Genomic DNA, 81,145 nt, shown 5'->3' with positions numbered 1-81,145 from the left:
ACGAAGTAATTATTGCTTATTTACTTCAATAAAAACAAAATTATGAAAGATAAAATTATCCTTTATATCTTAATAGTTTCAACTTCATTATTTTTGCATATGAAGAGTATGAAAAAAAACATTTTTTTATTGTAGATTCATTTTAGAAATAACTTCAAAATACTTTGTAAAAAAAGTTCAGAGCATCTTGTTCTCTTGTGTTTTGCAGAACTATCTACCTTAAAGGTGGAAAAAATTGATAAGTCTTACGTGATGAAATAAATGGTGGGCGATGAGAGACTCGAACTCCCGACATCCTCGGTGTAAACGAGGCGCTCTACCAGCTGAGCTAATCGCCCGATGCAATAAGATGCAGTTAAGTAGGCACTATTTAGGAAATTTTTTTTAAAAACGCAAGGATAAAGACATCCTTTATCGATCTTTTTAAAAGAAAAAATGTTTTTTTCTTGTTTATTTGATTTTTTTTAAAAAAATGCGTAATCTAACTTGACAGAAATGAATGAACCCCTTACACGATCGATTACACCAATTAATCAATTGGTTTAAATAGAGTGCGCGGGTGTAGCTCAGTTGGTTAGAGTGCTGGCCTGTCACGCCGGAGGTCGCGGGTTCGAGTCCCGTCACTCGCGCCATTCATTTTAAAATTTTCTGTGTCATTTACATTGTATTTGTAAAATTGCTAGTGGCTGGTAGTGTTGATTTTTTATAAAACTCTATCTCAGATTTAGATTCTCCTTCTTTTTTCATATGGTTTATATTAATAGGGGCTTGCGTCTTTTCTTGCTCTGCGGTACCTATGCTGATAGAAAATATCGCGCGGCATGCCCTTGAAGCTGTACGAGCGGAATTAACAAAACAATTACTCTAATTCGTTTATTAAGTCTAAAAAATTATTGGGTGATTATGTTGATTCGAGCATCTTATTAAAGCGGAAGAGGATTATGACACATTTATTAAGCTCCTATTTACCGGTATTAATCTTTATTATTGTTTCGGCGGTTATTGCTGGAGCTCTATTAATTATGCCTTATATTGTGGCTTATCGTTCCCCTGACTCTGAAAAATTATCCGCTTATGAATGTGGATTTAATTCGTTTGATGATGCTCGCATGAAGTTTGATATTCGGTTTTATTTAGTTTCGATTTTGTTTATTATTTTTGATCTTGAAGTTGCTTTTCTTTTTCCTTGGGCAGTTTCGTTTAGTTCGATAGGTATGTTCGGTTTTTGGTCAATGATTATATTCTTAGCGCTTTTGACTATCGGGTTTATATATGAATGGAAAAAAGGAGCTCTTGAATGGGATTGATATCTAGAAATTCAACGGTTGCTGCCCCAAAACCAAAAGGGATTATTGATCCAAATACGGGTGATTTGATAGGTTCTAACGATAAATTTTTCCGTGATATTAATGCTGAATTATCGGACAAAGGTTTCTTAATTACTTCGGCGGATGCTTTGATCACTTGGGCGCGGACAGGCTCATTGATGTGGATGAGTTTTGGTTTGGCCTGTTGTGCGGTCGAAATGATGCAGTGTTCAATGCCGCACTATGATAATGAACGTTTTGGATATGCGCCGCGTGCTTCACCACGTCAATCAGATGTTATGGTGGTAGCTGGTACTTTAACAAATAAAATGGCACCTGCTTTAAGAAAAGTTTATGATCAGATGCCTGAGCCGCGTTATGTGATTTCTATGGGGTCATGTGCAAACGGTGGTGGATATTATCATTATTCTTATTCTGTTGTACGTGGGTGTGATCGTATTGTCCCTGTGGATATTTACGTTCCAGGATGTCCGCCTACCGCGGAAGCATTGCTGTATGGTATATTGTTGTTACAGAAAAAGATTCGTCGTACTGGCTCCATAGAACGGTAACAGTAAGGAACTTTATTATGATGAGTGAATCATTGGTCGAACTTGCTACTTATTTGAAAGACCGGTTAGGGGATAAGCTTGAAAAAACTATTTTGGCGTTTGGTGAGTTAACTGTTGTATCGCGCCTTGATGCAATTACGGATGTCTTAATGTTCGTTCGTGACGATGCGTGCTGTCAATTTATTAATATTACAGACATTAGTGGTGTTGATTATCCTTCTCGTGATAAACGTTTTGATGTTTCTTATCAGCTATTATCTCCTCGCCATAATTTACGGTTGCGTGTTAAGGTGTGTACTGATGAAAAGACTCCTGTTGCTTCTGCTTGCTCGATTTACCCTGGAGCAGAATGGTATGAGCGTGAGGCATATGATATGTATGGAATTTTATTCTCAGGTCATCCTGATTTAAGGCGGATACTAACCGATTATGGGTTTGAAGGGTACCCTCTACGTAAAGATTTTCCTGTGACGGGGTTTGTTGAGTGTCGTTATGATAACGAAGTAAAAAGGGTAATTTATGAACCTGTTGTTTTACGACAAGAAATGCGCAACTTCGATTTTCTTTCTCCTTGGGAAGGTACTCAAGATATTTTATCATGTGATGAAAAAAAGTGATGTTGGAGCTAATAATACACGGAATTAAAGTAATAAGATTCTTAATAATTTAGTATTTTCAGTATGGTAAAGTTTTATTAGAGCTTGATATAAGGTCTGTTAAAAAAGCAAGAGGTTAATTGTGGCAGAGGTCAATGTCCGAAACTTTAATATCAATTTTGGTCCGCAGCATCCTGCAGCCCACGGGGTTTTGCGCATGGTTCTAGAATTAGATGGTGAAGTTGTTGAGCGTGTAGATCCACATATTGGGTTGTTGCATCGTGGTACAGAAAAATTAATGGAAACAAAAACTTATCTTCAGGCAGGTCCTTATTTAGATCGTTTGGATTATGTTGCTCCTATGAATCAGGAGCATGCTTTTGTGCTTGCTATTGAAAAATTATTGGGTATTGAGGTCCCCAAACGAGGTCAGTTAATACGTGTTTTATTTTCTGAAATTGGACGTATTCTTAATCATTTGCTTAATGTAACAACGCAGGCGATGGATGTTGGTGCTTTGACGCCTCCGCTTTGGGGATTTGAGCAACGTGAAAAATTGATGATTTTTTATGAGCGTGCATGCGGTGCGCGTCTTCATGCAAATTATTTTCGTCCTGGTGGGGTACATCAAGATTTACCTGAATCTTTAATTGAGGATATCGGTAATTTTATTGATCCATTTCTCGATGCGCTTGGCAAGCTTGATGCACTTGTGACGCCAAATCGAATTTTTAAGCAGCGTAATGTAGATATTGGTGTGGTGAGTATTGATGAAGCTTGGGCGCGTGGTTTCTCAGGAGTAATGATTCGCGGAGCTGGCGTAGCGTGGGATTTGCGTAAAAGTCAGCCCTATGAATGTTATGATGAAATAGAGTTTGATATTCCTGTCGGTAAGAATAGTGATTGTTATGATCGTTATCTTATTCGTATGGAGGAAATGCGTCAGTCAGCAAAAATTATGCGCCAATGCGTAGATCGCTTGCTTAGTACTGAAAAAGATGGGGTGGTTTCGAGTTTAGATCGCAAAGTTGTTCCACCAAAGCGTAGCGAAATGAAAAGTTCGATGGAGGCGCTTATTCATCATTTTAAACTTTATACGGAGGGTTTTCATACGCCTCCTGGTGAGGTATATGTTGCTGTAGAGGCTCCGAAGGGTGAATTTGGTGTTTATCTTATTTCTGATGGAACCAATAAGCCTTATCGTGTTAAGTTACGTGCTCCTGGCTTTGCTCATCTTCAAGCCATGGATTTTTTAACCCGAGGCCATATGTTGGCAGACGCTACAGCTATTTTGGGCTCGATTGATATTGTTTTTGGGGAGGTTGATCGCTAATGTCTGTGCGCCGTCTAGCAGATGATGTTTACCAGCCTAGAGAGTTTTTTTTTACAAAAGAAAATCAGGTATGGGTGCAAAATACCATAAAAAAATATCCTGTAGGACGTGAGCAATCTGCTGTAATTCCGTTATTAATGCGTGCTCAAGAGCAAGATGGTTGGGTAACGCGTGCTGCAATTGAGCATATTGCCCAGCTTCTTTCTATGGCTTGCATTCGTGTTTTGGAAATCGCAACTTTTTATACTCAGTTTCAGCTTCAGCCAGTTGGAACAAAGGCGCATATTCAAGTTTGTGGTACAACTCCTTGTATGTTGCGTGGCTCTGGTGAATTGATTAAAGTTTGTCAGAAAAAAATTCATCATGAGCCTTTTGTTACTAATAAGGATGGGACGTTATCATGGGAAGAGGTAGAGTGTCTCGGTGCTTGTGTGAATGCTCCAATGGTCATGATTTTTAAAGACACTTATGAAGATCTTACAGCTGAACGCCTTGAAGAAATTATTGATGCATTTGAGGCGGGGAAGGGTTCTAAGGTAGCAGTTGGTCCGCAAAATGGTCGTCGATCATCAGAACCGATTAGCGGTTTAACTTCTCTCATTGATGATGAGGAAAAAAAAGAAGTTACTTAAGGCTTTAAAGAAAAGGAATGAAGCAAGAGCAAAATGAATATTTTTCTTAAGAAGGGATTTATTATTTTATCTATTTTATTAGGGAATCTTTAATTAAGAGTAAAAAGTCTAGAAAAAATGTTTAAAAGTTGCTTTTGAGGAAATGCTAAAAATGTTACGGGCAAGAGAAAAAAGAGGGGGCATGCTGGCTGATAAGGATCGCATTTTCACCAATATTTATGGTTTAAAGGATAAATCATTAAAAGCTGCAATGTTGCGTGGGCATTGGAGTGATACGAAAGCAATTATCGAAAAAGGTCGTGATTGGATTATTGATGAGGTAAAAGCATCAGGTTTGCGCGGTCGTGGTGGCGCTGGTTTTCCTACTGGAATGAAGTGGTCTTTTATGCCAAAACAAAGTGATGGTCGACCACATTACTTAGTTGTGAATGCAGATGAATCGGAGCCAGGAACATGTAAAGATCGCGATATTTTGCGGCATGATCCCCATACTTTAATTGAAGGGTGTGTGATTGCTACTTTTGCTATGGGAGCTCATGTTGCTTTTATTTATATTCGTGGTGAGTATATTCGTGAACGTGAGGCACTTCAAGCTGCGGTTGATGAGTGTTATGATGCGGGTTTACTTGGCAAAAAAACAAAATATGGACATGCTTGTGATATTATTATTCACCATGGTGCTGGTGCTTATATCTGTGGTGAAGAAACGGCTCTTCTTGAAAGTCTTGAAGGAAAAAAAGGACAGCCTCGACTTAAGCCGCCATTTCCTGCAAATATGGGAGTGTATGGCTGTCCGACAACAGTAAATAATGTAGAATCCATTGCAGTTGTTCCAACGATTTTACGTCGGGGTGCTTCGTGGTTTTCATCGATTGGACGTGCAAATAATGTTGGAACAAAGCTATTTATGGTTTCTGGGCATGTAAATGCGCCTTGTACGTTTGAAGAAGCTCTTGGTGTATCTTTTCGTGAATTAATTGAAAAACATACAGGGGGAATTCGTGGTGGATGGGATAATCTTTTAGCGGTTATTCCAGGGGGAGCCTCTTGCCCAGTTGTTCGTGGTGAAGATATGGTTGATGCAATTATGGATTTTGATGGGATGCGAGATGTTGGATCTTCTTTTGGTACGGGGGGTATGATTGTTATGGACAAATCGACCGATATCATTAAGGCAATTTGGCGTATAGCAGCTTTTTTTAAGCATGAAAGCTGTGGTCAGTGTACGCCGTGTCGTGAAGGTACTGGTTGGATGATGCGTCTTTTAGGACGTATGGTTGAGGGAAAAGCGCAAAAACGTGAAATCGATCTTTTGTTTGAAGTTTCTAAGCAGGTTGAAGGGCATACTATTTGTGCACTTGGTGATGCTGCAGCATGGCCTATACAAGGGTTGATACGTAATTTTCGTCCAGAAATTGAGCGCAGAATTGATGATTATACGCGCAATATAGTTCAAAGTAAAAATATTGCTTTGGAGGCGGTAGGATAGAGTATTTGTTTTAAGAGCAATGAAATATAAGTTGAAATGGGTTATCCGCAGGCTGGATGAGTAATGATAAATATCAAAGTTGATGGTAAAGAGATTGAAGTTCCTGATTATTATACGTTGCTTCAGGCTGCTGAAGCTGCGGGGGCTGAAGTGCCGCGTTTTTGTTTTCATGAATCTTTATCAATTGCTGGAAATTGCCGTATGTGTTTGGTTGAGGTTAAGGGAGGTCCTCCAAAACCTCAAGCTTCTTGTGCTATGGGAGTTCGCGATTTACGATCAGGACCTAATGGTGAAGTCCCTGAAATTTTCACTAACACAGCGATGGTTAAAAAAGCCCGTGAAGGTGTTATGGAGTTTCTTCTCATCAATCATCCCTTAGATTGTCCTGTGTGTGATCAAGGAGGAGAGTGTGATCTTCAAGATCAAGCAATGCTTTACGGACGTGATTGTTCGCGTTATACAGAAAATAAGCGTGCTGTAGAAGATAAATATATTGGACCACTTGTGAAAACTGTTATGACACGGTGTATTCATTGTACACGCTGTGTTCGTTTTACAACAGAAGTTGCAGGTATTTCTGAACTTGGTTTGATAGGTCGCGGTGAAGACGCTGAAATTACGACGTATCTTGAAAAAGCAATAACATCTGAGTTGCAAGGAAATGTTATTGATCTTTGTCCAGTAGGAGCTTTAACTTCGAAACCTTATGCATTTCATGCGCGTCCATGGGAATTAGTTAAAACAGAATCGATTGATGTGATGGATGCCGTGGGCAGTGCTATTCGTATTGATAGTCGTGGTCGTGAAGTTATGCGAATTATGCCGCGTACGAATGAAGAGGTAAATGAAGAGTGGATTTCTGATAAAACGCGTTTTATTTGGGATGGATTACGCACTCAGCGACTTGATAAGCCGTATGTACGTAAAGATGGAAAGCTTCAACCTGTCAGTTGGACAGAAGCTTTTGCAAAAATAAAAATGGTAATTTCTAAAGCTTTACCAGAAAAAATTGGAGCGATTGCGGGGGATCTTGCGTCTGTTGAGGAGATGTATGCACTTAAAGCATTACTGATTTCATTGGGTTCAAAAGCATTTGACTGTCGTCAAAAAGGAGTAGCTTTATCTCCTGAGTTTGGGCGTTCAAGTTATATTTTTAATCCAACGATTGCAGGTATTGAAAAAGCTGATGCGTTACTTATCGTGGGATCTAATCCACGTTATGAAGCTGCTGTTTTAAATGCACGTATTTTAAAGCGCCAGCGGAGAGGGCGATTTCCTATTGCATTAATTGGAGAACAAGTTGATTTATGTTACCCATATTCTCATCTTGGAATAGGTAGCGATGCATTAAATGCTCTCATTTGTAAAGAGGATGCATTTTTTAATGTGTTAAAAGAATCTGAGAGACCACTTATTCTTATCGGAGAGGGGGCTATTTCAGGTGAAAAAGGTTTATCTGTTTTAAAAAATCTTGCAAAATTAGCTGACAGTGTTGGATCTCTTAGTGAGGAGTGGAATGGGTTTGGCGTTCTTCACAATGCTGCATCAACTGTCGGAGGATTGGATATTGGTTTTACTTCCAAGCTTGGGATAAAAAATATCATTAAAACTTGTGAAGTTTTATTCTTACTTGGTGCCGATGAAGTAGAATTAGCCAATAAACAAGCTTTTACAATTTATATTGGTAGTCATGGTGATAATGGTGCACATGCTGCTGATGTTATTTTACCAGCATCAGCTTATACTGAAAAATCAGGGCTTTATGTGAATACTGAAGGGCGTGTTCAAATGACAAACCGAGCTGGTTTTGCTCCAGGTGAAGCAAAGGAAGATTGGGCAATTTTACGTGCTTTATCTGATGTTTTGGAACGAAAACTTCCGTTTGATTCGCTTGCTCAGTTAAGGCAGAGTTTATTTAATGATTACCCACATCTTTGTGCTATTGATGATATAATGCCTTCCAGTATAGACGATCTTAAAGCACTTGGTTCTCAAACAGTTGTTCTGGAAACGCAAAAATTTACTTCTATAATTAAAGACTTTTATTTGACAAATCCGATAGCACGTGCTTCTGCAGTTATGGCTGAATGTTCATCTCTCGCAAAGAGTCGCGCTACGCAAACCATGTAAAGTAAAGGCGTAAAGGAAAAAGGAATAGTTATGTATGATTTCTTTATGACTTGGTTATTGCCATTACTCATTATAGTTGGAAAAACACTTCTCCTTTTAGTTGTTCTTCTGATCTTAGTTGCTTACCTTCTTTATGCAGATAGAAAAATTTGGGCTGCTGTACAATTGCGACGTGGTCCAAATGTTGTTGGTCCATGGGGATTGTTGCAATCCTTTGCAGATTTAATTAAATTTGTTGTGAAAGAGCCTATTATTCCAGCTGGAGCTAATAAGGGTGTTTTTCTTTTAGCGCCTTTTGTTTCTGCTACACTTGCGTTGTCAACTTGGGCTGTTATCCCAGTTAATGATGGTTGGGCAGTTGCACATATTAATGTTGGTTTGCTTTATATTTTAGCTATTTCATCTCTTGAAGTTTATGGTGTCATTATGGGGGGGTGGGCATCAAATTCAAAATATCCTTTTTTAGGCGCTCTTCGTTCAGCTGCGCAGATGGTTTCTTATGAGGTTTCAATTGGGTTTGTGCTTGTAACTGTTATTTTGATAAGTGGTTCATTGGATCTCACAGCAATTGTTCATAAACAAAATAATGGTCTTGGTACAGCTCTTGGTCTTCCTTTTAGTAGTTTTCTTGATTGGAATTGGCTAGTCCTTTTTCCAATGTTTATTATATTTTTTATTTCTGCACTTGCGGAGACAAATCGTCCGCCCTTTGATTTAGTGGAAGCAGAATCTGAACTCGTTGCTGGTCATATGGTTGAGTATTCTTCAACTCCGTACATGCTTTTTTTTCTCGGTGAATATGTTGCTATTGTTTTAATGTGTGCATTAACAACCATTTTATTTTTAGGTGGTTGGTTGCCTCCATTGGATGTTTGGTGGCTTAATTGGATTCCTAGTATTGTTTGGTTCATTTTAAAAGTTTGTTTTGTATTTTTTTGGTTTGCTATGGTTAAAGCGTTTGTCCCACGTTATCGCTATGATCAGTTAATGCGACTTGGTTGGAAGGTATTTCTTCCTCTTTCATTGGCAATGGTTGTAATAACTGCTGCTTTTTTAAAATATACTGGTTTTGCTTAAGAGGAGATTTTACTGTGTCAGGTCTTATTCAGGCGGCAAAGTCACTCCTTCTATTAGAGTTTGTGAGTGCTTTTTTCTTAGCAATGCGTCAATTTTTTTCACCAAAACCTACGATTAATTATCCTTATGAGAAGGGTTTTGTTTCTCAGCGGTTTCGTGGTGAACATGCTCTACGTCGTTATCCAAATGGTGAAGAACGGTGTATTGCTTGTAAATTGTGTGAAGCAATTTGTCCTGCTCAAGCGATAACAATTGAAGCGGGACCGCGGCGCAATGACGGTACACGTAGAACTGTTCGTTATGATATAGATATGGTTAAGTGTATTTATTGCGGTTTTTGTCAAGAAGCTTGTCCAGTTGAAGCTATTGTTGAAGGTCCTAATTTTGAGTTTGCAACAGAGACGCGTGAAGAACTTTATTACGATAAGGAAAAGCTTTTAATGAATGGAGATCGTTGGGAGCGAGAAATTGCTCGAAATATATTGATGGATGCACCTTATCGTTGAGTGTATCATGAAATGAGTAGTCGGATAATTCTTCCGATAAATTTTCATCTGGTATGAATTATCATACCAATTGTTTGGTTAGGTAAGGAGAAGCCTATGCTAACAGGTCTAGCGGCGGCATTTTTCTATTTGTTTGCTTTTATTATGCTCGTGAGTGCAGTTATTGTTATTACTGCACGAAATCCAGTGCATTCAGTTTTATTTTTGATATTATCATTTTTTAATGCTGCAGCTTTGTTTTTGCTTGCGGGAGCAGAATTTTTAGGGCTCCTTCTGCTTGTTGTTTATGTTGGTGCTGTAGCAGTTTTATTTTTATTTGTGGTTATGATGCTTGATGTTGATTTTGCTGAGTTTAAAAGTGGTGCACTTCGGTATGCTCCTATTGGAGTTTTCGTTGGAGTTATTGTTGCGGTAGAACTTATTGTTGTTTTTTTGAGTAGTCGTTTTCCTCCAATGCTTGAAACACATATTACGCAACCAATGCCAAATTTAGAGCAACGGACAAATACACAGGCATTAGGCGATATTCTTTATACGGATTATGTTTTTTACTTTCAAATTGCTGGGATAATTTTGTTGATTGCGATGATTGGTGCTATCGTTTTAACACTTCGTCATAAATCAGGTGTAAAGCGGCAGTCTATTGCAGTACAAGTTTCTAGGACAGTGGAAAATGCAATTGAAATTAAACAGGTTGAATCAGGAAAAGGCATTTAAGGGGGGGCTATGTATATTGATATTACTCATTATCTCACTGTTTCTGCTCTGATGTTTACAATCGGTATTGCTGGAATTTTTTTAAATAGAAAGAATGTAATTATTATTCTTATGTCAATTGAGCTTATATTGCTTTCAGTTAATCTCAATTTTATTGCATTTTCAGCATTTCTTCATGATCTTGTTGGTCAGGTATTTGCTTTATTTATCTTAACAGTCGCAGCTGCTGAAGCCGCAATTGGTTTAGCAATTCTTGTGGTTTTTTTCCGTAATCGTGGTTCTATTGCGGTTGAAGATGTTAATGTAATGAAAGGCTGATTATTAATGTATTATGCGATCGTCTTTCTTCCGCTTTTGGGCTTTTTAATTGCTGCTATAGGTGGAAAAACTATAGGAGCTCGCGCGAGTGAATTAGTAACATGTGGCTTTATGGTGATTGTTGCGGCGTTATCATGGGTGGCTTTTTTAAATATTGCTGTTGGTCATGCTTCAGCTGTTGATATATCTGTATTGCGTTGGGTTAGTGTTGGCGTTTTAAATTTTAATTGGGCATTACATATTGATACATTGACGGCTGTTATGCTTGTTGTTGTAAATAGTGTTTCAGCATTAGTTCATATTTATTCAATTGGTTATATGAATCATGATCCTTCAAGGTCTCGTTTTTTTGCTTATCTTTCTTTATTTACATTTATGATGCTTATGCTGGTGACAGCTAATAATTTGATCCAAATGTTTTTTGGATGGGAAGGTGTTGGTCTAGCTTCTTATTTATTGATTGGTTTTTGGTTTCAAAGAGCTTCTGCAAACAAAGCTGCAATGAAGGCTTTTGTGGTTAATCGTGTTGGAGATTTTGGTTTTCTTTTGGGGATTTTCAGCATTTTTGTTTTATTCCAATCTATTAATTTTTCTTCTATTTTTGAAAAAGCTGCAGACAATAGTTTCGTACAAAACATGACATTTTTAGGTTGGCAACTTGATGGGCAGGCAGCAATTACTGTTACGTGCCTATTATTGTTCATTGGTGCTATGGGAAAATCAGCACAGTTTTTTTTGCATACATGGCTTCCTGATGCAATGGAGGGGCCAACGCCTGTATCAGCACTCATTCATGCCGCAACAATGGTAACAGCAGGTGTCTTTATGGTTGCACGTATGTCTCCAATTTTTGAACTTTCTTCAATTGCTTTGACAGTGATTGTTATTATTGGAGCAACAACTGCATTTTTTGCAGCTACTGTGGGATTGGTACAAAATGATATTAAGCGTGTTATTGCTTATTCTACGTGTTCGCAACTTGGTTATATGTTTGTTGCATTAGGTGTTGGAGCTTATGGAGCAGCTGTTTTTCATCTCTTTACCCATGCTTTTTTTAAAGCTTTATTGTTTCTTGGTGCAGGATCTGTAATTCATGCAGTATCTGATGAGCAGGATATGCGGAAAATGGGGGGATTGCGTAAGCATATCAAAGTAACTTATTGGATGATGGTAATAGGAACCATCGCATTGACAGGTGTTGGAGTTCCAGGAACATTTTTTGGCACAGCTGGATTTTTTTCTAAGGATGCGATTATAGAGTCTGCTTTTGTATCACATAATATTGCTTCAGGGTATGCTTTTGGGCTTCTTGTTTTTGCTGCTTTGTTAACAAGTTTTTATTCATGGCGACTTGTGTTTATGACATTTTATGGTAAGCCGCGTGCAACTGTTGACGTTATGCATCATGTGCATGAATCTGCTCCAATTATGTTGATTCCGCTGTTTGTTTTGTCTGTTGGAGCATTGTTCGCTGGTGCGGTTTTTCAGCCTTACTTTTTCGGCAGTTGCTATGATTTGTTTTGGAAGGGGGCGTTATTTACAGGAGTTCATAATCATATTCTTCACGAAGCGCATAATGTTCCAAATTGGGTTAAGTGGTCACCATTCACAGCAATGATTTTAGGATTTGTATTGGCTTATGTATTTTATGTTTCTGTTCCTTCCATTCCGAAAAAAATTGCTAAATTAATGCCTGCAACATATCGTTTTTTTTACCATAAATGGTATTTTGATGAACTATACAACGCTATATTTGTGCGTCCTGCTCTCAAAATAGGTTACTTTTTTTGGAAGATAGGTGACGTTAAGCTTATTGACGGTTTGGGGCCAAATGGTATTGCCGCGCGTGTTGTTGACATTACAAATAAAGTTGTTCGAATGCAGACGGGCTATCTTTATCACTATGCATTTGCAATGCTTATCGGCGTTGCGGCGCTGATCACATGGATGATGGTCGGGAGCTTAAACTGATGACAGATTGGCCTATTCTTTCTACGGTTACATTTTTACCGCTTGTTGGCGTAATTTTGATTTTGTTAATCAAAGATGACAGTGAAGCAGCGAAACGTAATATACGCAACGTAGCATTTTTTACGAGTGTATTTGTTTTCGTTATTTCTTTAGTGATTTGGGCAGGTTTTGATAATACAGATCCTAGTTTCCAAATGGTTGAGAAAATTAACTGGTTAGGCAGTGGTATTTGCTATCATATGGGCGTTGATGGCATTTCTATTCTTTTTGTAGTTCTCTCAGCTTTTCTTTTGCCTTTTTGTATTTTAGCGAGTTGGGAAACTATTCAAGAGAGATTAAAATTTTATATGATTGCTTTTCTTCTTCTTGAAGTTGCGATTATTGGAGTTTTTTGCGCTCTTGATGCAATACTGTTTTATGTCTTTTTTGAAGGCAGCCTTATTCCGATGTTTATTATTATCGGTGTTTGGGGTGGAGCACGCCGTGTTTATGCAAGTATGAAATTTTTTCTATATACTTTGCTTGGTTCAGTGCTTATGTTGGTTGCCATTATGGCTATGTATTGGGAATCTGGAACGCTTGATATTCCAACTTTGCTGACTTACCAGTTTCCTATACATATGCAATTATGGTTGTGGCTTGCGTTTTTTGCTTCTTTTGCAGTTAAAATGCCAATGTGGCCAGTCCATACATGGTTGCCTGATGCTCACGTAGAAGCACCAACAGCAGGCTCTGTTATTTTAGCTGGTGTATTACTTAAATTAGGTGGTTATGGTTTTCTTCGTTTTTCTTTACCAATGTTTCCTATTGCCTCAGCTAATTTTGCTTCTTTAGTTTTCACATTGTCACTTATCGCTATTATTTATACATCGTTGGTTGCACTTGTTCAAAATGATATAAAAAAACTTATCGCTTATTCATCAATCGCTCATATGGGATACGTGACGATGGGGATTTTTGCTGCCAATGAACAAGGAATCCAAGGCGCCATTTATCAAATGTTGTCGCATGGAATTGTGTCAGCTGCGTTGTTTCTTTGTGTGGGTGTTATTTATGATCGTTTGCATACACGTGAAATTTCAGCTTTTGGCGGTTTAGTAAACAATATGCCTAAATATGCTGTTGTTTTCTTAATTTTCACTATGGCAAATATCGGTTTACCAGGAAGTTCAGGCTTTTTGGGTGAATTTTTAACTTTAATAGGTGTTTTTCAAGTTAATACATTTGTTGCAGTTTTTGCTACAACTGGCGTTATTTTATCAGCGGCTTATGCACTCTATCTTTATCGGCGTATGATTTTTGGTTCTTTGGATAAAGAGAGTTTAAAAGTACTCACCGATCTTTCTTCAAGAGAAAAAATTATCCTTTATCCGATGGTTGTTCTTACAATATTTTTTGGTGTTTACCCAACGCCTATTCTCAAAACGATGGCGTTTTCTGTACAAACTCTTATCAATAAACTGCACTAGAAAAAAGAAGAATGCTCATGCAAACTGAAATGATAGCTCAATTAGTGTTAATTTTTCCAGAAATTTTAATAGCATTGGGGGGAGTCGCATTACTTTTGATTGGTGTTTATTCCAGTGCACGTTCATATTTAACCGTGACTGGTTTAGCAATTGCTCTTCTTGTTGCGACTATTGTTATTATTATTGTTTTTCCCAAAAGTGGTTTATTTCAAACTAATGCACTTATTATAGATGCTTTTAGTCGCTATATGAAAATTTTAACGCTTATTGGTGCGCTCTTTGCTCTTATTATGTCAGTTGGTTTTACCTGTGCTCAAAAATTTGATATATTTGAATTTCCAGTGTTAGTTCTTTTAGCAACTCTTGGCATGATGCTCATGATTTCAGCGGGCAATATGCTGTCGCTTTACATGGGATTAGAACTGCAGTCCTTAGCTTTATATGTTTTAGCAGCGATTAATCGTGATAATGTTAAGTCTTCTGAAGCGGGTATTAAGTACTTTGTTTTAGGAGCTTTATCTTCAGGATTACTACTTTATGGTATTTCTTTGCTTTATGGTTTTACTGGTCAAATTGGTTTTCGCGAAATTGCTGCTGCTTTAAAAGGTGATAGTTTAAATTTGGGCGTTATTTTTGGGATTGTCTTTATTTTAGCTGGTTTAGCTTTCAAAATTTCTGCAGTTCCGTTTCATATGTGGACACCTGATGTTTACGAAGGAGCGCCGACACCTATTACAGCATTTTTTGCTGGTGCTCCTAAAATTGCGGCAATGGCCTTGATGATTCGTATTGTTGTTATGACTTTTATTCCATTGGGGAGTTCTGATGGTTCTATGCCTGCATGGCAGCAAATTTTGGTATTTATGGCAATTGCATCAATGATTCTTGGTGCGTTTGCGGCAATTGGTCAGAATAATATTAAGCGTCTCATGGCTTATTCATCAATCAGTCATATGGGCTATGCGCTTGTTGGTTTAGCTGCTGGAGATATAATCGGGGTAAAAAGCGTTATTCTTTACATGACTATTTATCTTAGCATGACACTTGGTTCATTTGCTTTTATTCTCGGGATGCGGTCTAATGATGAAAATGTTGAAAATATTTATGATCTTTCAGGGTTAGTGAAAACGAATCCATTTATGGCTGTTGTGATGACTATACAACTTTTTTCTTTAGCAAGCATACCACCTATGGCTGGTTTTTTTGGGAAGTGGTATACATTTTCTGCCGCTGTTCATGCTGGTCTTGTTCCATTTGCTGTCGTTGGTATGGTAGCGTCTGTTATTGGAGCTTTTTACTATTTACGCATTATAAAAATTATGTGGTTCGATAATGCAAAAGCGCATTTCGCTATTTTATCGAGCGAGCTTCAATTTTGCCTTAGTCTGTCTGCGTTATTTATTTTATTTTACACATTTTTTGGAATTTGGTTTGCTGAGTTGGCAGAAAAAGCAGCAGCTGCATTGTTTTAAGGAATGTAATTTACATTTTGTGGGGTTTAATGAATATGGTTTATACCTTATCAGATTTTGCACAAAAACAAGGATACACTGTTGAGTCATATGAAAATGTTGATTCAACAAATCTTATTGCACAGCGTAAGGCACATGCGGGTCATCGTGGTTATCTTTGGATTGTTGCACGGGAGCAATTACAAGGAAGAGCGAGAAGAGGTAGATCGTGGCATAGTCCAAAAGGGAACCTTTATTCTAGTCTTTTGTTAATTGATGATATCCTTCATCAAACTGCTGCTCAGCTTGGTTTTGTGGCAGGATTAAGTATGGTAGAAGCCGTAAAACAATTTATAAAAGATGAAGAACAAGCAAATAACATTATTAGCTTAAAATGGCCAAATGATATTTTACTAAGAGGAGCTAAAAGCTCTGGCGTTTTACTTGAGATTTCTCAATTGACATCACAACAATATGCATTGGTTGTTGGTATTGGAATGAATATAAAATGTAATTATGAAGACGCACCTTATCCCACTTCAAGTTTACACAATATTGGTTTAGATATTGATGCAGAACAGTTATTTACGGCTTTGACAGAGTGTTTTTCTAAAAATTACCTTCTTTGGAAAGAGTCAAGAGGATGTGATATAATCCGCGAAAAATGGCTTTCATACTGTGCTCACCTCGGGCAGCATATCAAAATAGTTAACGATAAAAAAATCATTGAAGGTATTTTTGATGGTCTTGATGGTGATTTCAATTGCATCATAAAACAAAAAAATGGTGAAAAAGCAATTATAACAGCTGGAGATGTTCATTTTGGTTTGGTTGCCTCTGCTAATGCAGGTCGTTATTAATTTATGGAACTTTATTTCATCACAAGATTATCTTAGTGATTGAGGAGATGTTGATGGTTGCAGCCAACGAGAATGAGTTTGTTTTTTTACCTTTAGGAGGAGTAGGTGAAATAGGGATGAACCTGGCTGCTTATGGATTTGGTTCTCAAAATTTTCGTGAATGGCTGCTTGTTGATATGGGTGTTAATTTTGCTGGTCCTGAATTACTAGGAGCAGATCTTATTTTACCAGATATTCGCTTTTTGGAAAGTGAGAAGCACAATGTACGCGGTCTTATTTTAACACATGCTCACGAAGATCATTATGGTGCTGTCCTTGATTTATTGCCAAAACTAAAAGTTCCACTTTACTGTACCCCTTTTACAGCAGGACTATTGGAGAGTAAAAAGCAATCAGATTTTAGAGATTGCAAAATTTCATTAAATATTTTTCAAGCTGGTGATTGCTTTCAGGTTGGTTCTTTTACCGTCGAAGCTATTGCTGTCAATCATTCGATTCCTGAATCTGTATCTTTGGCACTTACAACATCTTTAGGCACTGTGATTCATACTGGCGATTGGAAAATTGACCATACGCCTTCACTTGGAGTAGTAACGGATGAAAAACGATTTCGTGCCTTAGGTAACAAAGGTATTTTAGCATTGCTATGTGATTCCACAAATGCATGTCGAGATAGTATACCATCATCTGAACAGCAAGTTGAAGAAACTCTCTCTAAAATTATTTCGCAAGCTGAAGGACGTGTTGCTATTGCAACTTTTGCATCTAATGTTGGTCGGATACGTTCTATTGCTCTTGCAGCGGAATCTGCTGGACGTCAAGTTCTTATTGTTGGGCGTTCTCTTAAGCGGAGTATTATGGTTGCACAAGAGCTTGGTTATATGGATGGTTTAGCACCGTTCGTTACGGAAGATGATTATGGTTATATTCCACGAAAAAATATTGTTTTAGTCGTGACGGGGAGTCAAGGGGAGCCACGTGCTGCTTTAGCTAAACTTTCGCGAAATGAAATGAGAAATATTGCGCTTTCTGCTGGTGATACCGTTATTTATTCGTCACGAAGTATTCCAGGAAATGAAAAATCTATTATTGAGATACAAAATCGCTTTATAGATTTGGGAGTTAAAATTATTACAAATGAAGATGCTCTTGTTCATGTTTCAGGTCATCCTTATCCTTCAGAGCTTTTACAGATGTATAATTGGACAAAGCCAAAGATACTGGTTCCTGTACATGGTGAGGCAATGCACCTTACCGCTCAAGCGACTTTAGCACGTCAAGTAGGTATTAAAGTTGTTGCTGATATTAGAAATGGAAGTGTGCTGCGCCTTGCGCCAGAGCCAGTAGAAGTTATTGATCAAGTTCCTGTTGGTCGTATCTATAAAGATGGTTGCCTTATTGGTGATGAAGATGAGTTAGGAATTCGTGAACGTCGCAAATTAAGTTATGCTGGTCATGTTGTTGTGTCACTTCAAATGAATAGTAAACATGATCTTTTTGATGATATCGGTCTTATTACATCTGGTTTGCCTGAAAGCAATGAAAAAAGAGAAATTTTGAAAGATATTCTTTTAGATGTTGTAGAAAACACTATTCATAATATTCCACGCGTTAAGCGAAAAAATAATGAACTTATTCGAGAAGCAATACGCCGCGCTGTGAGAGCAGCTGTTAATGAAATTTGGCGAAAAAAGCCCATTTGTACAGTTTTTTTACACCGATCAAAATAAAAATCTTTATTTTTTATTAATTTAAAGAAAAAGGAAAATATCAGACCATTTTATGACTAAAAAGTAAAAAATTTAGAAAATATAATACATAAATTCTTTAATAACATGATCATTATATTTGCAAAAATTCAAAATGAAATTATAGTTTAGCTTGTGATATATTTAAACTATTCCGATATGATGTGCTTGATTAGGAGTGAATTAATTTAATGCGTCTTTCTCAATATTTTCTTCCTATTTTAAAAGAAAATCCTAAGGAAGCAGAAATTGTTTCCCATCGACTCATGTTGCGTGCAAGCATGATTCGTCAACAAACATCAGGGATCTATTCTTGGCTTCCGTTAGGAAAAAAAGTACTTGATAAAGTTTGTAAAATTATTCGTGAAGAGCAAGAACGAGCTGGTGCAATAGAAATATTAATGCCAACGATTCAACCTGCTGATCTTTGGCGTGAAAGTGGTCGTTATGATGATTATGGTTTGGAAATGTTACGCATTAAAGATCGTCAAGAGCGTGACTTACTTTATGGTCCAACCAATGAAGAGATGATAACAGATATTTTTCGCTCATATGTGCGTTCTTATAAAGACTTGCCCCTCAATCTATATCATATTCAATGGAAATTTCGTGATGAAATCCGTCCACGTTTTGGTGTGATGCGTTCGAGAGAATTTTTAATGAAAGATGCTTATTCTTTCGATTTTGATCATGAGAGTGCTAAAACATCTTATAATCGTATGTTTGTTGCTTATTTACGCACTTTTTCTCGTATTGGCTTAAAAGCAATTCCTATGCGTGCTGATACAGGTCCTATAGGTGGCGAACTCAGTCATGAATTTATTATTTTGGCTGAAACGGGTGAAAGCGCTATATTTTGCGATAAGCAGTTCCTTGAACTCACAGTTCCACATGTTTCAGTTGATTTTACTAACAAGGATATTTTAGCTGATATTGTAAAACAGTGGACATCTTTTTACGCTGCAACAGAGGAAATGCATAACAAAGAAGAATGGGATAAAGTTTCCGTTCATCATCGCTTGTCGGCACGTGGAATTGAAGTAGGGCATATTTTCCATTTTGGAACTAAATATTCTGCTCCAATGAAAGCAAAAGTTATGGGGCAAGATGGAAAAGAACATTTAGTCTCTATGGGATCTTATGGCATTGGACCTTCACGTCTTGTTGCTGCAGTTATTGAAGCATCTCATGATGAAAATGGTATTATTTGGCCAAAGTCAATTGCACCATTCGATTGTAGTATTATCAATATGAAGCCTGATGATGAAAAATGTACTCACATGTGTGAAACTCTTTATCAGGGATTAATACATGCTGGTTTTGACCCATTATTAGATGACAGAAATGAACGTCCTGGATCGAAGTTTGCAACGATGGACTTGATTGGCTTGCCAACACAAATCATTGTTGGACCTAAGAGTGTTGCACAAAATGAAGTTGAAATTAAAGATCGAAAAACAGGTATTAAAAAATCTCTAACGGTTCAAGATACACTCAACCAGCTTTCTGTAATTTTATAGGCAATGTTATGTATATGCTGAGGAGCAAATGGTTTTTATCTTATGAATGGATGATAGCTTTTCGTTATATGATTCCCAATAAAAAGCATATAGTTGCATCTGTTATTTCAATTATTTCTTTAATTGGAATTATGTTAGGGGTGTTTGCTTTAGTTGTTGTGATGGCGGTGATGAATGGTTTTCGTATAGAGCTTCTCAATCGTATTCTTGGCATGAATGGCCATCTTGTTGTTCAAACAATTAATTCTGGTTTTCCCGATTATAATACTCTTATTTCTTCTTTAGAATCTGTCAATGGTATAAAGTTTGTTTTGCCTGTTGTTGAAGGTCAAGCGCTTGTACAGGGTGAACTTGAAGGAGGATCTGGTGTTTTAGTTCGTAGTATGCGAAAACAAGATTTAGAAAAGCTTAAAACAGTATCTGAAAATATTAAATCAGGTACGCTTGCTCAGTTTGATGAAGAGGATGGTGTCGCAATTGGCAGTAATTTAGCAGCAAAATTGGGACTTACCGTTGGAAGTAATCTTCGTATCATTACACCAGATGGTGATGAGACGCCTTTTGGAGTTATGCCACGTGTTAAAGCTTACAAAGTGACAGCTATTTTTGAAGTTGGTATGTCTGAATATGATTCAATATTTGTTTTTATGCCTCTTCATGAAGCACAGGTATTTTTTAATTTAGGAGATCAGGTGCAGTTTTTAGAGTTATTTCTAAATGATCCTGATGCTATTGATCAAATAAAACCACAAGCAGAGAAAGTTATTAATCAACAAGTCTATTTAATTGATTGGCGTACACGCAATCAGGCTTTTTTTTCAGCCTTACAGATTGAACGAAATGTTATGTTTTTTATTCTTTCTCTTATTATTCTCGTTGCTGCCCTGAATATCATTTCAGGACTTGTTATGCTTGTCAAAGATAAAAGCCATGATATTGCAATTTTACGCACAATGGGTGCACGTCAAAGTGCTATTATGCGTATATTTATTGCGACTGGTATGATGATTGGATTTATTGGAACAATATTGGGCTTGATTTTAGGTATTATCACTATTGCTAATATTAATCATATTCAAAATTTTGTATCTTGGCTGTTTAATGTCGATGTATTTAATCCTCAGCTTTATTTTTTAGCAAAATTGCCTGCACAAATTGAGTGGGGACAGACAGTTATGGTTGCTGTAATGGCGTTATTTTTATCATTTCTCGCAGCACTCATTCCAGCATGGCAAGCTGCTAGGTTGGATCCTGTACAAGCTTTGAGGTATGAATAATGACGGCTGTTTTAGAGCTTGTTGAGATCGAGCAACATTTTTTTGAAAATGATAAACCTTTAATTATTTTAGACAAAGCTAATCTTACCCTTAATCGCGGAGAGCTTGTTGCTCTTATTGCACCTTCTGGTGCTGGAAAATCAACACTTCTTCATATTGCTGGATTATTAGAAAAACCAAAAGCTGGTGATGTGATATTACGAGGTATTTCTTGTACAAAACGCTCTGACAGTGAGCGAACATCTCTCAGGCGAAATGATATTGGTTTTGTTTATCAATTTCATCATTTGCTTCCAGAGTTTACAGCTTTAGAAAATGTTATGATACCACAAATGATAGCAGGATTAAAAAAAACTGTAGCAGAAGATCGTGCACTAAAATTGTTAACATATCTGCGTGTTTCTCATCGCGCGAAACATCGTCCATCAGAATTATCGGGGGGAGAACAACAGCGTGTTGCTATTGCGCGTGCAGTAGCAAATGGTCCTTCGGTTCTTTTAGCCGATGAACCTACAGGAAATCTTGATCCTGTAACTTCAGCTTATGTATTTCAAGCTTTATCTGTTCTTGTTCGTCAATCTGGTCTTTCTGCTCTTATTGCAACGCATAATTACGGTTTGGCTAAGCAAATGCATCGCCGAATTACGCTTAAAGAAAAAAAGATTATTGAACTTCCTTAAAAATAAGGTACACAATCCATTTTATAAATTAAATTTATTATATTGATATCATTTTTCATCTATTAAGGAGACTTTTATGACAGTTTTTGTCGTTGACGAAAACCAATTGGACGCACGCCGTCGTCGATTGGTTTTTCGTGCATGGCATAGAGGTATTCGTGAAATGGATCTTATTTTAGGGCAGTATGTGGATGCTCATATCGCTGGTATGAATGATGAAACTGTTTCTGAACTTGAGTATATCATGTCCTTTAATGATCGCGATTTGCTAACATGGATTATTGGAGAAACTTCACCACCATCTGAAATTGATGGTTCACTTTTTCATGATATCGTAAATTACTATATTTGCATAAATTAAAATTGATCTCAATGTCCATATTCAAAAAAATTACTATTCCTAAAATTTCTGATCATATGCAATTTGATGGGGTTACTGATGGGTTTGAAGCCTTTGTACTTGCTAAATTAAGTTCAGAAATTGTACAAGGAAAACCACTTATTTATGTGATTCGCGATGGAACAAAAATTGCTCATTTACAGCAAGTTTTAAATTTTATTGAGCCAAATTTTCCTATTATTCAATTTCCTGCGTGGGATTGTTTGCCTTATGATCGTGTGTCGCCTGGGGGTGCTGTTATGGCACATCGGCTATCTGCTTTGACGCATATATCAAATTTGCGTAAAAACCCACGCACTGCGATTATATTAACGACTGCAAATGCAATTATGCAAAAATTGCTTCCTCGGGAAATGATTGAATCTCAGATTATTTCCGCACATATTGGTCAGAGTACTAATATGGAGCGTTTAATTCATTCTTTAAAATCCAATGGTTTTGAGCGCGTTGCTACTGTTCGTGATGTTGGTGAATTTGCTGTGAGAGGAGGAATTATTGATATTTTTTCTCCTATGGATATCGCCCCTTTGCGTCTTGATTTTTTTGGAGATACCCTAGAAAGCATCCGCGTATTTGATCCAGAAACACAAAGAACAACAGGCACGAAAACTGAATTTTTGTTACAATCAATGAGTGAGGTTGTTCTTACGCCTGAGTGTATTCAGCGATTTAAAAGTAATTATACCCATACATTTGGTGTATCACAAAAAAATAACATGTTGTATGAGGCAATTTCTCAAGGGCGACGTTTTGCTGGTATGGAGCACTGGCTCCCGTTTTTTTATGAAAATCTTGATACTTTTTTTGATCATTGTGGTAATTGGCCTATAGTTTTTGAGCATCTCATAGAAGAAGTGCTTATAGAGCGCTATCGTCTTATTCAAGATTATTATAATGCTCGCAAAGAGCGTGAAAATGATAAAGAAAGTCCTACTTCTTATCATCCAATACAAGCTGATCTTCTTTATTTAACACCAGAGCATATTTTAGAGCATGTACAAAAATCTGGGCAGCGTATTGATTTCACACCTTTTCATATCCCACAAACTTTTGAAAAAACTGTTGTTCACACGAATGTTAAACAGGGATATGATTTTGCGAAAGAACGTAATGCGCAAGAAAAAAATGTTTTTTCGAGCGTTGTTGACCATATTGCTGCATTGCGTGCTGCTGGTAAAAAAGTGCTTTTAGCGGGTTGGAGTGAAGGATCCCTTAATCGTTTGATACAGGTTCTTGATGAGCATGGGTTAAAAAAAATAAACGTTGCAAAATCATTGCAAACTGTCAAAGCAACACCACGTGATCGTATCTGTGCAGCTGTCTTGATGATTGAGCACGGTTTTGAGGCTGAGGATTTTGTTATTATAGCAGAACAAGATATCCTCGGTGATCGATTAATAAGATCACCAAAACGACGTAAACACAATACAAATTTTATTTCTGAAATTGCCGCTTTAAATGCTGGCGATATTGTTGTGCATATCGATCATGGTATTGGACGATTTGTTGGTCTTAAAACCATTATGACAACTGGAATTTTACGAGATTGTCTTGAAATTAAGTATGCTGGAGGCGATTTACTCTTTTTACCTATCGAAAATATCGAGCTTCTCTCACGTTATGGGTCAGAGGGAACAGATGTAGTGTTAGACAAGTTAGGTGGTGTCGCTTGGCAAGCACGTAAAACACGACTTAAAAAACATTTATTGGAAATAGCCGGACAGTTAATTCATGTAGCTGCAGAGCGTGCTACACGTTCTGCACCTTCTTTGGTTCCGCCAATTGGACCATTTGATGAATTTGTTGCGTGCTTTCCCTACGAAGAGACAGAAGACCAAATGGATGCAATTGATGCCGTTTTAGACGATTTGGCATCAGGAAAACCGATGGATCGCTTAATATGCGGCGATGTTGGTTTTGGAAAAACAGAAGTTGCCATTCGAAGTGCTTTTGTTGCAGCATTAAATGGATATCAGGTTGCTGTTGTTGTTCCAACAACGTTGCTTTCACGACAACATTATAAAACTTTTATTTCGCGTTTTCAGGGACTCCCTGTGAAAATTGGTCATGCTTCGAGGCTTGTGAAAGCTAAAGAACTTGCACAAATTAAAAAGGGTATTTCAGATGGTACGATTGATATTGTCATTGGAACGCATGCATTATTAAGCGATGCAATCAATTTTTCACGGTTAGGGCTTCTTATCATTGATGAAGAGCAGCATTTTGGAGTAAAACACAAAGAGCGTTTGAAAAAACTTAAAAGTGATATTCATGTTCTTACACTTTCAGCAACACCTATACCACGAACTTTAGGGTTAGCATTATCAGGGGTACGTGAACTTTCATTGATAACAACGCCACCTATTGATAGAATAGCGGTACGTACTTTTATTTCACCTTTTGACGCGCTTGTTATACGAGAGACTCTGCTTCGAGAATATTATCGCGGTGGACAAAGTTTTTATGTTTGCCCTCGTATTTCTGATCTTGCTTTTGTGGAAGAATATCTCAAAACACATGTTCCGGAACTTAAATTTATCGTAGCTCATGGGCAAATGCCCGCTGGACAACTTGATGATATTATGAATGCGTTTTATGATGGGCAATATGATGTATTATTATCGACCACCATTATTGAATCAGGCCTTGATATCCCAACTGCTAATACATTAATTGTACATCGTGCTGAGATGTTTGGTCTTTCTGCCCTCTATCAGTTACGTGGGAGAGTAGGGCGTTCAAAGCAACGTGCTTATGCATTTTTTACGTTTCCTTCTGGTAAAATTTTAACTCCTGCTGCGGATCGTCGTCTTAAAGTGTTACAATCTCTTGATACACTAGGAGCTGGTTTTCAATTGGCAAGCCATGACATGGATATTCGCGGTTCAGGAAATTTTTTAGGTGAAGAACAATCAGGACATATTAAAGAAGTTGGATTTGAACTCTATCAAAAAATGCTTGAAGAAGCTGTTGCTGAATTAAAAGATGGCGAGCAAAATGAGGATCAACAATGGTCACCTCAAATTTCACTTGGTACAACGGCAATGGTACCAGAAAGCTTTGTGCCTGACTTATCTTTACGTATGGGGCTTTATCGTCGTTTGACAGAACTGAATGATTTAGAGCAAATAGATGAATTTGGAGCTGAATTAATCGATCGTTTTGGTCCTTTGCCGCTTGAAGTTCAATACCTTCTTAAAGTTTTTTATATCAAAACATTGTGTCGAAAAGCGCATGTGGAAAAGTTGGATGCTGGACCAAAAGGTGTCGTTATACAGTTTCGTAATAATTATTTTGAAAATAGCATTGCTCTTATTCAGTGGGTTGGGAAACAAGGTTCGATGGCAAAAATTCGACCAGACCAGAGTATTGTCTTTATCCGTGATTGGGTAACAGTGGATAAAAGACTGAGCGGAGTAGCAACTATTATGAAACAGCTTGCAGAAATGGCAGGACACTGTACCACTTAGCGGTATTTTTACTTATTCAAAATTATCACGCGTTTTTAAAAATTATTCTATAAAGTATCCATCCTTGTTAGTCACTTTAAAAGTGTTAACGTCAAAAATATTTATGATGAATATTTAAAGTAGAATTAGTTTTTGATTAAAATATTAGCATATTAAATGGTTTAAGATTTATTTTTAAGAATAAAATTAAAGAAAATTTTGATAAATTAAGCTTTTTGGAAAAGCACAATTTAGATACAGGATAACATAATCCTATAGGTAAATTTAATTCAAAATTTTGGTGATTTCATTAACAGAGAAATAAGAAGTTATATACAGCGTGTATAGATAAAGGGGGCAGGGGAAGAGAAATTGTGATTAAAGTGAGAATATTTAAAAATTTTAGTAGTTTTATGAATTTCTGTCTTTGAGAGTAGATAGAAATTTTGATGTTAAAATTGACTATCAGTTTTCAAGCATAAAATTAATAAGAATATGTTTTATAAGGATATAGGAGTTTTTTTTATGCAAAGACTTCATTGAAAAAAGAAAATTTTAGCTCAGCAAAAGATGCAATTCATTTGATTAATTCTAAGATAACAAAGTTTTGAAAACAACAATGAACTTTTAAATTTTAAAAATACTGGTATTTCTGCAGCCTTAAAAAATTATTATAAAAATAGTTTATATTAGTAATATTTTTCTCTCAAGTAATTACAGTGTAAATCTTGCTTCGTATAAAGCTGTTTTACTATATATAATTACTTACGTGAACTTTAATAGAGTGTCTGGCTAATGAAACTAATGCAACTAAAATATTACTAAAGTAATTAGTTTGATGGTTTAAATTATTTTTATAAATATCTGTTATTTAAAGTAATTTTTTTATAAATAAATAAAGTTTAAAACAGTTTTTATTCACGCCACCAAGCTGGAAGGCGATACCCATAGAGTGGTGTATAAGTGGGATGTTTAATATATGACCAACGAGCTATCCATTGTTCAGGCAAATGATAAAGCGGTATATAATAGCTTCCAGAAATAAGAACTCTATCTAATGCACGAACTGCTGCAATGAAGTCAACATCTGTGCGTGCGTCAAGTATCGCTGTTATCATTGCATCTATGGCAGGATTAGCTGCCCCAGAAAAATTAAAACTTCCTTTTAAATTTCGAGAAGCTGAACTCCAGCGATTTATTTGTTCATTTCCTGGTGATAGAGAATTTCTTAATTTCCCTACGATCATATCATAATCAAACATTCCTAAACGATTTTGATATTGGCTATCATCAACTGTTCTTATCTGAGCATGAATGCCAAGACGTGACAAAGTACTTTGAAACGCAAGCGCAACTTTTTCTTCTTCAAGTGATTGAGTCATAATTTCAAATTGAAAAGGTAAACCATTTGGGAAAATAGCTTTATTGTTTTTTTTAATAATGCCTGCTTCTTGTAACAATTTCCAAGCTTTTTGGGCAGTTGACCGATCCATACCTGATCCATCTGTTTTAGAAATACGCCAACTGCCATCCATAACTTCAGGAAGAACTGCCTCAGGATAAGGTGCTAAAAGTATTTTTTCTTCTTCACTTGCTGGTCTTCCAACAGATGAAAGGATAGATCCATCCCAATAACCTTCTGTTCTAGTGTAGACATTATTGAAAAGATAATGATTGACCCATTCAAAATCGAAAAGTATTGATAATGCTTGTCTTACTCTTTTGTCTTTGAAAATAGCACGACGTGTATTAAAAACAAATCCCATAAGATCAGCAGGAGTCCCCTTTGAAAAATTTTCTTTGATGATCCGTCCTTCACGAACAGCTGGAAAATTATAGGAATGTTGCCAACGACTTGGGTTTGTTTCAATAAAGATATCAATTATACCTTTTTTAAATGCTTCAAAGCGCGCTGTATCATTACGAAAATATTCAATTTGGATGGTGTCAAAATTATTTAATCCTTTATTGACAGGAAGGTTTTGACCCCAGTAATTTGGATTGCGCTTATAAATAATCCGTTCACCTAGATCAACACGCTCAATAATGTAAGGACCGCTTCCTAAGATTTTATTTAGATTATTTTTTTCAAAATCATCAACATTAATAGCGTGTTTGGGCAATATTGGCATTACACTTGCTAAGAGAAGGGGAAATTCACGATCTTTTGAGTTTGGGAAACACATTTTAATACCATAATCCCCAATCTTTTCGATAGATTCTATGCGTTTCATGTAACGACTAAATGGAACTCTTCCTTTATCTTTAAGGAGTTTTATTGTGAACAAAACATCTTCAACTGTAATGGGCTTTCCATCTGAAAAACGCGCTTTGGGGTTAATAAAAAAGGTAATTTCAGTGCGTTCATCGTTTAATTCAACTTTCTCTGCCAGAAGGTTATAAAGTGTAAAAGCTTCATCACGAGAGCGTACCATCATTGTTTCATAAACAAGTCCAGAAAATTGTTCATCAGCAAAAAGTCCCCTTGCAGTTGTTCGAAAGCTGCGGATTACAAATGGGTTTAATCCATCAAATGTTCCAACAACGCCATAAGTCACTTTACCTGTTCGATTTGCATCAGGAAACGCATAAGGAAAGTAATCAAAATTATTCGATAATTTTGGAGAGCCGTGCATTGCAAGACCCGTTGCTAGAGCTCCATGGCTTAAAAGAAGATTTACAACTATAAAGAAAAGTCTAAAATAATGAGCGCTGTAGAATAACATAGACATTTACTTTAATTATATTGCAATATTGCTTTGTTTATGCAATCTTAATTTACTTCATTGTACTTAGATAATTTATGAATGAATTTCATAAAAGGCCAATGCAATAAAGAGGGGAATTCTACACATGAATGTATAAGAGTTCAATTGGCTATTTGTAATTTTTTTCTAAAATTTAATTTTTCTCTTTGTATTGAAATAAATGGTGTCATTTCATGGGTTTCATTTAGTACGATTGGTTGAAATTATGTTTAATACTCCTAATGTTGGAGTTATTATAAAAGCACGTTGAAAGGATTAATTTAATTATGTCGCATAAAAGTGTCTATTCTGCCGTTTCAGTATTAGTTGGAGCCGTCGCTCTTTTTTTTATAGTACATATTTCTGCAAATGCGCAGACTTTGTCTCAAGGTTGGTACAAGGTTTGCAGTAAACAGCATGATGTTGATATTTGTAATACAATGAATACTATTGTATCAAGTACTGGACAACCTTTGACGGCTTTTAATTTAGTTGAAATAAAAGGAAAACAAAATGAAAAGCGCGTAGGTATTCAAGTGCCTACAGGTCGTTTTTTACCAGAAGGTGTTCACATTCAAATTGGGAATGACTTTTCTAAAAAAATTCCTTATATTATCTGTAATGGACCAAGTTGTATTGCCAATGATATTTTAGATGATAAACTTATTGCTGCTATGAAAAGTGGGACAAAAATGGTTGTCACTACAATGAATGCTCGAGGTTCAGCAAATCCTATTGAATTTTCTCTTGATGGCTTCACAACTGCATACACTGGTCCTGGTATGGAGGAAAAAGATTTTCAACAAGAACAAATAAAACTACAACAAGCTATTCAATCAAAACAAAAAGAGATTGAAGATCGTATGCAGGCTGAACAAGAAAAAGCTAAACAAAATTAATCAGAAAGCTTTTTTAAATCTTTTCTATGTTCGTTTATTTAAATTGCCACAAAATGTTTTGTGGCAATTTTTTTAGCAATTAATTTTTAGAAAAAGTTCTGCGTCTCCACCAACCAACACGCTCAGTCTTTGGAGCATCATCTGGTGTTGATGATATAATAATAGGTTGACTGATTGTTTCTTCAATTTTGCTAGGAATGTTTTTGTCAACTTGCTCCATTTCAAGCTTTTTCTCTGATATTTCTGTTATTTGCGTCAGCTCCTCTTTAGGAAGAGTTTTTTTACGTGTTTTGCGTGTTGATTTTTTTGTATTTGCAGGAGCTTTGTCTCCCGCATTATGAGCGAACTCATCCACTTTTTTTGTTTTAGTTTTGTGTGTTGAGCTCTCTGTAGATTTTTCTTCAAGAAGTGCTGATGTTGTTTCACTCTGATTGTTTTCAAGATTCTTTTTATTTTGCACTATTTTTGAAGATCGCGTTTTACGTTTTTTAAGCTTAGTAACTGCATCAGCTTTTGCAGTTTCATCCTGTTGTACATTTGAAGATTGGATATCACTCTTTTCTTCTTTAAATTCAACAGACTTAGCGGTTGAAATATGATGCTGGCTGTTTTCCGCTTTTATTTCTTCTACAGCCTGCTTGGAAAAATCCCCTACTGGTTCTGAATAGGGAATACGAGGTTGATAAGAATTATTATCTTGATTACGACGGCTACCAGAACGTCCCCGACGACGTCCTCGACGATAAGAGTCTTCATCATTTGGAACATTGTCTTTATCTTTTTTATGAGTAGTGGAGGGAGAACTTTCATTAATCTCATCTTGACGTTTTTTATGCCAACGTCGTTGGTTTGTATCAACGGATGTTTGACCTTCAATAGATTCATTTTCTACTAAAATTACGTCTTCAGTTTCTTCTTGAGTATCATTCTCAAAAAAAGATGGAGACTGGGCAACGACCTCTGCTATTGTGCCCTTAGAAATAATAAGATGTTGCGTTCCAATACTATCGTCTGCTTCAATACTAATATTAAGCTTAAAGCGTGCTTCTAAATTAACAAGAATATTGCGCTTGTGGTTTAAAACATAAAGTGCTGTTGCTACAGGCGTACGCACAATAATATTATGTTGAGGATTATGAAGAAGATACTCTTCAATTGAGCGCATAACGTGCAAAGCAATTGATGATTCGGAGCGTACATGCCCTGTTCCAGCACAATGTAGGCAAGGCTGCATCGTACTTTCTAAAACTGACACGCGAATACGCTGACGACTCATTTCTAAAAGACCAAAGTGTGAAATATGACCAACTTGAATACGAGCGCGATCGCTTTTAAGGCAATCTTTCAATTTTTTTTCGACCATCCTAACATTGCGATCTTCAAGCATATCAATGAAATCAATCACTATCAAACCAGCTAAATCGCGTAGACGTAATTGACGAGCTACCTCTTCTGCAGCTTCAAGGTTGGTTTGTAATGCTGTTTTTTCAACAGAATGCTCTTTGGTAGAGCGGCCTGAATTTACATCAATAGCAACAAGCGCTTCCGTTTGGTTAATAACAAGATATCCTCCAGATTTTAAAGAAACTTGCGGAGATAACATTTTATCAAGCTGAGTTTCAATATTGTTACGCGTGAAAATAGGAATGGGATCACGATACGGTTGAACAACTTTTGCATGACTTGGCATAAGCATGCGCATAAAGTCTTTTGCCTCACGATATCCTTGATCGCCAGAAACGAGAATCTCATTAATATTTTTATTGTAGAGATCACGTATAGAGCGCTTTATGAGATTACTTTCTTCATGGACAAGACATGGTGCAGTTGATTTAAGTGTCAAAGCGCGGATATTGTCCCATAATCGCGTAAGATACTCATAATCGCGTTTAATCTCAGCTTTTGTTCTATTTGCTCCAGCAGTTCGCAATATAACACCCATGCCCTTTGGAACTGCTAATTTTTTTACAATTTCTTTAAGACGTTTGCGATCTTGTATGTTAGTGATTTTTCGTGAAATACCACCACCCCGAGCTGTATTGGGCATTAAAACAGAGTAACGACCTGCTAAAGATAGATAAGTTGTGAGCGCTGCCCCCTTATTGCCACGCTCTTCTTTGATGACTTGCACTAATAAAATTTGACGCCGTTTAATGACTTCTTGAATTTTATACTGACGTTCTTGCTTACGCTGATAAGTAGGAAGCTCTTCACGTGCATCTTCCGCGCCAACCATTTCTATATCATCATTAGAAGCATCTGTATCAAATGTTTCTTCTGTATCATCGTTTATAACTGCTTCAGATATAATATCATCTTCAGCATTCACTGCCACGATTTTGTCATTTTTATCTTTTTTTGTTTTTCTCGAGCGTTTTTTATTTGTGTTTATTTCTTCAGTAAAGCTATCTACATGATTTTCTCCAATAGCTTCCTCTTCTTCTTCAAGAAGAGCGAGGCGATCGGCAATAGGAATTTGATAATAATCGGGATGAATTTCCGAAAATGTCAAAAAACCATGACGGTTTCCACCATATTCCACAAAAGCTGCTTGAAGTGATGGTTCTACACGTGTAACACGCGCTAAATAAATATTTCCCTTGAGCTGCTTTTTATGTTCTGATTCAAAATCAAGTTCTTCAATTTTGTTGCCGTGAACAACAACAACACGTGTTTCCTCTGGGTGAGAGGCGTCGATAAGCATTTTGTTTGACATAAGTTAAAATCCTGAAGGCGGCATGCGCAACTTCGTTCAAACGAACAGTATAATTGTTTAAAAACGTAAAGGGCTGTCTACCATAAAAGGGAGGCGCTGGCATAACAGTATGAGTTACTACACGCAAACGCATTTCTGCATTTATAGCATCTATAATCATTACCCCTACCTGTTTTGTATGACTCATACTTTATAAGTCTCCAGCAAAAAAATCTTGATAATAGTTCGAATATCCGAATCAGTGAATCTTCAATAACGTAATCCTAATTTTGGGACATGAAGACTTTTCATCCACAAAAGCCTTAATGTATAATGTGTGACAAACCTTCTAAAGACAACTTAATATGAGCTATAGATAATTTAAGTCAAGACTAGATGGTTGTTATCAACTAGGAAGCGTAAATGCTCTTTTATGTTGATATCATGGTTTTGGCAAGTAACAATATAAAAGCATGCCATTATAATCTCTGTATTATCTCAATTTAGTTTTTACTATTTATGATTAAAAAATTCAGTATATATTGAAAAATATAATGCAGATGCGATGTATCGCTTATATATGATGAAACTAATTTTTCTGCAAAATGCTTTAGAATAAAGAGTATTTCATTTATGTTTTTTTCCCAAAAGCCAAAAGTAGCCTATTGGAATATTATTGCACGCTTCACTTACTGTTTATTGTTTTTTTTGATATCGCAAACATATACTCAAGCAGAAGCTCTTAAACTTATCAGTTTGCGCACCATTGGTGATAGTACATATACACGTATTATTGCGGTTTTTAATGCTAAACCAAATACTCGGTTACAAATTTTGGACAGACCAGCACGTTTGGTTATTAACTTACCTACAGTTGATTTTCCAAAGCAAAACACACCTTTAAATGAAAAAAATATATTATCAGCTATGTTGTCAGGTGTGCGTTATACCTTTTTTGATGCACAAACTTCACGCATTATTTTAACAAGCAAAATTGCTTTTTCTGTTGAAAAAAGTACAATACAAAAGCTAGATAATGGCTTATGGCAGCTACTGATTGATATTACTAAAAGCACACAAGAAAAGTTTAATATAGTATTAAAAAATCAACAAAAAGCTAATCCTTATACAAAAATACAATTAGGTTCAATACGAAATTTTCGTGTTGTACTTGATCCTGGTCATGGCGGAATTGACGGTGGTGCGCAAGGTGTTACTGGCATTTTAGAAAAAAACGTAACTCTCGCTTTTGCACGTGCATTGCGAGATGAATTAAAGAAAGATTCCCATATCACTGTTAACTTAACACGCGATTCTGATATTTTCCTAAGGTTAAGTGAAAGAGTTAAAAAAGCACAAGAATTTAACGCTGATCTTTTTATATCTATTCATGCAGACACGATTGATATACATTCTCTTCGCGGAGCTACTGTGTATACCATATCGGATAAAGCTTCTGATGTAATTGCAAAATCTTTGGCTGAACGTGAAAATAAAGTTGACCTCCTTGATGGATTACCTGCAGAAGAATCTCTCGAAGTTACAGATATTTTGATTGATCTTACTCAACGTGAAACACATACATTTTCGATTAACTTTGCTCATCATGTGGTTTCAAATTTATCAAAGAGTAACATTAATCTCATAAATAACCCTCATCGATATGCTAATTTTCAAGTTTTGAAAGCTCCAGATATACCTTCTGTCTTGATAGAGATAGGCTATTTATCTAATAAACAAGATGAAAAATTATTAAACAATTCTCAATGGAGAAAAAAAATGGCTGCTTCTATTGCGCACTCCATTCGCCAATTTGCCGAGCTTAAACAGAAAATTATGCAGCCTTTTTAAATCTGCAAAAAAATAGAGTACTCATGCTCATTTTTAGTATAAAATAGAGTAAAAGATGAAAAACAGTCTTAATCTTTTATCTCGATTTAATGATAACGATACCTTATTTTGATGAAGTAACATACTTTTTTGTCAATTTTGAAGAAAGCGATAGCCGTTTCTATGATAATTTTTTTTAGATATCTTCTTAAGTTTGTTGTTGCGATTGGATTTTTAGGAGCAACGATATTACTAATAATAACAAGGAGTCAGGCAAGTAAACTTCCTGATTATGAAGTTCTTTCCTTATATGAGCCCTCTGTTATGACGCGTGTTCATGCTTCTGATGGAAGCTTGATGGCAGAATTTGCAACAAAATATCGCCTCTATTTACCAATCCAATCAATACCAAAGCTTCTTAAAGATGCTTTTATTTCTGCCGAAGATAAAAACTTTTATCATCATTTTGGTTTAGATCCTGAAGGGCTTTTAAGAGCTTTGGTCAATAATATCCGGAATATCGGCTCTGGTAAACGTCCAGAGGGGGCGTCAACCATTACACAGCAGGTCGCTAAAAATTTTCTTTTAAGTTCAGATGCAACGTTGGAGCGCAAATTAAAAGAAGCTATCTTAGCGATGCGCATTGAGAAAACTTATTCAAAAGATCATATTCTTGAACTTTATCTGAATGAAATTTATCTTGGTCGTGGCACATATGGTATTGCAGCTGCTTCTTTGATTTATTTCCATAAATCCGTCAATGAACTTACTTTAGAGCAATGTGCCTATTTAGCTGCTCTCCCAAAAGGACCAGCAAATTATGATCCATTTAAAAATACAAAACGTGCAATTGATCGGCGCAATTGGGTTATAGATCGAATGGTTGCAAATGGGTATGTAACATTTAAACAAGGTGAAGAAGCTAAAGCAAAACCTTTGGGTGTTGCCATACACAATAATGATAGTGATATTTTTACTGCTGACTACTTTATTGAAGAAGTGCGTCGCCATTTAATACATCGCTATGGAGCTAAAACACTTTATGAGGGGGGGCTGTCAGTTCGTACAACACTTGATCCACATTTACAGCTCATTGCTCGACGTGCTTTGCAAAATGGTTTAATTAGATTTGATCATTCACAAGGATGGCGTGGACCTTATGAGCATATCGATAAGAATAATGATTGGGGCGTAAAACTTGCAAGTATTGCTAAGTTAAATGATGTGCCTGAATGGCATTTAGCAGTTGTCCTTTCTGCTAACGCTAATAAAATAAAGATCGGTTTGCAGCCACAGCGCGAAGCTTCAGGTTTAATATCAACAAAACGGGATACTGCTATTTTGTCTGAAGCTGATTCAAAATGGGCATTACGTACTATCAATAAAAATGGCTATCGAAAAACTGTTCAAGACTTATCTCATGTCTTGCAAGTCGGAGATGTTATTTTTGTCGAAAAAATATCAAACGCAGATAATCTTTATCGTTTACAGCAGATTCCAAAAGTTGAAGGGGCGATTGTTGCTATGGAACCCCATACAGGGCGTGTTCTTGCGATGGTGGGAGGATTTTCTTTCGCTGCTTCTGAATTTAATCGTGCGACACAAGCTTACCGTCAACCTGGCTCTGCTTTCAAACCCTTTGTATATGCAGCAGCGCTTGATAATGGATATACACCAGCATCTGTCATTTTAGATGGTCCTATTGAAGTTCGTCAAACAAATGGTGAAATTTGGCAACCTAAAAATTATGGCGGTACATTTGCAGGGCCTTCAACACTACGTTATGGCATTGAATATTCTCGTAATCTCATGACTGTACGACTTGCTTACGATATGGGCATGCCTCTTGTTGCTGAATATGCAGAACGTTTTGGTGTTGTAGATAAATTGCTGCCCTATCTCCCTATGGCTTTAGGGGCGAGTGAAACGACAGTTTTACGAATGGTTACAGCTTACTCAGTTATTGCCAATGGAGGACGTTCTATAAAACCTTCACTCATCGATCGAATTCAGGATCGCTACGGAAGGACTATTTATCGTCATGATGACCGTTTATGTGAAAATTGCAATGCTCAGTCATGGGATAATCAACATGAGCCTACATTGATTGATGAGCGAGATCAAGTTCTTGATCCTATGACAGCCTATCAGATTACATCAATGATGGAAGGAGTCGTTCAACGTGGTACAGCTGCACGTTTACACTATTTGAATCGACATATTGCTGCAAAAACAGGAACAACCAATAATTCTAAAGATGTATGGTTTATGGGATTTACCCCTGATATTGTCGTCGGTATTTTTATTGGTTATGATCAACCAGCGCCATTAGGGTATAATGGAACAGGAAGTTCATTGGCAGCTCCTATTTTTGGTGAGTTTATGCAAGCTGCCCTAAAAGGGAAGCCAGATGTTCCATTTAAAATGCCAAAAGGCATGATTTTAATGCCTATTAATCGTAAAACAGGCATGCGCGCTGAAGCAGGAGATCGTGATGTCATTATAGAAGCATTTAAACCAGGAACTGGACCTGCTGATATATATCAGGTGATTGATGGCATTACTTCTTTTCAAGAAGGTGTCCCTTCAATAACCATTTCTCCACAAGTCAACAAAGCTCTTGAAAGTGGAACTGGTGGATTATACTAATAAACAAGCAGTTCTCTTTGACATCATAGGTCGATATAAATATATCTATCTATCTTCGTGACATAGTTGAAGAAATAAATTTTATGCAGCTATAACTCTTGATGCGATATCACCATGTTGGTATCGAATTAAGACTGTTGGTAAAAACAATGTAATATTAAAGATTAAGGTATCAGATTATGCGTGCAGAGATAGAAACTTTGGTTGATGAAATCCAGCAAGCAATCAAATTGCTAAGGGGGCATCTTTGACTGGGATCAATCACTGAAGCGTCTTGAATATCTTAATCAAAAAGTAGAAGATCCAACACTTTGGGATAATGCACAACAAGCACAAGATATGATGCGTGAGCGTCAGCGTCTCGAAGATTCAATGAATGGTATTCGATTATTTACCAACACACTTGAAGAGTGTATTGAGTTAATAGCTATGGGGGAAGAAGAAAGTGATGCAGAAATCATCACTGATGCAGAAAACGCAATACGCGACTTGAAGAGTGAGATAGATAAAAGGCAAATTGATGTTCTTTTATCAGGAGAAGCGGATTCAAATGATACTTATTTAGAAGTTCATGCTGGTGCAGGTGGTACAGAAAGCCAAGATTGGGCTGCTATGCTTTTACGTATGTACACGCGCTGGGCTGAACAACATAAAATGAAAGTTGAAATATTAGAAATTCATGATGGAGAAGAAGCGGGAATAAAGTCAGCAACTATTCTTGTAAAAGGGCATAACGCTTATGGTATGCTAAAGACAGAATCAGGAGTTCATCGTTTGGTACGTATTTCGCCATATGATTCAAATGCGAAACGCCATACCTCTTTTGCAAGTATTTGGGTTTATCCAGTTATTGATGATAATATTGAAGTTGATGTTTCAGAGTCAGATGTTCGTATTGATACATATCGTGCATCAGGAGCTGGAGGACAACATGTTAATACGACAGATTCTGCAGTGCGTATCACGCATATAAAAACAGGGATTGTTGTTCAATGTCAAACAGAGCGTTCTCAACATAAAAACCGAGCAACAGCATGGTCTATGTTGCGTGCTCGACTTTATGAAGAAGAGCTTAAAAAAAGAGAAGAAGAAACAAATGCTATTGAATCTTCTAAAACAGAAATCGGATGGGGACACCAAATTAGATCTTATGTTCTTCAACCTTATCAGCTTGTCAAAGATTTGCGCACAGGCGTTGAAAACACTGATCCACAATCCGTACTTAATGGAAATTTAGATGCTTTCATAGAGGCAGCACTTGCTCGACGTATTCACGGAAAAGATCAAAAAATTGAAGATAGCGATTGACAATAACAATACTGCTCAGATTTTGCAGATTTATTTTTTAAATTTTTCAAGTTTTTGATTAATTGTATCTTGTTATCTGAAATTTACCAGTTGGCAAAACAAAATCAACTGGGGAAAGCTTGCATTATTTAGCATGGAAATTTGCAATAAATGAATTTATGAGCCATTACGTAAAAGCACAGCAGCAGCTAGAACATTTTCAGCGTGTCCAGATACACTAACTTTGCGCCATTCTTCTGCTATTTTTCCAGTTGTATCAATCAAAAAAGTGCTTCGTTCAACCCCCATATATTTACGTCCATACATACTTTTTTCGACCCAAACACCATATTCTTCAAGCGTAGTTTTTTCTTCATCTGAAACAAGGATAACATCAAGCTCGTGTTTTGTTTTAAATTTGTCATGTTTGTTAACATTATCTGGAGATATTCCAATAATAACAGCTCCAATGTCATCAAATTTTGTCTTTAATCGTGTAAAATCAATTGCTTCACTTGTGCATCCACTGGTATCATCTTTCGGATAAAAATATAAGACAACCAGCTTTCCTTTAAGGTCAGAAAGACACAATTTTCCTCCACCATCACGTGGCAAATTAAAATCGGGGGCAGGAGTACCCTTCATAAATTTTGTCATTGTTTTTTCTTTCTTTTTTAAAAAATTAGTATGTGTCAGGATAGCTAAAAAAAATAACTATTTAACTATCTACAATATAATTATTTTGGAAATTTTCTTCTATTGTGTAGAGTTTATTATATTTGACAATAATATAAAATATAATCAAGTTATTGCACATGTAGTAAGCATAAAAGATTCTAAAGTAAGATCAAGAAATCATAAAGAGGTTTATAGTGGCTTAATCAAAACATGCTTTTTTTTACCAAAAGACAACTTAATCGTTCCTGCTGCATTGATGTCTTCTTCAATAATAAGGCGCGTTTCATCTTCAACAATTTTGTCATTGACACGTACACCTCCACCTTGAACATGTCGGCGTGCTTCACTGTTTGATTTAGCTAACCCTGCTTGCACTAAAAGAGCTAGTAGTCCAGCCCCTGTTTTTAATTCTACAGTATTAATTTCAAGAGTTGGAAGATTTTCTCCGAGTGTTTTTTCTTCAAAAGTTTTACGTGCAGTTTCTGCTGCTGCCTCCGCAAGGCTTCGTCCATGCAACATCGCTGTAATTTCTGTTGCAAGAATTTTCTTTGCTTCGTTAATTTCAGTACCTTGCAATGTGGACAGCTTGAAAATTTCATCCATTGGCAATGTGGTATAAAGCTTTAAAAATCGTGTAACATCAGCATCTTCTGTATTTCGCCAGTATTGCCAAAATTGGTAAGGTGAGAGCATATCTGCGTTAAGCCATACAGCACCACTTAGTGATTTACCCATTTTTGCACCAGAAGAAGTTGTAAGCAATGGTGATGTCAATGTGTATAATTGTGGTGTCCCTAAGCGGTGTCCTAATTCAATCCCATTGATAATATTTCCCCATTGATCAGAGCCACCCATTTGCATGCGTAAGCCATAACGCTTATAAAGCTCAACAAAATCATAAGCTTGTAGAATCATATAATTAAATTCAAGGAATGATAAAGAATATTCGCGTTCAAGTCTGAGTTTGACAGAATCAAAAGACAACATACGGTTGACGGAAAAATGTTTTCCTATATCACGCAAGAACTCTAAATAGTTCAAATGACACAACCACTCAGCATTATTAACGATGCATGCATCAGTTTCTTTATCACCAAACGTCAAATAGTTAGCAAACACCTTTTTAATACCAACAATATTTTCAGTAATATCATCTTGTGTCAAAAGACGCCGAGCTTCATCTTTAAAAGAAGGGTCACCTATCATACCTGTTCCTCCACCCATTAAAGCAATGGGGCGATGACCAGTTTTTTGCAACCAATAAAGCATCATAATTTGAAGAAGGCTTCCAGCATGAAGACTTGATGCCGTAGGATCAAATCCAATATAGGCTGTTACAACTTCTTTTGAAAAAAGAGCGTCTAAGCCTTTTTCATCTGAAATTTGGTGGATAAAACCACGTTCACTCATAATATGTAAAAAGTCAGATTTAAAGGTAAACACGGATTTTACTTCCTAACCAATATTGTAATTATTTTATATAGTGGATTGTTAACACGCTGTCTCTATCATAGATATTGTAGGGCTCACAAGAGAATGAAAAATATTAGCAATAAAAAGTGACACGGATTAAATTCTATTTTGTTCATATATTTTAAAAAAATAGTAACCACTGAATATAAAATGGCATCTTTCTACTCTTACAAGCGAGAAAATTAAAAAAGCTGAAAAAATAGTGTTGAAAAAGAACAAACATCCTTCTTATCATAAGGAATAGTCTTGATTCATCTTTTATAGATTTCCAGTACTTTTAAGTAAGTAGAGCTAATTCATGCGGAGGAGCTGAAAGTTCATCTGCAATATGATTATCTAAATATTGTGCACATCGTTCAATAAGTTCTTCATTACGTTCGCTAAAAAAGTGATTCGCACCCTCCAGTATTTCTTGTGTAATGGTAATACCTTTTTGTGTTTTCAACTTATCTACAAGAACTTGAACATCTTTGGGAGGAGCAACCTTATCAATATCTCCGTGAATTATAAGCCCAGAAGAGGGACAGGGAGCAAGAAAGGAAAAGTCGTAAATATTAGGTTGAGGAGCAACGGATATAAAGCTTTCAATTTCTGGCCGGCGCATTAAAAGCTGCATACCAATCCAAGCACCAAATGAATATCCTGCTACCCAGCAATTTTTAGAATCAGGGTGCTGTGTTTGTACCCAATCGAGTGCTGCAGCGGCATCTGAGAGTTCTCCTGTTCCATGATCAAATTCGCCTTGACTGCGACCGATACCGCGAAAATTAAAACGCAATGTAGTAAAACCGCGCTGTTGGAACATGTAGAAGAGATCATAGACAATTTTATTATTCATTGTGCCGCCAAATCGGGGATGAGGATGCAAAATAATCGCAATTGGTGCATTTTTTTGTTGTGATGGCTGATAACGTCCTTCAAGTCGACCCGCAGGACCGTTAAAAATAATTTCTGGCATTAAATGCTCCTTAAATGCTATCATTAACTTGGTACATTTTTACTATAGTAATCTACTTTACACGATCATTTTGTTTTAATGAACCGTTAGATATTCTGTTTTTAGTGCATTTTTCAAGAAAATTGCGCTATTTTTTTAAATCAACTTATAAGATGAATGACTGAGATGTAAAATGGTTATAAAACGTCGATATTTTGACCATAATGCAACGACTCCGCTTACGAAAATAGCACGAACGGCGTTACTGGAATCTCTAGAAATATTTGGGAATCCATCATCTGTTCATGCAGAAGGACGTGCTGCTAAAGCTTTATTGCAAAACGCTCGTCGAAAAATTGCTGATAAACTCAACACAAATCCAGATCATATTGTGTTCACATCTGGAGCAAGTGAAGCAGCAATGACCTTGTTAACACCTTTTTATAATATGGGAAGCTCTAAAGTGCGATTTTCTCACCTTTACGTTGGAGCTACTGAACATCCATCTATTGCAGAAGGGGGGCGTTTTTCTAAAGAATTAATCCGCATAGTTGCTGTTGATGAGCATGGTTTAATTCAACAAGATAACTTAACATCTCTTTTAACTGCTCACGATAACAGCAAAGGCTTCCCCCTCGTTGCTATTCAAGCTGCAAATGGTGAAACTGGTGTTATTCAAAAAATAAAAGAAATAGCTGCCATTGTTCAGAATGTTGGAGGTGTTCTTATCGTTGACTTAACACAATATGTAGATAAAAATTTTATTGACATCACTCAAATGGGTGGAGATTTTTTTATACTATCTGCCCATAAAATTGGTGGACCAAAAGGAATTGGTGCTTTTGTTTCATGTGGCAACCTTTTAATGCCTTGTCCTCTTATTGTTGGGGGAGGGCAAGAAAAAGGGTTGCGCGCAGGGACAGAAGCTTTACCACTTATTGCTGCTTTTGGAGCCGCAATAACTGACTGCCTTACCCCAGAAGAGATAAAACAGTTAATTTATTTACGCAATAAGTTAGAAAATGGATTACAAAAAATTAGTAACGATGTTGAAATTTTTGGCAAAAAAGTGCAACGTTTGCCAAATACAACTTATTTTTCTGTACAAAATATGAAAGCTGAAACCATGCAAATTGGATTTGATTTGGCAGGATTTTCTGTATCAGCAGGTTCTGCTTGCTCTTCTGGAAAAGTAAAACAAAGTAGAGTCTTAGAAGCAATGGGGTACCATATTCCAAATGGCGCGATCCGCGTTTCAATAGGACGTGACACAACTCCCGAAGATATCGATGACTTTTTATTAGCTTTTTCTCAAATTATAAATAAGAGCAAAAAATAAAGTTTATGGAGTTTATCGTTTAAAAATTTAAGGCTGTTTTAAAAATAAAATAAGCTTGATTGAAATCTTCCTACTTTACATATAGTTTAAAGAGTGGACTTCTTACTCTAAGTTTATATAAAACAAGACTGTAAATTACCGGTTCTTGATGCCGAGAAAAATGGAGAAAATTGATGCCGGCAGTACAGGAAACAATACGCCAAGTACGTGAGATAGACGTTGATCAATATAAATATGGCTTTGAAACCAATATTGAAACTGATAAAGCTCCCAAAGGATTAAGTGAAGATATTATTCGCTTCATTTCTGCGAAAAAACATGAACCTGAGTGGATGTTGACGTGGCGTTTGCAAGCTTTTCGCCGTTGGCTTACAATGGAGGAGCCCCATTGGGCACGTATTAAATATCCTAAAATTAACTTTCAGGAGCTTTATTATTATGCTGCTCCTAAAAACCATACGGGTCCAAAATCTCTGAGTGAAGTCGATCCTGAATTGTTAGCGACTTATGAAAAGCTTGGTATCCCCCTCAAAGAGCAGGAAATTTTAGCAGGGGTAAGAAAACAAACGGATCCTTCTAGTTTTGATGATGACATACATGCTTCAGGAAAAGTAGCTGTTGACGCAGTTTTTGATTCTGTTTCTGTCGTTACAACATTTAAAGAAGAATTAGCGCGTGCTGGTGTCATTTTTTGTTCTATTTCAGAAGCAATTATTCAACATCCAACTCTTATTAAGGAATATTTAGGGGCAGTTGTCCCAGTTGGTGATAATTATTATGCTGCTCTCAATGCAGCTGTTTTTACAGATGGTTCATTTGTTTATATTCCTAAAGGGGTTCGTTGCCCCATGGAACTTTCGACTTATTTTAGGATTAATGAACGTAATACAGGTCAATTTGAACGAACACTCATTATTGCAGATGAAGACTCTTATGTTTCTTACCTTGAAGGCTGTACTGCACCTCAACGCGATGAAAATCAGCTTCATGCTGCTGTTGTTGAACTTGTTGCACTGAAAAATGCGGAAATTAAATATTCCACAGTACAAAATTGGTACCCTGGTGACAAAGAAGGGAAGGGTGGTATTTATAATTTTGTGACTAAACGAGGAGATTGTCGAGGCGATAATTCTAAAATTTCATGGACACAGGTTGAAACAGGTTCTGCCATCACTTGGAAATATCCATCTTGCTTACTACGTGGTGATAATTCACGGGGAGAGTTTTACTCTATTGCCGTTGCAAATGGTCATCAGCAGATTGATTCTGGTACAAAAATGATCCACTTAGGAAAAAATACGTCAAGCCGCATTATTTCCAAAGGTATTTCTGCAGGTTTTTCAAATAATACTTATCGTGGACAAGTTGCAGCACATCGAAAAGCGCAGAATGCACGAAATTTCACACAATGCGACAGTTTGTTAATTGGCAATGATTGTGGCGCTCATACAGTTCCTTATATCGAGGCAAAAAATGCAACAGTTCAGTTTGAACATGAAGCAACAACATCAAAAATATCTGATGATCAGCTTTTTTATGTTATGCAGCGAGGAATTCCTGAGGAAGAAGCTATTGCATTAATAGTAAATGGTTTTGTAAAAGAGGTCATTCAAAAACTTCCCATGGAATTTGCTATTGAAGCGCAAAAGCTCATCGGTATAAGTCTAGAAGGTAGCGTAGGCTAATTTTATTTCCCTTAGGTAAATAATACGCTAAGTATAAGCCGCAAAAACAGGACGTAAATTATGTTAGAGATTAAAAATTTGCATGCCCGTATTACTGATACTGATACAGAGATCATTCGTGGCTTAAACTTAACCGTTCAAGATGGTGAAGTGGCTGCTATTATGGGGCAAAATGGAGCAGGAAAATCGACTTTGTCTTATTTGCTCGCCGGTCGTGATGATTATGAAGTAACAAAAGGCGATATCGTTTATAATGAGCAATCTCTTTTAGAAATGGATCCAGCAGAGCGTGCTGCATTTGGTATTTTTCTTGCTTTTCAATATCCAATGGAAATACCTGGTGTTGCAACAATGGAGTTTTTAAAAACTGCAATAAATTCTCAGCGTAAAGCTCATGGTGATGAGGAGCTTAAAACTCCTGAATTTATTAAGCGTGTTAAGGAAATTTCCTCTAAACTTGATATAGATATGTCTATGCTCAAACGTCCCTTGAATGTTGGTTTTTCTGGTGGAGAAAAAAAGCGTGCTGAAATTCTTCAAATGGCTCTCCTAGAACCAAAGCTTTGTGTTTTAGATGAAACAGATTCTGGCTTAGATATTGATGCATTAAAGATCGTTGCAGACGGAGTTAACAAGCTTCGTGATTTAAAACGTTCATTTTTGCTTATTACGCACTATCAGCGCTTACTTGATTATATTATACCTGATACAGTGCATGTTCTTCATAAAGGTCGTATTATTAAAAGCGGAGATAAATCATTGGCACTTTATTTGGAACAAAATGGATATGCTGATATTATCGGTGAAGCAGCTTGAGGCCATTGAATATGCGCATGAACTCACAACAAGAACTGATAGCAGTTGAAGCAGATATTATAAATCATTTTAATCAGCATATTAATGATTTTCCTGGAAATGGGACAGTGCGTGCAGTTCGTAAGGAAGCTATTGAGTTATTTCAAAAAGCACATCTTCCTTCACGTAAAATCGAAAATTGGCACTATACCAATCTGCGCGTTCTCTTGAAATCTGTTAGTGATTTTTCAAAAGTAGACAATATCCAATCGATTGATGCACTGCTTTCAGAAAATGCTGTATTTTCTATTGAAAATGGTAAAACACTTGCACAATCCGAAATATCAGATATCAAAGCAGAACGTCTTATAGATGCGTTGGAAAAAAATTATGTAAAGATAGATAAAATCACGGCTGATGAAGATTTTATTGGACAATTGAATACAGCTTTCTTTACAGATGGATGGTTCTTGCAAATCCCTGAAAATACAATATTAAATGCCCCTATAGAGTTGCAAAATATTCAAAGAGGTGGGCAGTCGCATATTTTATCAGAGGTTACAGTTGAAGAAAATAGCCAAGCTGTTATTATTGAACGCCAAATCGGTGACGATAAAGATACTTTTATCAGTTCAATATTTTCGTTACATGTTGCAGCTCATAGTGATGTAACATGGATTCTTATCCGAGATCGGGGAATAAATTCTACACAATTTGGTCGATTGCGTGCTGTACTTGGCGAAAATGCTCAGTTATCACTTTATGTGGTTAATATAGGCAGCCAACTTAATCGACAAGAAATCGATGTTGAATTACAAGAAGAGAAAGCTAATTTTCAACTACGCGTAATAAATTTATTATCTAAAAAAACACATAGTGATCTTACAATGACAGTTCGGCATATTGCAGAAAATTCAACATCGACAGAAGTTATTCGTAATGTTGTCACAGATCAAGCGCATGGTGTTTTTCAAGGAATGATACGTGTAGCACAAAAAGCTCAAAAAACGGATGCACGTATGGCTTGTAATAGCCTCATCCTTTCAAATGACGCAGAATTTTATGCAAAGCCTGAATTGGAAATTTTTGCTGATGATGTTGCATGTGGTCATGGTGCAACGGTTGCCAAAATTAATCGTGATCAACTTTTTTATCTGATGGCACGTGGTATTCCTTTTAAAACTGCTCGAGAGCTTTTAATTAAAGGTTTTGTTACAGAATTAATTGAAGATATCAAGCATGATAAAATTCGAGCAGTTCTCGATAATATTATTGTCCAATGGTTAAAGAAGAATATCTAAGGCAAAAAAATGGAAAATGATGCATCAACGTTAAGTTATAATGTAGAAGAAATTCGTCGTGATTTTCCTATTTTACAACATAATGTTTACGGCAAGCGACTGGCTTATTTGGATAGTGGTGCATCTGCTCAAAAGCCGCAAATAGTACTTGATGCGATGAATGATTTTTATCGATGTCGTTATGCAAATGTGCATCGAGGAATACATTTTTTATCGAATGCAGTTACACAATCTTATGAAGATGCCCGCGAAACAGTTCGTACTTTTTTAAATGCACAAACAGTAAAGGAAATTGTCTTTACAAAAAGTGCAACCGAAGCCATTAACACTGTTGCTTACGGTTGGGGTATGTTTAAATTGAATGAAGGTGATGAAATTATTCTCACCATTATGGAGCATCATTCAAATATTATTCCTTGGCATTTTATTCGTGAAAGGAAAGGTGTTAAGCTTATTTTTGTGCCAGTTGATGAGAATGGTGTTTTACATGTTGAAGATTTTCAAAAAGCTTTAAGTGATAAAACAAAGCTTGTTGCTATTACTCATATGTCCAATATATTGGGAACTGTACCTGCTGTTAAGGAGATTATTAAGTTAGCGCATCAAAATACTATTCCTGTTCTTGTTGATGGCTCTCAGGGAGCTGTACATTTAACAGTTGATGTACAAGATCTTGATTGTGATTGGTATGTTTTTACGGGGCATAAGCTTTATGGTCCCACAGGGATCGGTGTCCTCTATGGTAAAGAACATCAGCTAGAGGAAATGAATCCTTTTCAAGGGGGAGGGGAAATGATCGAGGATGTAACGATTGATAAGGTCTCTTATAATGCTCCTCCTTACCGTTTTGAAGCAGGGACTCCTCCTATAGCTGAAGCTATTGGATTGGCTGCTGCCATTGATTATATGCAAAAAAAAGATAGAAATGCTATTCATGCTCATGAAACAGCACTTTTAGCTTATGCGCATGAACAGCTTGAAACGGTTAAATCATTGCGAATTTACGGACGTTCTCCTCATAAAGGCGCTATTATATCTTTCGAAATGGAGGGCATTCACGCACATGATATAGCTATGTTTATTGACAGACAAGGTGTTGCTATCCGTGCAGGAACGCATTGTGCACAACCTTTATTACAACATTTTGGTTTAACATCTACTTGTCGCGCATCACTAGCCATGTACAGTAATCATGAAGATATAGATCAGTTAGTAGAAGCATTAGAAAAAGCAAGGACATTTTTTAATGGCTAAGTCAATTGAAGCATGTAACGCTACCGGTTTTGGTAATACAGGAAGCGAAAAAGGAAAGTCTTATGTATCAGCAATTCCAGAAGCTGAAATTGAACGTATGACAAATGATATTATTGCCGCTCTTAAAACAGTTTACGATCCAGAAATTCCTGCTGATATTTATGAGCTAGGATTGATCTACCGTATTGATATTGAGGATGATCGCTCAGTAAAGATTGAAATGACGCTCACAGCACCAGGATGTCCTGTTGCAGGTGAAATGCCAGGTTGGGTAGAAAATGCTGTAAGTGCAGTTGAAGGTATTTTGCAGGTTGAAGTAATCATGACATTTGATCCACCATGGACACCTGATTGTATGTCAGAAGAAGCACAAGTTGCTGTCGGATGGTATTAAAAAATTAGCTCTTCATATGCAATAAGCTCTTTACTATTTTCAAGCGTTTAGACTTAAGGGGCAACTCCATGAATTTTCATAAAAAAAATGAAAATTCATCTGAATTAAAAAAGCAACTAATACTTGGGATTTATGGTGGGTGCCATTCTGTTAAAAAATTTCTAAGGAAGACTTCTAAACAAAAATCCCATGTTTTATTGAAATATCTTTAAATATTTTATTCTCTACATCAAATATTAGCATAAATTTGTGCAAAAATTTATTGATGAGAGCTATTTTGGTTATCTTATAAGTCTTCCTTCGTTAATGGATAAAAAAACACTCCTACTGTTTATTGTTCTTCAATAATTCCACAAGCTAAACGCGCACCACCTCCGCCAAGCGGCAATGGCTTATCTGATTGATTATCCCCTCCTAAGTGAATTATTAATGTGCGATTTTTAATGTCAGAAATTTTTCTCATTCGTGGTGCGAGAACGCTCATTGTTGCTCGACCTTGCTCATCAACATAAAGTGCAGGTAAATCACCAAAATGACCATGAATATTGTAAGGTCCAAGATGTTTTTTAGTATTTTGCGGATCATAGTGTCCTCCTGCCGCACCACCAATTACGCCATCTTTTGTGTCACACGAAGGATTCATATGTACATGAAAACCATGCAAACCTTCTGGAAGTGAAAATAAATTTGGTGTAAAAATTAAACCATGTGCATTTTCTTCAATTGTTATTACACCTATGGGTTTTTTTACGTTGTTCTCTTCCAATTCATAAATTTTTACTTGAATTGAAGCTGCAAATGTAGTAATATTATGGATAAGAAATATGAATGAAGTTAATAAAATAAAGAAAATTTTTTTCATAAGACACCTTTTTGTATTTGTTTGTACTTAGTTTAGTAAAAAAATATATTAATATTTTGAAATTAATATAAATTTTGAAGCTTTATCGTGAAATGTTTTTTGTTTTTGTAACTTTGTTTTCAACTTAATTTGATTGAGTAAATAGCGTTTTTCTCCTTATAATGGGGTATTATTTTTTAAAAAATACGATTAAAATAAGTTCTTAAAACTTTTATAAGTGTAGATTATCATTTACATTGCTCTAAAAACCACGCTCACAAACGAAGTAGATTTTTTCAAAGTGTGGGAAAAAACTGAATGAAAGATTTATAATTAAATCAGCATTTTGTTTATAATATGATGCAAAAATAAAATTACAATATCTAACATATTGATTACAAATGTTTTTATTTATAAGTAAATAAAAAAATCATACTCATCACAAAAAAAATGATTTCATGATGTATATAAATTATTCACAACAATGCAAAATGTACCAATAAAAATACCTATGATTGATCCTATCGCTGCGCCAATTATTGTACCAGTAGGGAGTGCTATGTTTATCCCCATTGCAATAATTGGACCAAACCCTGGAAGAGCAATATAACCATAAGCTGCAAGAATTGCTGCAATTGCTCCTGATACACTCCCATTTAAACCTCCAATAAATGCAGACTCTTTAAGAGAATAACACATTTTTTTAAAAAATTTTTTCTCACAGTTCTTTGAATTAATGTTACTATAAATTTTAAAATCAATCATATTTCTTTCTTTCACTTTGAATACTAACTGCTCCAGAATAATCGACTGATATGAGAAAATAGCATTTTTTGAATTCCACTAAAGCGCGCCAAATACCTTTATCATCTAGACGCAATCGTTTAATATTTCTAAAACCATTTTGTATGAGATAATTTTTAATTTGCGAAGCAGTAAATGAATTTTGTCCTGCTTTAGTAATGTTCTGTGGAAAGGAATAAGCAGAGATTTGACAATAAGGATCATAAAAAACCTTACTTATCGAATCTGTAACTATAGATGAGATAGATACGACCATTATAAAAAACATACTTGATTTTAATTTTGTACTTAATCTCATCTTATTACAATCTATTTAAACGATGCTTTTATATATTAACCTCATACGCTAAATTAACTTTTGTATTGCTCGCAAGTTCCCTAAACTATTTCATTTTTGATATTATACTTAACAGCGCAAATTTTTTAAAATGTAAGTTTATGAATTAAAAGTATTTTTTCTGTATCAGTTTATCAGAAAAAATATTATGAATATCAATCTTTAACAAAATTGTATCTTTAAAATACGTAATTTTACAATATTCATATTATTCAAGGGAGCTCATATAAAGAAAAGATATATGATGATAAACTTTACGCGTATGAATTTTTGTGAAGAGGTTTATAATGCAAAAAAATTTTTTTGAGTTGTGGTTCACGAACACGTTTTACAGCTTCTGATACTGTAACCCATTCATACATACGTTGATTTTTTTCTGGCCACTTTTCTTCTTGATACAAATAGAGTACAGCAAAAACATAAACACAGAGCTTGCGATTTTTTCCTTCAGGTAAATCCGATTTTTCATACTCATACATACCTATAGGAGATGTTTCGCTAACACCTCGTACTCCAGCTTCTTCAAAAGCTTCTTGCAATACAGCTTGTGAAAAAGATTTTTTGGGCATTGGCCATCCCTTTGGTATGATCCATCGACCAGATCCTCTACTCGTAATAAGAAGAAATTCAAGATTTTTATTTTTCATGCGATAAATTAACGCACCAATTTGCAAAAAACATCCATTATTTAGCAAAATATACTTATTATAAGCTATATCAGTACCATTCATTTTTTTATCATATCAATGTAGTTTTTTAGGAAATTTAATTGGGAATTTTGGCATAATTTCTTTTAATCCATAACCAAAAGATATGCCTTCTCGCATAAAAAAATTACGCAACGGAGAACAATGCTGTAATAACCCAAATCCAATACCCCGCATAATGTGAACAGGTAACAAATGAGAAAGTAAAGCATAATTAAGCATATGAATAGAGCTGCTTCGAATAAATATATCAGGTCTGCGATTTTGATTATAATGTGTAACAATCGCTTTAGAATTAAAATCGAATACTTGTTTGGGTAAAACATCAATTAAAGTTTGCACATCACGAAACCCTAAATTTAGTCCCTGTGCTCCAATAGGAGGAAGAACATGGGCTGCTTCCCCCACTAAAATTGTCTGATTAACAGCAAAACGATGAGCGATCAGTCCTGAAAGGGGCCATGCTTGAATTGGTGTTTCTACTATCAGTTTTCCAAGCATTGATTGCATTTGGTCTTCGATCACTTTTGCAATCGCTTTTGAATCTGTATTCAATAATTCTTTAGCGCGAGAAGGATTGACAACCCATACAAGACTGGATTTATGCCCTAACAGTGGAACTTGCGTAAATGGACCATCTTCTGTATGAAACTCCGTTGATGTATTTTGATGAGAAAATTCATGCGAAAAATTTAAAACAAGTGCCGTTTGTGAGTAGTTCCACTTTTTTATGCCTATGCCAGCTGCTGCTCGGGTTGGAGAATGTCGTCCATCAGCAGCAACAACAAGCGATGTTTGAATGACTTCACCACTCGAAAGAGTAATGCGTACATGATCTTGCTGATGATGAAAAAATTTTGCCAAAGAAAAAAATCTTATAATATTTGGCATCTGTGTAACTGCATCAGCTAAAGCATTATTTAATTCTATATTAGGAACATTATAACCAAAAGCCTTTTCACCAATTTCAGTAGAACAAAAATTTAGGGTGGGAGCGCGCACAATTCTAGTTGTTATATCAACGATTCTGATAGAAGATAAAGCTGCAGCGTAACGTTGAAGAGTATTCCAAACATTAATTTTTTGAAGCATCTGAACAGCTGGAATCATAAGAGCTGTTGTTCGTAATTCATCTGCATGGGTAAGCGGACCAATAAGAAAAACAGAATACCCTTTATGTGCAAGACTAAGCGCTGCTAACATACCAACTGGGCCTGCACCAATAACAGCAATATTTTTATGCTTACTTTTTTTAAATGTCACAATTATCTCTTTTCATTGCGTAAAATTTCTCTATTATATTCCATAATAAATAATGCGATATAAAAAAGTAACTTTTTTATGCTTTCTTACATATGAATAATATCATAAAGAAAAAATAATGTATTAAAGAATGAAGACTTTTAAAATGAGGATAATAAAACTCTGAAACGTAAATTAACAAAAAAGATTAAAACTAAAGCTGATCTTTTGCGTCATAAAACAGTAACGATGCCGCAAGCGAGGGCTTTTTCTGTTCATTTATTAACAGCTTCTGGTTCATTCTTAGCATTTTTATCTCTTATATCTGCATCTGAAAAAGAATGGAGTGCCATGTTTTTTTGGCTCGGTCTTGCATTGTTCGTTGATGGTATCGATGGGCCGATTGCACGTAAGCTTGATGTTAAATATGTACTCCCAACATGGTCTGGAGAACTACTAGATAACATTATTGATTATGTGACTTATGTTTTAATTCCAGCTTTTGCGCTTTACCAAAGTGGTTTTATGGGATCAAGTTTATCATTTTTATTAAGCGCGATCATCGTTATTTCGTCAGCTATTTATTATGCAGATACTGGCATGAAAACTAAAGAAAATTTTTTTAAAGGATTTCCTGTAGTCTGGAACATGGTGATTTTCATGCTTTTTGTGGTAAGACCAGGGGAGTGGATTGCCTTTACTATTATTATTCTATCCGCAATTATATCCTTTTTGCCAATTTATTTTATTCATCCAGTAAGAGTTATTCGTTTACGTAGGCTGAATTTTTCAATTTTTTTCTTGTGGTGTTCTTTTGGTGTTGCTGCATTTTTTTACCAATTAAATGCTCCATATTGGGTTAAGATAGGAATTTCCATAACAGGTATTTATATATATTGTATTGGCGCTATTATGCAACTTTTTCCTCAATTGGGTGCGCAAAAAAATATTGCAAACAATAATAAGTACTTTTAGAAGAATTAAAGATGCAAATTGATTTTGGGGCAGGTAATGATATTTCTTTTATAAAAGAGGGACGTGCTGGTATTATAAAGCTTACACGTCCTTCTGCATTAAATGCTCTTAATCATCGAATGATTTCTGCTTTTAAAAAAGCTCTTAGCGCATGGGAAAAAGATGATGATGTTTCTTGTGTCTTAATTGAAGGGGAAGGACGAGCTTTTTGTGTTGGTGGGGATGTTGTAGAAATTTACCATATGGGGAAAGCGGACTCTTCTTATCAGTATTTTAGTGATAAATATCGCTTAGATGCTTATATTAAGCGTTTTCCAAAACCTTATATTTCTCTTTTAAATGGTATTTGTATGGGAGGAGGGGTAGGCATTTCTATATATGGTTCATACAGGATTGTGACAGAAAACACACTGTTTGCTATGCCAGAATGTGCTATTGGATTTTTTCCAGATGTTGGTGCAAGCTTTTTTTTGCCACTTCTTCCTGACTATTTTGGTGTTTATCTTGCATTAACAGGTGCGCGTATAAAATGGGGAGATTGTTTAAATTTAGGATTAGCAACTCATGCAGTTCCTGAAGTTGAACTAGATATCGTTAAAAAATCTATCATTGAGCAGGGCAATCCTATTTTAGCTTTAAAAGAACGAACAATCACAAAAGATTATGAAACAAGCCATGAAATCCGTCATGTTATTCGTGTTTGTTTTGGTACAAATACGTTGGAAGAATGTATGACATTGCTTTATAAAAAAAGCAAAGAAGGACTATCATTTGCCAAAGAATGTTATGATATTTTACAATCACGTTCTCCTACAAGTTTAAAAATTATTTGGAGACAAATGAAACAAAAATCATTTCAAACTTTGGAAAATTGTATGAAAATTGAAAACCGCATTGCACATCATATGATCAATTCACATGATTTTCGTGAAGGTGTACGTGCAATGTTAATTGATAAGGATCAAACACCTAAATGGCATCCAGATAAACTCTCAAACGTAACAAGTAAAACAATAGATGCTTATTTCCAACCCGTTAAACGAGAATTATTACTTTGATAAATATCTCTCAAAAACAGATTGCAAAAATTAATTTAATTTACAGCTTTTATTTGCGATTATTAGCTTTAATTTGCTTAGGACTGGGTGTCTTTTATTGGTTACGCCTTGTTGGCGTATTTTCAGGAATTTTATGGCGCTTTGATCTTATGCCATGGCAGTGGCAATTTTTATCAGGAACATTAGCTATTATTTATCCTATCGCGTTAATCGGACTCTGGATGTACTCACCATGGGGAATCGTCTTATGGTGTATTGCAGCTTTTACAGAAACATTTGTGATGACAATTTTGTGTTCTGACACTACTTCTATTTACCCGCTGCTTATGTCATTATTTCATGGAATATTATTTTTAGTTCTTATAATATTACAAATTATAATGATCTTTTTTAAAAGGAATCATACCATTGATTCTATTGATAATATTTAAGAACTAATAGACACAAAAACAAAATCGAGCCTTAAATTATTGACTCAATTTTGTTTTTTGCGTAGAGCAGCTTTTCATTAGAAATTTTTTAACAGAATGGCACCCACCATAAATCCCAAGTACTAGTTGCTTTTGCTGAAAAAATCCATATTAACGATCCTAATGCTCCAAAAAATGACGCTATCAACATATAATTATATCCTTTCTATTCTATTTTACATGACCCAAAATATCTTTAATATAGACATTACAGCTTCTATTATTCCCCAAATTATTTTCATAATCATATATCCTTTTTATTTATTATTTAAAAGTTCCATAATATATATTATGCGATAATGCGATGTAAAATAGAGAGATATTATCTAGACAAAATAAGACTTATTCTACACACATTAATCACACTTATGTCACACTGGTCACTATAAAAACAAAATTGTGTCAAAATTTTGTTTTTATAGTGAGATACATTTTGGTTGCTGGATACTTACATTCATTTATTCATTTCAAAAATTAAGCTTTAAGCAATATTGCTTAAAGCTTAAAAAACAACTGTGATACTGTACAATGAACGCGTAAATAAAAAAATAAATCACTGCAATAATTTAAACGCTTTCTTCAGTAAATTAATTTACGTTCTCCAAAAATATCTATAAACATTTAAATTACATCATGTTTTCCTGAAATAACTAAAGTGGCACTTCTTATCTTTATTTTGACATAATTATGTATAAAAAAACAAAATAATGCCTTAAAATCGTCTTTAATATCTAATATTGATGAGGGATTTCTGTTTCAAAGACAAGTCCTTGATATGCAGGCTTAATATGTGAGGGGATATAATTTGTGAGCTCATTGTAATCAAGCGATCTATCCATATGTGTTAATATAGCTTGTTTTGGTTTTAAATATTGTATCCATTGTAACGCTTGCTCAACAGAAAGATGACTTGAATGAGATTCAAATTGAAAAGCCTCAATAATTAAGATATCCAAATTCATTAATTTTGGTAACGTTTTTTCAGGAAATGTACTCACATCTGTACAGTAAGCAACATTACCAATACGAAATCCTAAAGAATGAGTAGCACCGTGAAATTGTAAATGCGTATTAACGGTTATTGCACCACCCTGCCCTTGAATTGTAAATTGGCTATCTTCATTTATAAGATGCGCTTCTAAAATAGGCGAATACAATGAATCTTTTGGTGTTTGAAAACAATACCCAAAAGAATTTTTCAGATGTTCTAATGTAAACGCATCTGCATAAATATTTATTAAACATTGTTGTGCAAGTGCATAACTGCGTAAATCATCAATTCCATGAATATGATCTGCATGAAAATGTGTATAAAGAGCAGCATCAAGATGATTCACACGTGCATCGATCATTTGTGACCGAAAATCTGGACCAGTATCAATAACAATTGTTGTTGTTTTTTCTGATTGGTGAATACGCTCTACCAATAAAGAGCTTCTATAACGTTTATTTTTAGAATTATTTGGGTCACAAGCTCCCCAATCACCATTAGGACGCGGAACTCCTGAAGAAGGACCACAGCCTAATATTGTAAATCGATACCGATCAAACATACCTTTTACCTTATTTCATTTTGCTAAATAAACGAAAAGCATTTTGTGTCGTTATCTGAGCTATTTCTTCAATAGTTGAGCCAATAGTTTCAGCCAAAATATCTGCTGTATAACGCACAAAAGATGGCTCATTTGTTTTACCACGATGAGGAACTGGTGCTAAAAATGGCGCATCTGTTTCAATCAATAAACGCTCATGCGGAACAATTTTTGCTATTTCACGGATTTCAAGCGCATTTTTAAAAGTAAGAATACCTGAAAAAGATATATAACCACCAAGCTCAGTACCAGCACGAGCAAGTTGCATTCCAGATGAATAACAATGAAAAACGAAAGGAAAAACTCCTTCTTTTACCTGCTCACGCAATATTTTTTCCATATCTGTATCAGAATTGCGTGAATGAATAACAAGAGGAATCTGCGTTTCTCGAGCAGCGATAATATGTTCATAAAAAATCTTCTGTTGCTCTTCTGGTGAAGAATAATCATAATGATAATCAAGACCAGCTTCTCCAAATGCAACAACTTTAGGATGATTCGATAGACGAATAAGATCTTGGGCTGTGATATTTTGTTCTTCGTGAGCATAATTAGGATGTGTTCCAACAGAACAAAATACTTGATCATATGCCTGCGTAATCTCTAAAAGCCTATCCAATTTATGAACGTGTGTTGAAATCGTAATCATACGTTGAACATCAGCATCTAAAGCTCGTTGTATAACATCATCCAAATTTTGCGTAAAATTCTCAAAATCAAGATGACAATGTGTATCAATCAGCATAATGAATATCGTCTTTCTTAAGCATATAACGAGGAAAGATTGGTTCTGGTGAAGGAAGGTCTTGACCTTCCTGAATTTTTGAGTGACTTATGTGATGCAATAATCGATCTTCTTCAGCAATTGCAAGACTATCAAGAATTTTAGCTGCTGATTGTGGTATGAAAGGTAATAACATAATTCCTATCCGCCGCAAAACCTCTATAGTTACGTAAAGAACTGTACAGAATCTTTCTTGATTATTTTTCCGTAAACTCCAAGGCTGCTCATTAGCAAAATAGCGATTGGCATCTGCCACGACTGAAAAAATAGCTGAAAGCGCTAAGTGTATTTTCTGAGAGGACATAGCTTGACGTGCAGTTTCAAGCGCTTGAAGAGATTGTTCCAAAAGTTGTTCATCTTGAACTAAAAATGCAGCTGGTGTAGGAACTTTTGCATCACAATTTTTGACAATCATAGACAAAGATCGTTGCGCTAAATTACCAAGATCATTAGCAAGATCTGCATTAATGCGATTCACAAAATTATCATGACTATAACTACCATCTTGTCCAAATGGTATTTCACGAAGAAGGAAATAGCGTACTTGATCAAGACCGTAATGGTCAACCATTGCAAAAGGATCAACTACATTGCCAATGGACTTTGACATTTTTGCACCGCTATTGAGTAAAAAACCATGAGCGAAAATGCGCTTAGGTAATTCAATTCCAGCAGACATTAAAAAAGCTGGCCAATAAACTGCATGAAAACGGATAATATCTTTACCAATGATATGTGCATTCGCAGGCCAAAAATCACGCCTTTTTGAATTATCATCAAAAAAATTAATTGCTGAAAGATAATTTGTGAGTGCATCAACCCAAACGTACATCACGTGCTTTGGATTATTAGGAACACAAATTCCCCAATTAAAACTTGTCCGTGAAATAGAAATATCTTTTAAGCCTGATTTGATAAAACTTATAATTTCGTTGCGTCGTTCAGTAGGAGCAATAAAATCAGGGTATTTTTCATAGTGCTCAAGAAGAGCTTTTTCAAAACGAGAAAGTCTAAAAAAATAACTCTCTTCTTCGTTCCATTCAACTGGAGAACCTAACTCCTTTTCACGGCGAATTTTATCTTCTCCAATTTCAGTATCTTTTTCTTCATAATAAGCTTCTTGGCGAACTGAATACCAACCACTATAACAGCCAAGATAAATATCGCCATTAGCTTCCATTTTTTTCCAAATTTCTTGACAAGCTTGATAATGCCGCTTTTCTGTTGTACGGATAAAATCATCATTAGAGCAATTTAATGCTGCAAGCATTTTTTGAAACACAGCACTGTTGCGATCTGCAAGTTGCTTGGGCGTTATACCTAACATCTCTGCTGTCTGTTGCATCTTTAAACCGTGCTCATCTGTACCAGATAGAAAAAATACATTTTTGCCATCTAAGCGTTGAAAACGAGCCAAAGCATCACTTGCAATTGCACTATAGGCATGTCCAATGTGTGGAGTACCATTAGGATAAAAAATTGGAGTTGTTATATAATATGTATCACGCATGCCATACTCATTGTAAAACGTAATAAAGATATAAATGACATAACGTTTATTAGTTACATTGTCACGGAAAAAGCTCTTTTTCTCGAATGATCTTATGAGCTTTAAAAAACAGATTGATAATGAATTGCTTTTTATCAAGATTAAATGATTGCATTTCCAATACTTCTTGATGAACTTCTTGCCACATTTGTGCGCATTTTTTTGAGAGAACAAAATCTCCTTTTTCAGCTAAAATGATAGCTCTTTTTTGAACTTTATCAAGAATTTCATCACAAAATTGTTGAAATTGGATACCTGAAGAAGGAGACGAAAGTGTTTGAGCAAAAGTATGTACGATAGCTGGATTATATATAGGCTGTTTCAAGATAGTATCAATGGTTTTAATAATTTCAAATCCCCCGTGGCAAATAAGTAAAGCTGCTTTTCTAGGATTTCCTTTGGATTTTTGAATAATCGTCTCAATAGCCTCTTCATCAGCTATAACCTGATGAGAAAAAATATGTGCAATGACTTGTTTCATCTCATCATCATGCAATGGACGCAAAGAAATTTGTTGGCAGCGTGAACGAATTGTTGAAAGTAATTTTCCTGAAGAGTGCGTAACAATAATAAATAAAGTCTTTGCAGGAGGTTCTTCAAGCATTTTAAGAATTGCGTTAGCCGCGCTTTTATTCATATCATCAGCGGGATCGATAATAACAATGCGCCATCCCCTATCTTGCGATGTTTGATGTAAAAAATACATAATATCGCGGATATCATCAATGAGTATACCTGTTTTAAATTTTTGTGTTTTTAAATCAAAGCGACGTGAAATATACAAAAGATTAGGATGACTGCCATGCATAATTTGACGCCATGTGATTGAATTACACTCTGGTTGTAAGAATTGACCTTTTTGAGAGCTTAAAATATTCCAAGCAAGATGAAATGCTAATATGGCTTTTCCAATCCCTTGCTCTCCTTCAAATAATAATGCATGAGGTAAACATTCTTCTTTACACATTTGAGCCAAAAAATGACGAACAGCTTCATGACCAAAGATAACACTATTTTGTGAAGGTGATAAAACTGTATCGATATCGTCATATTGACGTAAAAAATTTACATCACTCATAGAAAATGACCCAATATTACCTGATGACAAATATCTCTTATTTGTTGTGCAATAACTTCTACTGCGCCTGTTGCATCAATTACACGAAATCGATCAGGCTCCTGTTTTGCTAATCGAAGAAAAGCTTGACGTCTTTGTTCTTGAGTTTTTAATTCATCTTTTTCAAAACAATCAATTGTTTCTGTTTTTTTTCTTCGCAAATTTGCACGTTCCATACCACATGTTGCTGGCATATCTAACAAAAACGTTAAATCAGGAATTATTCCATTTACAGCAACACCTTCTAAAACAGAAAGAATACGAGAACTTACCGCGTTATTGAGTCCTTGATAAACACGTGTAGAATCAATAAAGCGATCACATAAAACGATTTTACCTTCTTGCAAAGAAGGAGCAATTACTTCGCTAACATGATCAGCACGCGCAGCTGTAAACAAAACTGCTTCAATTAAAGATCCATAGTGTTGAGCCTGACCAGATAATAAAACATGGCGTATTGCTTCTGCACCTGCTGTTCCTCCTGGTTCTCGTGTTATAACAACATCATAACCTTTGCTACAAAGATACTGAGCAAGCAAAGAAATTTGCGTTGTTTTTCCTACTCCCTCTCCTCCTTCAAATGTAATAAAATAACCTGACACGTATAAACCTTAATTTTTATTTAATCACGTACTATAAAATATTTCCGTAACCATCCAATTGTTATTTCATAGAATGCATCTTTTATTTTTGTAAAAAAGTCTCCTTCTTGAACATGAGCTCCAGCCCAAACTGGTTTTTCAAAAAGAATTTTTTTATCTTCTGAAATTTGAATAACACCAACCTGTTGCCCTAAAACAATAGGAGCTTTCAATGGGCCACGGTACTTAATTTTTGCTTTAACGTTAATTTCTTTTTCATTCGAAAGCATAAAACTTATCGGCTCTTTAACAACAAGTGGAACAAAGCTTTGTGCCCCACCATAGACATAAGCATGACCAACCATCTCTCCCTTTGTAAAAATTGTTTTAAGATCGAAAGCTACCATTCCCCATTGAAAAATGCGTTCTATTTCTTTTGTACGCCCTTTACCATCCTGCAAACCATTTATTGCTAAAAAAAGACGTCGATGATTCTGATAAACAACAGCAACCATTGAAAAACCTTCTTTTTCGCTATAACCAAAGCCAAATCCTTCTGCACCAATTTTTTTAGAAATAAGAGGATTTTTATTACGTTGAAAAATATTATTCCAAGTAAAATGAGGTTCACGATATAGCGTATAATAATCGGAATATTCGTGAGCAATGTGACGCGCTAATACAATCATATCACGCAATGTTACAAACTGTCCTTCTTCAGGAAGCCCCGTTGCATTAACAAAATGACTATGTGATAATCCAAGTGTCTTAGCTCGCTGATTCATTAATTTTACAAAATCAGCTTCACTTCCTGATATCCCTTCAGCAAGAATAATAGCTGCGTCATTTCCATTGACAACAATTAAGCCCCGCAAAAGATCAGAAACACTAATTTCTGTCTTCACTTTTGCAAACATAGTGGTTGTACCAGATGGTGCTCCACCTTTACGCCAAGCATTTTCGCTCACTTTAAATGTCTGTGCACTGCTTAATAACCCTTCTTTTAATTGATGAAATACCACTTCAGCCGTCATAAGTTTTGTTAATGAAGCAGGAAAAAAAGCAATATCACTTTTTTTTTCAAAGAGTATTGTGCCTGTATCACCATCTAATAATAGCAATTGTGATGCAGAAGTTTGAAAATTTTTTGCCCTCCCGCATTCAGTCAATGTCAACGCAAAAAATAAGGCAAACAAAATCCTTAATACAATATACATAACCGACTCTCTCCTCCCATATTTCAAGAATCAGCATAAAGAATCCTTTTGTACAAGAAAAATTTTGTTTAATTTCTGCAGAAAAAAATCACCTGCAAACTTAGAATCAATCACTCTTTTTTTTCAGTACCATAAAAATAAACCAGTATATCATACTGTTTCTTTCTCTTGAAAAAAGTCTATTTTTAATATTCTGAATACACTTAGAGTATAATAAGTTTTTTTAATAGCCATTTTTTTATAATAACACTCAACTTAAATTTTCTTTAAAATGAGCGAATTACTATAATCATTCACTTTTGATTACTTATAATTTAAAAATTGTACGTATCTGAAAATTAAAATATTTTTTTAAATAACTGTAATCAATTTATCTTCATCTTTTTGTTTAGCTTATTCATAAAAGCCACCTGATCAAACGGCATCGGCTTATCAACTAAAACGGGACCAACTTCTGGTAATTTTATTAAAATAGTTTTCCCTAACTGCTTTCGTTCAGCAATAACTTCAGCTGACCGCTTTTGACCGTCTGCGTCGAATCCCTTTAACATGATATCTTCTTTTTCTTTTGGTAAAGCTGTCAATACTAATGAAGATGAAATATTATCTTTAAGCGTATAAGAAGCCATTAAATAAGCGCTATCATAATAATCAACGGGCGCTTTAGCGATATATTCCACTTTAACATTTGTCACCCCCGCATTTGCATAACCAAGTATTGTTGCAGCGCGTTTTGATAAATCAATAATTCGATCTTTCATAAAAGGACCGCGATCATTCACTCTAACAATGAGTGAAGAGCCATTTTCTAAATTAGTAACACGAGCATAACTAGGCAAAGGCATTGTGGGATGAGCAGCAGTCAAGAGATTCATGTCGTAGATCTCGCCATTCGCAGTCAAACGCCCATGAAAATCTGAACCATACCACGATGCTTGCCCAATACGTTTATAGGTTGGATCATCTTGAGGATAATACCATTTTCCTTTTATTTTGTAAGGTTTACCTACAACAGCTCGCCCGCGACTCTGTCTTTTCGGTTTATCCCATTTATCCGAAGCTTTTTTAGATGGGAAAATAATTTTTGAATCTGTTGATTTCTTATTATTCAAATGTGTTGTAGGTACTATTTTTTTGATGCCACAGGATGCTAATAACAGAGAAACAGCCACCACAAAAGCAAATTGGCATATTGATTTAACAATGGAAGTAAATTTTTCTTTGTCATTTAAAAACATTTTTAGCCCGCTTATTTTTGTTAGTTATTTAACGCAAAAAACAAATCACACTCTCTATACGCAACAAAAAACCCACACTCGTAAACTATTTCCCTCTATGATATTTTTGAAATGCACCATTTATCAAGAAATTAACATAATGTTAACCTTTTTTTCCGCTGTAAAAAATAAATGCTATCGAGCAAACATTAGGATGAATTAAAATATAATAAAATCAATGCATTAATAAAAATACAATCTGATAATATAAGCTGTGAATAGGTGGAATGGTTCTATATAAACAGCAATAAATTGTTCTAATCATGCAAACAATAACTGTAAAACAATAATCAGCTCAATAAATACTCATCATTCTCATGAAATTTAGAAATATTATTAACTTGGTGAGCGCGCAGGGATTCGAACCCTGGACCTACTGATTAAAAGTCAGTTGCTCTACCAACTGAGCTACGCGCTCTCAAACAAATCACATTGCTTGTAAAAACAGGTGGAACATACGGTTGACTTTTCATTTGGTCAACACTTTTTAGAGAAAATATTATTTTTATTTTGAGTTATCAATATTTTTCTAATTTTTTCCCTTCTTTACCACTGCATACACAGTTTTTACCATTTTAAAACTTGAATAAAAATAGTAATTTAAACATAAAAATGCTTCTGATTCTTGAAATAAAAATTGTGACCATTTCAAAGTTATTGAAAAAATTGAAGTACAAATAAACTCAGTAAACTGAATTTAAAAATCAATAACGATAAAAATCGTTATTAAATATACTTAATAAAAGTAAAAAAACATCTTATCAAAAAATTCTAATGTTATTATTCTTATAGAAATAGAATATTTATTTCTCTATAATTTTAAATATATTATTTTTTATTTTTAAATTTTTTATATAATTAAATAATCTACAATAAATTATGTGCAGAATATTATTATTTTTATTATTTAAAAATTAAAATAATTTAATTAATATTAAAAATATCATAAATAAATTATAAAATATATTACAAATAATAAATATTTTATATTATTTTTATTTAAAAAATAAAAACATAAAGCAAATATTTTTAATTTAAATTGCAAAAATTTGTAGAAAAATTAAAATATAAATACGTTTTATTGTCTATTTGCCTCTTTTTTGATTGGATTATTGAATGCTGACATGTAAACAATATGAACTACTTTTGTTCATTCACAATCATATAAAAGAAACTGGTATTTCTCCATCATTTGATGAAATGAAAACAGCATTGGAACTTGCTTCAAAATCTGGCATTCATAGACTTGTTACAACCTTAGAAGAACGAGGGTTTATACGCCGCCTGCATAACCGTGCTCGTGCAATGGAAGTTATTCGACTCCCCAGTAAAATAACATTTAATCTTTCTTCAGCTCGTAAAATTTCTCCCACTGTAATAGAAAAAAATAAAAGAGGGATATCAAAAAATTTTGGTCTCGATAAATTTGATGAAGAAGATAAAAAAAATATTATTATCCCCATTATGGGGCGCATTGCTACAAGTGTCCCTATTTCCTCTATACTGCAACAAACAGATACACTTTCTTTACCACAAGATATGTTGAGTGTAGGTGAGTACTATGCTTTAGAAGTGAAAGATGATTCTATGATTGAAGCTGGTATTTTTGACAAAGACACGATAATTGTTAAACAACAAAGTACAGCAATGTCCGGTGAAATTGTTATTGCATTCATTGATAAAAAAGAAGCAACCTTAAAACGTTATCGACGCAAAGGAGCCTCTATTGCATTAGAAGCTGCAAATCCTCTCTATGAAACACGCATATACAAATCTAAGTGTATAGAGATACAAGGAAAACTAATCGGACTTATTCGCAAATATTAAAAATAAAAAACTTGTTAACATATTCAATATATATAAATTACAAATTATTCAGTATTTTTGTGAAGATTATAAGTATATTTTCATACAGAAAAAATTTAAATAAATATATAAAAAATATATTTTGTATATATAAAAACAAAATTCATTATTTTATTATTAATTATAAAATAAAAATAGTAAATGGTACTTAATTTTTATAAAGTTTTAGTAATTATCATTGTAGTATCTTTTATCAGTATCATTTTTTTCATATTTCTAAAAATATTTATAGTTTTTGAGAAAATTATTACAAATTTTCAATTTGAAGATTAAAAATTCTTACATATTAGATATCAAGATATCTGATCTTATTATTGTGAATAGCTATACTTTTCTTAATGTTTTCTGAAATGAATTATTGGCTAATATTAATATAATCCTCAAAAATAAAAAAACTATTGTAACTAGATATTTTGGTACTGCCCTTGACACTATTTACTAAATATATCTCAATGTATTTGCTGTTAACATAACTGCAAGCCTATAAAGGCATTATACAAGCAATTCATATAATGATTCTTTTAAATCATACTCACTTTATCGATTTAATTCCTCTGTAAACTATTTGCTTAATACCTCACCATTATGCTTACTTAAGAGCTTCTGAAAGATGTTATAGTGGATGTAATTTTGTATTATCACTACTTTACACAATAATCTTATTTCACGCATTATCCGTGATATTATTGATAAATCTAAAAAATTTGTACTAAAAAAAATTTAGATTATTTTATAAAATACAAGTGCTTATAGCATTGATATTAAATATCTCGAAAATTTTGGAAAAAATCGTATAAAAAACCAAATTTTTCGATCTTTTTCGCAAACTAGGCAATATGAAGTATTGCGATACGCATGCATTATTTTTTATCCTGACCTTCAGGTCGGTGAAGCTATTGAGCTTATAACTGCAAGAAAAGTACTTGCTTATTTAAATACTCTTTTTCAGCATAAATCTACAAACTATTTCATGTAATATAATAAAAAATGCCAATTTTTATAGTATTTAAAAATTTCTAAATCTCACCTTGTGATTAATATTTATTATCGGCTTTCCCAGAAAAATTAATGGAGATTTAAACACCACTTCTCGCATAGTGAGAGAAAATAATTGAAAAAAATTCCAGTTTTTTAGTAATGAAAATGAAAACAAAACAGCTAAAAACTGCAGTTAATATGATTCTTCAAAGATAAATAATGTATGATTTATTACCACGACAATCATTTAATGTAGAAGTCATTTTATTACCGTTAAAATTGAATAATCAGGTACTTATGACCTTTATAGAAAAGTAAATTCAAAATAGTTATAAAAAGCTTAAACTTATCCTGATTAGCATCTAATACTTACAATAAGTTTTTAAAATCAAAAATTTTTTTATCAAGCAAGTGACTTGGACGCACGTTCGTCAAGGCACGAATCATGGTATCTTTACGTCCTGGCATTCTATTTTCAATATCTTTCAACATTTCCTTCATTGCATTGCGTTGTAAACCATCCTGACTACCGCAAAGATTACAAGGAATAATAGGAAATCGCATTGCCTGAGAAAATTTCTCCATATCTTCTTCAGCAGCGTAAACAAGGGGGCGCAAAACAAAAAGATCCCCTTCATCGTTTATAAGCTTCCCAGGCATGGCTGCTAATCTGCCACCATGAAATAAATTCATAAAAAACGTTTCTAAAACATCATCACGATGATGTCCGAGAACTAATGCAGAACACCCCTCTTCACGCGCAATACGATATAAATTACCGCGTCGCAGCCGAGAGCAAAGAGAGCAATATGTTTGCGTATGTGCCAATTTATCTGTAACAACTGAGTAAGTATCCTGATATTCAATACGATGCGGAATTTGATAAGAATTTAAAAAATCTGGAAGAATATGTTTTGGAAATCCTGGTTGTCCTTGATCAAGATTGCAAGCCAGAATTTCAACAGGTAAAAAACCACGCCATTTTAAATCTAGAAGAAGCGCTAGTAAACCGTAAGAATCTTTTCCGCCAGATAAAGCAACAAGCCATTTTTTTCCTGAAGAGAGCATAGAAAAATCATCAAACGCTTGCCGCATATGACGCAAAAGCCGTTTGCGTAATTTGTTAAATTCTACAGTCGAAGGTACAGCCCGAAATATCGGATGACAATCATCAATTTCAACTGCACAAGAATCAGTTTTATCTCTATTTTTTTCTAAAGTCTGATACTCGACTAAAGTATTATTCATAAGACCATAAATCCTGCATAATATAATAGTTCGTCTTGCAACAGTAACATAGACAACAACAGATATAACGCAGCTTAAACTAACACCATTTAATCTATAATTAGATACGCAAATTCAAAACAAAGCTATACCAAACTTTATTGCTATAAAACATAACAATAAATTTGATATAGCACCAATTTACATAAATTATCTGTTAGCTTCAACGACAATAAAGTAACAAATATTTCTGATATATAGCAAAATTGAAAGGGTGATACCCCTTCTAAAAAATTTATCGAGAATAAAACTCAACAACCAAATTAGGCTCCATCTGCACAGCATAAGGAACATCTGCAAAAGCAGGAATACGCGTGAATGTTGCTTTCATCTGATTATGATCTGCTTCAATGTATTCTGGTACATCACGTTCTGCCAATTGCACAGATTCCAAAACTAAAACAAGTTTTTTTGACTTTTCACGAACCTCAATAACATCACCTGGCTTACAGCGATATGATTGAATATTTGTACGTCGACCATTTACATTAACGTGACCATGATTGATAAACTGGCGAGAAGCAAAAATCGTAGGTACAAATTTTGCACGGTAAACCACAGCATCTAAACGCGATTCTAAAAGACCGATAAAGTTTTCACCAGTATCACCACGCCGACGAGCTGCTTCTTCATATGTTTTACGGAATTGTTTTTCTGAGATATCACCGTAAAACCCTTTCAACTTCTGCTTAGCACGCAACTGCACACCATAATCAGAAAGTTTTCCTTTACGACGTTGTCCATGCTGACCTGGACCATAATCCCGACGATTAACAGGAGATTTCGGGCGACCCCAAATATTTTCTCCCATACGGCGGTCAATTTTATATTTTGTTGTTTCGCGTTTACTCATCGCATTTCCTTTAAAATAAACTACAAGACTTTAACTAAAGCTCAAGGAAACGCGCCCTCCTCTGCCTTCAAATATATAAAGACTGACAGGATAGCTTAACAAATAATCTGCAAAGTCATCCACGGGACACGTCAATTAACGCCATTTTCTTAAAAGAAAAAGCTGAAATAGTCTTATTGATCTTACACCCCAAAGTCAACTCCTTTCATTATATTTAAGCCAAATCCTTTTAATAAACGCTCAGTAGAAGACGTTATATTTTGCGATGTAAACAACGCAAAATCTTTACTCTTTTTTATATTTTGATGATGTATTCTTGGCAATAATGATCTAGTGTATTTGGCTATAGATTTTGCTGTATCAATCCATTCAACTGACCACAAAGCTTGTTCACGAAATAAGTGAATCAAAAAAGGATAATGCGTACAAGCTAAAACAATAATATCAGTATATTTGCCGTTTTTCTCAACAAAGCATGGAGAAATTTCATAGCGTAATTCTGCAGAATTAACAGGTTTTCCACGTACGTAATTTTCAGCAAATGCAGCAAGCTTTTCACTTCCAACAAGCTGAACATGGCACTGCCCAGCAAAAGAATTGATTAATTTATGCGTATATGCACGTTGAACTGTTCCAGGAGTAGCTAACACTGAAATCAAACCAGATTTTGTTTGTTCAGCCGCTAATTTTATTGCAGGAACTGTCCCTACAAAAAAAATATGAGGAAATTTTTGCCGTAAATCTGCCATCATTAATGTAGAAGCGGTATTACAAGCGACCACACATAAAGCGGGATTGTAAAGTGCTAGAAGATTTGTAAAAATCCTTAAAATGCGGTTCTTTAAAATATTTTCTTCCCAATTTCCATAAGGAAACCCTGCATCATCTGCCACATAAATAAATTGAGCTTCAGGAATAAGAACACGCACTTCTCTCAACACGGTTAAGCCACCAATTCCACTATCAAAAAAAAGAAGAGGCTGTTCAATCATCAGTATTCATACCTACCTTAATTTTCTTTCGATCACGACCTACAGGCGCACCACTCCCCCGTGGAAATTTGGGCGAAAAATGATCTAATGAAGATATAACTCCCCGTAACAAGCGAACCTCAGATTCGCTAAAATTAGCGCGTGTAAAAACAGAGCGCATGTTTGCAAGCATTACCTCTTTGCGTTCTTGAGGTCTAAAATATCCACGAACATCCAAAGCGCTCTCTAATTGAGATAGAAAACCATGAAACGTTGCTTTACTAGCTGGCTCCATCTCTACCGCACGAAAAGCCGTATCGCTCACATCCTGTAGACCTGACTTCATCCACTCATAAGACATAAGTAAAACTGCTTGTGCAATATTAAGTGACGCAAAAGCAGGATTCACTGGAAAAGTGATGATTTCATCAACAAGACTGATTTCCTCATTTTCTAGTCCCCACCGTTCTCTTCCAAATAAAATACCTGTTTTATGTCCAATATTTTCACGCTGACGCAATATATTTGCTGCTTCAACAGCACTTTTTACAGTTTTAAAACCACATCTTTCACGTGCTGTTGTAGCAAAAACATAGTGCAAATCTGCGATAGCATCACGTAACGTATCAAAAATTACTGCATCGTTAATGACATGATCTGCTTTGCTCGCTGCAGCTCTAGCTTTTTCATTGGGAAATGCTTCGCGAGGCTTAACTAATCGAAGCTTAGAGAGTCCAAAATTTGCCATTGCCCTTGCCACCATACCAATATTTTCTGGTAACTGCGGCTCAACTAAAATGATCATTGGACCATTTATTAAATTTTTACGATTCCTATTTGTTCCAGCCATCAATTTTACCTAATTTTATCAATTACGGCTCTTATCACTATTTTTTGAACGCAACTTTCTCAAAAAAATTCCCTAAAAAATAACCTTTTTATTCAAAACTTACGAGTTAATTAACAACTTTAAAAGAATTTTAAATGGCTCCAAAAATTTAACAGTAGATTATGAAAACAAAAATTAAATTCTGTTTTATAGCGCTCATGTAAATTATATAGTGTTTTTTGCATCAATACAGCCTTGCTTGACACATTATAACAATTACGGATTATACTCCGAGTTGAATTATTAAAACATACATTCTAAAAAAGAACATGCTTTTTGTCCCAAAACTTTTTCCTGCAAAACTTGTTCGTCGCTATAAACGCTTTCTTGCCGATGTTAAATGGGACGATCAACGTATTTTTACCGTTTCAGTTCCCAATACAGGATCAATGCTTGGATTAACAATCCCCAATTCTAATGTTTGGCTTTCATATAACAATAATTCTAAACGAAAATACGCATATCAATTAGAAATTGTTGAAGCAAATAATACTTTGGTTGGTATCAATACGACTTTACCCAACAAACTTGCATTAGAAGCAATTCAAAATAACCTATTACCAGAATTTAGCAAATATACAACAATTCTGAAGGAACAGTACTATGGGACACAATCACGTATTGACTTTCTCCTGCGTGACAATATCCTCCCTGACTGTTATCTAGAAGTTAAAAATGTTCACTTCATGCGTCAAAAAGGATTAGCGGAGTTCCCTGATACCGAAACAAAACGCGGCACACGTCATCTTGATGAACTCATAAAAATCGTGCAACAAGGAAAACGAGCCGCTATGCTTTATATGATTCAACGGGAAGATTGTTCAGCTTTTAAAGTTTGTTATGATCTTGATCCCATCTATGGATGTAAATTTGATTTGGCGCTAAAATCGGGGGTAGAATTTTATGCTGTAAAATGTCACGTAAGTATAGAAGGTATCTTTCCGATTCATAGAGTAGAAATAGAAAATAGAAAAAACAATGGTTGATTATATCGAATATAATAAAATGCCTTTAAAATCTAATGGGCAAATCCGTATTTTTGATGATCACGCTTTTGCTAAAATGCGTGAAGTTGGTCGTATTGCTGCTGAATGCCTTGATGCACTTATCGATATTATTAAGCCTGGAGTTACTACACAAGAAATTGATGATTTTGTGTTTACTTTTGGCGCAGAACACGGAGCTCTCCCTGCTGACCTAAATTATCATGGATATAGCCACTCATGCTGTACATCCATCAATCACGTTGTTTGCCATGGTATTCCTAATAAAAGACCTTTGCAAGAAGGTGATATTGTTAATGTTGATGTTACTTTTATTCTTGATGGTTGGCATGGAGATTCAAGTCGCATGTATCCCGTTGGAAAAATTAAACGTGCAGCAGAACGCTTACTAGAAATAACGCACGAAAGTCTTATGAAAGGAATTGCCGCGGTTAAACCAGGAGCTACGACAGGTGATATTGGTGCAGCCATTCAACACTATGCAGAATCTGAACGATGTTCAATTGTGAGAGATTTCTGTGGGCATGGGATTGGTCAACTTTTTCATGATGCACCTAATATTTTACATTATGGAACCCCTAAAGAAGGAATAGAACTTAGACCAGGTATGATGTTTACAATCGAGCCCATGGTCAATCTTGGTAAACCACAAGTAAAGATTTTATCTGATGGCTGGACTGCGGTTACACGCGATCGATCTCTTACCGCACAGTATGAACATACAATTGGCGTAACAAATGAAGGGTGCGAAATATTTACTCAATCTCCTAAAAACATTTTTTATATTCCAAATTCATATGCCTAAAGAAATACAGAAATGTCATGGATAAAAAATTAAATAAAAAGGGAGACGAACAAAGTAATCACTTTGCAGTAACATCAAATTCTTCACCTACCCCAACCACAGAAAAGAAAAGTGAAAAGATTCAGAAAAAATCACAAACACCCGAACATTATCAAGGACATCGTGAACGTCTTCGTAAGCGTTATTTAAAAACAAAAGGAGATGCAATTGAAGATTATGAATATCTTGAATTGTTGCTTTTTCGTACTATCCCCCGAGCAAACACAAAGCCAATAGCAAAAAATCTAATAGCACATTTTGGCTCATTAGCTGACGTATTATGTGCTGATATTCACCGACTTCAAGAAGTTCACGGATGTGGTCCAGCAACTGCACTTGATTTAAAAATTATTTCAGATATTGCTGGACGTCTTGCTCGCGCAGAATTATTTAAACGCGATATTTTTTCATCATGGGATAAAGTATTAGCCTACTGTAAAGCTGTCATGGCTCACGAAACACGTGAACAATTTCGTGTCTTATTTCTTGATAAGAAAAATGGTTTACTTTCTGATGAAATACAACAAACTGGTACCATCGATCACACTCCTGTCTATCCTCGTGAAGTAATTTCTCGAGCTCTAGAACTATCTGCATCAGGACTTATTTTAGTTCACAATCACCCCTCTGGTGACGCTTCACCGTCTCATGCAGATATATCGATGACACATAGACTTAAAGACGCAGCCAATGCTCTAGGAATCACTGTTCATGACCACCTTATCATTGGACGCAACAGCCATACGAGCTTTAAAGCATTAAAACTCATATGAAGCTGCTGGATAAAGAAAAATTTTATTCAATTATTCATGATACATCAATGTCCTAAATCAATATCTAATATGGCCATTGAAAAATTGTATGATAACTCATCTTCATCTTCATCTCGATAGATAACACCTAAAAACTCATCCCCAATATACACTTCACAAGAATCATCCTTTTTAAGCCGTGCTTTTACCTGCAATGCTGAATTTTGGAATGTGTTTTTAAAATAACTATCAAGTTTTTTTATTTCATCAGCATTCACCATGCTCTCCTATTTTTTGAGATTATTAAATTAATTTCTCGTCGGCAAATAAGGCACTCTTACGATTCTGTAAAGATAATCAACATTCTCACTTTTCGATTATATGACTTATATTCAAAGCAAAATTACCTTCACACTTTCGTTGAATGCCCTTTACTAAAAAAGTCCATAATATTTGACTACTCCCGTATAGATTTTAAAATAAAAAAACAGGTAGCAAATCATAAACCTTTAATATTTTTATCCCCACTTTTAGTTCCATACTCATAAGCATATTTTGATAAAAACTTCGAATATCAACCACTATAATTTTTATCTAAAATAAAATTATATAAAATAAAAACATTGCTCTCTACCACAGCTATTTTGTTTATCATAAAATCTTATTGGATAATTGAAAACAATCCTTTTTTGATCACTGTGCAAAATACACTAGCTTAACACATGAAAGAAAACCGTTCTTATAAAAATAAGCTCATTAGATTTTTTATCGCTGCCTTTCTTCAACTTCTATATTAAATTTACGCCATCACATCCAAGACTTTAAATAAATTTTTTATCTTACTCAAAATAAAAAATATTAAATTTCTTTATGAACCTTTAAAAATGTAAGTAATTTTAAACAATAGGATAACGAGAAAGAAAATCGATAACGCCTTTTTTATAGACTTTATCTCCCACAGCAAGCATATGATCTCGATTAGGAATTATGAGCGATTCACCATGAGGCAATAAAGCTGCCAGTGGTTCTGCTTCACCGCCAATTTCATCTAATGAGCCAACAGCAACGAGTGCAGGTTGTTTAATTTTATAAACTTCTGATGCTGTTAATTCCTGTTTTGACGTGATGACACAAGCTGCCAGAGCGTGTTTATCACTTTTAGTTTGATCTGCAAATTTACGAAACATCAAACCACGCTGATCAGTAATAGTAGAAATGTTTTCTGCTAAAAGAGCCTCAGCAACAGGTTTCCAATCCCCTGCTCCTGTTATCATACCAATACCTAAACCACCAAAAATAACACTATGTACATATGTTGGATATAAAAGAGCCATAAATGCACTAATTCTAGCTCCCATAGAATATCCCATAACATGAGCTCGAGATAATTTTAAATGTTGCAGCAATCTCACCGCATCGCCAGCCATAGCTTGAGGCGTATAAAAAGAAGGATCATAACTTTTATCTGAATCTCCATGTCCGCGATTATCAAGAGCAATAACCCGATATCCCGCTTTTGTGAGAGCACAAAACCAACCCGTCGCATACCAATTTACACGTGCTGAAGATCCAAAACCATGAATCAATAAAACAGGAACTCCCTGTCCTTCTTCTCGGTAAGCAAAACGCAAACCATCATATTCAAAAAAATGTACATCTTCAGCTATCATTTTTATTACTTTCACATTCACCACAAATAGCAGGATGAATAACACGTTGTCCCTTTTGTATTTTTCTTTCAGAAACTTCCCCTGCATTAACTTCAATAACAAAAGTTGCAGGCACCCTTGATGAAATTGTATCCGTTGAAAATGGAGTAGTTTTCTCAACAATCGAAACAATCACGCCCTCAGCATTTAAAAAAATCATATCCAAGGATAAAGGTGTATTTGCCATCCACATTAAAATTTCCTGTTTATCCTTTAACTTATGAGTAGATTGGACTTTAAAGAGCATTGCACGATCGCGCGGAAAATCAGTACGATACATCAAGCCAGCTTCTAACTGAGACGGTGTAGAAGCAACTTCTACCTTGTAATAAACAGAATCATGCTCTGTTTGTATTTCTAAAGGAATTGGATGAACAGAAATCTCTATGGGTTTTTGTGCAACAGTAGAGCTGGTTTCAAACATAAAAAACAGCACCAATTGAATGATTTTTTTTCTTTTAAAAAACTTCAACATTTTCGTATTTACTATCAAAATTGTTTAGTTTTATTACATAAAATAAAAAAACTAGAGCTTTAAAATGAAATCAAAATTAAATAGGTTACCTTCTATATCGAAACCTAATGCGTAGCAAACGCAACCCCTATGTCTGGATAAATCTCCGCTGTCATCAAGCCCTTCTCTCCTTTACCAAAACGTATAAGAACAACTTGGCCAGAACGAAGTTCAGCTAAACCAAAACGACGCAATGTTTCCATATGAATAAAAATATCCTCTGTTCCCTGCCCTCTGCTAAGAAAACCGAATCCTTTTTCGCGATTAAACCATTTAACGATTGCACGCTCTAAACCACTCTCAGGAGTAACAACGACATGGGTACGTACTGGAAGCTCTGATGGATGAGTAGCCGATGAACAATCTACGGATTTCACTTGAACACACTTTAATCCTCGTTCAGTTTTTTCCACAGCACAAACAATTTTAGCCCCTTCCAAAGCTGTTTGAAAACCATCTCTACGCATCACCGTAACATGCAATAATATATCAGGGTATCTAGGCAAATCTGGTACAATAAACCCATACCCTTTACTCCCATCAAACCATTTAATGACACCACTAATTTCAACAATTTCACCACAAGCACTTAAACTGTCCTCGGACAGGAAATGATCTTTTAATGTATCCTTACTTGCCATAATAAAACGTGATCCTGTTAGGTCTAAAGTACACGACATTGATTCTTCTGTGTTAAGTAAACATCGCTCTTGCATTAAGACGCAAGCCCCAAGATAAGATTTCCCCACATTGTAGTATTTCTTGTGTTTAACGTTTGATCCATAGACTGAATATCTACAATAACATTTGATCATATGCTCCACATATCTTACAAAAAGACAACACAAAAAGTTTTTCACATACAAAAGGTTTTTTACACAATGATATTTCATGATATGCAACTTGCATGATAAAGGTGTTCAATATAAAGTGTGAAAACTGCAACTAAGGGAGGCACATAATGCAGTTGAGGAAAATTTTTGCCATAATCGCTACGGGAATGGTATTCGTAGCAAGTGCTTATGCGAGTGAACCTATTAAAATCGGCGTTTTTCTTCCACTTAGTGGTCAAAATGCGTTTGGAGGTCAGCTTGAAATTAGGGGCATACAGCTAGCACATAAAAAAGTTCCGGAAATATTGGGGCGTAAAGTTGAACTTATTGTTATTGATAATAAATCTGACAAGGTAGAAGCTGCCAATGCTGTTATGCGTTTAACTGCTAGTGAAAAAGTAAATGGGATCATAGGCAGTTATGGCTCTTCATTGTCATTGGCTGGTGGGGAAATATCTGAAAAAGCAAAGACTCCGACTATTGCAACATCCTCAACAAGTCCGCTTGTTACGCAAGGAAGAAAATATTACTTCCGCACTTGCTTTATTGATTCTTACCAAGGTATAGGGGCTGCCACTTATGCAGCTCAAACTTTACACGCAAAAAAAGCAGCTATACTTAAAGATATATCAAGCGATTATGCTATTGGTCTTGCAAATTATTTCACTCGTTTTTTTAAAAAATTGGGTGGTGAAGTTATCTCAAATCTAAACTATAATTCTGGAGATCAGGATTTTTCAGCTGTTCTCACGCAGATTATAGCACAAAATCCTGATATTTTATTTATTCCATCCTATTTTTCTGAAGGCGCCATCATCATGAAACAAGCGCGTGAATTGGGTGCAAAGTTTCGAATCATGGGTGGTGATGCTATGGATAATCCAGAAACTATTACAATCGCAGGAACATCTGCAGAAGGATTCTTACATACGACACTCCCCTACAGTGAGGATATGCCTAATATGTCAGTAGCTGCACAAGAATTTACAAATGAATGGAAAGCAGCTTACCCTGATAAAGAGCCAAATATCAATTCTGTCTTAGGATATACAAGCTATATGATGTTCATGAAAGCTATTGAAAATGCGGGGAGCGCTGATCGCGAAAAAATCACTATAGAACTTAGCAAATTAAAGGATTTTCAAACTCCTTTTGGCAATATGTCTATGGATGCAAACCATAATCCTCAAATTTCTATCGGTATAATTGAGATAAAAGATGGAAAACGTGTCTATTTAGATGAAGTTCAACCTGCTCTTTAAAAAATCATAAAATCTGTATTAATCAAAAAGCGGAAGGATAAGAGATGAGCACTGAAATGTTCATCCAGTACTTTTTTAATGCACTGGCGTTGGGATCGCTTTACGGGCTTATCGCAATTGGTTACACCATGGTCTATGGTATCCTGAGATTAATTAATTTTGCTCACGGCGATATTTTTATGCTGGGAGCATATTTCGTTTTCTTTTCCACAGTCAGCTTTATGCCTGCGTGGCTCGCTGTTCTTTTAGTGTTCGTGGCTATTTTCATTTACTACTCTGTATTTATAGGATTTAAAGAACGACCCAAAATTTATTGGGTTGTTGCTTTTTCTATTCTTGCTTTGGGGTTCATTTACTATTTTAAAATTGCTCCACAAGACTTTACACCAATTTGGATATTAGCTATCTGTTTTTCGGTTTTTATTACAAGTGCAGTGGGTATTACCGTTGACCAATTTGCTTATAGACCTCTACGTTATGCTCCACGTATCTCAGCGCTGATTGGTGCAATAGGAGTTTCCTTTTTTATTGAAAATCTTGCGACTGTACTCTTTAGTGGTGTTCCCAAAGGTGTGAAACAACTAGATTTTCTTGTAACACCGATTCTGTGGCATTTAGGAAAAAATTCAGATGTAGTGATCAGAATCGCTCCTATGTCCCTTATTGTTCCCATTATTTCGTTTATTCTTATTGCTTTGTTGCTATGGATTATCAATAAAACAAAACCTGGTCTTGCTATGCGTGCAATTTCATACGATATTGAAACTACTCGTTTAATGGGTGTTTCTGTTAATAAAGTCATTGCGTTCACATTTTGTATGGGTTCAGCACTTGCTGCTGTTGCAGGAATTATGTGGGCTTTACGCTATCCTCAAATTCAACCTTATATGGGCGTTCTTCCAGGGCTCAAGGCGTTTATTGCTGCTGTTATTGGAGGCATTGGCTCAATTCCAGGAGCAATGTTGGGTGGTTTATTATTAGGGTTTATTGAAATTATGATTGTTGCGTTCTTTCCTGCTCTGTCTGGATATCGAGATGCTTTCGCTTTTATTTTATTGATTTTGATTTTATTAGTAATGCCCACTGGATTAATGGGTAAGAAAAGCCAGGAGAAAATCTGATGGCAAAATCAGCGAGAATTTTTTTATCGTGTGTCAGTATTTTTCTTCTTATCGGTTTCTTATTTTATGCTGAGAATTACTTTAATGATTATACAATTCGTATCATCAATCTTATTGCTATCAACGCGATATTAGCGATTTCACTTAATTTAATCTATGGTTTCACGGGGATGTTTTCTCTTGGACATGCTGGCTTTATGGCTATTGGTGCTTATATATGTGCAATTTTACTCCTCTCTCCTGAACAAAAAGAGATGATGTGGATTCTCGAGCCTATAGTTGAGCCATTGCATTATCTGCAATTACCGTTTTTTGCAGCCGTTGTTGTAAGTGGTCTGTGTGCAGCAGTTGTAGGTTTATTGATTGCTCTGCCTATATTACGCCTTGGTGGCGACTACCTTGGAATTGCAACATTAGGTTTTGCAGAAATTATTCGCATTGTTATTACCAATGCCACATCCTTAACAAATGGTTCACTAGGAATTAAGGGGATCCCTCAAAGTGCCACATTATGGTGGAATTATGGTTGGTTAGCATTTACAGTTATCTTTATGCTTCTCTTACTACGAAGTAACACTGGTAATGTACTGCATGCTATTCGTGATGACGAAGTTGCCGCAAAAACAATGGGTGTTAATGCTTTTTTTTACCGTAGTTTTTCTTTTACGGTTGGTGCATTTTTTGCAGGTGTTGGAGGAGCGCTGATGGCTGCCCTCATCTCAACTATCGATCCTAAAATGTTTAATTTTCTTTTAACCTTTAATATTTTAATGATTGTTGTTGCTGGTGGTCTTGGTTCAATTACAGGAAGCATTGTTGGTAGCATTATTATCACCGTCATGCTTGAATGGCTTCGTATTATTGAAAGTCCGATTGATTTAGGCTTTTTGTATATTCCAGGAATACCAGGACTTCGTATGGTTGTTTTTTCTCTTTTGTTGTTATTTATTATTCTATTTTGGCGAAAAGGATTGTTGGAGCAACGTGAATTTTCATGGAATTGGATTTATTGCTTCTTAACACGAAAGAAGCTCTCTAATACCGAGGGAAATCTATGAACAACATTATTCTTTCACTCGACAATATCGTTATGCGTTTTGGCGGATTGGTTGCTGTAAATAACATTAATATGGCTATCAAAAAGGGAACAATTACTGGATTAATTGGTCCAAACGGTGCTGGAAAAACTACTGTTTTTAATATGATTTCGGGATTTTATGCACCCACAAGTGGAACAATTATTTTTGATGGGAATAAAGTTTCTGGCTCTTCTCCACATACGATATGTAAACGCCATATTGCACGAACATTTCAAAATATTCGTCTTTTTTCAGGGTTAACGGTCTTGCAAAATGTTATGGTGGGGGCACATGTCCGTCAAAAATACCCATGGTTTGCTTCAGCTTTGTTATGGCCAAAAGCAATTAAAGAAAAAAATGAAATTTGTAAAAACTCAATGGCGCTTCTCGAACAACTGCAGCTTGATCACCTTGCTAATCAGCGAGCAGCAACCTTGCCTTATGGTGTACAACGGCGTCTAGAAATTGCACGTGCTCTAGCAACAAAACCTAAATTGCTTCTTCTTGACGAACCTGCGGCAGGCATGAACCCACAAGAAAGCGAAGATCTTAGAAAATTCATAGCAAAAATACAAAAAGAATTTGATCTTACAATTTTACTAATTGAACATGATATGAAAGTTGTGATGGGACTCTGCCAATATATTTGGGTTTTAGAATATGGCTGTTGCATTGCCAATGGTACACCAACAGAAATTCGCAGCAACCCTAAAGTTATTGAGGCTTATCTTGGCGGAGATGTCTATGAATATTCTTGAAATTAAAAACCTTCACGTTCATTATGGTGCCATTAAAGCTATTCAAGACCTTTCTATGTCTATAAAAAATGGCAGCATAGTAACTTTAATTGGCGCCAATGGAGCAGGAAAAAGTAGCATTGTAAACTCTATTACAGGAATTAATCGATCTGTTTACGGAGAAATCATATATAAAGGTGAGTCAATTATTAAAAAATCACCAGAAGAGATTTTGCGACTGGGTATCGCTTTGAGTCCTGAAGGACGACGTATCATGCCCCATCTAACTGTTTTAGAGAATCTTCGTCTAGGAGCTTATATTCGTCATGATAAATTGGGAGTTGCCCGTGATATCGAATGGATATTTGATCTGTTTCCACGTCTACGTGAAAGAGCTAGGCAATTAGGAGGAACAATGTCAGGTGGTGAGCAACAAATGCTTGCTGTAGGTCGTGCACTTATGAGTAATCCTGACATGGTAATATTGGATGAGCCATCTTTGGGATTAGCACCGCTTCTTGTACAGGAAATTTTTTCAATTATTCAAAAAATTAATGATATGGGAAAAACAATTCTTCTTATTGAACAAAATGCGTTTGCAGCACTTTCTATTGCAAATTATGCTTATATTTTAGAGGTAGGACATGTTTTATTCCACGGAAAAGGTAAGGATATGATTTCTGATCCTCGTGTTAAAGAAGCATACCTGGGTGGTTAAAAACAACAATACAAATAGTTAAGAATCTATAACGACCTCTTTAAGAGTTATTCTTTTGCGTTAATAAAAGTATCGTTTGTGTTAAGAATAACTCTTTTTTTGAAGAAGAGCTTTTTGTTATTTATTACCCCCACCATTTTTTAGCATTAAACATTCCAGCTGCTTGTTCTATAATATGAGCTATCTGGAAAATTACTTCCTCAGCAAAGGGTTTACCAATTAACTGTAGCCCTAGCGGTAAACCATTTTCTGATAGACCCGCAGGAACAGAGATGCCTGGTAAACCTGCCATATTAACTGGTACAGTAAAAATATCATTGTGATACATCGCCACAGTATCATTTTTTATTTTTTCATCAGCAATGCCAAAAGCTGAGATCGGTGTTGCAGGTGTGAGAATAGCATCAACACCAGAAGCAAAACATTGATCAAAATCACGCTTCACCAATGTTCTTACTTTTTGGGCTTTAATATAATAGGCATCATAATAACCTGATGAAAGAACATAAGTGCCAATCAAAATACGTCGTTTTACCTCATTCCCAAAACCAGCAGAACGCGTATTTTCATACATTTCAATAATATCTTTTCCTGATATACGCAGACCAAACCGGACACCATCATAGCGCGCTAAATTAGAAGATGCCTCAGCAGGAGCCACAATATAATAAGCAGGTAAAGCATATTTTGTATGAGGTAAGGAAATATCGCATATCTCAGCCCCTGCTTCTTTTAGCCAGTTCATACCTTTTTGCCAAAGTGCGATAATTTCAGCAGACATCCCTTCAAGATGGTACTCTTTTGGAACACCAATTTTTATTCCTTTAATTGATTGACCAATATAATTTTCATAATCAGGCACTGGTATATTAACTGAAGTAGAATCTTTCTCATCAAAGGAAGCCATTGATTTAAGTAAAATAGCACAATCGCGAACATTTCGTCCAATAGGACCTGCCTGATCAAGTGATGAAGCAAAAGCTACAATCCCCCAACGCGAACACCGTCCATAAGTTGGTTTCATCCCTACAGTTCCAGTGAATGCTGCTGGCTGGCGGATTGATCCACCTGTATCTGTTGCCGTTGCACCTGCACAAAGCCGCGCTGCAACAGCAGCCGCAGACCCTCCTGAAGAGCCACCAGGGACAAGTTTTTCATTAGAATCTTTTTTTTGCCATGGATTAATAGCTGGACCATAATATGATGTTTCGTTAGAGGATCCCATAGCAAACTCATCCATATTAAGCTTACCTAACATAACCGCTCCATCCTTCCATAAATTAGCGGTTACAGTTGATTCATACTGTGGCTTAAAGCCATCAAGAATACGTGAACAAGCTTGAGTATGAACACCTTGCGTAGCAAAAAGATCCTTAATTCCCAATGGGATTCCCTCTAAAATACCCCCCTGTCCTCTTGCTAAGCGGTTATCTGATTCGTTAGCCATTTTTATTGCTCTATCAGCCTCTATCGCAACATAAGCATTTAAAGTCGGATTGGCCAATTCAATCGCTTTTAAATAAGCTTCTGTTAATTCTATCGCTTTGAAGTCTTTTTTTGTAAGAGCGTCACGGGCTTGTGCAATTGTTAGGGTTGTTAAATCGGTCATATTGATTCTCAAATTTTTAAAATATAAAAAATTACTCGACAACTTTTGGAACAAGAAAGAAATTTTCTTCCGTAACAGGCGCATTCGCTACGATATCTGTCGC

At 35.5% G+C, this 81,145-nt stretch carries 71 protein-coding genes and 3 tRNA genes (1 of these 74 running past the window's edge); 44 read left to right on the top strand and 30 right to left on the bottom strand.

All coding sequences use genetic code 11. The features are described 5' to 3' along the window. Window positions 1-262 precede the first annotated feature (262 nt). Window positions 263-338 (bottom strand) — tRNA-Val (locus ACMFKV_RS05305). Between the two features lie 217 nt (window positions 339-555). Between ACMFKV_RS05305 and ACMFKV_RS05300 the strand changes: the two genes are divergently transcribed. The 22 genes from ACMFKV_RS05300 (at window position 556) to mfd (ending at window position 25,523) form a co-directional block, all read left to right on the top strand. Continuing rightward, window positions 556-632, top strand: a tRNA-Asp gene (locus tag ACMFKV_RS05300). Between the two features lie 309 nt (window positions 633-941). Beyond that, window positions 942-1,307: an NADH-quinone oxidoreductase subunit A gene (locus tag ACMFKV_RS05295; RefSeq protein WP_336288490.1), complete on the top strand. Its 366-nt coding sequence runs from the start codon at window positions 942-944 to the stop codon at window positions 1,305-1,307. After that, a complete protein-coding gene (locus ACMFKV_RS05290; protein WP_336288491.1) occupies window positions 1,298-1,879 on the top strand; it encodes a NuoB/complex I 20 kDa subunit family protein in 582 nt (193 codons plus the stop codon). The genes ACMFKV_RS05295 and ACMFKV_RS05290 overlap by 10 nt, the downstream gene beginning before the upstream one ends. Before the next feature lie 20 nt (window positions 1,880-1,899). Next, window positions 1,900-2,496: an NADH-quinone oxidoreductase subunit C gene (locus ACMFKV_RS05285; RefSeq protein ID WP_413154683.1), complete on the top strand. Its 597-nt coding sequence runs from the start codon at window positions 1,900-1,902 to the stop codon at window positions 2,494-2,496. 121 nt (window positions 2,497-2,617) lie between these two features. Further along, complete coding sequence (locus tag ACMFKV_RS05280) at window positions 2,618-3,808, top strand: NADH-quinone oxidoreductase subunit D (RefSeq protein WP_336288492.1); 1,191 nt, start codon at window positions 2,618-2,620, stop codon at window positions 3,806-3,808. Continuing rightward, entirely contained in the window at window positions 3,808-4,440 is a 633-nt protein-coding gene (gene nuoE / locus ACMFKV_RS05275; protein ID WP_336288493.1) for an NADH-quinone oxidoreductase subunit NuoE, read from the top strand. Before ACMFKV_RS05280 ends, nuoE begins: the two co-directional genes overlap by 1 nt. A gap of 181 nt (window positions 4,441-4,621) precedes the next feature. Beyond that, on the top strand, window positions 4,622-5,929 hold the full coding sequence (gene nuoF / locus ACMFKV_RS05270; protein ID WP_413154680.1) for an NADH-quinone oxidoreductase subunit NuoF: 1,308 nt from the start codon (window positions 4,622-4,624) through the stop codon (window positions 5,927-5,929). A 63-nt stretch (window positions 5,930-5,992) separates the two neighbouring features. Next, window positions 5,993-8,059, top strand: a complete 2,067-nt coding sequence (gene nuoG, locus ACMFKV_RS05265; RefSeq protein WP_413154679.1) for an NADH-quinone oxidoreductase subunit NuoG — start codon at window positions 5,993-5,995, stop codon at window positions 8,057-8,059. A gap of 30 nt (window positions 8,060-8,089) precedes the next feature. Then, on the top strand, window positions 8,090-9,136 hold the full coding sequence (nuoH, locus tag ACMFKV_RS05260) for an NADH-quinone oxidoreductase subunit NuoH (protein WP_336288496.1): 1,047 nt from the start codon (window positions 8,090-8,092) through the stop codon (window positions 9,134-9,136). 14 nt (window positions 9,137-9,150) lie between these two features. After that, window positions 9,151-9,642: an NADH-quinone oxidoreductase subunit NuoI gene (nuoI, locus tag ACMFKV_RS05255; RefSeq protein WP_332060891.1), complete on the top strand. Its 492-nt coding sequence runs from the start codon at window positions 9,151-9,153 to the stop codon at window positions 9,640-9,642. A 96-nt stretch (window positions 9,643-9,738) separates the two neighbouring features. Continuing rightward, window positions 9,739-10,359: an NADH-quinone oxidoreductase subunit J gene (locus ACMFKV_RS05250; RefSeq protein ID WP_413154678.1), complete on the top strand. Its 621-nt coding sequence runs from the start codon at window positions 9,739-9,741 to the stop codon at window positions 10,357-10,359. A gap of 9 nt (window positions 10,360-10,368) precedes the next feature. After that, window positions 10,369-10,677 carry an NADH-quinone oxidoreductase subunit NuoK gene (nuoK, locus tag ACMFKV_RS05245; RefSeq protein WP_332060889.1) on the top strand — a complete coding sequence of 103 codons (309 nt, stop codon included), beginning with the start codon at window positions 10,369-10,371 and terminating at the stop codon, window positions 10,675-10,677. 6 nt (window positions 10,678-10,683) lie between these two features. Further along, complete coding sequence (gene nuoL, locus ACMFKV_RS05240) at window positions 10,684-12,648, top strand: NADH-quinone oxidoreductase subunit L (protein WP_413154677.1); 1,965 nt, start codon at window positions 10,684-10,686, stop codon at window positions 12,646-12,648. Then, entirely contained in the window at window positions 12,648-14,117 is a 1,470-nt protein-coding gene (locus tag ACMFKV_RS05235; protein WP_336288499.1) for an NADH-quinone oxidoreductase subunit M, read from the top strand. The genes nuoL and ACMFKV_RS05235 overlap by 1 nt, the downstream gene beginning before the upstream one ends. Window positions 14,118-14,134: 17 nt before the next feature. Further along, complete coding sequence (nuoN, locus tag ACMFKV_RS05230) at window positions 14,135-15,589, top strand: NADH-quinone oxidoreductase subunit NuoN (protein ID WP_413154676.1); 1,455 nt, start codon at window positions 14,135-14,137, stop codon at window positions 15,587-15,589. A gap of 29 nt (window positions 15,590-15,618) precedes the next feature. Beyond that, window positions 15,619-16,428, top strand: coding sequence for a biotin--[acetyl-CoA-carboxylase] ligase (locus ACMFKV_RS05225; RefSeq protein WP_413154675.1), 810 nt, complete (start codon window positions 15,619-15,621; stop codon window positions 16,426-16,428). 53 nt (window positions 16,429-16,481) lie between these two features. Beyond that, complete coding sequence (locus ACMFKV_RS05220; protein WP_413154674.1) at window positions 16,482-18,158, top strand: ribonuclease J; 1,677 nt, start codon at window positions 16,482-16,484, stop codon at window positions 18,156-18,158. 209 nt (window positions 18,159-18,367) lie between these two features. After that, window positions 18,368-19,696: a proline--tRNA ligase gene (gene proS, locus ACMFKV_RS05215; protein ID WP_413154672.1), complete on the top strand. Its 1,329-nt coding sequence runs from the start codon at window positions 18,368-18,370 to the stop codon at window positions 19,694-19,696. Between the two features lie 8 nt (window positions 19,697-19,704). Continuing rightward, window positions 19,705-20,973 carry a lipoprotein-releasing ABC transporter permease subunit gene (locus tag ACMFKV_RS05210; RefSeq protein ID WP_413154671.1) on the top strand — a complete coding sequence of 423 codons (1,269 nt, stop codon included), beginning with the start codon at window positions 19,705-19,707 and terminating at the stop codon, window positions 20,971-20,973. Continuing rightward, a complete protein-coding gene (locus tag ACMFKV_RS05205) occupies window positions 20,973-21,653 on the top strand; it encodes an ABC transporter ATP-binding protein (RefSeq protein WP_332060881.1) in 681 nt (226 codons plus the stop codon). Before ACMFKV_RS05210 ends, ACMFKV_RS05205 begins: the two co-directional genes overlap by 1 nt. 76 nt (window positions 21,654-21,729) lie before the next feature. Next, window positions 21,730-22,014: an FAD assembly factor SdhE gene (locus ACMFKV_RS05200; protein WP_336288505.1), complete on the top strand. Its 285-nt coding sequence runs from the start codon at window positions 21,730-21,732 to the stop codon at window positions 22,012-22,014. An 11-nt stretch (window positions 22,015-22,025) separates the two neighbouring features. Further along, the gene (gene mfd / locus ACMFKV_RS05195; protein WP_413154670.1) at window positions 22,026-25,523 is read left to right on the top strand and encodes a transcription-repair coupling factor; all 3,498 of its coding nucleotides are present in this window, start codon (window positions 22,026-22,028) and stop codon (window positions 25,521-25,523) included. A gap of 893 nt (window positions 25,524-26,416) precedes the next feature. Here mfd and ACMFKV_RS05190 read toward each other — a convergent pair. Continuing rightward, window positions 26,417-28,228 carry an extracellular solute-binding protein gene (locus ACMFKV_RS05190; protein ID WP_413154668.1) on the bottom strand — a complete coding sequence of 604 codons (1,812 nt, stop codon included), beginning with the start codon at window positions 28,226-28,228 and terminating at the stop codon, window positions 26,417-26,419. A gap of 308 nt (window positions 28,229-28,536) precedes the next feature. On the opposite strand from ACMFKV_RS05190, the gene ACMFKV_RS05185 reads away from it, so the two are divergent. Continuing rightward, complete coding sequence (locus ACMFKV_RS05185) at window positions 28,537-29,148, top strand: invasion associated locus B family protein (protein ID WP_336288508.1); 612 nt, start codon at window positions 28,537-28,539, stop codon at window positions 29,146-29,148. A 79-nt stretch (window positions 29,149-29,227) separates the two neighbouring features. On the opposite strand, the gene ACMFKV_RS05180 is transcribed toward ACMFKV_RS05185, so the two are convergent. Both ACMFKV_RS05180 and ACMFKV_RS05175 read right to left on the bottom strand, forming a co-directional pair. Continuing rightward, entirely contained in the window at window positions 29,228-31,864 is a 2,637-nt protein-coding gene (locus tag ACMFKV_RS05180; RefSeq protein WP_413154667.1) for an Rne/Rng family ribonuclease, read from the bottom strand. After that, window positions 31,788-32,051: a hypothetical protein gene (locus ACMFKV_RS05175; protein WP_336288510.1), complete on the bottom strand. Its 264-nt coding sequence runs from the start codon at window positions 32,049-32,051 to the stop codon at window positions 31,788-31,790. The genes ACMFKV_RS05180 and ACMFKV_RS05175 overlap by 77 nt, the downstream gene beginning before the upstream one ends. A 425-nt stretch (window positions 32,052-32,476) precedes the next feature. On the opposite strand from ACMFKV_RS05175, the gene ACMFKV_RS05170 reads away from it, so the two are divergent. The 3 genes from ACMFKV_RS05170 to prfB all read left to right on the top strand — a co-directional run bounded on the left by ACMFKV_RS05170 (window position 32,477) and on the right by prfB (window position 37,630). Next, entirely contained in the window at window positions 32,477-33,694 is a 1,218-nt protein-coding gene (locus ACMFKV_RS05170) for an N-acetylmuramoyl-L-alanine amidase (protein WP_336288511.1), read from the top strand. 162 nt (window positions 33,695-33,856) lie between these two features. Next, window positions 33,857-36,322: a penicillin-binding protein 1A gene (locus ACMFKV_RS05165; protein ID WP_413154666.1), complete on the top strand. Its 2,466-nt coding sequence runs from the start codon at window positions 33,857-33,859 to the stop codon at window positions 36,320-36,322. 179 nt (window positions 36,323-36,501) lie between these two features. Further along, a protein-coding gene (prfB, locus tag ACMFKV_RS05160) for a peptide chain release factor 2 (RefSeq protein ID WP_413154665.1) occupies window positions 36,502-37,630 on the top strand; the annotation gives its coding sequence in 2 pieces (ribosomal slippage) (window positions 36,502-36,570 and window positions 36,572-37,630; 1,128 coding nt in all). A gap of 156 nt (window positions 37,631-37,786) precedes the next feature. Here the strand turns inward: prfB and ACMFKV_RS05155 are convergent. From ACMFKV_RS05155 to ACMFKV_RS05145, 3 genes are all read right to left on the bottom strand, one after another. Further along, a complete protein-coding gene (locus ACMFKV_RS05155; RefSeq protein WP_413154664.1) occupies window positions 37,787-38,266 on the bottom strand; it encodes a peroxiredoxin in 480 nt (159 codons plus the stop codon). A gap of 210 nt (window positions 38,267-38,476) precedes the next feature. Then, a complete protein-coding gene (gene tyrS / locus ACMFKV_RS05150) occupies window positions 38,477-39,730 on the bottom strand; it encodes a tyrosine--tRNA ligase (RefSeq protein ID WP_413154663.1) in 1,254 nt (417 codons plus the stop codon). A gap of 307 nt (window positions 39,731-40,037) precedes the next feature. Beyond that, entirely contained in the window at window positions 40,038-40,718 is a 681-nt protein-coding gene (locus tag ACMFKV_RS05145; protein ID WP_336288516.1) for an alpha/beta hydrolase, read from the bottom strand. A 172-nt stretch (window positions 40,719-40,890) separates the two neighbouring features. On the opposite strand from ACMFKV_RS05145, the gene ACMFKV_RS05140 reads away from it, so the two are divergent. From ACMFKV_RS05140 to ACMFKV_RS05115, 6 genes are all read left to right on the top strand, one after another. Continuing rightward, a complete protein-coding gene (locus tag ACMFKV_RS05140; RefSeq protein ID WP_336288517.1) occupies window positions 40,891-42,036 on the top strand; it encodes a cysteine desulfurase family protein in 1,146 nt (381 codons plus the stop codon). 173 nt (window positions 42,037-42,209) lie between these two features. Next, entirely contained in the window at window positions 42,210-43,721 is a 1,512-nt protein-coding gene (gene sufB / locus ACMFKV_RS05135; protein ID WP_336288518.1) for a Fe-S cluster assembly protein SufB, read from the top strand. Between the two features lie 60 nt (window positions 43,722-43,781). Further along, window positions 43,782-44,537: a Fe-S cluster assembly ATPase SufC gene (gene sufC, locus ACMFKV_RS05130; protein WP_336288519.1), complete on the top strand. Its 756-nt coding sequence runs from the start codon at window positions 43,782-43,784 to the stop codon at window positions 44,535-44,537. Between the two features lie 17 nt (window positions 44,538-44,554). Continuing rightward, complete coding sequence (gene sufD / locus ACMFKV_RS05125) at window positions 44,555-45,817, top strand: Fe-S cluster assembly protein SufD (protein ID WP_413154662.1); 1,263 nt, start codon at window positions 44,555-44,557, stop codon at window positions 45,815-45,817. 9 nt (window positions 45,818-45,826) lie between these two features. Then, a complete protein-coding gene (locus ACMFKV_RS05120) occupies window positions 45,827-47,071 on the top strand; it encodes a cysteine desulfurase (RefSeq protein ID WP_413154661.1) in 1,245 nt (414 codons plus the stop codon). Further along, window positions 47,064-47,465 (top strand): SUF system Fe-S cluster assembly protein, encoded by a 402-nt coding sequence (locus ACMFKV_RS05115; protein ID WP_336288522.1) that lies wholly within the window; start codon window positions 47,064-47,066, stop codon window positions 47,463-47,465. Before ACMFKV_RS05120 ends, ACMFKV_RS05115 begins: the two co-directional genes overlap by 8 nt. Before the next feature lie 331 nt (window positions 47,466-47,796). On the opposite strand, the gene sodC is transcribed toward ACMFKV_RS05115, so the two are convergent. The 5 genes from sodC to ACMFKV_RS05090 form a co-directional block, all read right to left on the bottom strand. Then, on the bottom strand, window positions 47,797-48,327 hold the full coding sequence (sodC, locus tag ACMFKV_RS05110; RefSeq protein ID WP_413154660.1) for a superoxide dismutase [Cu-Zn] SodC: 531 nt from the start codon (window positions 48,325-48,327) through the stop codon (window positions 47,797-47,799). Window positions 48,328-48,762: 435 nt separating this feature from the next. Continuing rightward, entirely contained in the window at window positions 48,763-49,086 is a 324-nt protein-coding gene (locus ACMFKV_RS05105) for a hypothetical protein (protein ID WP_336288524.1), read from the bottom strand. Then, window positions 49,064-49,408 carry a hypothetical protein gene (locus tag ACMFKV_RS05100; RefSeq protein WP_336288525.1) on the bottom strand — a complete coding sequence of 115 codons (345 nt, stop codon included), beginning with the start codon at window positions 49,406-49,408 and terminating at the stop codon, window positions 49,064-49,066. The genes ACMFKV_RS05105 and ACMFKV_RS05100 overlap by 23 nt, the downstream gene beginning before the upstream one ends. Window positions 49,409-49,701: 293 nt before the next feature. Further along, on the bottom strand, window positions 49,702-50,178 hold the full coding sequence (locus tag ACMFKV_RS05095) for an NUDIX hydrolase (protein ID WP_336288526.1): 477 nt from the start codon (window positions 50,176-50,178) through the stop codon (window positions 49,702-49,704). Between the two features lie 12 nt (window positions 50,179-50,190). Further along, the gene (locus tag ACMFKV_RS05090) at window positions 50,191-51,417 is read right to left on the bottom strand and encodes a UbiH/UbiF family hydroxylase (protein ID WP_413154659.1); all 1,227 of its coding nucleotides are present in this window, start codon (window positions 51,415-51,417) and stop codon (window positions 50,191-50,193) included. A gap of 162 nt (window positions 51,418-51,579) precedes the next feature. On the opposite strand from ACMFKV_RS05090, the gene pcsA reads away from it, so the two are divergent. Genes pcsA through ACMFKV_RS05075 form a run of 3 tightly spaced genes read left to right on the top strand, consistent with a single transcriptional unit; the run spans window position 51,580 to window position 53,860 of the window. Continuing rightward, entirely contained in the window at window positions 51,580-52,371 is a 792-nt protein-coding gene (gene pcsA / locus ACMFKV_RS05085) for a phosphatidylcholine synthase (protein WP_413154682.1), read from the top strand. An 11-nt stretch (window positions 52,372-52,382) separates the two neighbouring features. Continuing rightward, the gene (locus ACMFKV_RS05080; RefSeq protein WP_413154658.1) at window positions 52,383-53,429 is read left to right on the top strand and encodes an enoyl-CoA hydratase/isomerase family protein; all 1,047 of its coding nucleotides are present in this window, start codon (window positions 52,383-52,385) and stop codon (window positions 53,427-53,429) included. Further along, window positions 53,426-53,860 carry a DUF6163 family protein gene (locus ACMFKV_RS05075; protein ID WP_336288529.1) on the top strand — a complete coding sequence of 145 codons (435 nt, stop codon included), beginning with the start codon at window positions 53,426-53,428 and terminating at the stop codon, window positions 53,858-53,860. Before ACMFKV_RS05080 ends, ACMFKV_RS05075 begins: the two co-directional genes overlap by 4 nt. Before the next feature lie 770 nt (window positions 53,861-54,630). Here the strand turns inward: ACMFKV_RS05075 and ACMFKV_RS05070 are convergent. From ACMFKV_RS05070 to ACMFKV_RS05035, 8 genes are all read right to left on the bottom strand, one after another. Further along, the gene (locus ACMFKV_RS05070) at window positions 54,631-55,452 is read right to left on the bottom strand and encodes an MBL fold metallo-hydrolase (RefSeq protein WP_413154657.1); all 822 of its coding nucleotides are present in this window, start codon (window positions 55,450-55,452) and stop codon (window positions 54,631-54,633) included. Window positions 55,453-55,462: 10 nt separating this feature from the next. Continuing rightward, complete coding sequence (locus tag ACMFKV_RS05065; protein WP_413154656.1) at window positions 55,463-56,236, bottom strand: TatD family hydrolase; 774 nt, start codon at window positions 56,234-56,236, stop codon at window positions 55,463-55,465. Then, window positions 56,226-57,785 (bottom strand): methionine--tRNA ligase, encoded by a 1,560-nt coding sequence (gene metG, locus ACMFKV_RS05060; protein WP_413154655.1) that lies wholly within the window; start codon window positions 57,783-57,785, stop codon window positions 56,226-56,228. Before metG ends, ACMFKV_RS05065 begins: the two co-directional genes overlap by 11 nt. Window positions 57,786-57,846: 61 nt before the next feature. Beyond that, entirely contained in the window at window positions 57,847-58,902 is a 1,056-nt protein-coding gene (locus ACMFKV_RS05055; RefSeq protein WP_413154654.1) for a DNA polymerase III subunit delta', read from the bottom strand. Then, window positions 58,899-59,543 (bottom strand): dTMP kinase, encoded by a 645-nt coding sequence (gene tmk / locus ACMFKV_RS05050; RefSeq protein ID WP_336288534.1) that lies wholly within the window; start codon window positions 59,541-59,543, stop codon window positions 58,899-58,901. The genes ACMFKV_RS05055 and tmk overlap by 4 nt, the downstream gene beginning before the upstream one ends. A 20-nt stretch (window positions 59,544-59,563) precedes the next feature. Continuing rightward, the gene (locus tag ACMFKV_RS05045) at window positions 59,564-60,739 is read right to left on the bottom strand and encodes a D-alanyl-D-alanine carboxypeptidase family protein (protein WP_413154653.1); all 1,176 of its coding nucleotides are present in this window, start codon (window positions 60,737-60,739) and stop codon (window positions 59,564-59,566) included. 365 nt (window positions 60,740-61,104) lie between these two features. Beyond that, a complete protein-coding gene (locus tag ACMFKV_RS05040; protein ID WP_413154652.1) occupies window positions 61,105-61,977 on the bottom strand; it encodes a septal ring lytic transglycosylase RlpA family protein in 873 nt (290 codons plus the stop codon). Between the two features lie 381 nt (window positions 61,978-62,358). Then, window positions 62,359-62,434, bottom strand: a tRNA-Lys gene (locus tag ACMFKV_RS05035). 698 nt (window positions 62,435-63,132) lie between these two features. Here ACMFKV_RS05035 and lexA point away from each other — a divergent pair. Continuing rightward, entirely contained in the window at window positions 63,133-63,843 is a 711-nt protein-coding gene (gene lexA, locus ACMFKV_RS05030; protein ID WP_336288537.1) for a transcriptional repressor LexA, read from the top strand. 1,386 nt (window positions 63,844-65,229) lie between these two features. Here the strand turns inward: lexA and ttcA are convergent. The 4 genes from ttcA to ACMFKV_RS05010 all read right to left on the bottom strand — a co-directional run bounded on the left by ttcA (window position 65,230) and on the right by ACMFKV_RS05010 (window position 68,821). Next, window positions 65,230-66,108: a tRNA 2-thiocytidine(32) synthetase TtcA gene (gene ttcA / locus ACMFKV_RS05025; protein WP_336288400.1), complete on the bottom strand. Its 879-nt coding sequence runs from the start codon at window positions 66,106-66,108 to the stop codon at window positions 65,230-65,232. Between the two features lie 274 nt (window positions 66,109-66,382). Further along, window positions 66,383-67,000: a 30S ribosomal protein S4 gene (rpsD, locus tag ACMFKV_RS05020; RefSeq protein ID WP_336288399.1), complete on the bottom strand. Its 618-nt coding sequence runs from the start codon at window positions 66,998-67,000 to the stop codon at window positions 66,383-66,385. Between the two features lie 182 nt (window positions 67,001-67,182). Continuing rightward, window positions 67,183-67,992, bottom strand: a complete 810-nt coding sequence (murI, locus tag ACMFKV_RS05015) for a glutamate racemase (protein ID WP_413154651.1) — start codon at window positions 67,990-67,992, stop codon at window positions 67,183-67,185. Further along, window positions 67,985-68,821 carry an RNA methyltransferase gene (locus tag ACMFKV_RS05010; protein WP_413154650.1) on the bottom strand — a complete coding sequence of 279 codons (837 nt, stop codon included), beginning with the start codon at window positions 68,819-68,821 and terminating at the stop codon, window positions 67,985-67,987. Before ACMFKV_RS05010 ends, murI begins: the two co-directional genes overlap by 8 nt. 308 nt (window positions 68,822-69,129) lie before the next feature. On the opposite strand from ACMFKV_RS05010, the gene sfsA reads away from it, so the two are divergent. Genes sfsA through radC form a run of 3 tightly spaced genes read left to right on the top strand, consistent with a single transcriptional unit; the run spans window position 69,130 to window position 71,481 of the window. After that, the gene (sfsA, locus tag ACMFKV_RS05005; protein WP_336288396.1) at window positions 69,130-69,846 is read left to right on the top strand and encodes a DNA/RNA nuclease SfsA; all 717 of its coding nucleotides are present in this window, start codon (window positions 69,130-69,132) and stop codon (window positions 69,844-69,846) included. Beyond that, window positions 69,839-70,669 (top strand): type I methionyl aminopeptidase, encoded by an 831-nt coding sequence (gene map, locus ACMFKV_RS05000; protein WP_336288395.1) that lies wholly within the window; start codon window positions 69,839-69,841, stop codon window positions 70,667-70,669. Before sfsA ends, map begins: the two co-directional genes overlap by 8 nt. 17 nt (window positions 70,670-70,686) lie before the next feature. Beyond that, window positions 70,687-71,481: a RadC family protein gene (gene radC / locus ACMFKV_RS04995; protein WP_413154649.1), complete on the top strand. Its 795-nt coding sequence runs from the start codon at window positions 70,687-70,689 to the stop codon at window positions 71,479-71,481. 44 nt (window positions 71,482-71,525) lie between these two features. Here the strand turns inward: radC and ACMFKV_RS04990 are convergent, their stop codons facing one another. From ACMFKV_RS04990 to ACMFKV_RS04975, 4 genes are all read right to left on the bottom strand, one after another. Beyond that, window positions 71,526-71,738: a DUF3126 family protein gene (locus ACMFKV_RS04990; RefSeq protein ID WP_336288406.1), complete on the bottom strand. Its 213-nt coding sequence runs from the start codon at window positions 71,736-71,738 to the stop codon at window positions 71,526-71,528. Window positions 71,739-72,356: 618 nt separating this feature from the next. Continuing rightward, on the bottom strand, window positions 72,357-73,130 hold the full coding sequence (locus ACMFKV_RS04985; protein WP_413154648.1) for an alpha/beta fold hydrolase: 774 nt from the start codon (window positions 73,128-73,130) through the stop codon (window positions 72,357-72,359). After that, entirely contained in the window at window positions 73,120-73,644 is a 525-nt protein-coding gene (locus ACMFKV_RS04980; protein WP_336288392.1) for a DUF192 domain-containing protein, read from the bottom strand. Before ACMFKV_RS04980 ends, ACMFKV_RS04985 begins: the two co-directional genes overlap by 11 nt. A 104-nt stretch (window positions 73,645-73,748) precedes the next feature. Next, window positions 73,749-74,324, bottom strand: coding sequence for a cold-shock protein (locus tag ACMFKV_RS04975; protein WP_413154681.1), 576 nt, complete (start codon window positions 74,322-74,324; stop codon window positions 73,749-73,751). Between the two features lie 320 nt (window positions 74,325-74,644). Between ACMFKV_RS04975 and ACMFKV_RS04970 the strand changes: the two genes are divergently transcribed. From ACMFKV_RS04970 to ACMFKV_RS04950, 5 genes are read left to right on the top strand one after another with little or no spacing between them, the layout of a single operon-like run. Then, entirely contained in the window at window positions 74,645-75,778 is a 1,134-nt protein-coding gene (locus tag ACMFKV_RS04970; RefSeq protein WP_336288391.1) for an ABC transporter substrate-binding protein, read from the top strand. Between the two features lie 44 nt (window positions 75,779-75,822). Continuing rightward, window positions 75,823-76,899, top strand: coding sequence for a branched-chain amino acid ABC transporter permease (locus ACMFKV_RS04965; RefSeq protein ID WP_336288390.1), 1,077 nt, complete (start codon window positions 75,823-75,825; stop codon window positions 76,897-76,899). After that, window positions 76,899-77,957, top strand: a complete 1,059-nt coding sequence (locus ACMFKV_RS04960) for a branched-chain amino acid ABC transporter permease (protein ID WP_336288389.1) — start codon at window positions 76,899-76,901, stop codon at window positions 77,955-77,957. Before ACMFKV_RS04965 ends, ACMFKV_RS04960 begins: the two co-directional genes overlap by 1 nt. Then, the gene (locus ACMFKV_RS04955; RefSeq protein ID WP_336288388.1) at window positions 77,954-78,736 is read left to right on the top strand and encodes an ABC transporter ATP-binding protein; all 783 of its coding nucleotides are present in this window, start codon (window positions 77,954-77,956) and stop codon (window positions 78,734-78,736) included. The genes ACMFKV_RS04960 and ACMFKV_RS04955 overlap by 4 nt, the downstream gene beginning before the upstream one ends. Continuing rightward, a complete protein-coding gene (locus ACMFKV_RS04950; RefSeq protein WP_413154647.1) occupies window positions 78,723-79,433 on the top strand; it encodes an ABC transporter ATP-binding protein in 711 nt (236 codons plus the stop codon). Before ACMFKV_RS04955 ends, ACMFKV_RS04950 begins: the two co-directional genes overlap by 14 nt. Before the next feature lie 124 nt (window positions 79,434-79,557). On the opposite strand, the gene gatA is transcribed toward ACMFKV_RS04950, so the two are convergent. Beyond that, window positions 79,558-81,042 (bottom strand): Asp-tRNA(Asn)/Glu-tRNA(Gln) amidotransferase subunit GatA, encoded by a 1,485-nt coding sequence (gene gatA, locus ACMFKV_RS04945; RefSeq protein WP_336288386.1) that lies wholly within the window; start codon window positions 81,040-81,042, stop codon window positions 79,558-79,560. A gap of 31 nt (window positions 81,043-81,073) precedes the next feature. After that, window positions 81,074-81,145, bottom strand: partial view of an Asp-tRNA(Asn)/Glu-tRNA(Gln) amidotransferase subunit GatC gene (gatC, locus tag ACMFKV_RS04940; protein WP_336288385.1) — the final stretch only. The gene runs 216 nt beyond the window's last position; 72 of the gene's 288 nt are visible here — the last part of the coding sequence; the start codon falls outside the window, past its right edge; the stop codon is at window positions 81,074-81,076.

Origin of the sequence: Bartonella propinqua, assembly GCF_047263965.1 — a bacterium.
Classification (GTDB): Bacteria; Pseudomonadota; Alphaproteobacteria; order Rhizobiales; family Rhizobiaceae; genus Bartonella.
The sequence above is the reverse complement of the archived record's forward strand: the minus strand, read 5'-3'. Positions and strand labels throughout refer to the sequence as shown.

What these genes read in the sequence shown, in the direction of transcription:
- ACMFKV_RS05080 (WP_413154658.1), top strand. Translation starts at nt 52,383, where the DNA reads ATGCAAATTGATTTTGGGGCAGGTAATGATATTTCTTTTATAAAAGAG.
- ACMFKV_RS05225 (WP_413154675.1), top strand. Translation starts at nt 15,619, where the DNA reads ATGAATATGGTTTATACCTTATCAGATTTTGCACAAAAACAAGGATAC.
- ACMFKV_RS05235 (WP_336288499.1), top strand. Translation starts at nt 12,648, where the DNA reads ATGACAGATTGGCCTATTCTTTCTACGGTTACATTTTTACCGCTTGTT.
- nuoK (WP_332060889.1), top strand. Translation starts at nt 10,369, where the DNA reads ATGTATATTGATATTACTCATTATCTCACTGTTTCTGCTCTGATGTTT.
- ACMFKV_RS05200 (WP_336288505.1), top strand. Translation starts at nt 21,730, where the DNA reads ATGACAGTTTTTGTCGTTGACGAAAACCAATTGGACGCACGCCGTCGT.
- nuoG (WP_413154679.1), top strand. Translation starts at nt 5,993, where the DNA reads ATGATAAATATCAAAGTTGATGGTAAAGAGATTGAAGTTCCTGATTAT.
- murI (WP_413154651.1), bottom strand. Translation starts at nt 67,992, where the DNA reads ATGATTGAACAGCCTCTTCTTTTTTTTGATAGTGGAATTGGTGGCTTA.
- ACMFKV_RS05285 (WP_413154683.1), top strand. Translation starts at nt 1,900, where the DNA reads ATGAGTGAATCATTGGTCGAACTTGCTACTTATTTGAAAGACCGGTTA.
- lexA (WP_336288537.1), top strand. Translation starts at nt 63,133, where the DNA reads ATGCTGACATGTAAACAATATGAACTACTTTTGTTCATTCACAATCAT.
- ACMFKV_RS05070 (WP_413154657.1), bottom strand. Translation starts at nt 55,452, where the DNA reads ATGTTTGATCGGTATCGATTTACAATATTAGGCTGTGGTCCTTCTTCA.
- ACMFKV_RS05065 (WP_413154656.1), bottom strand. Translation starts at nt 56,236, where the DNA reads ATGCTGATTGATACACATTGTCATCTTGATTTTGAGAATTTTACGCAA.
- ACMFKV_RS05295 (WP_336288490.1), top strand. Translation starts at nt 942, where the DNA reads ATGACACATTTATTAAGCTCCTATTTACCGGTATTAATCTTTATTATT.
- sodC (WP_413154660.1), bottom strand. Translation starts at nt 48,327, where the DNA reads ATGAAAAAAATTTTCTTTATTTTATTAACTTCATTCATATTTCTTATC.
- sufD (WP_413154662.1), top strand. Translation starts at nt 44,555, where the DNA reads ATGAACTCACAACAAGAACTGATAGCAGTTGAAGCAGATATTATAAAT.
- ACMFKV_RS05145 (WP_336288516.1), bottom strand. Translation starts at nt 40,718, where the DNA reads ATGCCAGAAATTATTTTTAACGGTCCTGCGGGTCGACTTGAAGGACGT.
- ACMFKV_RS05220 (WP_413154674.1), top strand. Translation starts at nt 16,482, where the DNA reads ATGGTTGCAGCCAACGAGAATGAGTTTGTTTTTTTACCTTTAGGAGGA.
- ACMFKV_RS05115 (WP_336288522.1), top strand. Translation starts at nt 47,064, where the DNA reads ATGGCTAAGTCAATTGAAGCATGTAACGCTACCGGTTTTGGTAATACA.
- ACMFKV_RS05140 (WP_336288517.1), top strand. Translation starts at nt 40,891, where the DNA reads ATGGTTATAAAACGTCGATATTTTGACCATAATGCAACGACTCCGCTT.
- ACMFKV_RS05100 (WP_336288525.1), bottom strand. Translation starts at nt 49,408, where the DNA reads ATGAGATTAAGTACAAAATTAAAATCAAGTATGTTTTTTATAATGGTC.
- ACMFKV_RS05040 (WP_413154652.1), bottom strand. Translation starts at nt 61,977, where the DNA reads ATGTTTTTAAATGACAAAGAAAAATTTACTTCCATTGTTAAATCAATA.
- nuoF (WP_413154680.1), top strand. Translation starts at nt 4,622, where the DNA reads ATGCTGGCTGATAAGGATCGCATTTTCACCAATATTTATGGTTTAAAG.
- ttcA (WP_336288400.1), bottom strand. Translation starts at nt 66,108, where the DNA reads ATGAATAATACTTTAGTCGAGTATCAGACTTTAGAAAAAAATAGAGAT.
- sufB (WP_336288518.1), top strand. Translation starts at nt 42,210, where the DNA reads ATGCCGGCAGTACAGGAAACAATACGCCAAGTACGTGAGATAGACGTT.
- metG (WP_413154655.1), bottom strand. Translation starts at nt 57,785, where the DNA reads ATGCGTGATACATATTATATAACAACTCCAATTTTTTATCCTAATGGT.
- nuoL (WP_413154677.1), top strand. Translation starts at nt 10,684, where the DNA reads ATGTATTATGCGATCGTCTTTCTTCCGCTTTTGGGCTTTTTAATTGCT.
- ACMFKV_RS04985 (WP_413154648.1), bottom strand. Translation starts at nt 73,130, where the DNA reads ATGATAGCTGAAGATGTACATTTTTTTGAATATGATGGTTTGCGTTTT.
- nuoN (WP_413154676.1), top strand. Translation starts at nt 14,135, where the DNA reads ATGCAAACTGAAATGATAGCTCAATTAGTGTTAATTTTTCCAGAAATT.
- ACMFKV_RS05045 (WP_413154653.1), bottom strand. Translation starts at nt 60,739, where the DNA reads ATGTATATTGTATTAAGGATTTTGTTTGCCTTATTTTTTGCGTTGACA.
- ACMFKV_RS05055 (WP_413154654.1), bottom strand. Translation starts at nt 58,902, where the DNA reads ATGAGTGATGTAAATTTTTTACGTCAATATGACGATATCGATACAGTT.
- rpsD (WP_336288399.1), bottom strand. Translation starts at nt 67,000, where the DNA reads ATGAGTAAACGCGAAACAACAAAATATAAAATTGACCGCCGTATGGGA.
- ACMFKV_RS05290 (WP_336288491.1), top strand. Translation starts at nt 1,298, where the DNA reads ATGGGATTGATATCTAGAAATTCAACGGTTGCTGCCCCAAAACCAAAA.
- ACMFKV_RS04960 (WP_336288389.1), top strand. Translation starts at nt 76,899, where the DNA reads ATGGCAAAATCAGCGAGAATTTTTTTATCGTGTGTCAGTATTTTTCTT.
- ACMFKV_RS05095 (WP_336288526.1), bottom strand. Translation starts at nt 50,178, where the DNA reads ATGAATGGTACTGATATAGCTTATAATAAGTATATTTTGCTAAATAAT.
- ACMFKV_RS05165 (WP_413154666.1), top strand. Translation starts at nt 33,857, where the DNA reads ATGATAATTTTTTTTAGATATCTTCTTAAGTTTGTTGTTGCGATTGGA.
- ACMFKV_RS05170 (WP_336288511.1), top strand. Translation starts at nt 32,477, where the DNA reads ATGTTTTTTTCCCAAAAGCCAAAAGTAGCCTATTGGAATATTATTGCA.
- nuoE (WP_336288493.1), top strand. Translation starts at nt 3,808, where the DNA reads ATGTCTGTGCGCCGTCTAGCAGATGATGTTTACCAGCCTAGAGAGTTT.
- ACMFKV_RS05205 (WP_332060881.1), top strand. Translation starts at nt 20,973, where the DNA reads ATGACGGCTGTTTTAGAGCTTGTTGAGATCGAGCAACATTTTTTTGAA.
- ACMFKV_RS04975 (WP_413154681.1), bottom strand. Translation starts at nt 74,324, where the DNA reads ATGGCAAGTAAGGATACATTAAAAGATCATTTCCTGTCCGAGGACAGT.
- ACMFKV_RS05210 (WP_413154671.1), top strand. Translation starts at nt 19,705, where the DNA reads ATGTATATGCTGAGGAGCAAATGGTTTTTATCTTATGAATGGATGATA.
- radC (WP_413154649.1), top strand. Translation starts at nt 70,687, where the DNA reads ATGGATAAAAAATTAAATAAAAAGGGAGACGAACAAAGTAATCACTTT.
- gatA (WP_336288386.1), bottom strand. Translation starts at nt 81,042, where the DNA reads ATGACCGATTTAACAACCCTAACAATTGCACAAGCCCGTGACGCTCTT.
- ACMFKV_RS05180 (WP_413154667.1), bottom strand. Translation starts at nt 31,864, where the DNA reads ATGTCAAACAAAATGCTTATCGACGCCTCTCACCCAGAGGAAACACGT.
- ACMFKV_RS04965 (WP_336288390.1), top strand. Translation starts at nt 75,823, where the DNA reads ATGAGCACTGAAATGTTCATCCAGTACTTTTTTAATGCACTGGCGTTG.
- ACMFKV_RS05185 (WP_336288508.1), top strand. Translation starts at nt 28,537, where the DNA reads ATGTCGCATAAAAGTGTCTATTCTGCCGTTTCAGTATTAGTTGGAGCC.
- ACMFKV_RS05190 (WP_413154668.1), bottom strand. Translation starts at nt 28,228, where the DNA reads ATGTTATTCTACAGCGCTCATTATTTTAGACTTTTCTTTATAGTTGTA.
- proS (WP_413154672.1), top strand. Translation starts at nt 18,368, where the DNA reads ATGCGTCTTTCTCAATATTTTCTTCCTATTTTAAAAGAAAATCCTAAG.
- nuoH (WP_336288496.1), top strand. Translation starts at nt 8,090, where the DNA reads ATGTATGATTTCTTTATGACTTGGTTATTGCCATTACTCATTATAGTT.
- ACMFKV_RS04970 (WP_336288391.1), top strand. Translation starts at nt 74,645, where the DNA reads ATGCAGTTGAGGAAAATTTTTGCCATAATCGCTACGGGAATGGTATTC.
- sufC (WP_336288519.1), top strand. Translation starts at nt 43,782, where the DNA reads ATGTTAGAGATTAAAAATTTGCATGCCCGTATTACTGATACTGATACA.
- ACMFKV_RS04955 (WP_336288388.1), top strand. Translation starts at nt 77,954, where the DNA reads ATGAACAACATTATTCTTTCACTCGACAATATCGTTATGCGTTTTGGC.
- ACMFKV_RS05250 (WP_413154678.1), top strand. Translation starts at nt 9,739, where the DNA reads ATGCTAACAGGTCTAGCGGCGGCATTTTTCTATTTGTTTGCTTTTATT.
- mfd (WP_413154670.1), top strand. Translation starts at nt 22,026, where the DNA reads ATGTCCATATTCAAAAAAATTACTATTCCTAAAATTTCTGATCATATG.
- ACMFKV_RS05155 (WP_413154664.1), bottom strand. Translation starts at nt 38,266, where the DNA reads ATGACAAAATTTATGAAGGGTACTCCTGCCCCCGATTTTAATTTGCCA.
- ACMFKV_RS05010 (WP_413154650.1), bottom strand. Translation starts at nt 68,821, where the DNA reads ATGGCTGGAACAAATAGGAATCGTAAAAATTTAATAAATGGTCCAATG.
- sfsA (WP_336288396.1), top strand. Translation starts at nt 69,130, where the DNA reads ATGCTTTTTGTCCCAAAACTTTTTCCTGCAAAACTTGTTCGTCGCTAT.
- ACMFKV_RS04950 (WP_413154647.1), top strand. Translation starts at nt 78,723, where the DNA reads ATGAATATTCTTGAAATTAAAAACCTTCACGTTCATTATGGTGCCATT.
- ACMFKV_RS04980 (WP_336288392.1), bottom strand. Translation starts at nt 73,644, where the DNA reads ATGTTGAAGTTTTTTAAAAGAAAAAAAATCATTCAATTGGTGCTGTTT.
- ACMFKV_RS05175 (WP_336288510.1), bottom strand. Translation starts at nt 32,051, where the DNA reads ATGAGTCATACAAAACAGGTAGGGGTAATGATTATAGATGCTATAAAT.
- ACMFKV_RS05120 (WP_413154661.1), top strand. Translation starts at nt 45,827, where the DNA reads ATGGAAAATGATGCATCAACGTTAAGTTATAATGTAGAAGAAATTCGT.
- map (WP_336288395.1), top strand. Translation starts at nt 69,839, where the DNA reads ATGGTTGATTATATCGAATATAATAAAATGCCTTTAAAATCTAATGGG.